The sequence below is a fragment of the Streptomyces yamdrokensis genome (genome assembly GCF_053890455.1).
This window is the reverse complement of record NZ_CM132679.1, coordinates 5,236,712-5,347,658: the sequence shown is the minus strand read 5'-3', so window position 1 is coordinate 5,347,658 and position 110,947 is coordinate 5,236,712. Positions and strand designations below refer to the sequence as shown.

The window sequence follows — 110,947 nt, the reverse complement described above, 5'->3', positions numbered from 1 at the left end:
ACCGATGGAAGCGATCGAGCCGCTGACGGCGGCCAGGGTCTGGGACATTCCGGTTCTTCCTTTTCTTCACGGGCCGGTGGGGGTGGGCCACCGGACGAATGAGGGTGGTGCGGGACGCTCAGTGCTGCTCGGCGAGCGCGCCCTGGATGTAGGTACAGGTCAGCAGGACGAAGACGTACGCCTGCAGGGCCTGGATGAACAGCTCGAAGCCGGTCATCACCAGGACCATCACGAAGGAGACGCTGGCGTAGGCGATCCCGATGCCGTTCAGCAGGTACCAGCTGGCGATGGTGAACAGCACCAGCAGGATGTGGCCCGCGAACATGTTCGCGAAGAGTCGCACGGCGTGGGTGAAGGGCCGCACGAGCAGGTTCGAGAAGGCCTCGATCAGCATGACGACCGGCAGCGCGGCACCGAGCGACTTGTCGTAGCCGGTGAAGTTCTTCAGGGCGCCGACGAAACCGTGCCGCTTGAAGGTCAGCGAGACCCACACGGCGTAGACGATCAGCGCCAGCGCCAGCGGGTACGCGATGATCGACGTCACCGGGAACTGGGCGAGCGGAACGATCGACCAGAGGTTCATCATCCAGACGAAGAAGAACAGTGAGACGACGAGCGGTACGTACTTCTCGCCCTCGCGCTTGCCCAGCGTCTCGTAGACGACGTTGCGGCGGACGAAGTCGTAGCCGGCCTCGCCGACCATCTGGAGCTTGCCGGGAACGACCTTGGGCCTGCGGAAAGCAGCCCAGAAGAAGCCGACGATGATGATCGAGCCGACCAGCGCCAGCAGCATGGGCTTGTTGAAGTACAGGTTGCTGTCGCCGTCGCCCCACATGGGCTCGTACAGGAACGAGTGCAGCCCGGGAGACGGGAAGCCACAGCCGTCGAAGATGTGGCAGTCGGTCTCGAAGGCGAGCACCTGTGTCGGGTCAGCACTCACCGCGGGCTCCTTCAGCGTGGCGCATTGATTCGGCAACCTCGTGGTGTCGGCGCGGCACGGAGCCGCGGATCGGCACGGGACTGGTGTTACGGATGTGAGGGCGGCTGTGGGGCATCTCGCCTCGCGATGTGTCAGGCGTCAGCATGGATGCCCGCGCCCGCGATGCCGCAGTTGGCACCGGACCATAGCAGGGTCTGTCATGCGCCCTTATCCCGGCCCTACGTCTCACGGCCGGCGCCCCGAAGCTTCCTTCACCTCGGCCGTGTTGCCGGCCGCCGCCGGTTCGGGGTCCACGTAATAGGTCTTGGCCTTCATGGTGGCGCGCGCCTGCGCCGCGACCCAGGTGAGGGTGGAGACGAGCAGGGAGAGCGCGAAGGCCTGGGGGTGGAAGAGCGTCGTGTCCTTGAAGAGCGCGATGAAGACGAAGATCAGCAGGATCTGCGTCAGGTACATCATCATGCCCATGGCCTGGAACAGGTGCGGGATCGACCTGGCGATCCACTGGAGGACGTACAGCCCCGTCCCCATGAGCAGGATCACGAGCGCCGCTCCGATGACCGCTCCGATCGCTCCCTGGCCGCCTTCGACGGCAGCACCGACCGCGACCGCGACGGCACCGACGGCGGCGGTGGGTACGGCAGCCTGAATCAGGATCCGGACGTCGTTGGACGGCATGGCGGAACTCCGCTTTGAGCAGGGGGCAAGGGATGTCGTCAGGGACGAGCGTAGTCCCGCGGACGGAGTGCGATTTCCCTCCGTCGGCGAACCGTCGTACTGCGGTTCTCCGGCTCTCCCCGGCGAGACTCGTGAACGGTATCACAAACTATTTGATGCAGTCTTTACCTAATGGCCGTACGAGAGGTCACACGTGCGGGTGAGCCTGCGCTCCTGGAGGTGCGAGGGGTCGTCTTGCCTGATATTGGGGGGCTTCATCCCCCCAAGAGTCCCCCATCACCGCCCCACGACTTGGCAATGCTCTAGTCGGATTCTTACCTTGACCGTGATGTGTGCCATGCCGCCTCAGCGGGAACGCGCGGCCTCCCCCCGGTCGCCCGGGTGCGCGTGGTGGCCCAGGGCGGTCGCGCCGTTGCCCCCCAGGACACCGGCGGTCACCGGGGCACGGTGGTCGGCTGCGGCGGCCTGGTCGTCCTCGTCCGGCTCCGTGCCCGCCGGGGCGCCCGGGGCCCTCTCCCCCGCCCCCTGCGGGGCGGGCGCGGCCGCCCGGGACCGGCGACGGCGGTAGCGCGGCGGGACGACGTGCTGGGCCCACATGGGCGCGCGCGGGGTGAACCGGGGCAGCAGGAGCAGCAGCAGACCGAGGGCGCTCAGGATGACCACGCTGAGCACGATCCACATGGATGCCGAGTTGACCGAGTAGGCGAGCGCGCCGAAGGCGATCAGCGCCGACCAGAAGTACATGATCAGCACCGCCCTGCTGTGCGAGTGGCCGATCTCCAGCAGGCGGTGGTGCAGGTGGCCCCGGTCCGCCGCGAACGGGGACTGGCCGCGCCAGGTGCGGCGCACGATGGCCAGGATCAGGTCGGCGGCCGGCACCGCGATGATCGTCAGCGGCAGCAGCAGCGGGATGTAGACCGGCACCGTCTGGTGCACGGCCTCCTTCTCCCCTCCCGCGTACAGGTTCAGGGCGTCGGGGTCGACCTGGCCTGTGATGGAGATCGCACCGGCGGCGAGGACCAGACCGATCAGCATGGAGCCGGAGTCGCCCATGAAGATCCGCGCGGGATGCATGTTGTGCGGCAGGAAGCCCAGGCACATGCCCATCAGGATCGCCGCGAACAGCGTCGCCGGGGCGGCCGCCTCGATGCCGTACGAGTACCAGATGCGGTACGCGTACAGGAAGAACGCCGCCCCCGCGATGCACACCATGCCGGCCGCGAGGCCGTCCAGGCCGTCGACGAAGTTGACCGCGTTGATGGTGATGACGACCAGGGCGACGGTGAGCAGGGTGCCCTGCCACTGGGTGAGCGCGACCGAGCCGACACCGGGGATGGGCAGCCACAGGATCGTCAGACCCTGCATGACCATCACGCCGGCGGCGATCATCTGCCCGCCCAGCTTGATCAGGGCGTCGATCTCGAACTTGTCGTCCAGCACACCGATCAGCCAGATCAGCGCCGCTCCGGAGAGCAGTGCCCGTGGTTCGTTGGACTCCTCGAAGAGCTGGCTGAGGTTGGTGAGATGGTCGGCGACCAGCAGGCCCGCGCACAGTCCGAAGAACATGGCGATCCCGCCGAGCCGGGGGGTGGGCTCCCGGTGCACGTCGCGTGCCCGGATCTCCGGCATCGCTCCCGCCACGATCGCGAACTTCCGTACCGGCCCTGTCAGCAGATACGTCACCGCGGCCGTGATGCAGAGCGTCAGCAGGTATTCACGCACGGGCTTCCCCACAGGTCTCGCTGGCCATCACAGCCTCACACCCTAGCGAGGCACGCATACGGGTGAGGACTTCCGGGTAGCGACGATGGTTGCACGTCTGTCCGTGCACAGCGGTGCGCACGGCCCCGCACCCGGGTTCGCCGCACCCGTATCGGCGCCTGTACGGGTGCGCGTGCCCGGCCCGGTGACACATCTCAGCCGGGATGTGGCGGAAAGGCGGCGGTCAGTTCGTGTACGTCCGCGCGGGCCCGCGCCGGCTCGGTGCCACCGCGCAGGACGCTCGCCAGCAGCCCTGCGATCAGCGCCATCTCCCGCTCCCCCATGCCCTGCGTGGTCACCGCCGCGGTGCCCAGGCGCAGCCCGCGGACGTCGGCGTGCGGCAGGGCACAGCAGTCCAGGACGATTCCGGCCGCCGCGAGCCGGCCGCGGGCCCCGCGCCCGTCGACGCCGAGCGGGGCCGGGTCGGCGGTGATCAGGTGGGTGTCCGTGCCGCCGGTGGTGACGATCAGCCCCTCGTCGGCCAGACCCCGGGCGAGGGCCCGCGCGTTGGCGACGACCCGGTGGGTGTACGCGGCGAAGGCCGGGGTCGCCGCCTCCCCGAAGGCGACCGCCTTGGCGGCGACGGTGTGCATCTGGGCCCCGCCCTGGGTGAAGGGGAAGACCGCGCGGTCGACCCGTTCGGCCAGCTCCGCGCCGCAGAGGATCATGCCGCCGCGCGGCCCGCGCAGCACCTTGTGCGTGGTCGCGCAGACGATGTCCGCGTACGGGACCGGACTGGGCGCCGCTCCCCCGGCGACGAGCCCGATGGGGTGCGCGGCGTCGGCGATCAGGTAGGCGCCCACCTCGTCGGCGACCTCGCGGAAGAAGGCGTGGTCGACGTGGCGGGGGTAGGCGATGGAGCCGCAGACGATCGCCTTGGGCCGATGGGTGCGGGCCAGGGTGCGGACCTGGGCGTGGTCGATCAGGCCGGTCTCGGCGTCCACGCCGTAGCCGACGAAGTCGAACCAGCGGCCGGAGAAGTTCGCGGGCGAGCCGTGGGTGAGGTGGCCGCCGTGGGCCAGGCCGAGGGCGAGGACGGTGTCCCCGGGGCGCAGCAGGGCGGCGTAGGCGGCCAGCACGGCCGACGATCCGGAGTGGGCCTGGACGTTGGCGTGGTCGGCGCCGAAGAGTGCCTTGGCCCGCTCGACGGCGAGGCGTTCGGCGACGTCGGCGATCTCGCAGCCGCCGTGGTGGCGGGCGCCCGGGTATCCCTCGGCGTACTTGTTGGCGAGCGGTGAGCCGAGGGCGGCCAGCACGGCGGGCGAGGCGAAGTTCTCGGCGGCGATCAGCTGGAGGGTGGTCGCCTGCCGCTCGCGCTCGGCGTACAGGATCCCCGCGACTTCGGGGTCCTGCCGGCGCAGCACCCCGAACCCGCCCCCGAGGGCGTGGGTGACCGTCATGGTGCGCTCCCGGACGTCGAAACTGACGTACGACCAATGTAGGCCCGCCACCCCCGCCCCGCTCGGCTGCCGTGCCCCCGGGAACCCCCGGGCACGCCACCGGGGGACAGCGTCCTCGCTCCCCCGCTCACGACCCGCTCACGCCCGGGACGCCGGGGGCGCGCCCCCGGCGGCTCGTACGGGGCACGTCGGCGGCCGGAGCAGACGCCCGGACGGCCCGCGCCGGCGGTCGGACGGGCCCGGGCGGAGCGGTCAGGCCCGGGTCGGGACGCCGGTGAGGGCGGTGACGACCGGGTCCAGGGCCTGGTGTATCTCGTCGCCGATGGAGCGGAAGAACGGCAGGGGCCCGCCGTAGGGGTCGTAGACCTCGTCAGCCTCGGCGGTCGGGGCCAGCAGCCACCCGCGCAGCGCGGCGGCGGCGCGGACCAGGGCGCGGGCGCGCATGACCAGGCCCTCGTCCAGTGGGGGCAGGGTCGCCGGGTCGATCGCGTTCACCAGGCGGGTGAACTCCTTCAGCGTGAAGGTGCGCAGGCCCGCCGAGTGGCCCATGGAGATGACCTGGGCGCGGTGGTCGCGGGTGGCGGTCAGCACCAGGTCGGCGCGGATCACGTGGTCGTCCAGCAGTTCACGGCCGGTGAAGCCGGAGGCGTCCGCGCCGAAGTCGGCCAGCACGGTCTCCGCGTGGGACTCCATCGGCGCGCCCTCGTGACCCCAGGTGCCCGCGCTCTCCACGATCAGCCCGCCGCCCAGGATGCCCAGCCGCTGGCTCACGAAATGCCGGGTCAGCCGCTCGGTGATGGGCGAGCGGCAGACGTTTCCGGTGCTGACGTGGAGGATGCGGAAGGTGTCGCGCGGAAACCCGAAGGTGGTCGTCTCCTCCGCGCTGCGTTCCCGGTTGCCTATGCCACGCCCCGACTCGGGGGCCGTCAATTCGCCACCTCGAGGTCGGGTACCACTTTGCGCAGCTCCTCCGGCGAGATGGCGCCTTCGCGCAGCAGCACGGGCACGGGGCGCGTGACGTCGACGATCGACGAGGGGACGATGCCCGGGGTGGGCCCGCCGTCGAGGTAGACGGAGACGGAGTCGCCGAGCATCTCCTGGGCCGCGTCGCAGTTCTCCGGCGCGGGGTGCCCCGTCAGGTTGGCCGAGGAGACGGCCATCGGGCCGACCTCGGTGAGCAGCTCGATGGCGACCGGGTGCAGCGGCATGCGGACGGCGACCGTGCCGCGGGTGTCACCGAGGTCCCACTGGAGGGACGGCTGGTGCCGGGCGACCAGGGTCAGCGCGCCCGGCCAGAACGCGTCGACCAGTTCCCAGGCCAGCTCGGAGAAGTCCGTGACCAGGCCGTGCAGGGTGTTCGGGGAGCCGATGAGGACGGGCGTGGGCATGTTGCGGCCGCGCCCCTTGGCCTCCAGGAGGTCGGCGACGGCCTCGCCGGTGAACGCGTCGGCGCCGATGCCGTAGACGGTGTCCGTCGGCAGCACCACGAGCTCGCCACGACGGACTGCGGACGCGGCTTCACGCAGACCGGTCGCGCGGTCGGTCGCGTCGTTGGTGTCGTATCGCCGAGCCATCTGGCGGGCCTCCTCGTGCACATGCGGCTGGGGGTGGTCGAAGTCTGGCGGACGGTCACGGCAGCGCCTTGCGGGCGGTGGCGAACCGGGGCCGGTTGTTCAGGTCGGGGTGGTCGGCGGCGTCGGTCCAGCCGCGGTCCTCGGCGAAGATCCACGGGACCTGGCCGCCCTGGGTGTCGGCGTGCTCGACGACGACCACTCCGCCGGGGCGCAGCAGGCGGTACGCGGTACGTTCCAGACCGCGGATGAGGTCGAGGCCGTCCTCGCCGGAGAACAACGCCAGACCGGGGTCGTGGTCACGCGCCTCGGGGGCGACGTACTCCCATTCGGTGAGCGGGATGTACGGCGGGTTGGAGACCACGAGGTCGACCTGGCCGTCGAGGTCCGGGAAGGCCGTCAGGGCGTTTCCCTGGCGCAGCTCGACGCGCGAGCCCTCCATGTTCTTGCGGGTCCACACGAGGGCGTCCTCGGACAGCTCCACGGCGTACACGCGGGAGCGCGGCACCTCCTGGGCGAGGGCGAGCGCGATGGCGCCCGAGCCGGTGCACAGGTCGACGATGCACGGCTCGACGACGTCCATGGCCCGTACCGCGTCTATGGCCCAGCCGACGACCGACTCGGTCTCCGGGCGCGGCACGAACACCCCGGGCCCCACCTGGAGTTCGAGGTAGCGGAAGTAGGCGTGCCCGGTGATGTGCTGGAGCGGTTCGCGCGCCTCGCGGCGGGCGACGACCTCCCAGTAGCGGGCGTCGAAGTCGGCGTCCTTGACGGTGTGCAGTGCGCCGCGTTTGACGCCGTGCACGAACGCGGCGAGCTCCTCCGCGTCGGTGCGCGGCGAGGGCACGCCTGCGTCGGCGAGCCGCTGGGTCGCCTGGGCCACCTCCGCGAGCAGCACGCTGCGGGGGCTTGGGGGTCGCCCCCCACTATGTTGCTGCACGCTCATCCTCCGGAAGTTCTTGTTACGGCCGGTGCGGCGGCCCGGTGCCGGGCCCGGTACTCAGGCCCGGTGGGCCGGCCTCATGCCGCGGCGAGCTTGGCGGCCGAGTCGGCGTCGACACAGGCCTGGATCATCGCGTCCAGATCGCCGTCCAGGACCTGGTCCAGGTTGTACGCCTTGAACCCGACGCGGTGGTCCGAGATGCGGTTCTCCGGGTAGTTGTAGGTGCGGATCTTCTCGGAGCGGTCGACGGTGCGGACCTGGCTGCGCCGGGCGTCCGCGGCCTCCTTCTCCGCCTCCTCCTGCGCCGCCGCGAGCAGCCTGGAGCGCAGGATACGCATCGCCTGCTCCTTGTTCTGCAGCTGGCTCTTCTCGTTCTGGCAGGAGGCGACGACTCCGGTCGGCAGGTGCGTGATGCGCACGGCGGAGTCGGTGGTGTTGACGGACTGCCCGCCGGGTCCCGAGGAGCGGTAGACGTCGATCCGCAGGTCGTTCGGGTTGATCTCGACGTCGACCTCCTCCGCCTCGGGTGTCACCAGGACGCCCGCCGCGGAGGTGTGGATACGGCCCTGCGACTCGGTGGCCGGCACCCGCTGCACGCGGTGCACACCGCCCTCGTACTTCAGCCGGGCCCACACGCCCCGGCCGGGCTCGGATGCCCCGCCTCCCCCGCGGGCCTTCACGGCGACCTGGACGTCCTTGTAACCGCCCAGCTCGGACTCGGTGGCGTCGATGATCTCGGTCTTCCAGCCCACGCGCTCCGCGTACCGCAGGTACATGCGCAGCAGGTCACCGGCGAACAGGGCGGACTCGTCGCCGCCCGCGCCCGCCTTGACCTCGAGGATGACGTCCTTGTCGTCGCTGGGGTCGCGCGGGACCAGCAGCAGGCGGAGCTTCTCGGTGAGCTCCTCGCGCTGCTTCTCCAGGTCCTTCAGCTCGGCGGCGAAGTCCGGGTCGTCCGCGGCCAGTTCACGCGCGGTCCCGATGTCGTCACCCGTCTGCTTCCAGGTGCGGTACGTGGTGACGATCGGGGTGAGTTCGGCGTAGCGCTTGTTCAGCGTGCGCGCGTTGGCCTGGTCGGCGTGGACCGACGGGTCGGCGAGCTTCGTCTCCAGGTGGGCGTGCTCGGCGACGAGTTCCTCGACGGCCTCGAACATCTTGGGCTCCTGCTGGTACGTGGGTGAAGGGGCGGACCAAAAACGCCGGTCCCGGCCTGCCCCGGGCGGGGGCGCGGCCGTGGACCGGCGAAATGGGGCTCGCTACTTCTTGGAGCCGGCGGCCTTGCCGAAGCGGGCCTCGAAGCGGGCCACACGGCCACCGGTGTCGAGGATCTTCTGCTTACCCGTGTAGAACGGGTGGCATTCGGAGCAGACCTCGGCCCGGACGGTGCCGGACTCGATGGTGCTGCGGGTGGTGAACGACGCGCCGCAGGTGCAGCTGACCTGCGTCTCGACGTACGCGGGGTGGATGTCGCGCTTCAAGGTGACTCCTAGGTTCGGGAGGGCGCCGGGTCGCAGCCGCGGGATGCGGGAGCGTGAACCGGAGCCGACGTACCAGTCTGCCAGGACTGGCGCCATCCCCCAAAACCGGGGGCCGCCGCCATTTGTTCCCGGGGCGGTGGCGCCGGCTCCGGGGGTCCTTCGACGGTCACGGTCCTCACGGGGCGCCCACGACGTCCTCGGCCTCACCGGTGGCCGTGTCGTCCGTGGCCGCCCGCGGGACCGGCTCGTCGTTCCTCAGGGCGTCCCAGACCAGCCGTGCCTTCGCCGGCTCGGGCACGAGGCGGTCGGGGTCGGCGGGGTCGTACCGCACCGGCATGGTCACCATGCGCAGGCCGGCGGGGTCGATGTCGCGCAGGCCGCCGGCGAAGGACATCAGGGAGTTCACCGAGCCCAGGCCGGAGTCGGTGGTGAGGGCCCTGGTGGCGGTGTCGGCGAGGTCGTGGAGCTTCCCGGGGTCGGTGAGGAGGCCGACGTCGTTCACCTGCTGGACCAGGGCCCTGACGAAGGCCTGCTGGAGCTGGATGCGGCCGAGGTCGGAGCCGTCGCCCACGCCGTGCCGGGTGCGGACCAGGCCGAGGGCCTGCGCGCCGTCGAGCCGGTGGGTGCCGGCGGCGAGACGCAGGTGGCTGTCGGGGTCGTCGATGTCCTCGGTGGTGGTGATCTCGACCCCGCCCAGCTCGTCGACGAGCTCCCGGAAGCCGCCGAAGTCCACCTCCAGGTAGTGGTCCATGCGCAGACCGGTCATCGACTCGACGGTCTTGACGGCGCAGGCGGCCCCGCCCGTGGCGTACGCGGAGTTGAACATCACTCCGTCCGCGGCGGGGTGCCTGTCGCCCTCGGCGCCGGTGCACCCGGGGCGGTCGACGAGGGTGTCCCGCGGGACGGACACCGCGGAGGCCTCGTCCCGTCCCTCGTGGACGTGCACGATCATCGCGGTGTCGGAGCGGGCCGTGCCGTTGTCGGTGCCGCCGCCGAGTTTCCCGTTGCCGCCGGAGCGGGTGTCGGAGCCGAGGACGAGGATGTTCTCGGAGCCGTCGTCGGCCTTCTCGGGCCGGTCCGCGCCGAGCATCCGGTCGATGTCGACGCTCCTGAGGTTGCCGTCGAGCGTGACGTACACGTATCCGAGGCCGGCGCCGCCGAGGGCGACGACGACGGCCGCGGTCCACGCCACGGCCCTCGTGCCCCGCCGCCACCCGCGGCCCCGGTCCCCGGGCCGGGGGCCGTCGGTCCGGTGCGTGCTCTCGGCAGACATAGGCAGCTCCCGTCCGCCCGGGTACCCCCTGCGGCCATACCGGAACCGGCCCCAAAACCACGTCCGCGGACGCGTCCGCAACCACGAGGGCCGCGCCCCGGATGTCCGGGAAGCGGCCCTTGTGGTGGGACGGGCGGGGCGAACGGCGAACGTCAGTCGCCGTTGCCGGGCGCCGGCGTCGTCTTCTGGATCTGCAGCAGGAACTCGCCGTTCGACTTCGTCTGCTTCATCTTGTCGAGAAGCAGCTCGATCGCCTGCTGCGAGTCGAGCGCGTGCAGCACCCGGCGGAGCTTCCAGGTGACGGCCAGCTCGTCGCTGCCGAGCAGGATCTCCTCCTTGCGGGTGCCGGACGCGTCGACGTCCACCGCGGGGAAGATGCGCTTGTCGGCGAGCTTCCGGTCGAGCTTGAGCTCCATGTTGCCGGTGCCCTTGAACTCCTCGAAGATCACCTCGTCCATGCGGGACCCGGTGTCCACCAGGGCGGTGGCGAGGATGGTCAGCGAGCCGCCGTCCTCGATGTTGCGGGCCGCACCGAAGAAGCGCTTCGGCGGGTACAGCGCCGTCGAGTCGACACCACCGGACAGGATGCGGCCGGAGGCCGGGGCGGCGAGGTTGTACGCACGGCCCAGACGTGTGATCGAGTCGAGCAGCACGACGACGTCGTGACCCAGCTCCACCAGACGCTTGGCGCGCTCGATGGCGAGCTCGGCGACCGTGGTGTGGTCCTCGGCCGGGCGGTCGAAGGTCGAGGAGATGACCTCGCCCTTCACCGACCGCTGCATGTCGGTGACCTCTTCCGGACGCTCGTCGACGAGGACGACCATCAGGTGGCACTCGGGGTTGTTGTGCGTGATCGCGTTGGCGACCGCCTGCATGATCATGGTCTTGCCGGTCTTCGGCGGGGCCACGATCAGGCCGCGCTGGCCCTTGCCGATCGGCGACACGAGGTCGATGATCCGCGTGGTGAGGACGCCGGGGTCGGTCTCCAGGCGGAGGCGGTCCTGCGGGTAGAGCGGGGTGAGCTTGTTGAACTCCGGTCGGCCGCGGCCGTGTTCGGGCGCCATGCCGTTGACGGAGTCGAGGCGGACCAGCGCGTTGAACTTCTCGCGCCGCTCGCCCTCCTTCGGCTGGCGCACCGCGCCGGTGAGGTGGTCGCCCTTGCGCAGGCCGTTCTTGCGGACCTGGGCGAGGGAGACGTACACGTCGTTCGGGCCGGGCAGGTAGCCGGAGGTCCGGATGAACGCGTAGTTGTCGAGGATGTCGAGGATGCCCGCGACCGGGATCAGGACGTCGTCCTCGGTGAGCTGCGGCTCGGAGGTCATCTCGTCGCGGCCACGGCGGCCACGGCGGTCGCGGTAGCGGCCGCGACGGCCGCGACGGCCGCCTCCGTCGTCGTCGTAACCGTCGTCCTGACGGCCGCCGCCCTGCTGCTGGTTCTGCTGACGGCCCTGGCCGCCCTGGTTCTGCTGCTGGTCGTCGCCCTTGCCCCGGCGGTCACCGCGGTCGCCGCGCTCAGCACGGTCGCCACGGTCAGCACGGTCGCCGCGCTCAGCACGGTCGCCACGGTCGCCGCGCTCAGCACGGTCACCGCGGTCACGGCCGCGTTCGCGGCGGTCACGGCGGCGGCCGTCACCGCCGTCGCCGTCGGACTTGGCATCGCCCTGCGACGGGGACTGCTGCGACTGCGCCTGGCCCTCGGCCTTCGCGTCGCTCTTCGCCTCGGCGGGAGCCTGCTCGGCCGCGGCGACCGGAGCGCCCGCGTCCGCGGTGGCTCGACGGCGACGCGTGACGGGGGCCTGCTCGGCCGGAGCCTGCTCGGCCGCGGCGGAGGCCTTCGGGGAGGGCTGGCCGGGAATGTCGATCTGCTGCTGGGCGGTGGCCTGTTCGGCGGGGGCCTCGGCAGCGGACTTCTTCTGGGCGGTGTCGCCCGTACGGGTCCTGGAGGTGGCGCGGCGCTTGGGCTTGGTCTCCGCCGCCTCGGCCGGAGCCTCGCTCTTCGGCGCGGCGGAACCGCCCGACGCCTGCGCTTCCTTGATGACCTCGATCAGCTGGCTCTTGCGCATACGCGCGGTGCCCCTGATGCCGAGGCCGGATGCGACCTGCTGAAGCTCGGCCAGCACCATGCCTTCGAGGCCGGTACCCCGGCGCCGCCGGGAGCCGGCACCGCTGGCAGGCGCGGAGGCGTCCGTGGCGGGCGCGGCAGCGGTCTCCTCGACACGTGCGCCCATCAGATCGGTGGTGTCGCTCACGAAGGGTCCTTCCCTGGAGCGGACGTCGGCCTGTCTGGCTCGGCGACCGGTTGTGCTGTCCGGCTTCGGTCCTTGCTGTGCGAACCGTGCCGGGGCGGTGGTCCGCCTGGACGGCGGAAGAGATATCTGGTGATGGCGCTTCCCGAGCCGTGGCATCCAGTGTCACGTGGCGTGGTCGCACCGATTCCGGAGCTCCCCCAGAGGGGGTACCCCCACCGGTGGGCCGTTCGGTGTCCGCGTACGACGTACTGCCCGCGTACGAAGCAGAGAACACAGTTGGGCTTGGGGGGCTCCCGGAAGAGTGTCTGTCCCGAGCGGGGACACGAGGCACCTCGCCATGGTGGAGTGCGGGTGCAGACTTGAGGTTAACACTACCGGATCCAACAAACATTCCCCCTCTCCTTGTCCGGCAACCGTGTGTCAGGTGGCGAGCGGAAGCACGCTCGCTCCCTGCGGATCGAGGCTGAGCCGGTTGGCGGCCCAGTCGTTGCCGGCCAGTGCTTCGACCTTTCCGGCGGTTTCCGCGTCGGCCAGCGCCATGACGGTGGGGCCCGCGCCGGAGATCACCGCGGGGACGCCGTCCGCGCGCAGCCGCTCGACCAGCGCCGCGCTCTCGGGCATGGCGGGAGCGCGGTAATCCTGGTGCAGACGGTCCTCGGTGGCGGGCAGCAGCAGTTCGGGACGCCTGGTCAGAGCCTCGACGAGCAGGGCGGCACGGCCCGCGTTGGCGGCGGCGTCGACATGCGGCACGGTGCGCGGCAGCAGGCCGCGCGCGGTCTCGGTGAGGACGGGTTTGCCGGGTACGAACACCACCGGCACGACGGACTCGGCGGGCTCCATCCTGATCGCGCGGGCCGCGCCGCTCTCCATCCAGGAAAGGGTGAAGCCGCCCAGCAGGCAGGCCGCGACGTTGTCGGGGTGCCCCTCGATCTCGGTGGCGAGTTCGAGCAGCGCGGTGTCGTCGAGCCTGGCCTCGGCGCCTATGGTCACGGCGCGGGCTGCGACGATCCCGGCGCAGATGGCGGCGGAGGAGGAGCCGAGGCCCCGGCCGTGCGGAATGCGGTTGGCGCAGACGATCTCCAGGCCGCGCGGCTGTCCGCCGAGCAGGTCGAAGGCGGTGCGCAGGGAGCGTACGAGCAGGTGGCTCTCGTCGCGGGGAAGGGTTTCACCGCCCTCACCGGCGATGTCGATGTGCAGCCCGGCGTCGGCCACCCGGACGACCACGTCGTCGTAGAGGCCCAGCGCGAGGCCGAGGGCGTCGAAGCCCGGACCGAGATTGGCGCTGGTGGCGGGGACGCGCACCCGGACGGCGGCGGCGCGGAACGCGGGACCGGCCATCGCTCGATGACTCTCCTTGAGCTGGTGACGGTGACAGTCGAAGACTGCCGGCCTGTCGAACTGTCGAATGACATTCGATGACGTACAAAACCCCTGGGACCGCCGCCGACCAGGGTGGCCGGCCGCTTCCCGAACCCCTCCGGACTCCTCCGGGCCGTGGTCCGGACCACGGAGACGACGCGGGACCGCGGCATATGCGGCGGGTGGGTTGAGTACAGCCTATCGAAGGAAGGTTCTGTGTCGACACAGGGCGCATGGGAGGCGCACGATGCGTGTCGTAAGCCCTCTGTGCCCCCCTTATGGGGAACTTCCCCGGACAAGCGCCTTCTTACGCCCGTCCTGCCCGCGCATGCTGCCACCGCCGGGCACGGAACGTCCGGGGCGGGTGGCCAAAAGGCCCGGGGCGCGACACCCCGGGCCTTCCGGTCGCGGCGGTCAGGCCAGTCCGAGCCGCTCGGCGGCCGTCGCGGCGTCGACCGGGACGGTGACCGGCTGCGGTGCCCCGGCGACGGCCCAGTCCGGGTCCTTCAGGCCGTTGCCCGTGACGGTGCACACGATGCGCTGGCCCGGGTCGACCTTGCCCTGCTCGGCGGCCTTCAGCAGACCGGCGACCGACGCGGCGGACGCGGGCTCGACGAAGACGCCCTCCTGCGCGGCCAACAGCCGGTAGGCGCGCAGGATCTCACGGTCCGTCACCTCGTCGATGAGGCCTCCGGACTCGTCCCGCGCGGCCAGCGCGTACTGCCACGAGGCGGGGTTGCCGATCCGGATGGCGGTGGCGATCGTCGCCGGGTCCTTGACGACCTCGCCGCGCACGATCGGGGCGCTGCCGGAGGCCTGGAATCCCCACATCCGGGGCCTACGGGCGGAGACGCCGTCGTCGGCGTACTCGCGGTAGCCCTTCCAGTAGGCGGTGATGTTGCCCGCGTTGCCCACCGGCAGGACGTGGATGTCGGGGGCGTCGCCCAGCATGTCCACGATCTCGAAGGCAGCCGTCTTCTGGCCCTCGATACGCACCGGGTTGACCGAATTGACCAACGCCACCGGGTAGTTGTCGCTGAGCGCGCGGGCGAGGGTGAGGCAGTCGTCGAAGTTTCCGTCGACCTGGAGGATCTTCGCGCCGTGCACCAGGGCCTGGCCCATCTTGCCGAGCGCGATCTTGCCCTGGGGCACGAGCACGGCGGAGACCATCCGGGCACGCACCGCGTAGGCGGCGGCGGAGGCGGACGTGTTGCCGGTGGAGGCGCAGATGACGGCCTGCGCGCCCTCCTCCTTGGCCTTGGAGATGGCCATGGTCATGCCCCGGTCCTTGAAGGACCCGGTCGGGTTCGCGCCCTCGACCTTGAGGTGGACCTCGCAGCCCGTGCGCTCGGAGAGCACCTGGGCGGGCACGAGCGGCGTGCCGCCCTCACGGAGCGTCACGACCGGCGTGGTGTCGGCGACCGGCAGCCGGTCCCGGTACTCCTCGATGATTCCGCGCCACTGGTGGGTCATTGCTGCTTACTCTCCTTCAACCCGCATGATGCTGGCGACACCACGCACGGTGTCGAGCTTGCGCAATACGTCGACGGTGCCGCCGAGGGCCGCGTCGGACGCACGGTGGGTGACGACGACGAGGGAGGCCTCCCCGTCCTTGCCCTGCTGGCGAACCGTGTCGATCGAGACACCGTGCTCGGCGAACACGGTCGCGACCTGGGCGAGCACACCCGGTTTGTCGGCCACGTCGAGGCTGATGTGGTAACGCGTGACGACCTCGCCCATCGGGGAGACGGGCAGCGCCGCGTAGGCGGACTCGCCCGGTCCGGTGGTCCCGCCGAGCCGGTTGCGGCAGACGGCGACGAGGTCGCCGAGGACGGCGGAGGCGGTGGGCGCCCCGCCGGCGCCGGGCCCGTAGAACATCAGCTGCCCGGAGGCGTCCGACTCCACGAACACGGCGTTGTACGCGCCGCGCACGGAGGCCAGGGGGTGGGTGAGCGGGATCATCGCCGGATGCACCCGCGCGGTGACGGATCCACCGTCCGCGGCCCGCTCGCAGATGGCCAGCAGCTTGATGGTGCAGCCCATCTCCCGCGCCGAGACGAAGTCGGCGGCGGTGACCTCGGTCATCCCCTCACGGTGCACGTCGTCGAGGCGCACGCGCGTGTGGAAGGCGATCCCGGCGAGGATGGCGGCCTTGGCGGCGGCGTCGAAGCCCTCGACGTCGGCGGTCGGGTCGGCCTCGGCGTACCCGAGCGCGGTGGCCTCGTCGAGCGCCTCCTGGTAGCCGGCGCCGGTGGTGTCCATGGCGTCGAGGATGAAGTTCGTCGTCCCGTTGACGATGCCGAGCACCCGGTTGACCTTGTCGCCGGCGAGCGACTCGCGCAGCGGCCGGATCAGCGGAATGGCGCCGGCGACGGCGGCCTCGTAGTAGAGGTCCTTGCCGTGCTCCTCGGCGACGGCGTGCAGGGCGGCACCGTCCTGGGCGAGCAGCGCCTTGTTCGCGGAGACGACGGACGCGCCGTGCTCGAACGCGGCGGTGATCAGCGTCCGCGCCGGCTCGATCCCGCCGATGACCTCGACGACGACGTCGAGATCGCCCCGTTTGACCAGGGCGGTGGCGTCGGTGGTGACGAGCTCCGGGGCGATGCCCTCGCGCACCTTGTCCGGGCGCCGCACGGCGACCCCGGCGAGCTCCACCGGGGCTCCGATGCGGGCGGCGAGGTCGGCGGCCTGCGTCGTCATGATGCGCGCCACCTCTGAGCCGACCACTCCACAGCCCAGCAGCGCCACCTTCAGCGGACGCGTACGCATCATCCGACCTCGTTTCCTGATTACCGTCTAGGTTGCACCAGTCTCACTCACCGGACGGAGGATTCTTCCCTTTGTCCGGATCGTGAGACATCAATTCCATCGGGAAGCAGGAAGAACCGAAGATCTTCCGCCGCTCCTTCTCTGCTTCCTTCTCCGTCTCCGGCGTTTCCCCTCACCCGACGTCGAGGCGGAGGAGGTCGTCCTCGGTCTCGCGCCGGACGATCGCCCGCGCCTCACCGTTCGCGACGGCGACGACGGGCGGGCGGAGCACGTGGTTGTAGTTGCTCGCCATCGACCGGCAGTACGCCCCGGTGGCCGGTACGGCGATCAGGTCGCCCGGCGCCAGGTCCCCCGGCAGGAAGGCGTCGCGCACCACGATGTCACCGCTCTCGCAGTGCTTGCCGACGACCCGGCAGAGCATCGGCTCGGCGTCGGAGGTGCGGGAGACGAGGGCGACGCTGTACTCGGCGTCGTACAGCGCGGTGCGGATGTTGTCCGACATCCCGCCGTCGACGGAGACGTACGTGCGCAGCCCGTCGAGCGGCTTGATGGTGCCGACCTCGTACACGGTGAAGGCCGTCGGCCCGACGATGGCCCGCCCGGGTTCGACGGAGATGCGGGGGGTGGCGAGACCGGCGGACTCGCACTCGCGGGTGACGATCTCGGTCAGCGCCTTGGCGATCTCGTGCGGCTCACGGGGGTCGTCGTCGCTGGTGTAGGCGATGCCGAGGCCGCCGCCGAGGTCGATCTCGGGCAGCTCGACCCCGTGCTCGTCCCTGATCTCCTTGAGCAGCCCGACGACCCGGTGGGCCGCGACCTCGAACCCGGACATGTCGAAGATCTGCGACCCGATGTGCGAGTGGATCCCGATGACCTCGAGACCGTCCAGCTGGAGCGCCCGCCGCACGGCCTCGGCGGCCTGCCCGCCGGCCAGCGGGATCCCGAACTTCTGGTCCTCGTGCGCGGTGGCGATGAACTCGTGCGTGTGCGCCTCGACGCCGACGGTGATACGGATCTGCACCCGCTGCCGCCTGCCGCGCGACTGCGCGATGTGCGCGACCCGGACGATCTCCTGGAAGGAGTCGAGCACGATCCGCCCGACCCCGGCCTCGACGGCCCGGGTGATCTCGGCCACGGACTTGTTGTTGCCGTGGAAGGCGATCCGGTCGGCGGGCATGCCGGCGGACAGGGCGGCGGCCAGCTCCCCGCCGGAGCAGACGTCGAGGTTCAGCCCTTCCTCGTGGAGCCACCGCACGACGGCCCGGGAGAGGAACGCCTTGCCCGCGTAGAACACGTCGGCGTCGTCCCCGAAGGCGGTGCGCCAGGCCTGCGCGCGGGCCCGGAAGTCGGCCTCGTCGAGGATGTAGGCGGGGGTGCCGAACTCCTCGGCGAGCCGTGTGACGGGGACCCCGCCGACGGTGAGCGCACCGTCGGCGTCACGGCTGACGGTCTGCGCCCACACCTTGGGGTCCAGGGCGTTGAGGTCGGCGGGCGGTGCGGAGTAGTGCCCCTCGGGCAGGACGTCGGCGTGACGGGGCCCGGCGGGGTGTGCGGAACGGCTCATTCTTCGCGTGCTCTCTCAGAGATGGTCGGGGGCGTCGATGCCGAGCAGGGACAGGCCGTCGGCGAGCACCGTCCCGGCGGCTTCGGCGAGCGCGAGCCGGGCGCGGTGGACGGCCGAGGGTTTCTCCGCGCCGAGCGGCAGCACGGCGGGGAGCAGGGGCTGCGTCGCATCGGCGACGGTGACGAGATGCCGGGCGAGCCGGTCGGGAGCGCGGTGCCGTGCGGCGGCCGCGAGGACGCGGGGGTGGTCGGCGAGGGCGGTGAGCAGCGGCCGGGTTCCGTTCACGCCGACGGGGCCGGGGGCGGGGCGAAAACCCAGGTCGGCGGCGTTGCGCACGAGGGCACGGGTGCGGGCGTGGGCGTACCGCACCCGGAAGAGGGGGTTGCTCTCCCTCTGCTCCAGGTGCTCGCCACCGATCCGCGGCCGGTCGTGCGCCGCGGGACGCAGCAACGCCCACCGCGCGGCATCCCGGCCCAGTGGCAGCGGATCGGCGGGGGCGGGAAGGGGGCGGACGTGGATCGGAGGGCAGCCGTCCCGGGCACCGTCGCTCTGCTCGTACCCGATGCCGCCGTCCACGCCGAGCACGGCGCCCCACTCGGGGGCGGGCGGGACGTCGAAGCCGACCCGTACGGGATACCCCTGGGCCCGCAGGATCCGGGCCAGCGCGTCGAGGTGCACGAAGGCACGCACGTCGGCCGCGCCACGCAGCAGCACAGGCTCCCGGCTCCTCTCGGGGAGATGCCCGTAAGGGGTGTCATCCGCGCCGAGGATCTCCGCCACGAGGGCGACGGACGCGTCGGCCCCCCGCAGGCTGATGTTGAGGAACCCGGGTCCGGTGATGACGACATCGCCGATGCCCTCGGCGCGAAGGAGACGGTCCCGAAGAACCCCGGCGACGTGCTGCGGCGTCCGGCCGGCCGGCCGGGCCAGCTGAAGGGCGACGTTGGTGGCGTACTCCCCGCACCCCCCGGGTCCCGGCGGCGCGACGACGACCCGCTCGGGCACGGCCACGCCCAGCTCCCCGTCGTCGACAGCACGACGCACCGCGCGCAGCACGGTGCGGGAGAGCTCGACGGGGGTCACGGGACAAGGGTAGGGGAGGAGGGGGGTGGAGAGGCGAGCCGACTCGGCCGGGGTCCCGCGATGTGGACGCCCGCACGGACGAACCGGGCGGCGCGACTACCCGGGAGCGTGCCCGGTGGCCCGCTCGGCACCCCCGAGGCCACCGCCGTTGCCCGTCCCGCCACCGCTCCCCCTGGCCCCCCGCCTCCGCCGCTCGACCAACCGCCAGGCCACCCGCACGAGTTCAGCGGGCTCGAAGGGCTTGGCGAGGAAGACGTCGACGCCGACATCAAGCCCGCTCTCGACCTCGTACTGGGTACAGGCACTGATGATGGCGAGCGGGAGGTCCCGGGTCCGGGGGTCGGAACGCAGCCGGGCCGCGGTCCTCAGCCCGTCGAGGCGCGGCATGACGACATCGAGGGTGACCAGGTCGGGCCGCACCTGATGAACGACTTCCAGACACTCGGCACCATCGGCCGCGGTCACGACCTCGAAGCCCTCAAGCTCGAGATTGACCCTGATCAACTGCCGGATGACCTTGTTGTCGTCCACAACAAGCACCCGGCGCGACGCCCCTGGCACAACTCGAGAGTAGGTCGGGACCGGCCACCGCGTCCGCGCTTTCCCCACTTCCACCCCCAGGGGTGGCCCCTCGAACGCACAGGGTGACCTCGCCCCTCCCCCGCGCCGCGGAAAACGGGTTCATGACCACCCCGCCGGAACTGGTACTGTTCTACCCGTCGAAGCGATCACCGCGACCGACACGCCCCCGTAGCTCAGGGGATAGAGCAACGGCCTCCGGAGCCGTGTGCGCAGGTTCGAATCCTGCCGGGGGCACCTTGCATGAGGTGCCCAAAGACCCCGCCATCAGCGCTTTCGCTGAGGACGGGGTCTTCGCGTATGTGCAGCCGTATGCCGCTCTGAGCGGGCGCATGTCGGGGTCTGTGGACGAGGCGTGGACGGGATCTTGAAGTGTTGTCCCAGGTGAGCCCCTGAAAACGACGAGGCCCCTGGACGGATGCCAGGGGCCTCGGACGCGGTCAGGATGTGTCAGTCGTACTCGCGGAGCAGATCCTCGATGCGCCGGTTGGCGACGTCCTGCCGCCCATCGAGGCACTTCGCGTAGCGGGTGAGCAGGACCTCAACGCTGTTGCCGGCCCGCTCGGCCACCTCGGTCGGGTCGACGCCCGCGTTGAGCCACGTCGACAGCGCCGAGTGCCGAAGGTCGTACGGCCGACTCGCGAGCGGCGAGGCCGCGACGGCCGGCGGAAGCGCGAGGAGCCGGGCCTCCTGCCACACGCGGTAGTAGGTCGAGGACGGGACGACCGCGCCCTTCTCGCTGAAGAACAGCCGCCCGTCGTCCACCGTGCCGAACGTGGCCAGGTGCTCGCGGAGCACGGCAACGAGATGCGGCGGGATGGGCACACGCCTGACGTCCTCGGTCGGTCGGTTCTTCAGCCCGCGGTCGTCATGGGTCTCCCCCGAATCGGTCCACTGCTTACCGACGGAGGGACGGGTCCGGTGGAGCAGTGCTGAGCCCCAGCCGTGTTCGGGGAGATTCAGATCAGTCTCGACGAGGCCGACCGCTTCCGCTGGCCGGAGCCCACCGAAGTACATAGCGGCGAACAGACCCACGAGTCGACGGCCACGAGCACGCCGGTACCCGCCGACGTAGGAGACGGCCGCCAAGAGGTTCCGAGCCTGCTCCGGATTAACAACCACCCGCGGATCAACCTGGTTGGACACCTTCGGTTTCTGCCAGCGAACGGCCGTGATCGGGTTCTCCCGCAGCTCCCCCAGGTCGACTGCGTAGTTCGCAGCATTGACGAGGGTCCGGCGCTTACGCCGCACGGTTTCCGCTGCTGCGGCTGTTCCGTCGAGCTTGAGTTTCAGAGAGTCGAGCACTGCGCGAGCCGTGGCAGGCTCGGAGAGATCAGCGAGCGGCCGAGACGCCTTGGACACCCAATGAAGAACGTTCCGCACGTCGTCCGGAACCTCGCGGTCGTTCGGCGCCGGCAGTACGAAAGCCCAATTGCGGAGTGTTTTGCGGATCGTCTCGTCAGACGGCCGGCCGGGACGCTCACCGAGAAGCTGCATGGTCACGCTGGTAAGCGATTCGTTAACGCCGTCGCGCGTGTTGGGGGCAGCATGCGGCCACTTCATGGCGAGGTATCGCAGTGCGAAGGCGTACCAAGACACGGCCGACTTCGTCTCTTCCATCGATGCCGGAAGACCGGTCCCCATGTCGAATTCCTCGCCATCACGCATCGCACGCATGAGCTTGGTGCGGTAGTGGTCGGCGAGGGCCTTGGTTCGGAAAGACTCGGAGAAGACGTTGCTGGCCACTGACCAGCGCACTCCGTAGGACGGCGTCTTTGTGTCCCGCTTACGGACGCTCCAGACCTTTACGTCGAGAGATTTCACGCGGCGGTCTCCAGCTGCCGCAGCCAGGTCCGGAAGTCGCTCCGCCACACTCGCAACTCTCCATTGGGGAGCTTGAACGCAGCTGGCCCCTGCCCGAGCTCACGCCATCGGTAGAACGTCCGCCGGGAGACTCCCCCAAGCTCATCAAGGATCTGCGGGACGGTCATCAGCTCGTCTTTCACGTCAGACTCCTTCCAGGGCTGCGAGTTCTTCGCGGGCGGTTTGGCGGTTGAGTTGGAGATCGCGGGCGATGGTGGCGGCGAGGGCGGACTCGCCGGGGGTGTGGCCGTGTCCGGCGTACTGCCAATCGGTCAGGACAAGGACGGTCTCCGGCTCGCGGTCGTCCAGGCGGAAGGCGGCGGCATCCTGCGCGGCGCGGTAGTCGGCGCGGGTCTGGCGGAGGGCGCCGAGGGTGGTGGAGTAGCGGCGGGACTTGGAGGAGAAGTGGCCGCGGAAGCCGAGCATGTGCGCCCACGCCCACAGCCGCCGGTCGGGATAGAGCGGGTCGAGGTCGCGGCATGCGGTGATCAGGCGGCGGGTGTGATCGGGGACGCCGTGGCGGTCGAGTTCGGCGAGTTCCCCGATGCGGCGGTCCAGGGTGCCGGTGTTCTCGGCCGCCTTGGTGGCGTACTTGGCGACGTAGGAGGCGACCGCCTGTTCGGTGATGTCCGAGCCGTCCCCGAACGCCTTCACCGGGCGCACGTCAAGCTGGGCGCCCCACCGGAAGGTCCGGGCGGGTTGGTCGGCGACCGCGGGGACGGAGACCGAGGTGTAGGAGTGCGCGGCGGCGACGCGGATCGCGTCGGCGAGAAGGTCGACCGTCGCCCAGGACGGCGGAGCGGTGTCCGGGCCGTCGGGTCCGTCGAGGCGGATCACGGCATGAAAGTGCAGGGCACCGCGTTTCTGGAACTCGGCGACCTTGCCGAAGGAGAGCCGGGCGCACTCTTTGAGCTCGCGTTGGGTGAGGCCGGCGCGGGCGGCGATCTCGCGGCGGAGCCGGTTGGTGAAGCGCTGCCAGAGCTGCCCGGCGTGGTTGTTGAAGAGGACGGCGCCCGCGTAGTCGTACGTCGCCGGGTCGAGGGCGGTGCCCAGTTCGGGTGCGTCCGGGGCGTGGCGGGCGCCGCAGCGGCAGGCGCCGCGGTCGGGCCGGTTGTGGACCGGGCCGAACGAGGGCGCGGTGAGGGTGGCGAACACGCGCGGGCGGTTGCGGACGGTGGCGGGGATGCCGTGGCGGGCGTCCCCGGCCAGGCCCGCGCGGATCAGGTGATAGGTGTCGCCCGCATAGGTCCAGGCGCAGGCGGGGCAGCGGGAGGCGCGGCGGTTGCCGCAGGCGACGCGGAGCCGTCCGCCGGGCTCGTGTTCGGTGGTGTAGTGGTGCAGGGTCTGGCCGGTGGTCTTGTCCTTGGTCAGGGTCCAGCCGGTCAGGTGGATGGGGTCGGCGCAGCCGCCGGTACGTCGGATCTGGTCTTGCCAGCGGTCAAAGCCGGGGGACCCGGCCACCCGCAGCAGATCGCCGAGGGTGACCGGGTCCAGGCCCGCCGCGGTGGCGGTGTCGGTCACGCGAACACCTCCTGCCGGGCGGTCAGGAAGGCGGTGCCGATCCACTGGGTGTAGGCGGGCGGGATCGCCTCGGTCAGTTCCTCGCGGACGTCGGTCCAGGTGATGTCCATGGCGGTCTGCATCTCGGGGACGGTGGCCTTGCCGCCGCCGTTGCCGTAGGCGGCGACGTAGGGGCCGGTGCGGTGGACGCCGTGGCGGTGGCCGCGCACGTAGCCCCGGTGCCGGGGGTGAGACGGCCGGGGGGTGGCCCAGCGGCCGAGTTCGAAGTTGCGGTGCCGCAGCACGCCGAGTCCGAACATCTCCCCGCACAGGGACAGGTCCTTGCGGATCTGTGCGCGGCCGTTGGGCTGCTCGATCACGTACGGCAGGCCCGAGGCGTTGAGGAGGTCGCGGGTGGCGGCGACGTGGTCGGTGTGGGTGCCGCCCCAGCTCTGAGAGGCGTTGGTGCCCACGGTCAGGGCGCAGCCGGCCTGGCAGGGCGGGGAGGCGTGCACGAGGGTGTACCGGTCGATGGCGCCCGAGTGGATCAGGTGGGTGAGGTAGGTAAGGGCGTCGCCCCGGTGGTAGGCGAAGGGGTAGCGGGGGCGGTCGGCGATGTCGCAGCCGTCGACCGCGAATCCGGCCCGGTGGTAGCCCATGGCGGCCCCGCCGGCGCAGGAGAACAGGTCGAGTATGCGCGGGAGCACCATGGCGATCACCTCCCGGCCCGGACGAGGGCGGCGGGGTGAGTGGTGCCGGTGCCCCAGCAGGTCGGGCAGGCGGTGCGGAGGGTGGTGCGGGTGCCGTCGGTGTGGCGGGTGCCGGTGGTGATGGCGACGATGGGGAAGCCGTCGCAGTCGCGGCAGACGCGTGTGGTCCGGGTGCGCTGGGGCATCATGGGGGTTCCCTTTCGGGTCCGTTGGATCTGGATGGGTGGGCCCCCGGAGCGGCGGAGACTTGGCGGTTGAGGCCGCTCCGGGGGTTGGTCAGTTGTGGACGTTGCGCCTGCCGTGGCCCTTGGCCGCGTACATTGCTGCGTCGGCCGCGGACAGCGCGTCGGTGAGGGCCGGGACGGGCAGGTCGGTGCGGTGGCAGAGGCCGACCGAGGCGGAGACCGGCAGCAGGTGTCCGTCGTGGGCGACGGGCCGACACAGGGCGGTGTGCAGCGCGCTCGCCCCCAATGTGTGGGCGGGGTCGGTGACGATGACCGCGAACTCGTCCCCGCCGAGGCGGGCGGCGACGCCGTGACGGCCGCTCCAGTCCCGCAGTCGGCGGGCGGTCGCGGTGAGGACGGCGTCCCCGGCACCATGGCCGTGCGTGTCGTTGATGCTCTTGAAGTCGTCCAGGTCGATCAGGACGACCAGCGCGGCCGGGTGCCGGGTGAGCAGGTGCTCGGCGCGGGTGGTCCAGCCGGCGCGGGTGTGCAGGCCGGTCAGCGGGTCGCGGCGGGCGGTGGCCAGTCGGCGGACCAGGAGGCCGCCGTGGACGGCCCAGCCGAGCGCCGGTAAGGCGGCGGCGATCAGGGTTTCCACGGCTCACCGTCCCTTGTGCAGGTCGTTGACGAGCAGCCGCAGGACGACGGCGACCACGGCGACGGAGACGCCGGTGACGGCGACCGCGAGGAGCATGGAGACCAGGACCGCGCCGATGACCAGGACCACGGCGGTGCCGCCGCCGACCAGGGCGAGCGCGGTACCGGGCGTGAGCTGAACCGTCGGGCGGAACGGCACCGGGGCGATCGGGGCCGGCGGCGGGACCGAGGTGCCGGGGGTGATGGTGGTCGGCTGGACGACGACCGCGGGCGGGGTGAGGCGGCCGGTGGGCTGGGGCATGGTCGGGGGCTTGGGCCGGAACATCAGCGGATCTCCTTTCGGCGGTTACTTGACGGCGGTGTCGATGACCGGGGCGAGCAGGCTGTCGGCGAGGAGGTAGCCGCCGAGGAGGAGCACGGCGATCAGCCACCAGGGCGGGTGGACGAGCTTGACGCCGAGGACTCCGACGCAGAGCAGGGCGAACCAGAGCGGGACATCCATGGGTGGCCTCCTAGCGGACCTTGCAGCGGTGGGTGCGGGCGGCGAGCTGGGCGGCGGACTGGCTGGAGTAGTCGGCGGACCAGCCGCAGCCGTCGTTGGCGCAGACGGCGGCGTGCTTGGTCTGGCCGTGGCGGTCGCGGTGGGTGCCGATCTGCACCGGGCCGATCCGCATCACGGAGTGGAAGAAGTCACGGGCGGGCATGTCAGTCGGTCTCCTCTCGGGTCGTGTTCGGGTCGGGGAAGGAGGCGCGGATCCCGGCGGCGGTGGCCGGGTCGGGGGTGCGGCGGGCGGCCTCCTCGGCGAGCAGGTGGGCGAGGAAGGGCCGGTCGGCGGCGGTCATCTCGCGGGCGGCGTCAAGGTGGTCAGCGGCGGTCAGGTCGGCCGGGTCACGGGTCATGAGTTGTCTGCCTTCCGGGTCAGGCGAGTTGGGCGGCGATGGCATCGGCCAGGTGCGGCGGGACACCGAGACGGGCGCGCAGGGTGTCGGTGTCGATCCGGGCTCCGGTCCGGGACTCGTGGTCGGCGGCGACCTTGCGGGCGTGGTCCACCAGCGCGGCCGGGACCGGAACCGCTGGCGGAGTGGGAGCCGGGTCGGCGGCCGGGAGGGCCGGGGCGTCATCGGCGGCAACCACCGGCACCGGGGTGAGGTCCGGGTCGGCGACGGCGGGCGGCTCCGGTTCCACCTCGGGCACGGGGTCCGGGTCCGGTGTGGTGGGTGCCGGCGGAGCCGGGGAGGTATCCGTGGAGGAGTGGGCGAGGAGGGTGCCGCCCATGAAGGCCAGGGCGGGCCAGGCGGCGACCAGGATGCGCAGCCAGGCCGGGACCTCGGTCAGGTCGAGGAGTCCGGCGGTGGCCACGTTCGCGCCGAGCGAGGCGACCAGGGCGATGAGGAACCAGCACCAGGCCAGCCGGGACGGCCCATCGGTACGCAGCCGACGCCAGGCGGCGACCAGCAGCAGATCCACGCTGACCGGGTAGGCCCAGGCTTTCCAGCCGTCCTGTCCCGCGGCGGCGGCCAGGTCGTGCAGGTGGGCGAAGGACAGGGCACCGGCGATGACGGCCTGGACCAAGACGGCGTCCACGCGCAGGGCGGAGCGGGGCATGAGGCGTGTCCTTCCTGACTCAGTCGGCGGCGTGGCCGGTGCCCCAACAGGTGAGGCACAGCGCGGTCTGGTGGTTGTCGGTGGCGCGGCCCTTGCGAGCGCCGACGCGGACGGTTTCGGCGATCTCGCCCTTGCCGTCGCAGTCGGGGCACTTCGCGGGCTTCGGCTTCGGTGTGGTCGTGCGGTGGGTGGTGGGCTTCTTCGCGGCGGGCATGAGGAACCTCCCGAGCAGGGGTCAGGCGGCGGCCGGGGCCGACTCGACGGCCGGGGCCGGAACCGGGGCGAGGGTGCCGAGGGCAGGCCGGAACGGCGCGAGGGCGGGCAGGTCCGGGGTCAGGTCGGCATGCCGGTTGCAGGTGTTCACGGCCTGGCGCAGCGAGGTGTGCGGGGCACGGATCCGGGCCCAACCGCCGGACAAGTCACCGGTGACGGCGACGCCGGGGGTGTCGGTGGGGATCTGGATCGCGGCCAGCACGGCATCCGGGGCGATGTCGCCGAAGGCCATGTTCGCGCTGCTCTCGTCGTTGACGCGGTGGGCGGTGCGGCCGGTGAGCTGGGCGCGGAGCATGGTGATGCCCCTGCCGAGTTCGGAGCCGAAGCGCTGCCCGCAGATCTCCAGGTAGATGCCGGCGGCACGGCCGAGTTGGGCGAGCCGGGCCAGGGCGGTGATGATGCGGTCCCGCCGTTTTTCCTCCTCCTTGCTGGCGTACAGGGCGAGTTCGGCGACCTCGTCGACCAGGACCACCACCGGCACCGGCCGCAGGTCCTCGGGCAGGTCCCAGATGTCGGCGGCGATCTCGGCATCCGGCACGTCCGCGGTGATCCGCTGCTCGGCCCGGATGAGCCGGTAGACGTCCTGCATGTGGGAGACCAGCGCGTCGAGGAGTTCGGCGGCGGTGTCGGGGTTGTCGGCGAGCGCGGAGAAGCGGCGGGCCAGCGGGAACAGTTCCACGCCTTGCTTGCAGTCGATGCCGACCAGGGCGACGTGTTGCGGGGCGAGCGCGGCGACCAGGTTGCGCTGGTAGACGGACTTGCCGGACTCCGTGGCGCCCAGGGTGAGCGCATGCGGCACCGTGCGGTAGTCGCGGTAGTGCACGGCCCCGTCCTCGCGCAGGGCGACCGGGACCCGCATCGGCCGGGTGTCGACCAGGGCCGGCATCTGCACCCGCTTGAGCACGTCGTAGCCGGTCATCCGCACCTCGACCACACCCGAGCGCAGCTCACGGGAGGTGACCCCGTACAGGGCGAAGGAGTGGCGCAGCCGGTCACACGATGCAGCGACGTCGAAGGCGTCCTGACCGGGCCGGAGCTTGAGCCGCAGCACCAGGCCGGTCCGGGTCACCCGAAGACGCAGGATGCGCGGGGCCCGAGGACCGGGGATCGGCCGGTTGGTCACCCGCGCCACGGTCAGGCGCCAGCGCGGGGCCGGGACGGTCAGGCCGCAGGCGTCCATGACCGAGCCGTAGCGGACCAGGACCCGCAGAACCGCGAGGGTGACCCCGAAGGTCAGCCAGTACCAGGCGGGGCGCCGCCACCGCAGGAGACCCGCAGCGGCAACGACCGGCACCAGGGCGACTAACAGCCACGTCATGGCTCAGGCCGCCTTCGGCTGCGAGGCACCGGCGGTGAGCGAGGTGACCGCGACCGCGCGGAAGGCGATCCCGTGCCGCTTCTGGCCGTTGAACTCGTTCTCCCACGGCGAGGCGACCAGGCCGGTCAGGACCACCGGAGTGCCCATGGCCAGGTCCTCGGAGACGCCGGGCTGCGGAACGGTGAGCTTGAGGATCTCCACCTCGTCGGGCGTGGAGAACATGACCTCCACGACCATCAGCGTGATGCCGTCCTTGTCGAGGGCGATCTCACCGGTGCGGCGGTCCTTCACCTTGGGCTGCGGGGCCTTGGCGACCATCACGGTCGCGTTGGCGGTGTCCACGGGAATCTGACGCATCGTCTTGTCTCCTGTAGCAGTGAGGCGTTGACCGACATCCCGTCGGTGAGATCAGGAGACCGTGAGAGGGGGTGGACGCATCACCGTCCGTATGGACGTTTGGGGACGTCTGAGCTACCGTCAAAACGTCCCCATCGGTCCCAGTGAAGGGCACGCCATGGCGAACGAGCGTCTGCGCGCGGCGATTTCAGCGAAGGGCGAGACGATCCAGTCTGTTGCCGAGCACGTCGGAGTGGATCCCAAGAGCGTCGAGCGGTGGATCACCACCAGCCGCACTCCTCACCGCGGGCACCGCTGGAAGGCAGCGAGCTTCCTCGGAGTCGATGAGGTCTATCTCTGGCCCACGGTGGAGAAGCAGGCGGAGAAGGCCAGCACATCCGAGCTGATCACGTACTACCCGCACCGTGGCGCAGTGCCCGCACCACTGTGGTCATCGCTCATCGAGAAGGCGACGGATCAGCTCGACATCCTCGTCTACGCAGGCCTCTTCCTCTTCGACGGCCATCCCGATCTGCCGGAGCTGTTGGCCGAGAAGGCGAAGGCCGGCGCCCAGGTCCGCATCCTGCTCGGAGACCCCGACTCCGCAGCGGTCCGCCAGCGAGGCGAAGAGGAGGGCATCGGCGACGACCTGGCCGCACGTGCCCGGATCACCCGTCGCTACCTCGAGCCCGCCATGTCGACGCCCGGGGTGGAAGTCCGGTTGCACGAAACGATTCTTTACAACTCGATCTACCGTTTCGACGAGGACGTTCTCGTGAACCCTCACGTCCTCGGAGCCCCCGCCGGGCAGAACCCGGTGATGCACTTCCGGTACCTCCCTGGAGCGCGGACCTTCCGGCACTACATGCGGAGCTTCGACTACGCGTGGGAGCGGGGCCGGGCGGCGTAGCAGGTCCGAGGCGTGCGACGCTGAACACATGGCCCGTGTTGACTACTTCAACGATCCGAACGCTCCGAAGGCGAACAGCCTCGTCCCCTCCGTGACCGCCGTGGCGCGCAACGAGGCGGGAGACGTCCTGCTGATCCACAAGACCGACAACGACCTCTGGGCCCTGCCCGGCGGCGGCATCGACCTGGGCGAGTCAGCCCCGGACGCGGCGGTACGCGAGACGAAGGAAGAGACCGGCTTCGACGTGGAGGTGACCGGCCTCGTCGGCATCTACACCAACCCTGGGCACGTCATGGCGTACGACGACGGCGAGGTCCGCCAGCAGTTCTCCATCTGCTTCCACGCCCGCATCACCGGCGGCCGGCTGCGGACGAGCAGCGAGAGCAAGGAAGTCGCCTTCGTCGCCCCGGGCAAGCTGGACGAGCTGAACATCCACCCGTCGATGCGCATGCGGATCGAACACGGCCTGGCTGACAGGGCAGAGCCCTACATCGGCTGACGCGCCATGCGGTCGAGGGTCCGCTCGACAGCGCCCTGAAGGTACGGCCGTGCCTTGCTGATCGCGTTGTGCACCTCACTGCCCGGTTCGTAGCGGACGAGGATCTCGTCAATCCGGGTGTCAAAGTCGAAGGACTGTCCCGCGGGGCCGGTCGTCATGTCGGCCAGGATGAGGGCATCCAGGACCGGCGAATCCTCCCGCTCGTAGAGGGCCAGCTCTGCCGAGAGCCCGCGTTGTTCCGCCTCGTACACGGCTCCAGAGTGATGAGCGACCAGCCGCACCAGGCGCGCCGGCGCACCCAGCGATTCGAGGTACCGGGCGCCGTCGAGGGGATGGAAGCCGGTGTCCCGCAGCTCGGGTGCGTACCCGATGTCATGCAGCCACGCGGCAGCGACGAGGAGGTCCTGGTCAGCCTCGGACACAGCCGCGGAAGCTTCCCGCGCCCGAGCGGCCACGGCCTGAGTGTGCAGCCAGCGGTTCCCGAGCGGAGGAAGCAGGGACTCAGCGAGTTCGGCCGCTCCCTTGGACGTGTCCAGTGCAGAAGGCATGCATGGAACGGTAGCCGAGCAGAGCGGAGAGCCGACAGGCCACGATCGGGACCGATGCTGATCATCGGTGCGGTAAGACTTTCTCTACTTCATCAAGGCCCGCGCACGGCGCGGGCGCGCGCCGCCTTGTCGGCGGGGCCGCCGCTCTGTCTTCGCCAGCGGCGGCCCCGCCCGGCGGCGCGCTACGTGCAGCGGACAGAAGACAGGAAGGCACCCGCGGGTCAAGGACATGCCTCCGGCGGGGGCGCTCAGGCTCCGAGATGGCGGTGGCGCCGTTCGCGAGCGCCGGCCGAGTGTGGTGCAGGGGAAAGGCTCCCATCCCGCCTGCCATCGACCCAGGCAGAGCCGAGCAGACGCGGCCCAGGGCGTCAAGGTCGTTCGTACGGTGGCGCGCTCCACCTTGACGCCCTGAACCACGTCCGCTCCACGGTGTGTGGGTCGACGGCAGACGGGATGGGAGCGCGGGGTGCCTGTTACCTGTTAGGCGAGGTCGGCCGCCATGGCACCGCCGCCATAATCCAACACCGAGTACATCTCAAGGTCCTAGCAGATTGCGTCTAGAGCGCCTCTACTCGAAATGTTCAGACATGCTGGCGGTCGGCGATATCGATGCGCTATGAAGGGCTTTGGCTAACTCGTACCGTCTGTCGACCTGTTCGCAAGAGACTGCATACGCACATCCCCCGGAGCTCGCGAAAAGAGGATGTCGAAGTAGTCCTCCCATTGCTTCTTTGCCCGCCCGAGCAGTCCCGCCCAATCCATGGCGTCCATTTCGCGAGGCCGCATGTCATCGATCTTGGAGAGAACGTCCGTCGCCTTCTCGATCTTATCCGCGACCAGCAGTCCGGACACCGACCGAAAATCCGAATACCGCGCCAGCGTCGCATGTTGAAGCTTGTACACATAGCGTTCGTACCGGTTCAGGTGATCCCAATCCACCTTCAAGCCGGGGCGCATGAACTCGACGACTAGAAGCTGGTTTCCGGACGAAAGAACCAGGTCCATCCGGGCGTTCCAGTACTCCCCGTACGCTTCCTTTGCCACCTCATCCACGAGCGCTTTTACGCTCTTTTCTACCCTGAAAGTCTCCCATCGAGGTGAGACAAGCCAGGGATTCTCTGCAATATAGTCCCGCACCTCGTTTTCAAGCTCACGATTCTTAATTCTCTCTTCCAGCCCAGTAATCAGATTCAGCTGACTCTTGACGCGCTCGGCCGCATGAAGCGCGCTCATGACGCGCGATTCCGCCAGGATCTTCACCAGCACCTCGGCATCCATGGTGTCAGCCTCAGATAGATCATCAATGAGCCCTCGAAGCCGGCCACCCTCCCAAGCTGTAAGCATGGCTTCCGCGAGATCCGCAAATTGCTCATCATTCAGCGAAGAGATGCGGGCAATTGAGGTCAGCGCCTTCTCCACAATTTTCCGCTCAGGCTTTTCCAGCTTGCCAAGCCTTACGGAGAAGGGCGTCATTCGCTTACGCATCGCGTCAACCTTGGCCTTGGACCGTAGGCCCTGCCAGATACGCAGAAGCGACTTGACTCGGGCTTTCCCCCACTCCAACAGAGGCTGAGATGCCTCCATCTCCCAATTTACTCGCTGCCGTTCAGTGGAAATCAGGTCCCGCTTCTGCTCGTCGAGAAAGTCTGCTTCTACACGCCCGGAAAGATAACTCGTCCCCTGTTGACCACCGAAGCCACCGCTGAGATTGAAGAGGAACGGCCGCTGGGCGAGCTTGTGATGACTAAAGACGGAAATACCCGTCAGCTCTTCTTCGCCGATCGGTTCTTTATAAAAGACAAACTTCCAGCGAACCTTATGACCATCCGGAAGGGTCTCCAGGCCCCAGCCATCCTCAATAACCACTCCTTCCGGCAACTGGTCATCCGTGTAGTCGCTCGGAAACGAAAACTCTATCCTCTCGACATCCTCAGAGTCCGAGATAGGCTCGCCATTTACGTTGACGTGGAACTCGTCTGCGCGTTCCAGCAAGAGGAACCTGCGAGCCATACTAGTTCTGAATTGGGCGGCATTGGGCGTGACCTTCAACGACAGATCACTCAGAGTGATAGTGGTGCCGTGGTCGCCTTTTCGCCCGTCGGCTGGTTCCGAGTACTCCAGTACCTCGACCGCCAAAGGCTGGCTTTCGGCGTAGGAATCGGCATCCTCGATCAACTGCGTCGCGTCGAGACGGAAGACTGTTCGCTCGCCAGTTTCCTTGCTGACCGTTTCCACGGTCACGAATCTCGCAATTCCGAATCCCGCGAACTTTCCGATACCCTTCCGCCCCATCATCGGGCGACCCTCGGGCGTCCTGTCGTTACCTCGATCCTTTCGTCGATCGTATCCAACGTTCAGGTAGCGCCCCTGACACTGGGCGAGCGTCATTCCCTCGCCGGTGTCTGCAATTACGATCTCGGAGGCAGGTCCAATCTTCGCCGGCAGAGTGATATCGACGCTTCGAGAGTCTGCGTCCCATGAATTAGAAACCAGCTCCGCGATTGCCGCCACTGGCGACTGATACATGTCAATGCCGAGATGCTCGATAACTCGGCCTCGAAATCGAATCTCCAGCTGAGGCGCGACGGTGCTCATGGATTCCCCGTTCGTCATGGAACGTGCTGATTCAGATCGATCAAGCTATCGCGTGGGCGGTGGAGGGCACCACCGGTTCGGCCCAGTCCGCTGGGATGAGATCGAACGAGGGGCGCCGCGTTTGGCGACCATCGCAGCCTTTGTTCGCTTCCCATACTCGAAGGCGGCAGTGGGTTGGAGCACGAGCCCACCGGATTGGTTCGGGACGCAGTGACGAGGAGTGAGGGCCTACCGGTACGGCCTGCCGGGCGGTGACGCTGGGCTGTCCCTGGACCGTGCGAGGGGGCTCAGGGGTGACCGGTGGCGACCGACGATGACAGGTCGGCTACCAGGGTGACCCAGGAACGCGCAGGTCAGGAAGTCTCTCACCTACTGGTTCGCTCCGGAGGGTGCCGTGGCTGCGCTCTTGTCAGTGGTAGCCATTACCGTGTCGAAGATCGTCACATCGCTGCTGCCGAGGGGGACGCATGGGTGGTCAGTTGCGTGTTGGTCAGGTCTATCGGTACGCCACGGGGAAGGACCCGAAGCCAGCGGAGCTGGAGGGGTACCCCAACTTCCACCACGTCACCCACTCCCCCGATCTTCCACGGGCCTTGCTCGAGGCTGGCATCAACGGCATGGCGAAGGTGCGCACTCCGGGTGGGGAGAGGCGGCCGGTGATCCTAGTACGGTCGAGCCCTTGGAAGGCTGGTACCGAGCAGACGCCCTGGCACGACGTGTTCGACATGGACAACGGGCACGTTCGCTACTTCGGCGATCACAAGGCCAGCACCACGGTCGCCCCGGGGAAGACCATCGGGAACGCCGCTCTGCTGAATGCCTTCGCTGGGCACCAGGGGCACACGCCCGATGAGCGCGCCGGCGCCGTCCCCTTGTTGCTGTTCCGAGCGGTGTCGCGCAGCGGGAAGGTGAAGGGGCACGTCGAGTTCTGTGGGCTGGGCATCATCGAGCGGGCCGAGCGGCTGGTGCAGTGGGGCGGCAGTGACCACACCACGTTCACCAACTACGTGTACGACATCGCCCTGTTCGACCTCACCGACGAGGACGACAAGGTCTCTTGGGAGTGGATTCACTCACGCAGGAACAAGGACCTGAGCGACGCAGAGACGCTTGAACTGGCTCCGCGGGCGTGGCGGGAGTGGGTCAAGAACGGCAGTTCGGAGCTTCCGCGGCTCCGCCGGCGTGTTGCGCGGGCCAAGGTGACCAAGGTGCCCGAGCAGCGGCCGAAGGCGGGAACGGCCGAGTCCAAGGATCTGGAGCTGATCTACAAGTACTTTGACGGACGCAAGCACGACTTCGAGGCTGTTGCCTCCGCGGTCGCAGCGCGAGTTCTGCGGGGCGCAGGGAACAGCTACGTCGAAGGGTGGCTGACCCAGCGGTCCGGCGATGGAGGGGCTGACTTCGTAGGCAGGCTCGACATCGGCAGCGGACTGGCCGGCACGAGCCTCGTCGTCCTCGGACAGGCGAAGTGCGTCCGACTCGACCACGTCGTGTCCGCCGACCAGATCGCTCGTGTCGTGGCTCGTCTCCGCCGCGGCTGGATCGGTGTCTACGTCACGACCGGGGCCTACTCCGTGCCGGCGCAGACCGAGATGGTCGAGGACCAGTACCCGATCGTTCTGGTCAACGGACTGGACCTGACGCGGGAGCTCAGGGGAATGGCCAGGGACGATCACGGTGGAGACCTCGAAGCCTGCATCGAGCACATACTGCGGGTCCGCGAGACCGCGGTCACCAACCGTCGGCCGGAGGAGATCCTGCTGGAGTAGGTAGGCATCCCGGCGACGCACGGCCTATTCGTGGACGGGGCGGCCCCTTCGAGGTCCCCACAAGCCTCTGAACTGCTGTTATGTCGCGAGCTAACAGGGCCTCCGGAGCCGTGTGCGCAGGTTCGAATCCTGCCGGGGGCACCTTGCACGAGGTGCCCAAAGACCCCGCCATCAGCGCTTTCGCTGAGGACGGGGTCTTCGCGTATGTGCGGGCGGATGCCGCCGGAAGCAGCCGCTTGCCGAACCGGCGCCCCGGAGTTGCAGTGGCGCTCGACCGGGCCACTGAGGCTCCACCCATCTCAGCGACGCCGCCGCCCCAAGGTCGGCAGCCCGCCGGATACCGTCCTGATACGGACGCCCTTCCCCTTCGAAGCAGGCCTCTCCGGCAACGGCTCCGATCGCCAGGAAGCTGCGTCTTCCTCAGCCTTCGCATGCCGCTCGATGTCGGGTTGCTCCCTGAGAGCCACGCGGGCCTCTTCCGCATCGTCCAAGCCCGTGAGCTCACGTACAGCACCGCGGCATCGGGCCAATGGCTCCAGGACATACGTGACGTTCCGTGGTGGCGCGATGAACCTGGCTTTCGCCCCAGCCGCAGGATGCAGGGCCACCTGGGGCTCACCTTCGTCGTCCGTCCACAGCCACACACGTATGCGTGGCCGGCTCCCCTGCCCCCTGCGTTCACCACAACTGCATCCTGCCCGCGCCGGCCGAGGATGTGAGGGGGGCGCATCGCGTCCCCCTCTCCATGCCCGTTCTGCGCGTGGACCCAGGGAAATTGGCGATCCTTCGCGGAAGGCCCCTTCGAGGGTTCCGACACTCGATCGCCGGGGCGTCCGGGACATCGAAGTGGGCCGGCGAGCGCCGGGCCCGTTCACCGGCGACCGTGCGCTACCGAACGACAGGGAGGATAAAGAGTAGGATTGATGGCATGAGTGACCCTACCGGCAAGTACTCGATCACCATGCCGCGCGACATCGCCGAAGCCGCCAAGGCCCGCAGCGGCCCCTCCGGCCTGTCCGCCTACGTGGCCGCGGCCGTCGCCCGTCAGATCGAACGGGACAACCTCAACGAGATCATTCAGGTTGCCGAAGCCGAGCACGGGCCTGTCACGGACGAGGAGATCCAGTCGCTCCGCGACCAGCTCCACCAGGCACGCCGCGAGCAGACGCAGGGCGGAGCGAGCGCCGCGTGACCCGCTCTCCCGCCACCCCCGGCGGCACCCTGGTCCTTGACAGCGAAGGGCTGGCCAAGGCCGTCCTGCGAGACCGAACGGTGACCGGGTGGCTCGCCCTGGCCCGCACCGATGACCTGCGTGTGATCACTTCGGCAGCCACCCTCGTGGAAGTGGTCCATCCCCGGATCAACCGCCCGGCGCTGGAGTGGACCCTTTCCCGCCTCGTCGTCGAACCGGTCACCGAGTCGATCGCCCGGCACGCCGCCGCACTCCTCGCCGACGCCGGCCTGCACGGCCACAAGCACGCCATCGACGCCATGCTCGGCGCCACCGCCCTCACCGCGCCCGGCCCCGTCACGGTCCTCACCTCCGATCCTGAGGACGTCGCAGCGCTGTGCGGCGGGCGCATCACAGCGATCAAGGTCTGACTGCGTGCGTTGAGCACCCGGGTCTGGGCCGGGGCGCGTCCACGGCTGCCGACGTCTTCGAGAACCGGCCCGCCTCCGGAACCGAAGCGGACCTTCCCACCGGCGTCGCCCTCCCCCTGGCCCAGGAAAATGACGTGCTGCTCACAGAGATCCTCCGCGTGGGACGCCCGGCCGCGGCCCGGGTCGTCGAGCCGGACGAGGCAGGCTGCCTCCTCGGCCCCACCTGCTGCCCTTCCGCCCGGACCGGTGTGGGCTCGACCCGTGGTTCCTGGCCGGGTTCCTCGCAGCGGAGCAGAACGTCAACGCCGCAGCCACCGGCACATCCATCATCCGGGTGGGCTCTTCCAGATCGTCCCCTACCGCGACGCCGACCTCGCATGCCTCTGCCTCTACGGCTGCCACCTGCTCAACCGTCTGCCACGACGAGGAGAACTTCGGGCTTGTCTTCGACGAGGTCTTCGAGGACAAGATGGCCAAGCACATCGGCACCATCGCCGACATGGGACGGCAGTACTTCAGCCACGACGACAGCTTCAAGCAGTCGCTCGACCAGAGTGCGCGCCGGGCGGCTCGGCGGATGACCCGCTGGGAGGAGAACATCGACGACGAGGCGGCCTGACCCACACGCCCTGCCTCCAACCCTCCGGCGGCCGACTCCACCCCGTCAACCGTCCTGGCGGAAAGAGAGACCCGCGATCACGGACGTTCCGCGCGTGGGGCGGGGCCGGACGGTCCAGGCGGTGGCGAGGCTGTCGACGAGGATCAGACCCCGGCCGTTCTCGGAGTCCGTGTCCGGGTGGGCCAGTGCCGGCTTGCCCGTACCCGGGTCGGAGACGGCGAGCCAGTAGTGCCCGTCGGCGGGCCACAGGACAAGTTCGATGAGGTCGTCGTCCTCCCGGCAGGCGCCGTGGCGGATGGCGTTGGTGACCAGCTCGGAGGTCAACAGGCCGAGGTCGTCGCCGAGGTGGGGGCGAAGGACATACGGCAGCGATTCGGCGACTGCGTGCCGGGCCCGCCATACAGAGGTGGGGTGGGCGGGAAAGCGCCAGTGGACTGGTACGAGGGGGATCTCGGGCATGGCGAACTCCACTGCTGTGTGAGGGGTTTGAGGTCGCCGGTGGCCTACCGCCCCGGTCGCGGGCATACCCGTCCCAGGGCAGGCGGGCAGGCTCGCGCGGTGCGCTTCCGGTGTTGCGGTGTGTAACTTGCTCGATACTGACAGTAGAGCAAGTGGTGGTAAATTTTCCACGCACTCGAGGGAATTCACCACGGAGAGGTAGGGCGCCTCCGACTGCGACCGAGCGGCCCCCGCCGGATGGAAGGAACCCCATGCCCCCGAGAACGACCCCCACGGAACGGCAGAAGCGTCTGGGAAGCGAGCTGCGGCGTATCCGTACCGTGGCAGGCATGTCCGCAGAGTTCGCGGCGGGCCTACTGGGTGTGGACCGAGGCAAGATCTCCAACATCGAGTCAGGAGTCCGGGGTATCAGCGCCGAGCGCCTGCGCACACTGGCCTGCAACTGCGATGTGACCGACGAGGCGTACGTCGAGGCGCTCGTCGAGATGGCCCAGGTGAGTACAGGCTGGTGGGAACGCTACCGAGGCATCCTGCCCCAAGGCTTGCTGGACATCGCGGAAACAGAAAGCAACGCCGTGCGCATGCGCGGCGCCAACACCGTGCATGTACCCGGCATGCTCCAGACATCGGAACAGGCGATGGCCATCTTCCGGGCCGCAGTTCCTGCCCTGCCCGAGCACGAGGTTGCTCTGCGGCTCGCGCTGCGCGCGGAACGCCAGCAGGTGATCACCGGCGACAGGGCGGCCCCTTACGTCGCCGTCATCCATGAAGCCGCGCTCCGGATGCAGTTCGGCGGGACCGACGTGGCCCGCGCCCAGTTGGAGTACCTACTGGATGTCTCTGAGCGGGACAACGTCACCGTGCTCGTCCTCCCCTTCACTCACGGCGCCTTTCCTGGAGCGGGGCAGACCGTCGTCTACGTCGAAGGGCCCGCCCCGCAGCTCGATACAGTGCAGGTGGACAGCTCCCACGGACCCACCTTTCTCCACTCCGAGGGGCAGTTGGCGAAATACCGGGCACAACTCGATCTGTTGGAAGGTCTGGCTCTGCCGCCAGAGCGGTCCCGCGACTTCATTCGTGACATCGCACGCCAACTGTGAGGAGTAACCATGCCCGACATCACCTGGGAAAGCCCGTTCTGCGCCGAAGGAAGCTCCTGCTTCCGCCTCGGCACCGACGCCGACGGCAACGGCTACATAACCGTCGACGGCCAAGAGGACCACTACCTCACCGACTCCCTCGAAGCCTTGCGCACCCTCATCACCGACATCAAGGCCGGCAAGGCCGACCACCTGCTGTAGGACCCGCCACGCGTCCCGCCGCCAGTCGGTACCGTGTACAGCGGTCGGCTGACGCGGCATCAGGACGATGGGGGCGCAACGCGTTGCGCACGCAAGGAGAATCGGCGAGCAGGCCCGCTACGAGCTGATCGAGGAGATCGAGTCCGGTGGTATGGGCACGGTCTGGCGCGGCTACGACGTCGTCCTGGACCGGGAGATCGCGGTCAAGCTCATCCGGCCTGACGTCGTCGCGTCGCCCGCGCAGGCGAGGGAGTTCACCCGCCGCTTCGAACGCGAGGCGCGCGTCACCGCACGGATCGGGCATCACGGGGTGCCGCAGGTGTTCGACGCGGTGCTGGACGAGGCGCCGCACGACGGGCTGTACCTGGTGATGGAGTACGTGCGCGGGATCTCCCTGCGCAGAATGCTCACGGACACGGAACGGCGGTGGAGCTCCCGGTGAGCTGGGCCGCGTCGATCGCCGCGCAGATCTGCACGGTGCTGTCGTACGCCGACACCATCCCGGTCGTGCACCGCGGCCTGAAGCCGGACAACGTCCTGATCGCCGCGGACGGCACGGTCAGGGTGCTGGATTTCGGCATCGCGAAGCTGCTGCGCACGGACGTCACCCGGCTCACGGCCACCGGCACCGGATCGGCACCAGCCGCTACATGCCGCCCGAACAGATCGACGGCACGCAGATCACACCGCTCAGCGACTTCTACGCGCTCGGCTGCGTGCTGCACGAACTCTTGGCCGGGCAGCCCGTCTTCAGCGGCGACAACGAGTACCAGCTCCTGCACCAGCACATGGACGTGCCGCCGAAGCCGTTGCGGACAGCCAGTGTGTGACATCCCGCGAGTTCGCAGTGCCCTCGATTCCTCGGCATGAGGTCCGGCCAGGCACCTCGTTGCTCTCGGTCTGCCCCACGAGAGCGGCCGGGACGCGTCGCTCATGGATGTCAGCTATCCGGCGAGTCCCGATGACGCGATCGAAGCAGTCGGTCGGCTGTGGCGTGCCGATCTCAACCAGTACGAACCCCTTCTGCAGGCCGAGCCGTCCGAGCCCGCCTGGAACGAAGCGTCTCTCCGGTGGCTGGTGGCGCCCGAGCCGGCGATTCCAAGGCAGCGCCAGGCTGGTACGCGCGTCGGTCTCGGGGACGTGGCCGCCGTCAAGACCACCGCGGACATGTTCGCCGAGCTGGACGACCGTTTCGGCGGCGACCATGCGAGGCATGCGGCCATCCAGTACCTCAGCACCGAAGTGACGCCGCTCCTGCACGGGAAGTACACCGAGCAGGTCGGCCGTGCCCTGTTCTCCACCGTGGCGGAAGCGACGCTCCTCGCCGGTTGGATGTCGTACGACGCCTGCCGTCACGGCTTGGCGCAGCGGTACTTCCTCCAGGCTCTGCGGCTGGCCCAGGACGCCAACGACCGCCGGCTCGCAGGAAGCATCCTGTCGGCCATGAGCCACCAGGCGACGTTCCTCGGTCGCTACACGCAGGCCGCCACGCTCGCCCGCGCCGCACTCATGGGGATCTCTCCCGTGGCCACGCCGACGCTACGCGCCCAGTTCCACGCCATGGAAGCCCGCGCCCTTGCCCGGACCTGCGACGTCCGGGCCTGCGAGGCCGCCTTGACCGCGGCCACGAAAGCGTTGGAGAGCCGGAACACGGACGATGAGCCGGAGTGGATCAGCTACTTCGACGAAGCCGAGCTTGCCGCCGAGGCCGCCCACTGCTTCCGCGACGTCAACAGTGCCCGCCAGGCCGTCGCCCACGCCGAGAACGCCATGAGCGGCAGCCACGTGCGGAGCGACTTCTTCGCGACCATGCTCCTCGCCGACGCCCACCTACGAGCCGGAGACGTCGAAGAGGCGTGCCGCGTGGCCCTCGATGCGCTTGACCTGGGGGAACAGCTCAAGTCGGCCCGGTGCGTCAGCTATCTCGCCGAGTTCGGGCAGAACCTCTCCCGGGTGGGGAACACAGCCACCCAGGACTTCCGCGAGCGAGCGGCCCACGTCCGGCCGCGCTCCGCAGGAAGCCGCCGGAGCAGGAGGAGCGCTCCGGCCGCGTAGAGGACGAATACGGCGGCGAAGCGGATCTGGATCGCCGTGTGGTGCAGGCCGAGATAACGGGAAGCGCCGGTCCCGTCGAAGGAGCCGCCCGTGGTCCCGCCGGAGGGTTCGTACGCCCAGGGCAACAGCCAGCCCTGGAGGCGTGCGACGGTCTCGTAGCCGAGAACGTCGGCGGCGCCCTCCAGGCGCAACGCGTCGGCGCTCGCTCCCGCCCACCACAGGAGCAGCGTCACCATCAGCCCGCCCGCCACCGCCGGTATCACCGCGCGCCGGTATTCCATCTCCCGCCCCCGTGTTCGCTTGCTGTCACCACAAGTCACCGTGGCTCAAGGGACCTTACGTGGCCGCGGTCACATGCGGATCACAGCCTCGCTTCGTCCCGCCCGCGCTGCCGGGCCCCTTCGCCGTCCCTCCGGGGCCGGGGCGCATGCCGCCGTGAGCGTCGTATCGGGTCCAATGCCACAATGGCGTGCCATGTCTGCCACACCTGCCCTCAGGGACCAACGGCTTCGGCGCTGGGAGCAGCGCACCGGCGGCTGGCTCATCGGCCTCGCGCTGGTCTACCTCACGGCCTACGCGGTGCCGATCCTCGACCCGGAGCTGCCCCGCGCCTGGCGTGACGCCGCCGAAACCGTGACCCTCGCCATCTGGGCACTGCTGGCCGTCGAGTTCGTTCTGCGCTTCGCCGTGGCCGGCAGCCGGTGGCAGTTCCTCAAGGTGCGGCTGTTCGACCTGGCGACCCTGGTCCTGCCGCCGCTGCGCCCCCTGCGGCTGGTGACCCTCGTGTTCATGGTGGTGCGCCGCAACGCCTCCACCCTGGGCCGGGTCCGGCTGCGTCTGGGCACCTACGTGGCGGCCTGCACGGCTCTGCTGCTGTTCCTCTCCAGCCTGACGATCCTGGACGTCGAGCGGCGCAACCCGGACGCCTCGATCACGACGTTCGGCGACGCCCTGTGGTGGTCGCTGACCACGGTCACCACCGTCGGTTACGGCGACCTCTACCCCACGACGACCGAGGGACGCCTGGTCGCCATCGCCCTGATGGTCGGCGGCATCGCGCTCGCGGGTCTCGTCACCGCGACCCTCGCGTCCTGGTTCATGGACCGGTTCTCCGAACTCCGCGCCAACGAGGCCCAGACGACCAGCGAGATATCCGCCCTCACGGAAGAGGTCCGCCGCCTCCGCGACGAACTGCACGCCCAACGCCCCACCACCCCGCCCCCTTCCGCGGAAGGGCCGCACACCGCTGGGGACACCGGCCCCGAGAACACTCCCGGCCCCGGCAGCACCCCCGGCCCGGACACCGGCACCACGGACGGCACCCCCACCCCCGGCGCGTCCGAGGCCCGCGCCCCCTCCCGCCCCGCGTAACCCGGCCACCACGACCAGGCCGCCCGCCATCCGTGCGTCCGCGCATCAGAGCCCGGTCTCCGCGCCCACTCCCGGGGCTCCCAAGGTGATCTCGGCAACGCCGGCCCCGGGCACGGTCGTCTCGACTGGTTCCCCGGTCATTCTGCCGGTGCGCTCATGCCGACCTGCTCATGGGGGCAAGGGCGTTGAAGTCACAGACGGCCTTCGGAGGTGGGGAAGCCCCTGGTGGACGGGTGGGTGTCGAGTCCAAGCCGTCCTGCCAGGAGCTTCCGCGTGCTCGTCTGCGACACCGCCGAGAGCACCGACGAGCCCTGGAGTTCCCGCGTCCACGGCGGAGACGGTGCATCACATCCGCTTGCCTACACGTAGGGGTCGCGGATCGTGTGGCGGCGTCGGGCGGCGTCGAGGACGTCCTCGATCGTCCCCGGATGGGCCGACGTCGACGTGGACCCGCCCGCCGAGCTGGTCGACGCGGTGCGCGCGGCCCACGAGGCGGGTGCGCGGGTGGCCTCGCTGTGCACGGGTGCGTTCGTGCTGGCGGCCGCCGGCCTGCTGAACGGCCGGCGCGCGACCACGCACTGGGCGCACACCGGGGCGCTGGCCGCCCGTTGTCCCGGGGCGGAGGTCGATCCGGACGTGCTCTACGTGGACGACGGGAGCGTGCTCACCTCTGCGGGCAAGGCCGCCGCGATGGATCTGTGCCTGCATCTGGTCCGCCTCGACCACGGCTCGGCGGTCGCCAACACGGTCGCCCGCCGCCTGGTCGTGCCCCCGCACCGGGCGGGCGGCCAGGCCCAGTTCGTCACCGCGCCGGTGCCCGCCCGGGACGACCACGCGCTGGCCGGGCTGTTCCCCTGGGTGCTCGAGCGGCTCGACCGGTCGCTGACCGTGGAGGACCTGGCCCGCCGGGCGAACATGAGCTCGCGCCACCTGGGCCGTCACTTCAGGGCGGTGACCGGCACCACTCCGCTGCAGTGGCTGCTGACCCAGCGGATCCGGCGGGCCCAGGAGTTGCTGGAGACCACCGGCGACAGCGTGGACGCCATCGCGGCGGCCACCGGCATGGGCACCGCCGCGACGCTGCGCCGGCACTTCAACCGCACCGTCGGTGTGCCGCCCGACACCTACCGCCGTACTTTCCGCAGCTCACGGCCCGGCGGGGAGCGCTCTGACGGGAGTCCCTCCGGCGGAGAGCGCTGGGTGGGGAACATTCCGGCGCCGCGCCGCGCTGACCGTAATGTCCCGCCGGAGGTCCCGGACAGGACACCTGCCGGGCCCAGCGGACAGGACACCCGCCGGAGTTACCGGGCCGGCCGGCGCAAAGGAGTGTGAGACGGATGACGACGACGACAGGGCGCGACCTGGCCACCGCCACCGCGGCCGAGAACCCCTCGCTCGTGACGGCCTGCGGGCGCAGGATCGCGGTGCGGTGCCTGCGGCTCGCGCCCGCGGACCGGCCCATCAGCAGGGTCACCCTGGACGTGGGCCAGGACCAGGGGGGCGGACCGGGTACGTGGGCGGCGCTCACCGCCGACGAGGCGCGTGACCTGGCCCGTCTGCTCCTCCTGCACGCCGGGCTCGCCGAGCGGGGCAGCGGGCCCGTCGGGCCGCCGCAGCCGGGGGGTTCCTCCTCCTGACCTCATTCGGGCGTTGCCTTCGAGGCTCGCGCCACGGTGAGCACGGCTTTGCCGCGGGCGTGGCCCCGCGCCACGTGGCGCACCGACTCGGACGCCTCGGCCCTCTCGGCCCCCTCGGCCAGGGGTTGCGGCGGCTGCGTGATCGTGCACCGGTTCGCTACCGGCCACTCGGCGTACGCCGTCAGGTCTTGATCACTGCGGTGTGCCCGCCGCACAGCGCCGCGACGCCCTCGGGATCGGAGGTCCCGACGCCGGTGACGGCGGCGAGGCTGGTGGTTGTTCAGGTGCCGTGGGTATCACGTTGATGTGCGCTGCCGTGTGTCGCGGATTCCGGGTGGGAGTGGGGTGGATCGTGGTCGAGCCTGACAGGGGCTGGGTGACGTTGAAGGAGTGGGCCGCCCAGGTGGGTTACAGCCATGGCTACGTGGTGCACGTGATGCCGCGTCAGTACCCCGGCTTCCCGGCCCCGGAGCGTGCTCGCCGCGGGGTGAGCGCCAGGGGCGGGGGCGGGGGCAGTGCGTGGTACGACCCGGTCAAGTTGGAACCGTTTCGTCCGCGGCGAGCTGATCCGGTGGAGCTGAGGGAGGAGGATCTGGACCGTGAGGTGACGCTGGGGGGGTTCGCCAGGTTGATCGGAGTGGACGGCCGCAGCGTGACGCAGATCAAGGACGACCGTCCTGACACCCTTCCGAACACGGTGGACGGACGGCGGTGGTATCCGAGGGCGCGGTTCCACGCACGCGACCTGCTGCTGATGTGGAACAGCCGCCCGGGGCCGGGGTCGGGCTCGGACAAGAGGCGTCCGCCGCTTCCCTGGAGCGTGGACGGGTAGAGGGCCGGTACGCCGATGATGACGAGCGGCCGGGGCACGGTGGCCGGGCGGCCATCCCCGGCCACTCGGCGGACCAGCGGCCGCAGACGATCTGCGTCCTGGGGCGACGATTACTGCTGAGACCTCGCGGCTGGCAGCCCTGGACAAGAGGGAACGGCCGCCGCAATGAGCCCCCCTCCCCCCTGGGCGCGGTCCCTCATCGGGCGTGGAGGTCCTCGCGGCCGCGGGAAAGGCCGCCGGGCCGATCCGGACGGTGATGCCCGGGTGTGCGGTCAGGCCGGGGTACCGAGCTGGACGCCGATCGGCTCCCGCACTGGAAACGACGAGAACGTAACGGTCGTCATTCCGCACAGGGACCGGGGCTGTGTGGCACAGGTTCCCGGGCTTGCGGCCGCGGGTAGGTCCGGTCGATCACCGGGGTGGGGTTGCACGCCTCGATCGGGCATGGCCTCTCGTGCGGGCGAGGCCCGGAGCCGGGGCGCCCTTCCCGTCGTCACGAGGTGTGACGGCCCAGGAGGACGAGTTCCCGGTTGAGTTCGGTGAGGAACCGGGTCACCGTCATCAGTTCGTCCTGGGTGAAACGGACCCGGGCCGCCTCCGTGCCCCGGGCCAGGGGACGGAAGAACTCGCCCGCGACGGTCCTGGCCGCCTGCTCGTAGTGCAGGTGGACCACGCGGCGGTCCCCCAGCGCCCGTACGCGGCGGATGTGGCCCGCCTTCTCCAGACGGTCGACGCATGCCGTCACCGCGCCGGACGTGAGGTCGAGCTGGTCGCGCAGCCTGCCGGGTGTCATGGGTCCGTCGGCCGGGTCGGCGTCCAGGATGGCGACCAGCGCCTGCACGTCGGTGAGGTGCAGGCCCTGCGCCTGGGCGAACTCGTGGGCGATGCGGTTGAACTCGGCGTTCATCCGGCGCAGCAGGACCGCGAAGCTCTGCAGCCCCGTCGGGTCGTCCCCGGGAGGGGAGGGCGGGGGGCTCTCGGTGCCGGACATGCGTTCAGTATATATTTGTTCAACCATTGAGATACTTGATGGTTGACTTAAATCTGTTCGGTTCGCTTCCTTCCTTTCCGTTCCGATGCCACTTGGGGATTCAATGAGGACCACACCGATCTGGGGCCGGTGGCTGGTGCCGCTCGTTCTGCTGATCGTCTGGCTGGGTGTGGGCGGCACGCTCGGCCCCTACGCGGGCAAGCTGGGCGAGGTCGCCACCAACGACCAGGCCTCGTTCCTGCCGCGGAGCGCCGAGTCGACCAGGGTGCTCGAGGAGGGTGAGGCGTTCGAGCGGGCCGGGGCGGAGCGGACGGTGCCCGCGATCGTCGTGTGGACGGCCGACGGGGACGGGGGCGGGAACGACGGCCCGGTCACCGAGACACAGCGGGAAGAGGCCACCCGGGCCGTCGGCGGGCTCGCCGGGCAGCCGGGGATCGCCGGTGCTCCGTCGCCCGCCCTCGTCTCCGACGACCAGCAGGCCCTGCAGGCCGTCGTCCAGCTGAAGCCGGACCTCGACGAGGAGTTGCCCCTCGTCCTGGAGGAGATCCGGCAGGCCGCGGGGAGCGTGCCGGGGACCACGGCGCAGATCGCGGGACCGGCGGCGAGCCAGGCCGATCTGTCGGACGCGTTCGCGGGAATCGACGGACTGCTGCTGGGCGTGGCGCTCGCCGCCGTGCTGGTGATCCTGCTGCTCGTCTACCGGAGCGTCCTGCTGCCGTTCCTGATCATCCTCGGGTCCGTCTTCGCCCTCGGGCTCGCCTGCGCGGTCGTGTACGCGCTGGCCGACCGGGACGTCGTCCGGGTCGACGGCCAGGTGCAGGGCATCCTCTCCATCCTCGTCATCGGCGCCGCCACGGACTACGCGCTGCTGCTGACCGCCCGCTTCCGCGAGGAGATCACTCTGCGCGGGGACCGGGTCGAGGCCGCGGCCGCCGCGGTGCGCCGTTCGTTCGGGGCGATCACGGCCAGCGCCGCCACCGTGGCGCTCGGTCTGCTGGCGCTGCTCGCCAGTGACCTCACCAACAACCGCGCCCTCGGACCGGTCGGCGCCATCGGCATCGTGTGCGCGGTGCTCTCCACGCTCACCTTCCTGCCGGCCGTGCTGGCCCTGCTGGGGCGCAGCGCCTTCTGGCCCTCCCGCCCGAAGAAGGCCGGGAGCACGCCCTCCGCGGACGCCCCCGCGCAGGAGCACGGAGTGTGGCACCGGGTCGCCGCGACCGTGGACCGGCGGCCGCGTGCCACCTGGGTGGTGACCGCCCTGGTGCTCGCCGTCTTCGCGGCCTTCTCCCCCACCCTGTCGTCCAAGGGCGTGCCGTTCGAGGAGATCTTCGTGGGCGACGCCTCCTCGGTGACCGCTCAGGAGACGCTCGGTGAGCACTTCCCCGGCGGCTCCGGCAACCCCGCCGTCATCATCGCCGACGCAGGCAGCGCCACCGAGGTGACGGCCGCGGCCGAGGAGACCGAGGGCGTCGCCTCGGCGGCCCCGGTCTCCGCCTCGGGGCGGCCCGGCGGCGAACCGCTCGTCGCCGACGGCCGGGTCGAGATCGCCGCCACCCTCGAGGACGGCGCGGACAGCGACGCCGCCAAGGAGGCCGTCGAACGGCTCCGCGGCAACGTGCACGCGGTCCCCGGGGCCGACGCGCTGGTCGGCGGCTACACGGCGCAGCAGTACGACACCCAGGAGACCGCCGCCCGGGACCGTACGGTGATCGTGCCGATCGTGCTCGCCGTCATCCTGCTGATCCTCGTCCTGCTGCTGCGCTCGCTGCTCGTGCCGGTGCTGCTGGTGGCGACGGTCGGGCTCAACTTCCTGGCGACGCTCGGGGTGTCGGCGCTCGTCTTCGAGCATCTTCTCGGCTTCTCGGGCACGGACGCGTCGGTACCCCTGTACGGGTTCGTGTTCCTGGTGGCGCTGGGCGTCGACTACAACATCTTCCTGATGTCCCGGGTCCGGGAGGAGGCGCTCACGCACGGCAGCCGGCAGGGCGTACTGCGCGGGCTCACCACGACCGGCGGGGTCATCACCTCGGCGGGTGTCGTCCTCGCGGCGACGTTCGCGGCCCTGATGGTGATTCCCCTGGCCTTCCTGGTCCAGATCGCGTTCATCGTGGCCTTCGGCGTCCTGCTCGACACCCTCGTGGTCCGCTCGCTCCTGGTGCCCGCGCTCGTGATCGACATCGGCCCCCGGGCGTGGTGGCCGAGCGCCCTGGCCCGCGAGGGCGACGCGGATGCCGGCACCGGCACCGGCTCCGGTTCCCCTTCCGGCTCCGGTTCACGGTCCGGCTGAACAGGCACGTCCGCCGCGCTGCCGCCATGATCGGAGGAGAGGAGGCAACCTCGGAGCACGTGGGCACGTGGGCACGTGGGCGGACGAGCGCGGAGGAGACGGACGTGGGGACCGAGACGGACGCGGACGAGGGCTCGGAAGGACAGCGGGACGAGAGCGGCGCCGAGCGGCTGCACTGCCTGGTCACCGGCGCCTCCGGATACATCGGCGGGCGCCTCGTACCGGAGCTGCTGCGGGCCGGCCACCGGGTCCGGTGCCTCGCCCGCTCCCCCGGCAAGCTCCGCGACCATCCCTGGGCGGGTGACGTCGAGCCGGTCCGGGGCGACGTCACCGACCCCGGTTCGGTCGCCGCGGCCATGCGCGGGATCGACGTCGCCTACTACCTGGTGCACGCCCTCGGGGCCGGCTCCGGCTTCGAGGAGACCGACCGGCGGGCCGCCCGGATCTTCGCCGAGCAGGCCCGTGCCGCCGGCGTACGGCGCATCGTCTACCTGGGCGGGCTGACCCCGCGCGGTGTCCCGGAACAGTCCCTGTCACCGCACCTGCGCTCCCGCGCCGAGGTCGGACGGATCTTCCTCGACGGGCCGGTGCCCGCCACCGTGCTGCGGGCCGCGATGGTCATCGGTTCGGGGTCGGCGTCGTTCGAGATGCTGCGCTATCTGACCGAACGGCTGCCGGTCATGGTCACCCCCAGCTGGGTGCACACCCGGATCCAGCCGGTCGGGGTACGCGATGTGCTGCGGTACCTGGTGGGCTCGGCCGACATGCCCGCCGACGTCGACCGGACGTTCGACGTGGGCGGGCCCGACGTCCTCACCTACCGCGAGATGATGCGGCGGTACGCCGTCGTCGCCGGGCTGCGGCACCGGTTCGTCGTGCCGGTGCCGATCCTCACCCCGGGGCTGTCCAGCCACTGGGTCGGGCTCGTCACCCCCGTACCCGCCTCCCTGGCTCGGCCGTTGACGGAGTCGCTGCGCCACGAGGTCGTCTGCCACGAGCACGACATCGCCCGTCATGTGCCCGACACACCGGACAGTCCGCTGCCGTTCGACGAGGCGCTGACCCTCGCGTTGCAAAGGGTGCGGGAGGCGCAGGTCGCCACGCGCTGGTCGTCCGCGAGCCTGCCGGGGGCGCCCAGCGATCCGCTGCCCACCGACCCCGACTGGGCCGGCGGAAGTCTCTACCGCGAAGAGCGCGAGGTTCGCGTCGAGGCGTCCGTGGGGTCGTTGTGGAAGGTGATCGAGGGCATCGGCGGGGACAACGGCTGGTACTCCTTCCCGCTGGCCTGGGCGGTGCGGGGCTGGCTGGACCGGTTCGTCGGCGGGGTGGGCCTGCGGCGCGGGCGGCGTGACGCCGAGCGGCTGCGGGTCGGTGACTCGCTGGACTTCTGGCGGGTCGAGGAGATCGAGCCCGGCCGGCTGCTGCGGCTGCGGGCGGAGATGCGCCTGCCGGGTCTCGCATGGCTGGAGATGTACGCCGGCACGGACGACGAGGGCCGCACTCTCTACCGGCAACGCGCCCTGTTCCACCCGCGCGGGCTGCCGGGCCATGCCTACTGGTGGTCCGTCGCCCCGTTCCACTCCGTCGTCTTCGGAGGCATGGCCCGCAACATCACCCAGGCCGCCGAGAAGGGCATGAGCGCGCACGGGGCCGATGCGCGCAGGGGCCGCCGCAGAAGCCACGAGCCCGCACGGCGCCCGCGCCGCGGGTGAGATTCCGGCGGCAGCGTGCCCGGCTCCGCATCCGTGGGCCGGGAACAGCCCGAAGAGACGGCGGGAAAGCAAGCAAGGCCTCATGTACGACCGGGAGCAGCCCCATGACCGTCGCGGTCGTCCTGTTCACCTCCGATCTGCGTCTGCACGACCACCCGCCGCTGCGCGCCGCGCTCGCCGCGGCCGACGAGGTGGTACCGCTCTTCGTCCGCGATCCCGGCATCAGCGCGGCCGGCTTCGACGCGCCCAACCGCAACGCCTTCCTCACCGACTGTCTGCGGGATCTCGACGCCTCGCTGCGCCGGCGCGGCGGCCGGCTCGTCGTGCGTACGGGACCGGGCGTCCGGGAGGTGGGCGCGGCCGCCGCGGAGTGCGGGGCCACGGAGGTCCACATGGCGGCGGGTGTCAGCGGCTACGCCCAGCGGCGCGAGGAGCGGCTGCGGGAGGACCTCGGGCGGCGCGGGGTGGCGCTGCGGGTGCACGACGCCGTGATCACCGCCGTCGCCGCAGGGGCGGTGACGCCCGCCGGGTCCGACCACTACGCCGTGTTCACCCCCTACTTCCGCCGCTGGTCGCAGGAGCGGCTGCGGGAGACCTGCCCGGCGCCGCGCGTCGTGCGGGTCCCCGAGACGGTGCGCGGCGAGCCGCTGCCCTCCCGGGACGGCCTGTCCGGCCTCTCGCCCGGTCTCCCGGACGGAGGCGAGTCGGCGGGGCGCGAACGGTTCGCCCGGTGGGCCCGGTCCCGGATGTCCGGGTACGGGGAACGGCACGACGACCTGGCGGGCGACGCGACCTCCCGGCTCTCGCCCTACCTCCACTTCGGGGCCCTCTCGCCGGTGGAGCTCGTCCGCCGGGCCAGGGCCCGGGGCGGGGCCGGGGCGGAGGCGTTCGTGCGCCAGTTGTGCTGGCGCGACTTCCACCACCAGGTGCTGGCGGCCCGGCCCGCGGCGTCCGTACGCGACTACCGCCCCCGGGGCGACCGGTGGCGGACCGAGGACGGGGCGGCCGAGGACATCGCCGCGTGGCGGGAGGGCCGTACCGGCTATCCGGTCGTCGACGCGGCGATGCGCCAACTGATCCATGAGGGCTGGATGCACAACCGCGCACGGCTGCTGGCGGCGAGCTTCCTGACCAAGACGCTGTACGTGGACTGGCGGGTCGGCGCCCGGCACTTCCTGGACCTGCTCGTGGACGGCGACCTCGTCAACAACCAGCTCAACTGGCAGTGGGTCGCCGGGACCGGTAACGACACCCGTCCGAACCGCGTCCTCAACCCCGTGCGTCAGGGCAGGCGTTACGACCCGAGCGGCGCCTACGTACGGCGCTGGGTGCCCGAGTTGGCGGACGTGGAGGACCGGTACGTGCACGAGCCCTGGCGGCTGCCGGAGGACCGGCGCGCCCGCCTCGGCTATCCCGAACCGCTGATCGACCTCGCCGACGGCCAGGCCCGCTTCGCCCACGCCCGCGGCCTCGACGGTGCCTGAGCCCGAGGCAGCGGGCGCGGGGCCCCGGAGTCCGGATTCCGGAGTCCGGGGTGAGGACTCGGAAACGAGGCGTTCAGGGCGTCGGCCCCGGGACCCCGGAATTCACCCCGAGGTCCTCGGGGCCCTCGGGCCGTCGTGTCCTCGTGGGCACGTTCCTTGCCGCGCTGCCGTCGGTGCTCGCCTTCCTGGCCCTCCAGTGCTCGTCATCCGAGGGCTGACGTCAAGGCGGCCAAGGATGAAGGATGTGGGGGAAGGACTGCGGAGGATCGGGCGTGGTATCGGTGTTCTCCTGGGAGGAGTTGCCGAAGGACGCATCGCGTACTGCCGCGGCGCACCTCCGACCGGGGTGGGCCGCGGGCGGCGCCGTGGGCGGCCGGGATCGAAAGCGGGTGGACATGAGCGAGTGGCAGTGGCGGTTGAGCGGGCGGTTCTCCGGTTCGGCCGGGGAGGTGGCCTGGGGGACCCTGGGCGAACCCGGGCAGGATCCCGTGGTGTTGTTGCACGGGACGCCCTTCTCCTCGTTCGTCTGGCGGGCCGTGGCCCGGTCGCTGGCCCGTGATCACCAGGTGTTCGTGTGGGACATGCCGGGTTACGGGATGTCCGAGAAGGCCGAGGGGCAGGACGTGTCCCTCCACGCTCAGGGACGGGTCTTCGCCGAGCTGCTCGACCACTGGGGGCTGGACGAACCGGTGGTCGTCGCCCATGATTTCGGCGGGGCCGTGTCGTTGCGGGCGCATCTGCTGCACGGCGTGCCGTACCGGGCGCTCGCCCTGGTCGATCCCGTCGCGCTGGCTCCCTGGGGGTCGCCGTTCTTCCGGCTCGTCCGGGAGAACGCCCCCGTCTTCGAGCAGTTGCCCGGCGGGCTGCACGAGGCGCTGGTACGGGAGTACATCGGGTCCACCGGCGGCCCCGGACTGCATCCCGGGGTTCTGGAGCGGCTCGTACGGCCGTGGGCCGGCCACCCGGGGCAGGACGCCTTCTACCGCCAGATCGCCCAGGCCGACCAGCGCTGGACCGACGAGATCCAGGGGCGGTACGGCGAGATCGACGTCCCGGTGCTGATCTGCTGGGGCGAGGACGACGCCTGGATCCCGGTGGCCAAGGGGCGGGAGCTCGCCGCCCTGATCCCGCACGCCCGCTGGGAGCCGATCGCCGGTGCCGGGCATCTCGTCCAGGAGGACGCGCCCGCCGAACTCACCGCCGCCCTGGGCTCGTTCCTCCGGGACGTGATCCGCTGATCCGGGGACGTGGTCCCGGGCCGCGGGCGGGGTCAGGTCCGTGGGCGGGAGGTTCCGGTTCCGGGGTCGGTTCCGGGACCGGGGCCGGGGTCGGCCCCGGCGGTGGGGTTCGTGGTCGCCACCGGCGGGGCCGGGGTGGCCGCGGAGGTGATCTCGATGTGTTCGCCCCGCCGGGCGCGGGTGTAGAACCATCGCGCGTCGTCGACGCTCAGACCCAGCCAGCTCGTCCTGGCGCCGAGGGCGCCGAGGGATCTGGTGTCGAAGGCGAGGGCGCCCGTGTAGGCCGGGGCCCCGTCGCCGTTACGCAGCTCCACCACGTACGGGACCTTGGCCTCGTAGGCGTTGCCGGCCCGCGCGTCGCTCCGCAGCAGCATGACCTCGTGCTTGGCCCGCACGGTCAGCCGGTGGTCGTGCGGCGGCTCAGTGGCGACGAGGTGGGAGTTGACGCGCATGACGCGGCCGCCGACCGTGAGGGTGTGGCGGCTCAGGTCGAGGACGGCCTCTGCGGTGCCGGCCACGGCCTCGGGTGCCCGGGGGCTGGACGTCGGCGTGCCGATCGCCTGGGCGCCGGACGAGGCGGCAGGGGCCTCCCGCGAGTCGTGGCCGGGCTCCTCGGCGTGCACGGTGAGTCCGATCGTCGCCAGCATGCCGGCCACCGAGGTCGCCAGGCCCAGGCGGACGGTGGTCCGGCGACGGCGGGAGCGGCGTCGTGCCCGGGTGCGGACCTCGGCGGCCGGCGTGGGCGGCGGGGACTCATGGGCCTCCGCCAACTCGCGCAACGCAGTGGCGAGTTCATCCGACACGGCCGCCCTCCCTCCAGGCCGGCTCCTCGGCCTCGTCCACCGCCAGCTGTTTGGCCAGTGCCGCCCGCCCCCGGGACAGCCGGGCCTTGACCGTCCCCACGGGTGCGCCGGTCTCGGAGGCTACCTGTTCGACACTGAGGTCGCACAGATGGTGAAGAACGACTGCCATGCGCTGGGCCTCGGGAAGTTCGCGCAACGCGGCGACCAGCGCGGCTCGTTCGGGGCCGGGGCCGGGGGTCGTTTCCGGCAGCGCGGAATGGCGCACCAGCTCCAGCCAGCGGCGCGCGCGGCGCCAGCGGCTGACCGCGAGGCGCATGGCGACCGTGCGCACCCATGCCTCGGGCGCCCCGTCGGCCTGAAGTTTGCGGCGCCGGTCCCAGGCCCGTACGAACGCCTCCTGGACCACGTCCTGAGCCTCGCCCAGGTCCCCCGTGAAGGCGAAGAGCTGCCCGGTCAGACGGGGGAACGCGGCCGCGTAGAAAGCGTCGAACTCGTCCTCGGTCATGCCCTCCACCGGTGTCCGTGAATGTGCCGTGTGACCGGCTGCCCCCGTCATGCACACAGGTCCAACAGATCACGCACATGGAAGCACAGCCCTGGAGGAAGACGCGGAACACGGGTTCCGGGATCCATCAACCGCCATACGGGTGAAAGGATTTTCACCGGGCCGCAGCCGCCGGCGTCGCCTGCGGTGACGTGCCGTCACGTGCGGTCGTCTTCCGTCATGTGGAGTCGCCTGCGGCGGGTGGAGCCGTCTGCGGCCGGGAAGTCGGAGGGTCGGAACCGGGGCCCGCCACCGGCGCCCCCGGCTCCGGTCCTCCCACTCCGGCCGGCCTGGTGTCGGCGGTGGTGTCCCCCACGTGGTGTAGCCGATCAGGCAAGCGGAACGCCCAGGCCCCGGCGTCGACCGCCGTTGCCGACGACTGTGCTGGGGCCCATGGGTCCAAGGCGGGCACTCACCACCGGACGCCCCCTGGCCGGGACACGCCCGCGTGGCCCGAACCGGGGGCGGCAGGTCACGACCGGGCGCACCACGACAGGGGACGCGCGACCTGGTCGGTCCGGGCCGCCCGGCCGGCTGCTCCCGCCCCGCTCAGAGCCGGGCCCACGTGTTCCGGTCCCGCGCCATCGCGTGCAGGGCCTCCACGTCCGCCGGTTTCAGTACGCCCCCCAGGTCGCCCAGGCACTCCACCTCGCCGTCCGTCAGGACGCGCACCTCGCGCGGCGGGGGCCTCACCGTCACCTGCGACGCTCCGACCAGGACGAACACCGGGCGGACCTCGGCGGTCAGGGCGTACGAGACCCGGTCGGCGTCGGCGCGGACGCGGCGCAGCAGGGGGTGCGGCTCACCACGGCGGCCGACGGCGACCAGGGGGTCGGTGACCGTCACCCGCTGCCTGCGGGCGTACACGGCGTGTACGGCGTACAGCCCACCGGGGCCGATCGCCAGGTGGTGGACGCGGTCGCCGCCGGGGAGCGGGATCGAGTGCAGGGTGCGTACACCCAGACCGTCCATGCGGTCCAGCGCCTCGCCCACCGCCCGCTCCGCCTCGAGCGCCCGGTGGCGCGGGTCGGCGCGCAGGCGGCGGGCCGGGCCGGGGTCGCGGTCGAGCGCGACCAGGAGGGCCTCGCCAGGGCGGTTCGGGGCAAGGTCGTCGTCGGGATGGAGGGCGAGTCGTGCCAGCTCGGCGGGGGTGGGGACCGGAGGCGGGCCGACCGAGACCGGGCCGGTGAGGAAGGGGCCGAGCGCTTCGAGCACCTCCGCCTCACGGTCCTCGCCGAGCAGGTGGACCCTGGCCGCGTCACGGTCGTACCAGGCGATGTTCCCCCCGTCCGGGAGACAGACGTACAGCCGCTCCCGGCCGTGCCGCCAGGCCGGTACGACGCGCAGACCGCTCATGCACCATCACCCCGTCCTCCATGGGAACAGGCAGGGTGCTCCAGGGGCAAGAACCCGGCTACCTTTGGGAGCACGTGGACGGTGATGCCGGGGAGGCGCCGTTGCATACCCGCAGGAAGCAACCCGACGTACCGGCACCGGACACTCCGTGGGACGAGATCGCACCCGGTCTGTGGATGGGCGGACACCAGGTCAGGACCCGGACCGGGCAGCTGGAGCCCGTCTCGGTGCGCCAGGAGTTCGATCTCGTACAGACGCTGCTGCGGCTGCCGGGGCACGGGCCGGACCCCGGGGTCGAGCACCATGTGTGGCCGATCCCGGACGGGCCGCTCGACGGAACCCAGCTGCTGGGCGTCATCCGGCTCGCCGAGGCGGCGTGCGAGGCGCTGGACGACGGGCGCAAGGTCCTCGTCCGCTGTTATCACGGGTACAACCGCTCGGGACTGGTCGTCGCGCACGCGCTGATGCGCCGGGGCAGCTCCGCCGAGGAGGCGATCCGGCTGATCAGGGCCCGCCGCTCGGGCTGGGCCCTGCACAACGACCTGTTCGTCGACTACCTGCGGGCCGGGCTGACGACGGCCCGGCTGCTGGAGGAACTGGCCGAGTAGGCGGACGGCCGTCCCCGATGGCGCACCAAGGCGGGCGGGGGTGAAGGGCTGCTCCTAATGTGGCGATTGGTCACCTTCGACTCTTTCGCTCCCACATGGAGGTACTTCATGTCACGCCACGCTCAGCGCTCGTCGCGCTCCCCCCTCCTTCGCCGTCTGCCCATGACGCTGGCCGCCGGCACCCTGGCGCTCGCGGCCGCCGTCGCCCCCGCCGTCGCGAACGACACTCCCGACGGCGGCAACCAGTCGGACTGGAGCCAGCAGGGCGGCAACGGCGACGGCGGCGACTCCTCCCACCAGCAGGGCGGCAACGGCGGCTGGGACCAGCAGGCCGGCGGCAACGGAGACGGCGGCGACGGAAACGACCACGGCAACAACAGCGGCGGAGGCAACGCAGGCGGCGGCGACGGGGGCCACCAGGCCGGCGGCAACGGAAACGGCGGCAACGCAGGCGACCACGGCAACAACAGCGGCGGAGGCAACGCAGGCGGCGGCGACGGGGGCCACCAGGCCGGCGGCAACGGAAACGGCGGCAACGCAGGCGACCACGGCAACAACAGCGGCGGAGGCAACGCAGGCGGCGGCGACGGGGGCCACCAGGCCGGCGGCAACCACGGCAACCGGGGCGAGTACAAGGGTGTCGTCACGACCGATTCGCTCGCCCTGCGCACCTCGCCGGACCGCGGTTCGAAGGTCATCCGGTACGCCCGCAAGGGCGATGTCGTCTCGATCTACTGCAAGGTCGGCGGGGACGACGTGCAGGGCAACCCGCTCTGGTACCTGCTCACCGACGGCACCTGGGCCTGGGGCCCCGCCCGCCACATCGACAACATCGGGCCCGCGCCACGCTGGTGCTGACGGGCACAGCACTCAAAGGGGAACATGTAGGTAGGTTCCGGACATGAGCAAGGCCGGAATCTCCCTGGCGACGGCTGATCCGCCCACGCCCACCGCTCCCCTCCCCCGACGCCGTGGCGTCGAACTCGCCCTCATCGTCCTGGCCGTCCTGCTGTCGGTGTACGGCTACTGCGCCGTCGGCTACGCCAGGAACGGCTCCGTCCCGCCCGGCGCCGCCGGTTACGGCGCCGGGCTCGGCGTGCTCGCGCTGGTCGCGCATCTGGCGGTGCGCTTCCGGGCGTCCTGGGCCGATCCCCTCCTGCTCCCCATCGCCGTCCTGCTCAACGGGCTCGGCCTGGTGCTGATCTACCGGCTCGACCTGGAGACACCGGGCGACGAGGCCGCCCCGACCCAGCTGGTGTGGTCGACGCTGGGCGTGGCGCTGTTCATCACGGTCGTCCTGCTGCTGCGCGACCACCGGGTGCTCCGGCGCTTCACCCGCGTGTGCGCCGTCTCCGCTCTCGTCCTTCTCACGGTGCCGATCTTCTTCCCCGCGGTGAACGGGGCCCGGATCTGGATCCGCGTCGCCGGCTTCTCCATCCAGCCGGGCGAGTTCGCGAAGGTGCTGCTCGCGGTGTTCTTCGCCGCGTACCTGGCGGAGAACCGGAGCGCGCTCACCTATGCCGGCCGCCGGTTCTGGGGGGTGCAACTGCCCACAGGGCGGGTGCTCGGGCCGATCGTCGCCGTGTGGCTGGTGAGCGTGGGCGTGCTGGTCCTGGAACGGGATCTCGGCACGTCGCTGCTGTTCTTCGGCCTGTTCGTCGTCGTGTTGTACGTCGCCACCGGCCGCACCGGCTGGCTCGCCGTAGGGCTGCTGCTGGCCTCACTGGGCGCGGTGGCCGTCGGCCGGCTGGAACCCCATGTGCACAGCAGGATCGAGACCTGGCTGCGACCGTTCGCCTCGATCGAGGCGGGCGAGGGCCCGAACCAGCTGGCGCAGTCCCTGTTCGCCTTCGCGGAGGGCGGGCTGCTCGGCACCGGTCTGGGACTCGGGCACTCCGTCCTCATCGGCTTCGCGGTCAAGTCCGACTTCATCCTGGCCACGGCCGGTGAGGAACTGGGGCTGGCCGGGCTCTCCGCGATCTTCCTGCTGTACGGGCTGCTGGTGGAACGCGGCTACCGGGCGGGGCTCGCGCTGCGCGACCCGTTCGGCCGGCTGCTCGCCGTGGGGCTGGCCGCGATCGTGGCGCTCCAGGTGTTCGTGATCGCGGGCGGGGTGACCGGGCTGATCCCGCTGACCGGGATGGCGATGCCGTTCCTGGCACAGGGAGGTTCGTCGGTGGTCACCAACTGGGCGATCGTGGCGCTGCTGGTCCGGCTGAGCGATTCGGCACGCCGTCGGGGGGACGGGCGCTCCCGGTGCGGCGGCGCGAACGAAGGGACGGGTTCATGACGCGGTACATCCGGCGTGCCGCCGTCTTCTGCGCCCTGCTGCTGTTCGCCCTGCTGATGAACGCCACCCGCGTCCAAGTGCTGCATGCCGATGCCTACGACGACAACCCCGCCAACCGCCGTGACACCATCGCCCGCTACCACCAGCCGCGCGGCGACATCCTGGTCGGCGACCGCCCGGTCACCGGCTCGCGGGACACCGGCGAGCATCTGCGCTACGAACGGACCTACACCGACGGCCCGTTGTACGCGCCGGTGACCGGCTTCGCCTCACAGGAGTACGGGACGACCCTGCTGGAGCACACGGAGGACGCGCTGCTGGCGGGCACCGACCCGCTGCTCCAGCCGCTGCCGCTGTGGAACGACTTCACCCGTTCCCGCAACGCGGGCGGCGACGTCGTCACGACGATCCACCCGGCCGCCCAGCGGGCCGCGTACGAGGGACTGCGCTCGCGCAAGGGCGCGGTGGCGGCGGTGGAGCCGTCGACCGGGCGGATCCTGGCGCTGGTGTCCGTTCCGTCGTACGACCCGGAGCCGCTGGCCGGGAACGGGGCGGCGGCGCGGCGGGCCTGGGCCCGGCTGAACGCCGATCCGGACAAGCCGATGCTGAACCGGGCCGTGCGGCAGACGTACCCGCCGGGGTCGACGTTCAAGGTGGTCACCGCGGCGGCGGCGCTGGACGCGGGTGTGGTCACCGACCTCGACGAGCCGACGGACTCCCCCGACCCGTACACCCTGCCGGGGACGACGACACGGCTGACGAACGAGTCCCGCGGCTGCGCGGACGCCTCGGTGCGGGAGGCGTTCACCTGGTCCTGCAACACCGTGTTCGCCAAGCTGGGGGTGGCCACGGGCCTGGCGGACCTGTCGGCCACGGCGGAGGGCTTCGGCTTCAACGAGGAGGGACTGCGGGTGCCGTTCCCGGTGGCGCGCAGCACCTTCGACACCACGATGGACCGGGCGCAGGTCGCGCTGTCGTCGATCGGGCAGTACAACACGCGGGCCACTCCCCTGCAGATGGCGATGGTCGCGGCGGCCGTCGCCGACCACGGGAACGTGCGGGAGCCGTACCTGGTGGAGCGGACGACCCGGGCGGGCGGCAGCACGGTGGCGACGGCCGGCCCGGGGCAGTCCCGGCGGGCCATGTACCCGTCGACGGCACTGCGGATGCGAAAGCTGATGCGCGCGGTGGTGGAGGAGGGCACGGGCACGAACGCCGCGATCCCCGGTGCCGTGGTCGGCGGCAAGACCGGCACGGCCCAGCACGGGATCGGCAACTCCGGTACGCCGTACGCCTGGTTCGTGTCCTGGGCACAGGCCGACGGGGACGCGGCGGCGAAGGTCGCGGTGGCCGTCGTGGTGGAGGACGCGGCGGCCAGCCGCCGGGAGATCAGCGGCGGCGGCACGGCGGCACCGATCGCGCGGGCGGTGATGGAGGCGGTGCTGAGGCCGTAGGCATCGCTCGCCGACCACCTCGCGGACCGCCTGCTGAGACGGGGGCTGCCGATTCCCGCCCTCCGCGCCTACGGTTCGGCCCATGACGGAAGCCGCCCCCGCGTACGAACTCGCCCAGGTCAACATCGCCCGGCTCAAGGCCCCGTTGGATTCCCCGCAGTTGAAGGACTTCGTCGACAACCTCGACCCGGTGAACGCGGACGCCGAGGCCGCCGACGGCTTCGTCTGGCGGCTGCAGAGCGAGGAGGGGAACGCCACCGATGTGGCCGTCTTCGGCGATGCGTGGCTGATCCTGAACACGACGGTGTGGCGGGACGCCGACACCCTGACCGCGTACATGTACCAGGGGCGGCACCGGGAGATGCCGGCGCGGCGGCGGGAGTTCTTCGAGCGGGTGCGGGAGGCGATGACGGCCCTGTGGTGGGTCCCGCGGGGCCACCGCCCCACGGTCGCGGAGGCGGAGGCGCGGCTGCTGCACCTGCGCGCCCACGGCCCGACGCCCCACGCGTTCACGCTCCGGACGTCGTTCCCGCCCGGCGCGCCGACACCGGTGACCGGCGAGGTGCCGGACGGGCTGGGCTGCCCGGTCTAGCGACGACGGCCGACGGCGGTGAGGTCGATGTCGACGGGGAAGGGGACGGTGGGCTTGAGGCGGTTGTGGAAAATACCCATGGGCACGTACGACCTGGTCGCCGGGTCCAGCTCGTAGACGTAGACGACGGGGAGGCCGTCGTTCTCCTCGACACGCCAGAAGTGCGCGATGCCCGCGGCGGCGTATTTACGGGGCTTGGTCTCGCGATCGCGGTCCACCGAGTCCTCGGAGACCACCTCGACGGCCAGGACGACCTCCCCGGGCAGGAGCCGGGTCCGTTCGGGTCCGGTGTCGGCACCGGTACGGGCCACCAGCACATCGGGCTCCGGGCGGTCTCGTTTACCGAGCGTCACCGTGAATTCGCGGTAGACCTCGAACTCGTCCGGCGCCTGCTCGAAGAGCGAATTGTCCAGCAGGCGGATCGTGCGCATGTGGAAGGTGGTCTGCGGACTCGTCAGGACAAGGCTCCCGTCGATCAGCTCCGTGTGCGGAGGCAGGTTGGGAAGCCTGTCGAGGTCGTCCGCCGTCCAGCCGTCCTGCGGCGGACGCGGCCACTGGTAGTCGTCGTCCGACTCGGGCTCGCGTACGGCGCTCATGGTTGCTCCCATGCACTGGAGTCCGACCGGCACAGTCAGCCTACCCAGGGTGAACGCCGATTCGCCGCTCCACGAGGTGATCCGGGGCGTGCGCCGTTGACACCCGCGCCAGGTAGATCATCTGTCAACAAGGCCCGCACGAGGGATTGACGGGCTTGCTGACAAGCGGTCTCATAAGTCGGGTAACCGCCGGTAACCCCAAACGCCCGCGAGGTGGGACCACCATGACGACCCAGCCCCTGACGGATGCCGACGCGATCGACGGGCTGCGCGACGCGCTGGGCCTGCTCAAGGACCGGGAGCAGGTGGCGCGGCGGCTGCTCGACGCCTCCGCCAAGCACTCCTTCGACCCGGACGAGGAGCTGGACTGGGACGCGCCCTTCGAGGAGGGCCTGTGGTTCTGGCCGCCGGAGCTGGTCTCGCTGTACGGCACCCCGCTGTGGAAGCGGATGAGCGAGGAACAGCGCATCCGGCTGTCGCAGCACGAGGCGGCGGCGCTCGCCTCGCTCGGCATCTGGTTCGAGTTGATCCTGATGCAGCTGCTGGTGCGGCACGTCTACGACAAGGACGCCACCACCGCACATGTGCGGTACGCGCTCACCGAGATAGAGGACGAGTGCCGGCACTCGATGATGTTCGCGCGGCTGATCACCCGCGGCGGGACACCGTGGTACCCGGTGAGCCCGCTGCACCAGCACCTGGGACGGCTGTTCAAGACCGTCTCCACCACGCCCGGCTCCTTCACCGCGACGCTGCTCGGCGAGGAGGTCCTGGACTGGATGCAGCGGCTGACCTTCCCCGACGAGCGGGTCCAGCCGCTGACACGGGGTGTCACGCGCATCCACGTCGTCGAGGAGGCCCGGCACGTGCGCTACGCCCGTGAGGAGCTGCGGCGCCAGATGGTGACCGCGCCGAAGTGGTCGCAGGAGTTCACCCGGGTCACCTCCGGCGAGTTCGCCCGCGTCTTCTCGGTGGCGTTCGTCAACCCGGAGGTCTACACGAACGTCGGGCTGGACAAGCGGGAGGCCGTCGCCCAGGTCAGGGCGAGCGGGCACCGCCGGGAGATCATGCAGCAGGGCTCGAAGCGGCTCACCGACTTCCTGGACGACATCGGCGTGCTGCGCGGGGTCGGGCGGCGGCTGTGGAAGTCGTCCGGGCTGCTGGCCTGAGCACCGCCGCCCCGGCACCCACCGAGCAGCTCGCCGCCACACGACGAAACCGCACACCGGCACAGCCCCGACGGCAATCGGCACGCCGCACGGGACCGGACGGCGGCTGTGGAAGTCGTCCGGACCGCCGGCACAGGGCTCGGGCAGGGGAAGTCGGCACACACCCGGGCGGCCGCCGGGGGCGGGCGGTTACGCTGCGGAGCATGACTCCGCCGGCCCCCACCCCCGCCTACCGGCGCCTCGGCGTCGAGGAGCGGCGCCGTCAGCTGCTCGACGCCGCACTGTCCCTCTTCGCGCACCGCGCACCCGACGAGGTGTCGCTGGACGACGTGGCGGAGGCGGCCGGCGTGTCACGGCCCCTGGTGTACCGGTACTTCCCGGGCGGCAAGCAGCAGCTGTACGAGGCGGCGCTCCGGTCCGCCGCCGACGAGCTGCGGGACTGCTTCGACGAGCCCCGCGAGGGCCCGCTGCTGCCCCGGCTGTCCCGGGCGCTCGACCGGTACCTCGCCTTCGCCGACGGGCACGGCACCGGGTTCGGCGCGCTGCTGCAGGGCGGGAGCGTGGTGGAGACCTCCCGTACGACCGCCATCGTCGACGGGGTGCGCCGGGCCGCCGCCGAGCACATCCTCAGCCATCTCGGGGTCGCCGATCCGGGGCCGCGGCTGCGGATGACCATCCGGATGTGGATCACCGCCGTGGAGGCGGCCTCGCTGATCTGGCTCGACGAGGACAGACCGCTGCCCGTCGGTGAGCTGCGGGACTGGCTCGTGGAGCAGTTCCTGGCCGCCCTGGAGGTGACCGCGCGGCGTGACGCGGAGACCGGGGTCCTCGTCCGGACGCTGCTGGTGGACGGCTGACCGGTCGGACGGACGGCCGGTGGGCGCCCGGCGTGGGGGCATGGCCGACACTGGTGCCGTGAAGAGACAGGACACCCCCTTCGAGGGCGGGCCCATGGACGGGCGCGTCCTGCCCGTGCTGCTGGGCATCACCGGGCACCCGCCCAAGACGTACCGCATCCCCGTTCCTGCCCCGGACGGCGGCCCGCCCACGGTGCTGGTCTACCGGCGCGTGCCCCGGGGGCGGAGCAGCCGGCTCGGGCTGACGCAGGGGTGGAAGTACCTGTACGACCCGGACGGGGCGGCGACGCCCGACCGCCCGAGGTGGCCGTGGTCCGGGCGCACCCGCGGTCCGGCCGCCGATCCGGGTGCCACGCCGCGCGGCAAGCCGGACGACGCCGACGGGTGACGCCGTTGCGCCGAACCGCGCACACCCGGCGAGCGGGCACGGCCGGGCCGCCGGATGCTCACGGTGCGGAGCGGAGGAGCCGCCCGCGTCGGAGGTGATGGCGTGTCAGGAATGCTTCTGCGTCTGGTGTGCACGGCGGCGGTCGCGGCCGGGACCGTTCTCGTACCGGTGCCCGCGACGGCCGCTGCGGACCCGCCGGACAGTACCGCGGCACAGACCCCGGGGGCCGAGGTGTCCACCGGGGGGGCGCAGCCCGGCGACCGGTCCGTCGCGGAACTGCTGACGGACCTTCAGCGGCTGTACCGCGAGGCCGGGAAGGCCACCGAGGCCTACAACGCCACCGAGGAGCGGCTGGCGAAGCAGCGCGCCGAGACACGGCGCCTGGACCGCGCCCTCGCCGCCGCCCGGCTCTCCCTGCACGACAGCCGGGGCGCTGCCGGGCGGCTGGCCCGGCAGCAGTACCAGAGCAGCACCGGCGTCTCCCCGTACGTACGGCTGCTGCTGGCCCGCGATCCTCAGCACGCGCTCGACCAGGGGCACCTGATCGGGCGGCTGGCGCGCAACCGGGCGGACACGGTGGGCCGGCTGACCGGCAGCGAGCAGCGGGCCGACGCACTCGCCCGGCGGGCCCGCGAGGCGCTCGACGACCAGCTCGCCCTCACCGAGCGGCGCGGGAGGCAACGCGCCGCGGTGCGCGAGCGGCTCGGCGAGGTCGAGGAACTGCTCGCCTCGCTCACCCCCGGTCGGTTGGCCGCCCTCGCGGAGCTGGAGCGGACCGAAGCGGCCGAGAACCAGAAGGAGTTCATGGCGTCCGGCGCCCTCGGCACGCCAGGCGCTCCCGGCGCCCCGGGCGGCCCCGCTACCGGGCGCACGCCCTCCGCCGCGGGCGACCGGGCCCTGCGGTACGCGGTGGAGCAGATCGGGAAGCCGTACGAGTGGGGCGCCGAGGGCCCGGAGGCGTTCGACTGCTCGGGGCTGACCTCCGAGGCGTGGGGGGCGGCCGGCACGCGGGTGCCCCGGACCAGCCAGGAGCAGTGGGCGCGGCTGGACCGGGTCCCGCTGGACGAGCTGCGGCCTGGTGACCTCGTCGTGTACTTCCCCGACGCCACACACGTCGCCCTCTACCTCGGCGACGGCATGGTGGTGCAGGCGCCCCGGCCCGGCGCGCGGGTGAAGGTCTCCCCGATCGCGGCCAACCCGGTCCTGGGCGCCGTACGCCCCGACCCGGACGGGGAGCCCCTGCGGCACCATGTGCCGCCCGAGCTCCCCGAGGGGGCGACGGAGGGGCCCGACGAGGGATACGCGCCGGACCGGGACCGGGCCCGGGGCCAGGGCCTGCCCTACGCCTCCACGGCTCCCGAGACCTCCGCCAGGTAGGCGCCGGCCTTCTGGGAGTCGTAGAAGAAGTTCTCGAAGTCGGCCGGGTTGTCGAAGCCGTTGGCGAACCGGTCGGCGACGGGCTGGAGGCCGCCGGCGGCACCGAGGACGTCGAGGACGTGCTCGGGCGGCGGGGCCAGCATGGCGTTGGTCCACTTGGTGACGTGCTGTGCGGTGTCCCAGTAGCGGTCGAAGGCCCCTCGCATCCACGCCTCGTCGAACGGCGCCTCGCCGTGCTCGACGATGGAGGCGAGGTAGGAGGCAGCGCACTTGGACGCGGAATTGGAGCCCTGGCCGGTGATCGGGTCGTTGGCCACGACCACGTCGGCGACGCCGAGGACCTTGCCGCCGCCGGGCAGGGTGGCGACGGGGTTGCGGACGGTCGGGGCGTAACGGCCGGCGAGGGTGCCGCCGGCGTCGGTCAGTTCGACCTTGGTGGCCCGCGCGTACTCCCAGGGGAGGAACCTCTCCATGAGTTCCAGGGTCAGGGAGAGGTGCTCCGCCGGGTTCTTGACGTCCTTGAAGACGTCCAGCGGGCCGCCGGGTATGCCTTCCCAGAACAGGATGTCGGCGCGGCCCGAGGTGGTGAACGTCGGCATGATGAACATCTCGCCGACCCCGGGGACGAGGTTGCAGCGGACGGCCTCCGTGTCCGGGTGCTCCGGACGCGGGGCGAGCCCGTGGACGTAGGCCACGGCGAGGGCGCGCTGCGGCTGGGCGTACGGGGAGCGCGAGGCGTCCCGGCCGAACATCTGCACGAGCTCGCCCTTGCCCGCGGAGACGAGCACGAGGTCGTACGTACGGGAGAAGTAGTCCAGGTCGCCCACGGCCGCGCCGTGGATGACCAGCTGGCCGCCGCGCTGGGCGAACGTCTCCATCCAGCCCGCCATCTTCACCCGCTGGTCGACCGACTGCGCGAACCCGTCGAGCCTGCCCAGCCAGTCGATCGCGCGCCGCGTCGGACCCGGGTCGTGCGAGCCGGGGGCCGCGACCGAGACGCCGAGCCCCTGGATCCTCGGGGCCTGGGACTCCCAGAAGTTCAGCTGGAGATCGCGCTCGTGCTGCAGGGCCGTGTGGAACATGCACTGCGTCGACATCACCCGTCCGGTGCGGATCTCGTCCGCGGTCCGGTTGGACATCAGGGTGACCTCGTACCCGTGCGACTGGAGGCCGAGGGCGAGCTGGAGACCGGACTGGCCGGCTCCGACGACGAGTATCTTCCGCATACGGGTTCTCCTGGTTGGACGAGGGCTTCGGGCAGCCGAACAAGGGCTTTGGGACTACTCCGGGGTTTCCTCGAGCGCGTGACCCACCAGGGACAGGAGGGTCTCGATGACCGAGATCCGGCGCCGCGCGTCCATGATCATGACAGGTATGTGGGCGGGGATGGTGAGCGCCTCCCGCACGTCGTCCGGCTCGAACAGCTCGGTCTCGTCGAAGTGGTTGACCGCGACGACGTACGGCAGTCCGCAGCTCTCGAAGTAGTCGAGCGCCGGGAAGCAGTCCTTCAGCCGGCGGGTGTCGGCCATGACGACCGCGCCGATCGCGCCGCGCACCAGGTCGTCCCACATGAACCAGAACCGCTGCTGACCGGGGGTGCCGAAGACATAGAGCACCAGGTCGTCGTCGAGCGTGATCCGGCCGAAGTCCAGGGCCACGGTGGTGGTGAGCTTCTCCGGCGTGGCGCTGAGGTCGTCGGTCCCGGCGCTCGCCTCGGTCATCAGCGCCTCGGTCTCCAGAGGCCTGATCTCCGAGACGGTGGTGACCAGTGTGGTCTTGCCGACGCCGAAACCACCGGCCACCACTATCTTCGTGGCGACCGGGGCGCGGGTACGGTCCGTCTGCCAGGGCAGCAACGGCTCGTCGTCCTCGACGAGCGAGGTGACGCCTCGAGCGGCGTCAGAGACGGCGGAGTCCACTCAGCACCCTTTCCAGCAGCGCGCGGTCCGGGCGGCCCGTGCCGTGGCCGGTCCCCGTTCCGTAGACACGGATCTTTCCCTGGTCCGCGAGGTCGCTCAGAAGCACGCGGACCACACCGAGCGGCATCTTCAGCAGCGCGGAGATCTCGGCCACCGTTCGCATACGGCGGCACAGTTCGACGATGGCCCGCAGTTCCGGCATCACCGTCGACTTCAGCGAGCCCTTCGGCAGTTCCCTGCGCTCCTCGGCGGCATCCAGTTCGGCGGTGCTCGCCACGAACGTCTCGACGAGGAGCACATGTCCGAAGCGGGTACGGCCGCCGGTGAGCGAGTAGGGGCGGACCCTGGCGGGTTTGCGGTCACCGCCGCGGACCGGAAGGCTCTTCCTGGGCTTACCGCTCAACGGGGACTCCCGGGGGACTCGTTCTCCAGGGACCTGTTCTCCATGGACCGGTGCAGCTCGCTGCGGAGTTCGGGGGTCAGTACATGACCGGCCCGGCCCACGAACAGGGCCATGTGGTACGCCACCACGCTCATGTCGCAGTCCGCGGAGCCGTGCACACCGAGCAGCGAGCCGTCGCTGATCGACATGACGAACAGGCTGCCCTCGTCCATCGCCACCATGGTGTGCCGGACCGGGCCGTAGTCCATCAGCTTGGCGGCGCCGATGGTGAGGCTGCCGATGCCGGAGACGATGGTGGCCAGATCGGCGGCGGAGCCGCGCGGGCCGGCGCGCTTGCCGGCCCGCACCCTGGGTGCCCCGGCGGTGCGGGCGCCCTCGGGCGAGTCCGTCCGGGCCGTCACGGGACCGGGGTCCGAGGAGAGCAGCAGCAGGCCGTCGGAGGAGACCACGGCGACCGAAAGGATGCCGGGGACCTCCTCGACGAGATTGGTCAGCAGCCAGTGCAGGTTGCGGGCTTCACTGCTCGGTCCGAAGGTACTCGGCGCGGTCAACTCGTTGCCTCCTCGACAGTGCCCCCCGTGGCTTCTTCGGATGGGGCGGCGGCCGTGGTGGACGGCGGCCGGTGCGGTCCCGTCTCCTCCGCGATCTCCACCTCGACGTCCCGGCGTCCGGCTTCCGCCCCCCGGCGGAAACCTCCGAGGCGGCGGCGCAGGGCGTCGGCGTCCACCGAGCCGGTGCGCTGGCGGGGGGCCCCGACGGGTGCGGTGATCTTCGGTGTGCGCTTGGGCAGGCCCTTGTCGGTGACCGGTTCCGGCGCCTCCGGCCCCTGCTCCGGTTCCTGCTCCGGTTCCTGCTCCGGTTCCTGCTCCTGCCGCACCGCTCGCTCCGCCGCCGGGCCGTCGGTCGCACGCGTGTGCTCGGCGCCGGAGGCGGGGGCGGAGTCGCTCACGGGCGCCGACTCGGGCGCGGGCCTGGTCGGCAGCGCGGGCGTGGGGACGGCCGCGGCCTCCGGTTCGGCCGTGAGGTCGACGGCCGCAGGGGCGTCGTCGACCGGGTGACCGGGGTGGGCGGCCGGGGTGTCGGCGCCGGAAGTCCCGGCAGGTTTGGCGGTCTCGGCGGCCGGCCGTGCGGACCGGTCGTCGGCCGGCTGTGCGGGAGCCGGGATCAGCAGCTCCATGGTGGTCTCGACGGGCCGCTCGTGCGTCGCGTCCACGGGCTCACCGGTGCCGTGGACGACGTCGGTCGCCTCGGACGCGCCGGCCACCCGGGCCCCCGGCTCCGGGACACCGTCCCGCACGGACTCCTCGGCCCGTTCCCCCGCGGGCGCCTTCGCGGGCTCGCCGGCTCCGTCGACGGCGCCCCCCGCCTCGGACACGCCGGCCGCCCGGGTCCCCGGCTCCGGGACACCGTCCCGCGCGGACTCCGCAGGCCGCTCCCCTGTAGGCACGGCAGCGGACTCACCGACGCCGGTCGCCTCGGACACGCCCGCCGCACCGGCCATCCGCTCCGGGACACCGTCCCGCGCGGGCTTCCCGGCGGGCTCGTCAGCGGCGGATTCCTTCGTCACGGGCCCCTGCGGGGCGGGCTGCTCCCCCGCCTCGGGCTCCCCCGCCTCGGGCTCCCCCGCCTCGGGCTCCCCCGCCTCGGGCTCCCCCGCCTCGGGTTCCTGCCGCTGTACCGCCTGTTCCGCCAGGGCGACCAGCGGGTCGCCGCCCTCCGTACGGCCGTGCAGGACGTTGGAGTTGGCCTCCGCGTCGGCGCCGGGCAGGGCGACACGGGGTGAACCGTCGGTGACGGGACCGGAGGCCGGCACGGCGCCCGGGGTGGCGGCGGCCAGCAGGGCCGTGGGCAGGACCACGACCGCGGCGACGCCGCCCTGCTTCTGCTCCCGCAGCTGCACCCGTACCCCGTGCCGCCGGGCGAGCCGGGCGACGACGTACAGGCCGAGCCCGAGGCCGTCCTCGCCCTCGTGCTCGTAGGGCGCCCGAGGGTCGAAGTCGGACAGGCGGGCGTTGAGCCGCTCCAGCCGCTCCCCGGTCATGCCGATGCCCTCGTCCTGCACGGAGAGCATGACCTCGCCGCTCTCGAGGAGCCAGCCGGAGACCTCGACGGGCAGGTCGGGCGGGCAGAACGAGGTGGCGTTCTCCAGGAGTTCGGCGAGCAGATGACTGAGGTCGTCCGCGGCGAACCCGGCGATGTGCGCGTGCGGCGGCAGTGCGGCGATGCGCACCCGCTCGTAGCGCTCGATCTCGCTGACCGCGGCCCGTACGACGTCGACGAGCGGCACCGGCCCGGCCGAGTGCTGGACGTGTTCGGTGCCGGCGAGGACGAGGAGGTTCTCGCTGTGCCGGCGCATCACCGTGGCGAAGTGGTCGAGCTTGAACAGGGTGGCCAGGCGGTCCGGGTCGTCCTCGCGCTCCTCCAGGCCCTCGATGACACCGAGTTGCCGTTCGACCAGACCGAGGGTGCGCAGTGCCAGGCTGACGAAGGTGCCGCCGATGCTGCTGCGCAGCTGCTCCAGGTGGGTGGCGGACTCGGTGACCTGGGTGCGCAGCTCCTCGCGGGCGTCGGCCATCCGCTGCCGCTGCGCGACGAGGTGCTTGCGGTCGGCCTCCAGCGTGGTGATCCGCCCGGCGAGCTGCGCGGCGTGCGCGTGCAGGGCGTTGACGGAGCGGACGACCTGGGCGAACTCGTCGTTGCGCCCGGTGAACGCGACCGGTTCCTCGCTGCTGGGGTCCTCGGCGCCGGCGAGCCGGGCGGAACCGCGGCGCAGCACGGACAGCGGACGGGTGAGGGTGCGTGCCATGGCGGTGGCGACGCCGACCGTGAGCAGCATGAGGGCACCGAGGAGGGCGACGCGGATCTCCAGCGCGGTGACGTCGTCGTCGCGCAGCTGGGCGAGGTCCTTGGTGCGCTGGTCGAAGAGGGCGGACTCGACTCCGCGCATCGCCTCAACGCGGGCGGTGAGCGCGGCCGCCAGCTTCTTGGCGTCGGTGGAGAGTTCCTCGTCGGAGAGGGTCGGCTCGTCGGTGAGGTTCTCGAGGTACTTCTCGGCGGCGTCGACCTCGGGGCCGGTGACCGTGGAGTCGTACGAGGCGCGGGGGGCCTTGGGGGCCGTCTCGCGGAAGCCGGCGAGCGCGGCGTCGGAGCGCAGGCGGGCCTGGAGGGCGGCGGCGGTCAGCGCGTCGCGCCGTTCGGCGTCGGCGTCCGACGTGGAGGTGGACGTGGCGGGCAGACCGGTGACGGGGTCGATCGCCGTCTGGGTGGTGCTCGGCACGTTGAGCGCTGCGAGCAGCAGTCCTCGGGTGGCGGCGGCCTGCTGGACGGCGGTGTCCAGCTCGGCGAGCGCGTAGGAGCCGGAACCGGCCCGGGGCGGGGTCTCCTCCGCGAGCTGCTCGGCGAGCCGGTGCAGCTGGGTGATGGCGGTGGAGTACGCCCGGTGCGCCTCGAGCGGACTGCTCTTGCCGGTGAGCGCGGCCCTGCGCAGAGCCGCGATGGCGTCGAGGTCCTCGCGCAGCGCCTCGGGGGTACCGGTGCCGGCGCGCAGTTCCTCGACCTGCCGGTCGACGCGGGTGCTGTGCTGCTCGGTGGGCGCCTTGTCCTCGTCGCGGCCGGCCGCGACGTAGGACGTGACGTCGTCCCGCTCGTCGGCGAGCGAGTGCGCGAGGGCGAGGGCGTCCTGGGTCAGCTCGGCGTGGGTCACCAGGTTCTGTGAGTCGCTCAGCTGCCCGGAGGCGGTGAGCAGGGACGGTGTCCCGGCGGCGGCGATCGCCGCGGCCACGACCGCGACGGCCACGATGAGCCGGTTGCGCACGTGGGTGGGGCGGCCCCTGCCGACGGTGGGCTGCTGCTCAGCGTCCTCCGTGGGGGGCGTCTGCTTGCCTGTGCGACGAGGCCGCGTCTTCTGCACCGGTGCTCGCATTCCTGACTCGTGTACCCGTGGGTCGGGGTGACGTTCCGTCAACAGGCGTCTGCGCCCTGCCCGTGTCGAGCGCGTACGCCCTGGCGGACGGCCGGTCGCGCTCGGGCAGCGAGACGCCCCCGTCGCTCCCCGACCCTCCCAGTGCCCACGGGCACCGCACGCGCATCACCTGACCCGCCACTCGAAGGAGTGAACCCCGGAGTCGAGTTGAGGAGCAAGTCACACGACCTCCCGCAGCAGCCCTCCACGGCACGTCGGTTGGACGTCTGCGGCGGCCGGTGGCAGGATTCGCCGCCACGCGTTTGCACAGGGCTGCAATCCCACCCAAATGCGGCGCCTGACCTGCATGACTGTCGGCATCCGGTCAACGGTGACGGTCTCCTGGAACCCTTGTGGAGGCGTCGTGCAGACTGACCGGATGCGTACGGAACTTGTCTCGGAGCCCGGTGACGCGGGCCGCCCCAACGAGGACTTCGCGAGCGTCGGGCTTCCGGCCTCCGGGCAGGGCGGTTCACTGGTCGTACTGGACGGGGTCACGCCGCCGCGCGACGGCACGGGCTGCCGGCACGCGGTCCCCTGGTTCACCGCGCGGCTCGGCGGGGCGCTCGCCGAACTGACCGTTTCCCTCCCGGATGTCCCCCTGGCGGACCTGCTGTCCCGGGCCGTGTCCCGCACCGCCGGGGCGCACGCCGAGACCTGTGACCTTTCTCACCCGCGAACGCCGCAGGCGACGGTGGTGCTGGCGCGCTGGTCACCGGAGTCGGTCGACTACCTGGTCCTCTCCGACTCCGCCCTGCTGGTCGAGTCCCCCGACGGCACGGTCACCGCGCTGCTGGACGACCGGCTGGCCCGGCTGCCCCGCTCGGCGCTGGCCACGGACGCGCTGGTGGACTCCACCGTGCGGAACAGGGAGGGCGGCTTCTTCACCGCGGCGGCCGATCCGTCGGTCGCGGCGCGCGCGGTCACCGGCACGCTGCCGCGCGCCGGGGTGCGCTCCCTGGCCGCACTGACGGACGGGGCGACCCGCTGGGTCGAGAAATTCGGCGAGGGCGACTGGCCCGGCTGTCTCGCCCTCGTCCGCAAGGAGGGGGCGCGGGCGCTGGTGGACCGTGTCCGGGCTCTGGAGCGGGCGGACACGGAACGGGTGGTGCTCGGCCGGAGCAAGACGCACGACGACGCGACGGTCGTGTACGTGGAGTTGTGAACCCCGCGGGTTCCGGGTGCCGGCCGAAGCCCCCGCTACTTCTCCATCCCCCGGTTCAGCTGGTGCAGCAGCCGGGCGAGTTCCGTGACCTCGCCCGGGTCCCAGTCGGCGAGGCCGCGGGCGTAGCGCTCCCGACGGGCCTCGCGGACCCTGCTCATCCGGCTCCGGCCCTCCGGGGTGAGGGCGACCAGCCAGGCACGGCCGTCGGCGGGGTCCGGTTCGCGGGTGACGAGTCCGAGTTCCTCCAGGGCGTGCAGCTGGCGCGACATGGTCGCCTTGCCGACGCCGATGAAGGCGGCGAGTTCGGTGGCCCGCTGCTTGCCGCACTCGTCCAGCCGCACGAGCAGCCCGTACGCGGACGGCTCCAGGTCCGGGTGGACCGCTCGGGACATCTCACCCTGGCTGGCCCTGGCGCGGCGCAGCAGCACGGTCAACTCCCTTTCCAGGGCGAGGAATCCGGGCTGGCCGGCACCGCTGTCGGGCGCCTGGAGCGAGGTGTCCCCGCCATCGCCGTTTCCGCCTTCGTGCACGTCGGTCCCTGCCTCGGTCTTCCCTGTCGTCCCTGTTTTCGCCCCGTGGCGACGCCGCTGGGGCTCCGCAAGTATTTCGCAGACGTGGGACGCGGCCGCACACCGCGACCGGCCCGGCGGCCGGCGATCACGGCCTCGTCGTTCGCACTGCCGCGCGGCGGCGGCCCGGACCTCCCTCACGGGACCCGGGCCGCCGCCCCTGCGGTGACGCCGTCACACCGCCACCGGCACCTTTGGCGCCGCGCCGTTCGTCGCCGGCGAGAGCGCCAGTTCCAGGACCTGGCGGACGTCGGTCACGGCGTGGACGTCGAGCCCGTCCAGCACCTCGGCGGGGACGTCGTCCAGGTCGGGCTCGTTGCGCTTGGGGATGATCACGGTGGTGATCCCCGCCCGGCGCGCCGCGAGCAGCTTCTGCTTCACCCCGCCGATCGGCAGCACCCGCCCGGTCAGCGAGACCTCTCCGGTCATGGCCACGTCCGTACGGACCAGGCGCCCGGACAGCAGCGAGGCCAGGGCGGTGGTCATCGTGACACCGGCACTGGGGCCGTCCTTGGGCACCGCACCCGCCGGGAAGTGGATGTGCACGCCCCGATCCTTCAGGTCACCGACCAAAAGCTCCAGTTCGGCGCCGTGGGAGCGCAGGAAACTCAGCGCGATCTGCGCCGACTCCTTCATCACGTCGCCCAGCTGTCCGGTCAGGGTCAGTCCGGCGGCGCCCGTCTCCGGGTCGGCCAGGGACGCCTCCACGTAGAGGACGTCGCCGCCGGCGCCGGTCACCGCGAGTCCGGTGGCGACACCGGGGACGGCGGTGCGGCGCTCGGCCGGGTCCTGGGCGGACTCGGGCACGTGGTGCGGCCGGCCGAGCAGTCCGCGCAGGTCACCGTCCGTGACGGTGACCGGCAGCTCCCGCTCGCCCAGTTCGTGCTGGGCCGCGACCTTGCGCAGCAGCCGCGCGATGGACCGCTCCAGGGTGCGCACCCCCGCCTCGCGCGTGTACTCACCGGCCAGCTTGCGCAGCGCGCCGTCGTCGAGGGCGACCTCGTCGGTGGCGAGCCCGGCTCGCTCCAGCTGGCGCGGGAGCAGGTGGTCGCGTGCGATGACGACCTTCTCGTCCTCGGTGTAGCCGTCCAGGCGGACGATGTCCATCCGGTCCGCCAGCGCCTCCGGGACGGCCTCCAGGACGTTGGCGGTGGCGAGGAAGACGACGTCCGAGAGGTCCAGCTCGACCTCCAGGTAGTGGTCGCGGAAGGTGTGGTTCTGCGCCGGGTCCAGCACTTCGAGGAGGGCGGCGGCCGGGTCGCCCCGGAAGTCGGAGCCCACCTTGTCGATCTCGTCGAGCAGCACCACCGGGTTCATCGACCCGGCCTCCTTGATCGCCCGCACGATCCGGCCGGGCAGCGCGCCGACGTACGTACGCCGGTGGCCGCGGATCTCGGCCTCGTCGCGGACGCCGCCGAGGGCGACCCGGACGAACCTGCGGCCCATCGCGTGGGCGACGGACTCGCCGAGGCTCGTCTTGCCGACGCCGGGCGGGCCCACGAGGGCGAGTACGGCACCGCCGCGGCGGCCTCCGACGACGCCGAGCCCGCGCTCGGCACGCCGCTTGCGCACCGCCAGGTACTCGGTGATGCGCTCCTTCACGTCCGTCAGGCCGGCGTGCTCGGCGTCGAGCACGCCCCGGGCACCCTGGATGTCGTACGCGTCCTCGGTCCGCTCGCTCCACGGCATCTCCAGGACCGTGTCGAGCCAGGTGCGGATCCACGATCCCTCGGGCGACTGGTCGGAGGAGCGCTCCAGCTTGTCGACCTCCTTGAGCGCGGCCTCGCGCACCTTCTCCGGCAGGTCGGCGGCCTCCACGCGGCTGCGGTAGTCGTCGGACTCCTCACCGTCCTGTTCGCCGTTCAGCTCGCGCAGTTCCTTGCGCACGGCTTCCAGCTGGCGGCGCAGCAGGAACTCACGCTGCTGCTTGTCGACGCCGTCCTGGACGTCCTTGGCGATGGACTCGGCGACGTCCTGCTCGGCGAGGTGGTCGCGCAGCTGCTGGGTGGCGAGCTTCAGCCGGGCCACCGGATCGACGGCCTCCAGCAGGGCCACCTTCTGCTCGGTGGTCAGGAACGGCGAGTATCCGGAGTTGTCGGCGAGGGCGGAGACGTCGTCGATGGCCTGGACCCGGTCGACGACCTGCCAGGCGCCGCGCTTGCGCAGCCAGGCGGTGGCGAGCGCCTTGTACTCGGTGACCAGCTCGGCCACCTGGCCGGGATAGGGGTCTCCCCTGTTCGAACGGAGCTGAGAACTCGGGGAAGGCTCCGGTACGGTCTCGTCGATCCGGGTGCCCTCCACCCACAGCGCGGCGCCCGGCCCGGTCGTCCCGGCGCCGATCCGCACCCGGTCCCGGCCCCGGATCAGGGCGCCCGGATCGCCGTCGGCCAGCCTGCCGACCTGCTCGACCGTGCCCAGGACGCCGGTGGCGGCGTAGGTCCCGTCGATGCGTGGCACCAGCAGGACCCTGGGCTTTCCGGTCTCCGACGTGGCGGCGGCCTGGGCGGCCTCCACCGCGGCGCGCACCTCGGAATCGCTCAGGTCCAGCGGGACCACCATTCCGGGCAGCACGACCTCGTCGTCGAGCGGCAGCACAGGCAGGGCGAGCGGTGTGGACTCAGCAGCCATGATCTCCCCTTCGGCAGTCAAGTTGAGTTATGCCGACTCAATGCTTGTGAGCCCCCGATTGTTCCCGGACTGCGCTCCCTCACGTTCGCTCTCAGCGATCACCCACCGGCCCGGGGCGGGTCGGCCGGAGCCACTTGGTGCCGCCCGGGGCCGCTCGGGCGCGTCCGGGACCGCCCGGATCCGCCTCGGACGACGCGAAACGGCGGGAGGCGCTCCGCCGAACGGGGAGGACTGTCAGGATGAACGCATGTCCACCCCCTACGACATTCCCGAAGTCCCCGAAGTCCTGGACCGCCGCGAGGGTCCGTACGGGGAGGTGGTGCTCCGCCGGCACGGGAGCCTGCTGCAGATCATCGCGAACGGGTGCTTCCTGATGGACACCTCCGACGGCCGCTCGGAGCGCCGGCTGGTCGACGCGGCCCTGGCCGCGCTCGACGCCGCCGACACCCGCGCGGGGCACGGTCCGCGACAGGACCCGCACGTCCTCATCGGCGGACTCGGCGTCGGCTTCTCACTCGCGCACGCCGCCGCCGCGCCCCGCTGGGGCCGCATCACGGTGGTGGAGCGCGAACCCGCCGTCATCGACTGGCACCGCGCGGGCCCCCTGGCCGGGCTCTCCGCGAGCGCCCTCGCCGACCCGCGCACGGAGATCGTCGAGGCCGATCTGGTGGCGTACGTCCATGAGACGTCCGACACGTTCGACGCGCTGTGCCTCGACATCGACAACGGCCCCGACTGGACCGTCACCGAGGACAACGGGGGGCTCTACTCCCCCACCGGACTCACGCATTGCGCAAGAGTGCTGAGACCGGACGGAGTGCTCGCGGTGTGGTCCGCGCAGCCGTCGGCGAATTTCGAAGGAACCTTGCGGAATGCCGGGTTCAGGCAGGTGCGTACCGAAGAGATCCCCGTTGCCCGGGGCGTACCTGACGTCGTGCACCTCGGCGTCCGCCCTGGATAGCAAAGCCGCGGTGACTCCCCGTACGCTGCTGCACTGACGCCGATCATTCAAGCGTCAATCGCAGTCATGCGCAGAGACGGATTCACCCCACGGATTCCGGGAAGCACACTTCAGGGGCGGGCGATGGAGCAGACACACACCTCCCACAACGGCACGGCGGCGACCACCCCGGGTGCTCAGCGCCGGGTCCTGGTGGTCGAGGACGATGCGACGATCGTGGACGCCATCGCGACCCGCCTTCGCGCCGAGGGATTCCTGGTGCAGACGGCGGGTGACGGCCCGTCCGCCGTCGACACGGCGGAGGCCTGGCAGCCCGACCTGCTGATCCTCGACATCATGCTGCCCGGCTTCGACGGTCTGGAGGTCTGCCGGCGCGTGCAGGCCCAGCGGCCGGTGCCGGTGATGATGCTGACCGCGCGCGACGACGAGACCGACATGCTGGTCGGGCTGGGCGTCGGCGCCGACGACTACATGACCAAGCCGTTCTCCATGCGGGAACTGGCGGCACGCGTGCATGTGCTGCTGCGCCGCATGGAGCGGGCGGCCCTGGCGGCCACCACCCCGCGCAGCGGCATCCTGCGCCTGGGCGAACTGGAGATCGACCACGCGCAGCGCAGGGTGCGGGTGCGCAGCGAGGACGTCCATCTGACGCCCACCGAGTTCGACCTCCTGGTGTGCCTGGCGAACACGCCCCGCGCGGTGCTCTCCCGTGAGCAGCTGCTGGCCGAGGTCTGGGACTGGGCGGACGCCTCCGGCACCCGGACCGTCGACAGCCACATCAAGGCGCTGCGCCGGAAGATCGGCGCCGAGCGCATCCGTACCGTGCACGGCGTGGGCTACGCCCTGGAGACGCCGACGCCATGAGCGACGGGCCGGCCGCACGGAGAGGCTCCGGGGATCCCGGTCCCTGGGGCGGTGTCCGCCCGTTCTCCATCAAGACCAAGCTGGGTGCGCTGGTCGTCATCTCGGTGCTGATCACCACCGGGCTGTCGATGATCGCGGTGCACACCAAGACGGAGCTGCGCTTCATCACGGTCTTCTCGATGATCGCCACCCTGCTCATCACGCAGTTCGTGGCGCACTCCCTCACCGCGCCGCTGGACGACATGAACGCGGTGGCCCGGTCCATCTCGCACGGCGACTACACCCGCCGGGTGCGCGAGAACCGCTGGGACGAGCTGGGCGACCTGGCCCGGACCATCAACGTCATGGCCGACGAGCTGGAGGCCCAGGACCATCAGCGCAAGGAGCTGGTGGCCAACGTCTCGCACGAGCTGCGCACCCCCATCGCGGGTCTGCGCGCGGTGCTGGAGAACATCGTCGACGGCGTCACCGAGGCCGACCCCGAGACCATGCGCACGGCGCTGAAGCAGACCGAGCGGCTGGGACGTCTCGTGGAGACGCTCCTGGACCTGTCCCGTCTGGACAACGGGGTCGTCCCGCTGCGACGGCAGCGGTTCGAGGTGTGGCCGTATCTGTCCGGCGTGCTCAAGGAGGCCAACATGGTCGCCTCCGCTCGCGCGGGCATGACCACCGGATCCGGCGGCCACACGCGCAAGGACGTCCACCTGAGTCTCGACGTCTCGCCCCCGGAGCTCACCGCGCACCTCGACCCGGAGCGCATCCACCAGGTCGTCGCCAACCTCATCGACAACGCGGTCAAGCACAGCCCGCCGCACGGCCGGGTGACGGTCAAGGCGCGGCCCGGACCGCAGCCCGACTCGCTCCAGCTGGAGATCCTGGACGAGGGGCCCGGCATTCCGCGGACCGAGTGGCACCGTGTCTTCGAACGGTTCAACCGCGGCAGCGTCAATCTGCCGCACGGTCCGGGCAGCGACGGGGGCACCGGTCTCGGCCTGGCGATCGCCCGCTGGGCCGTCGATCTCCACGGCGGACGCATCGGGGTGGCCGAATCCGAGCGGGGCTGCCGCATTCTCATCACCCTTCCGGGAGCCTCTCCCTCGTCAGGTTGACGTAGGGTGCCGAGCGGAGCCACAAGATCCACGTACGTTCGCGCTGACGGACACGTGTGATCAGGCACAGGCCCGTGCGGCGAGCGCGCCGGGTCGCGGCCGACCCGTACCCGACGCGCCCCGACAGCGCGGAACCACGCTTGTTTCCCGCCATTTCCTGCACCGAAACACCCTCCGAGATGTGACTTGCGCGACGTTGAACGGCCCGGACTGACCTTCTCGGTCGGGGAGGCGTAGCCTTAATTTCCGCTGTCCATCATCTTGTGAAGCGGAAGAGGGCGGTTGACGCCGTGTCGCCACAGTCCCCCAGTAACTCGAGCATCTCGACCGACACCGACCAAGCGGGCAAGAACCCCGCCGCGGCCTTCGGTGCCAACGAGTGGCTCGTCGACGAGATCTACCAGCAGTACCTCCAGGACCCGAACTCGGTCGACCGGGCCTGGTGGGACTTCTTCGCCGACTACAAGCCGGGCGCCCCTCAGGGCCCGGCTCCGGTGAACAACGCGGCATCGGGGACCGCAGGCACGACGACGGCTGCGCCGGTCACTCCGGCCCAGCCCGCCGCCACGCCCGCACCGGCTGCCCCGCAGCCCGCCCCCGCGCCGCCGGCCGCCCAGCCGGCGGCGAAGGCCTCGGCGCCCGCTCCGGCGAAGGCCGCTCCGGCCCCCGCCAAGCCTGCCGCCGAGAAGCCTGCCGCCGAGAAGTCCCAGGCCCCCCAGGCGAAGCCCGCCGACGAGGCCAAGCAGGGCCCCGAGCAGCTGACGCTGCGCGGCCCGTCCGCGGCCGTCGCGAAGAACATGGACGCCTCCCTGGAGGTGCCCACGGCCACGTCCGTGCGCGCACTCCCGGTGAAGCTCCTGTTCGACAACCGCATCGTCATCAACAACCACCTCAAGCGTGCCCGCGGCGGGAAGATCTCCTTCACGCACCTCATCGGCTACGCGATGGTCCAGGCCATCAAGGCGATGCCGTCGATGAACTGGCACTACGCGAAGGTGGACGGCAAGCCCACCCTGGTGAAGCCGGAGCACGTCAAGTTCGGCCTCGCCATCGACCTGGTCAAGCCGAACGGCGACCGCCAGCTGGTCGTCGCGGGCATCAAGAAGGCCGAGACGCTGAACTTCTTCGAGTTCTGGCAGGCCTACGAGGACATCGTCCGTCGCGCCCGCGACAACAAGCTGACGATGGACGACTTCAGCGGAGTCACCGTCTCGCTGACCAACCCCGGCGGCCTCGGCACCGTCCACTCGGTGCCGCGCCTGATGCCGAACCAGTCGGTGATCCTGGGCGTCGGCTCCATGGACTACCCGGCGGAGTTCCAGGGCACCAGCCAGGACACCCTGAACAAGCTCGGCATCTCGAAGGTCATGACGCTCACGTCGACCTACGACCACCGGGTGATCCAGGGCGCCGCCTCCGGCGAGTTCCTGCGCGCCGTGGCGAACCTGCTGCTGGGCGAGAACGGCTTCTACGACGACATCTTCGAGGCGCTGCGCATCCCCTACGAGCCGGTCCGCTGGCTCAAGGACATCGACGCGTCCCACGACGACGACGTCACCAAGGCCGCCCGCGTCTTCGAACTGATCCACTCCTACCGGGTCCGCGGCCACGTCATGGCCGACACCGACCCGCTGGAGTACCGCCAGCGCAAGCACCCCGACCTGGACATCACCGAGCACGGGCTCACCCTGTGGGACCTGGAGCGCGAGTTCGCGGTCGGCGGTTTCTCGGGCAAGAGCCTGATGAAGCTGCGCGACATCCTCGGCGTGCTCCGCGACTCGTACTGCCGCACCACCGGCATCGAGTTCATGCACATCCAGGATCCGAAGCAGCGCAAGTGGATCCAGGACCGCGTGGAGCGCTCGCACTCCAACCTGGAGCGCGAGGAGCAGCTGCGCATCCTGCGCCGGCTGAACGCGGCGGAGGCCTTCGAGACCTTCCTGCAGACCAAGTACGTCGGTCAGAAGCGCTTCTCCCTGGAGGGCGGCGAGTCCGTCATCCCGCTGCTCGACGCCGTGCTGGACTCGGCCGCCGAGTCCCGTCTCGACGAGGTCGTCGTCGGCATGGCCCACCGCGGCCGGCTGAACGTGCTGGCCAACGTCGTGGGCAAGTCGTACGCGCAGATCTTCCGCGAGTTCGAGGGCAACCTCGACCCGAAGTCGATGCACGGCTCCGGCGACGTGAAGTACCACCTGGGCGCCGAGGGCACCTTCACCGGTCTCGACGGCGAGCAGATCAAGGTCTCCCTGGTCGCCAACCCCTCCCACCTGGAGGCGGTGGACCCGGTCCTGGAGGGCGTCGCGCGCGCCAAGCAGGACATCATCAACAAGGGCGGCACGGACTTCACCGTCCTGCCGGTGGCGATCCACGGCGACGCGGCCTTCGCGGGCCAGGGCGTGGTGGCCGAGACCCTGAACATGTCCCAGCTGCGCGGCTACCGCACCGGCGGCACGGTCCACGTCGTCATCAACAACCAGGTCGGCTTCACCGCCGCGCCCGAGTCCTCGCGCTCGTCGATGTACGCGACGGACGTGGCCCGCATGATCGAGGCCCCGATCTTCCACGTGAACGGCGACGACCCGGAGGCGTGCGTCCGCGTGGCGCGGCTGGCCTTCGAGTTCCGCCAGGCCTTCAACAAGGACGTGGTGATCGACCTCATCTGCTACCGCCGCCGCGGTCACAACGAGACCGACAACCCGGCCTTCACCCAGCCCTTGATGTACGACCTGATCGACAAGAAGCGCTCGGTGCGCAAGCTGTACACCGAGTCCCTCATCGGTCGCGGCGACATCACCCTGGAAGAGGCCGAGCAGGCGCTGCAGGACTACCAGGGCCAGCTGGAGAAGGTCTTCACCGAGGTCCGCGAGGCGGCGTCCCAGCCGACGGCCGTCGAGCCCTCGGAGCCGCAGGCCCAGTTCCCGGTGGCCGTGAACACGGCGGTCACCTCCGAGGTCGTCAAGCGGATCGCCGAGTCCCAGGTCAACATCCCCGACCACATCACCGTCCACCCGCGTCTGCTGCCGCAGCTGCAGCGCCGGGCATCGATGGTCGAGGACGGCACCATCGACTGGGGCATGGGCGAGACCCTCGCGGTCGGCTCGCTGCTCCTGGAGGGCGTCCCGGTCCGGCTGTCCGGCCAGGACTCGCAGCGCGGCACCTTCGGCCAGCGGCACGCGGTGATCATCAACCGGGAGACCGGCGAGGAGCACACGCCGCTGCTGTACCTGTCCGAGGAGCAGGCCCGGTACAACGTCTACAACTCCCTGTTGTCCGAGTACGCGGTGATGGGCTTCGAGTACGGCTACTCGCTGGCCCGGCCCGACGCGCTGGTGATGTGGGAGGCGCAGTTCGGCGACTTCGTCAACGGCGCGCAGACGGTCGTGGACGAGTTCATCTCGTCGGCCGAGCAGAAGTGGAGCCAGACCTCCGGTGTGACCCTGCTCCTGCCGCACGGCTACGAGGGCCAGGGGCCGGACCACTCCTCGGCCCGTCCGGAGCGGTTCCTGCAGCTCTGCGCGCAGAACAACATGACGGTCGCGATGCCGACCCTCCCGTCGAACTACTTCCACCTCCTGCGGTGGCAGGTGCACAACCCGCACCACAAGCCGCTGGTCGTCTTCACCCCGAAGTCGATGCTGCGTCTGAAGGCCGCGGCCTCGAAGGCGGAGGAGTTCACCACGGGCCAGTTCCGCCCGGTCATCGGCGACGACTCGGTCGACCCGGCCGCGGTCAAGAAGGTCGTCTTCTGCGCCGGCAAGGTCTACTACGACCTCGAGGCCGAGCGGAAGAAGCGCGGCGTGACGGACACGGCGATCCTGCGCATCGAGCGCCTGTACCCGCTGCCGGGTGCCGAGCTCCAGGCGGAGATCAAGAAGTACCCGAACGCCGAGAAGTACCTGTGGACCCAGGAGGAGCCGGCGAACCAGGGTGCCTGGCCGTTCATCGCGCTCAACCTGATCGACCACCTCGACCTGGCGGTCGGCGCCGACGTCCCGCACGGCGAGCGTCTGCGCCGCATCTCGCGCCCGCACGGCTCGTCCCCGGCGGTCGGTTCCGCGAAGCGGCACCAGGCCGAGCAGGAGCAGCTGGTGCGTGAGGTGTTCGACGCCTGACGGACCCCTGAGCGGCCCCGACATGGGTCGCAGGCCGTACGTGACCGGGCCGCACCCCCACTGTGGGGGTGCGGCCCGGCCCGTGTGGGCGCACATATTCTTGTCCTCATGTACTTCACGGACCGTGGCATCGAGGAACTGGAGAAGCGGCGCGGCGAGGAGGAGGTCACCTTCGAGTGGCTCGCCGAGCAGCTGCGGACGTTCGTCGACCTCAACCCCGACTTCGAGGTGCCGGTGGAGCGCCTGGCGACATGGCTGGCCCGGCTGGACGACGAGGACGAGGACGAGGAGTAGTAGGCCAGGCCCTGGTCGCGCGGGTTCAGTCGTGTGGGTGGGTGAGGGTATGGGCGGCCAGCGTGACGGCGCCGTGGGCGAGCAGGAGCGTCCCCGCTACGATCCAGCCGCCGCTGCGGTGCCGTAGGCCCCAGACGGCCAGCGGCAGGCCCGCGGCCATCTGGACGAGGGCCGGCACGGGCACGGCGGCGGGCACGACGGGCGCGGACGACGGGCCGCCCGTGCGGGAGGGCCGGGGTGCGGGGTGCCGGGCGCCTGTGGTGCCGTCCGGCCGGTCCGTCGCGCTCTCCTCGCCGCTCTCGTCCTTCTCACTGCTCTCATCCTTCTCACTGCTCTCGTCGGCTTCGATCCGGCGGGTGTCCGGCTGGAGCCGGGCCGCTTCGAGCAGTCCGTCGGCGTTCTCGCCGGGGACGAGTTCCGGGGGCAGGCACACGCCCGCGCGGGTGAGGAGGGCGAGGACGCCGCTCAGCCGCGCGGAGGCGTCGGCGGCGGGATCGGGCTTGGTCAGCTCGTCCAGGGCCTGCATGTCCAGGACCGGGTCGAGGCCGAGCCGGGCCGCGAAGGTCCGCATGGCCTCCTCCATGCCGGCCGGTGTGCCGTCGGCCAGCCACTCGTAGCCGACCGGACGGCGGAAGCCGGTGGCGAGGGTGAACCCGGCCCGCCCTCCGTCCCACCACAGGGCCAGCACCGGCCGGGAGACGCCGACGGTGAGCGCGATGGCCCAGCCGTTGACCACCCGGTCCACCGGGTCCGTGCCGGACCGCCAGGGCCCGCCCTCGGGGACGAGCACGCTCCATTCCTCGCCGGCTCGGGCGAGCAGCATGCGTTCGTTCAGCAGCCGGGCGGCGGGGACCACGGATCCGGCAGCCGCGCGGCACAGCAGCAGGGCTCCCGATACGGGACGGGCCCGGCCCGCGACCTGGGATTGTTCCGTCGACATGGTCACACCGTAGGGCAATTCACCCTTCTAGCGTGCCGACTGCTCACCGGAACGAGTGCCTTGACTTTCCCTGTCCACGATATATCGTGAATTACGTGAGACGCGATATGGCGCGTGGTGATGCGCGTGCGCCCATGCACCGCACTCCTCGTCGCGCTGTTTCGCCCTCCGGTATTCAGGCAGTCCGGCAGTCCGGCCCAGGAGGTTCCACCATGTCCGAAAGGTCCGTCCCGGGGCCCGAGAAGCTCACTTTCGACGACCCGGTGACCGAGCTCCACGTCCGCATCGTCAACGGAACGGTGAACGTGGTGGGCACGGACGAAGGTCCCGCCCGGCTGGAGGTCTCCGAGATCGAGGGACCGCCCCTGGTGGTGACCCAGCGGGGCGGCGTCCTGACGGTGGCCTACGAGGACCTTCCCTGGAAGGGCTTCCTCAAGTGGCTGGACCGCAGGGGCTGGCGCCGCAGCGCGGTGGTCTCCCTGGCCGTTCCGGCGCACACGCGGGTCGAGGTGGGGGTGGTCGGCGCCGCCGCCGTCGTCTCCGGGGTCAAGGGGCCGTCCGTGGTGAAGGGCGTCACGGGCGACGCGACCCTGGTCGCCCTCGCCGGCCCGGTCCGCGCGGACACGGTGTCCGGGAACGTCGAGGCCCAGTCCGTCACCGGTGACCTCCGGTTCAACTCCGTCTCCGGCGACCTCACCGTGGTCGACGGCTCCGGGCCCACCGTGCGGGCGGAGTCGGTCAGCGGCTCCATGATCGTGGACCTCGCTGCCGACGGTCCCACCGACATCCGGCTGACCAGCGTTTCCGGCGAGATCGCGATCCGGCTGCCCGATCCGGCGGATGCCGAGGTCGAGGCCAACACGGCGAGCGGCGCCGTCTCCAACGCCTTCGACGGCCTGCGGGTGCACGGCCAGTGGGGCGCCCACAAGATAACCGGCCGGCTGGGCGCGGGCACCGGCAAGCTGCGGGCCACCACCGTCTCCGGCTCCATCGCCCTGCTGCGCCGCCCGCACCACGAGGAGGAGAGCGAGCCGTGGGACGGCTCGGGGGACCGTTCCGGACCCGCTCCGGGCCCCGGCTCCTCCGACGCCGCATCCGGCAGCCCTGCCGATGGCCCGACCGACGGTCCGACCGACGGCCCGACCGACAAGAAGGTGCTCTGACATGTCCCCCGTCTTCGCCCACGGCCGTCTCCGCCTCTATCTGCTGAAGCTGCTGGACGAGGCCCCGCGCCACGGCTACGAGGTGATCCGTCTGCTCGAGGAGCGCTTCCAGGGGCTCTACGCGCCGTCGGCGGGCACGGTCTACCCGCGCCTGGCCAAACTGGAGGCCGAGGGCCTGGTCACCCACACCACCGAGGGTGGCCGCAAGGTGTACTCGATCACGGACGCCGGCCGTGCCGAACTGACCGGCCGCAGCGGCGAGCTGATCGACCTGGAGCTGGAGATCCGGGAGTCGGTCGCCGAGCTGGCCGCCGAGATCCGGGCCGACGTCCGCGGTGCGGCGGGCGACCTGCGCCGCGAGATGCGTGCCGCCGCCGGCCAGGCCCGCGAGGGCGGCCGTGACGCGGAGGCACCGGGCGGGGCCGGCTCCGCCCCCGGTGGCGACTTCACGGGCCTCGGCGACAACGAGGCCTGGCGCGCCGCGAAGGAGGAGATGCGCCGCGCCAAGCAGGAATGGAAGGAACAGGCCCGGCGCGCGAAGGACGAGAGCCGCCGCGCCCGCGACGAGGCGCAGCGTGCCCGCCGTCAGGCCAAGGAGGCCCAGGACCGGGCCGCCGCCCAGGCCCAGGAGGAGGTGCAGCGCATCGCCCGGCGGGTCCAGGAACAGGTGCAGGACCACTTCTCACGGGGCGACTGGCCGACGGGCCTGCGCGAGGGCCTGGGTGAGCTGGCCAAGGAGGTGGGCGAGTTCGGCAAGGACTTCGGCTTCGGCCGCACCGGCACGGAGAGCGGCGCCCCGGCGCCCGGACCGTCGTACTCCCGGACACCGGAGGACTTCCCCGCCGACTACACCCCGGCATGGGCGCACGAGGGCGACACGGACTCCGCCGGTGACCCCGCGCGCGACCTGGACCGCCTGCTGGACCGCTTCCGGGACGACATCCGCGACGCGACCCGCGACCACGGCATCACCCCGGACCAGCTCCGCGAAGCCCGCCACCACCTGTCCACGGCCGCAGCCCGGATCGGGGCCCTCCTGCACACCCCGAAGCCCTGAGCCCCCGGCAGGCCCGGTCCCACCCGGCCCGCGACCGCACGCGGCCCGCATCACGCGGTCCTCGGCCCCGGCGTCCCCCGGCCGGCTTTGCGACGCCCGCCCGCCCGCCACCCGTCCTCGGCAGAGCCCGTGCAGGCACCCGGACGGCCGTCCGGCTCCCACGGTCACTCAGCCCGCCCTGGCCTCCCCGTCGCCGTACAGGACCCTCACCAGGGACTGGTACGTGACGCCGTGATCCGCGAGGACCTCTGCCGGGACGCCGGGGCGGACGGTCAGGGCCAGCAGGAGGTGTTCGTCGCCGATGTGGCGGTGGCGGCGGTCGGTGGCGACACGCAGGGCGCCCACCAGGGTGTCCTTGGCCTCCCGGGTGAAGGGCCGGCGCCCCGAGCGCCACCCGCCGGTGCTCCTCCCGTCACGGGACATGGCTCCCGGGCCGTGCACGTTCTCCACCCTGGCGACGATCTCCGTGACGTCGATGCCGAGCCCGGCCAGCGCGTCGGTCTCGGCCTGGGTCAGCCCGGCCCTCCGGCGCGCCTCCCCCACCGCGGCCCGCACCGAGTCCCGTCGCCCGGCGAGCCCGAGAGCGGCCAGCGCGAACGAACCCCGGCTGCCCTCCCGGTCGATCAGGGCCAGCAGCAGGTGGTCGGCGCCGACATACCGCGCTCCCGCCCTCTCGGCCTGCTCGGCCGCCCCCTTCACCACGGCGCGGGCGTCCTTCGTGAACCGCTCGAACATCAATGCCTCCCGTACTTCTTGTGCACGGCCTGCCTGCTCACTGCGAGCTCGTTGGCGATCTCCTGCCACGACCAGCCGCGATCGCGCGCGTTGCGCACCTGCACGGCCTCCAACTGCTCCAGCAGCCTGCGCAGCGCGGCGACGGCCCGCAGGCCGACCCGTGGATCGCGGTCACCCGCCCGCTCGGCAAGATCGGTTGCCTCGGTCATGGCGTCAACGTACATTGACAAGCTCGCGCACGTCAACCCCAGTTGACACGCCGACGGCCGGCCCGGAGACCGGACCGGCCGTGAACACCCACCGCGAGAGGCGGCAGGCCTGGTCGGCGTACCGCCGCGCGGCTACGGAGCAGTGAGCACGATCTTTCCGAACTGCCCGCCCGTCTCCATGCGCTCGAACCCCTCCCGGGCCCGGTCCATGGGCAGCACCTCGTCGATGACGGGACGCACACCGGCGGCGGCGCAGAAGGCGAGCAGGTCCTCCAGTTCGTCCTTGCCGCCCATCGTCGACCCGACGACCTTGAGCTCCAGGAAGAAGATCCGGGTCAGCTCGGCGTGCGAGGGCCGGTCGCCGCTGGTGGCGCCGGAGATCACCAGCGTGCCGCCGGGCCGCAGCGACTTCACCGAGTGGGACCAGGTGGCGGCCCCCACCGTCTCGACGACCGCGTCGACCCGCTGCGGCAGCCGCGCCCCGGGCTCCAGCGCCTCCACGGCGCCCAGCTCCAGGGCCCGCTTCCGCTTCGCCTCGTCGCGGCTGGTGGCGAACACCCGCAGTCCCGCGGCCCTGCCGAGCACGATCGCGGCGGTGGCGACGCCTCCGCCGGCGCCCTGCACCAGTACGGAGTCGCCGGGCCGCACCCCGGCGTTGGTGAACAGCATCCGGTACGCGGTCAGCCAGGCCGTGGGCAGGCAGGCCGCCTCCTCGAAGGACAGTTCCTTCGGCTTGGGCAGGACGTTCCAGGTGGGCACGGCGACCTGCTCGGCGAACGTGCCGGGGTAACGCTCCGTCAGGATCGACCGGGGCTCTTTGGGGCCCACCCCGTGGCCGGTCTGTCCGATCACGGAGTGCAGGACGACCTCGTTGCCGTCCTCGTCGACCCCGGCGGCGTCGCAGCCGAGGATCATCGGCAGCCGGTCCTCCGAAAGGCCGACGCCTCGCAGGGACCACAGGTCATGGTGATTGAGGGAGGCGGCCTTCACGGTCACGGTGCTCCAGCCGGGGCGGGTCTCGGGGGCCGGGCGCTCCCCCAGCTCCAGACCGGAAAGCGGCTGGTCACGGTCGATTCGGGCGGCGTAGACAGCGAACATGACCTTGACGATAGGTCGCCCGTCCCCCTGACGGAACAAGGCGTCGCTGTGAGACACGCCTTCTTGCCACCGCGCTTCGGACCGCACAAGCGAGCCGGCCCCGCCCATCTGTGGGCGGGGCCGGCACACCTTCGCGCGCCTCAGCGGCGGGCGACGCCCTCCGCACGGGCCGCCGCGGCGACCGCCGCGGTCACCGCCGGCGCGACCCGCTCGTCGAACGGGGACGGGATGACGTAGTCGGCGGCGAGATCGTCTCCGACCACGGCCGCCAGCGCCTCGGCCGCCGCCAGCTTCATCCCCTCGGTGATCCGCGAGGCCCGCACCTGCAGTGCCCCGGCGAAGATCCCCGGGAACGCCAGCACGTTGTTGATCTGGTTCGGGAAGTCCGACCGCCCGGTGGCCACGACGGCCGCGTACTTGTGGGCGATCTCCGGATGCACCTCGGGATCGGGGTTGGCCATGGCGAAGACGAAGGCGCCCTCGGCCATCGACGCCACCGCCTGCTCCGCCACCGTACCGCCGGAGACGCCGATGAAGACGTCGGCCCCGGCGAGCGCGTCCTCCAGCGATCCGGAGAGGCCGGCCTTGTTGGTGAACTGCGCCACCTCCCGCTTGACCGGCGTGAGGTCCTCGCGGTCCCGTGCGACGACACCCTTGCGGTCGGCCACCGCGACATCGCCGATGCCGGCCTCGACGAGCATCTTCGCGATGGCGACACCGGCCGCGCCCGCGCCCGAGATCACGGCCCGCAGCTCGCCCAGGGACCGCCCGCTCAGCCGCGCCGCGTTCCGCAGCGCCGCCAGCGACACGACCGCGGTGCCGTGCTGGTCGTCGTGGAAGACCGGGATGTCCAGCAGTTCCTGGAGGCGCCGCTCGATCTCGAAGCACCGGGGCGCCGAGATGTCCTCCAGGTTCACGCCGCCGAAGGACGGGGCGAGCCGGACCACGGTCTCGACGATCTCGTCCACGTCGGTGCAGTCCAGGGCGAGCGGAACCGCGTCCACGCCGCCGAACTGCTTGAAGAGGATCGCCTTGCCCTCCATCACGGGGAGGGAGGCCCCGGGGCCGATGTCACCGAGCCCCAGCACGGCCGTGCCGTCCGTGACGACGGCGACGACCGAGGACTTCCAGGTGTAGTCGTGGACGAGGTCCGGCTGTTCGGCGATCGCGCTGCACACCTTCGCGACGCCGGGTGTGTACGCCAGGGACAGGTCGTCCTTGTCGCGGAGCGGCACGGTGGCCTGCACAGCCATCTTGCCGCCGCGGTGCAGCGCGAATGCCGGGTCGAAGGACTCGAGGGGCTCCGCCCCGCCGCCCTGCTCCTCATGACCGGTCCGGCTTTCGCTGTCGCTGCGAGGATTGACAATCTCCGCTGCCACTTGGTTTTACCCCTTAATCGTTCATGGTTTGAGGGTTGCCGCTCCGGGTGAGGAGCGGGCGGGACCGTGCCGGGCCCGGTGGGTTGATGCGTCGGGCTCGGACACGACGGGCGCGCCGCACACGCGCCCTTGATCCCCGGATGAGGGGTGTAAAGCACCTTCTTACCGGACCGACGCCTCCGGCGACGAGTCCATAACGCAAAGGTCACATGCGGGCGCCAGGACCCATCGACCAATTTCAGGACAAGGCCTGGACAAAGACTCGGCAAGCGCTCGAGCCGCGACAAACCCGACGGCCGAACGCCCTTTACCTCATCGAAGACCGAAGATCTTCCGGCCGCGATGGCGTAAACCAGCAGACTGTCCGGCCATGGTGGAGCGGAGCAGTGCGGTTCGAGCGTCACCTGTTATCCGATTTTGACATGGCGAGCCCACTGAACGGCGCAGTCCGAATGGCAAGATGCGGTAATCACACAGAGTCGCGACACTCGAAGACGTGTGCTTCCGTCGACTCGCGGCACTGCCGATTCCCATCGGCCGTGGCCGACCCCATCGGCACCCCACCCTTCCGCCGGAGGAACACCATGACCGCACGTATCACCCGTCGTACCCCCGCCGCCAAGTCCCGACTGGCAGCGGTTGGCGCGATCGCGGTCGCAGGCACCCTGCTCGTCACCGGCTGCGGTGACCAGACCAAGGACAACGGCAACGACTCGGGCAGCAAAGACACCGCGGCCGGCAGCGCCGCCCCGCTGGCCGACGAGCTGCCGCAGGCGATCCGCGACAAGGGCGTCATCAAGGTCGGTTCGGACATCGCGTACGCACCGGTCGAGTTCAAGGACGACTCCGGCGAAACGGTCGGCATCGACCCCGACCTCGCCGACGCCATGGGCAAGCAGCTCGGCGTGACGTTCGAGTTCGAGAACGGCACCTTCGACACCCTGATCACGGGTCTGCGCTCCAAGCGGTACGACATCGCCATGTCCGCGATGACCGACACCAAGGACCGCCAGGAAGGCATCGACTCCGAGACCGGCAAGAAGGTCGGCGAGGGCGTCGACTTCGTCGACTACTTCACGGCCGGTGTGTCGATCTACACCAAGAAGGGTGACGACCAGGGCATCAAGACCTGGTCCGACCTGTGCGGCAAGAAGATCGTGCTGCAGCGCGGCACCGTCTCCGAGGACCTCGCCAAGGCCGAGGCCGAGAAGTGCCCGGCGGGCCAGAAGATCAGCATCGAGTCCTTCGACAACGACCAGCAGGCCCAGACCCGTCTGCGTGCCGGCGGTGCCGACGCCGGCTCGTCCGACTTCCCGGTCGCCGCGTACGCGGTGAAGACCTCCGGCGGCGGCAAGGACTTCGAGCTGGTCGGCGAGCAGGTCGAGGCCGCCCCGTACGGCATCGCGGTCGCCAAGACCAACACCGAACTGCGGGACGCCCTCAAGGCCGCGCTGGAGGCCGTGATCGAGAACGGCGAGTACCAGAAGATCATGGACAAGTGGGGCGTCGCGGAAGGCGCCGTCGACGAAGCCGTCATCAACGGCGGCAAGTGACCGCGGGGCTCGCGGCACTGAAAGGCAACACCCGTGACTGTTGACATCGACAAGACGACGGGGCCGGCCGGCACCCCGCCGGCCGGCCCGGAGGCCATCAAGGCCATCCCGGTCCGCCACTACGGCCGGTACGTCACCGGCGTGATCACTCTCGCCCTGCTGGGCACGGTCGTCTACGCCTTCTCCCAGGGCAGGATCAACTGGAACGCGATCCCGGACTACTTCTTCGACGACCGCGTCCTCAGCGGTGTGGGCAAGACGCTCCTGATGACCGTCCTGGCCATGACCATGGGCATCGTCGGCGGCATCGTACTGGCCGTCATGCGGTTGTCGAAGAACCCGGTGACCTCGGCGATCGCGTGGTTCTACATCTGGTTCTTCCGCGGCACCCCGGTCCTGGTGCAGCTGGTGGTCTGGTTCAACCTGGGCCTGGTCTTCGAGTACATCAGCCTCGGGCCGGTCTACCGGGACGAGTGGTCCGACTTCATGACCCCGTTCCTGACCGCGCTGCTCGGCCTCGGCCTCAACGAGGCCGCGTACATGGCGGAGATCTGCCGGGCAGGCCTGCTCTCGGTCGACGAGGGCCAGACGGAGGCGTCGCACGCGCTGGGCATGAGCCACACCAAGACGCTGCGCCGCATCGTCGTCCCGCAGGCGATGCGCGTCATCGTGCCGCCCACGGGCAACGAGGTCATCAACATGCTGAAGACGACCTCGCTGGTGTCCATCGTCCAGTACTCCGAGTTGTTCAGGGTGGCCCAGGACATCGGGCAGACCTCCGGTGCCCCCGCGGAGATGCTGTTCCTGGCGGCGGCCTGGTACCTGCTGCTGACCTCGGTCTTCAGCGTCGGCCAGTACTACCTGGAGCGTTACTACGCCCGCGGTTCCACCCGGCAGCTGCCGGCGACACCGTGGCAGAAGGTGAGGGCGAACATGCTGTCCCTCGGCCGCCCGAAGGGAGGCGCGGCATGACCGACCAGGTGAAGGCGAGCACGACGGGCACACCGGTGAAGAACTCCTCCGTCCCCATGGTCAAGGCGGAGGGCGTCCACAAGTCCTTCGGTCTCGTGGAGGTCCTCAAGGGCATCGACCTCGAGGTCAGGACGGGTGAGGTGTTCTGCCTCATCGGCCCCTCCGGCTCCGGCAAGTCCACCTTCCTGAGGTGTATCAACCACCTCGAGAAGATCAACGCCGGGCGTCTGTACGTCGACGGCGAGCTGGTCGGCTACCGCCAGAAGGGCGACAAGCTGTACGAGCTCAAGGACAGCGAGGTCGCGCTGAAGCGCCGGGACATCGGCATGGTCTTCCAGCGCTTCAACCTGTTCCCTCACATGACGGCGCTGGAGAACGTCATGGAGGCGCCGGTGCAGGTCAAGGGCGTGAGCAAGGCGGAGGCCAGGGAGCGGGCGGGGCAGCTGCTGGAGCGCGTGGGCCTGGCCGACAAGGCCGAGGGCTACCCCTCGCAGCTCTCCGGCGGCCAGCAGCAGCGGGTGGCGATCGCGCGGGCGCTCGCCATGGACCCGAAGCTGATGCTGTTCGACGAGCCGACCTCGGCCCTCGACCCGGAGCTGGTCGGTGACGTCCTCGACGTCATGCGCGATCTGGCCGAGTCGGGCATGACGATGGTCGTCGTCACCCACGAGATGGGCTTCGCCCGCGAGGTGGGCGACAGCCTGGTCTTCATGGACGGCGGTGTGGTGGTCGAGTCCGGCCGCCCGCGGGACGTGCTGACCGACCCGCAGCACGAGCGGACGAAGTCGTTCCTGTCCAAGGTGCTCTGACGGCCCACGGGAACACGCGAGGACAAAGGGGCGGTACGGATGGTCTCCGTACCGCCCCTCCGCCGTGCGCCTCGTACGGCCGGCTCACTTCACCGCGAGCAGCAGGGTGTCCGAGGGCGAGCACCACACCGGACGTGCCTCGGCGAACCCCTTTTCGCGCAGCACGCGCGCGTGCCACGCGGCGGACGGCATGTCGCCGTCGGCGTGCTCGCCGTAGATCTCGAAGCGGCGGGCGGTGGGCTCGGCCAGGAGGGGGTCCTCGGCCGCGGCCTTCCACCATTCGGCCCAGTCGAGGGCACCGCTGCGCTTGGCCTGATCCATGCGCGCGTGGCGCTGGGCGCGCTCGGCCGCGTTGATCCGGGGGGTCGTCTCGTCGATCATGTGGTCCGCGTTCATGAAGAGACCGCCGTCGCGGACCAGCTCCGCGACCTGTCCGTAGAGGTCCGCGAGGGGGCCGCCGTGCAGCCAGTGGAGGGCGGTCGCGGTCAGTACGGCGTCGTAGGAGTCATGGGGAAGCCGGGCGGACCAGCCGGGGTCCTTGAGGTCGGCCGTGACGAAGGCGACCCGCTCGTCGTCCGCGAAGGTGCCCTCGGCGATGGTGAGCAGCGCCGGGTCCAGGTCGACGCCGGTACTGGTGGCGTCCGGGAACCGGGCGAGCAGCCGGGCGGTGACGGTCCCCGTGCCGCAGGCGAGGTCCAGGACGCGCGGGGAGGTACCGACGACGGCCTCCACCATGTCGAGCATGATCCGGAACCGCTCCTCGCGGTCGGGCATGTACCACTCCTGCTGACGGTCCCAGCTCTTCTGCCAGGCCTGCCAGTCCGCTGTCGCCGCGACTCCGGCCTTCGTCGCACTGGCGTTCGTGTCCGTCATGCAGCCCTCCCGCATCTGCGAAACGTAATACCCTTTAAGTGCAATCACCTGTTACTTGACCGCAGGCACGACCATAGACCTCCCGCGTAAGGACTACAAGTGGAACTGGCCTATTACTCGGACTACGCCCTGCGTCTCGTCAACACCGAGGAGCCGGCCCGGGGCACGGACACCCTGACCTCGGTGGACGCCGTCCGTGACCTGTTCGGTGCCAACCAGTCCGCGGCGCGGCGCGCGACCGAGGCGGACGTGACCCGCTTCCGTTCCGTCCGGGCCCGGCTGCGCGCGGTCTTCGAGGCGGCGGACGCGGGCGACGAGACCCTGGGCGTCGACCTGCTGAACTCACTGCTGCTGGAGTTCCCGGTGAGCCCGCAGATCTCCGGGCACGACCACCGTGACGACGACGGCCGCCCGCTGTGGCACATGCACCTGGCGGACCATCCGTCCAACCCGACCGCCGGATACGCCGCCATCGCCGCGATGGGTCTGGCCTTCCACCTCACCGAGTACGGCGTGGACCGCCTCGGCCTGTGCGAGGCACCACCCTGCCGCAACGCCTACCTCGACACCTCGACCAACCGCTCCCGGCGCTACTGCTCGGACCGCTGCGCCACCCGCGCCAACGTGGCCGCCTACCGCGCCCGCAAGCGCCTGGAGGCCGAGCGGACGCAGAACACCGGCCGAGCCGCCGACAGCGCCCAGCCCAGCACGGCCAGCGGCGAGCGCTGAGCCGGTTTGCGCGGCCGGTAGCGCAGGCGGACCCGGCCGAGCAGCAGTTCGTCGGGCACCACCCCGTAGTCGGTGCTGTCACCGCCGGCGTACCGGTTGTCCCCCAGCACCCACCAGCCGCCCTCGCGCCGCTCGGCGGCCCGCTTGACCACGAGCAGATCCTGCTGGAACGGGTGTCGCAGCACGACTACGCACCCCGGCCTGACCGGGGCTCCGTAATGCACCAGGAGCCGGTCCCCGTGGTGCAGCGTGGGCACCATGGACGGCCCCGTCACCTCGGCCACCCCGAAGGGCAGCGGCGCTCCCGCCCGCCCGGCGTCCTGCGACAGCTCCGGCATCACCCGGCACCTCCCCGGTTCTTCCTCCGCCAGTCCCAGTCTGACCCCGGACTTTTGTCCTAAGCCCCCGGGGGCACTCGAGAAAACCACTCCTCCACGGAGTAATGTCCCCTGTGAGAAGACGATCACGAGGAAGGATTGCTCCATGCTTTCCCGCCTGTTTGCCCCCAAGGTCAAGGTCAGCGCCCACTGCGACCTGCCCTGCGGCGTGTACGACCCGGCCCAGGCCCGCATCGAGGCGGAGTCGGTGAAGGCCGTCCAGGAGAAGATGGCCGGCAACGACGACGCCCACTTCCAGGCCCGCGCCACGGTCATCAAGGAGCAGCGCGCCGAACTGGCGAAGCACCACGTCTCCGTCCTGTGGAGCGACTACTTCAAGCCCCCGCACTTCGAGAAGTACCCGGAGCTGCACCAGCTGGTCAACGACACCCTGAAGGCCCTGTCGGCCGCCAAGGGTTCGACCGACCCGGCCACCGGCCAGAAGGCACTGGACTACATCGCCCAGATCGACAAGATCTTCTGGGAGACCAAGAAGGCCTGATCTTCGGTCATGCTGCTCGACCTGCGATTTCCTTGGTCGCCTGGTCCTCCTGCCCGCACCCGGCCGTCAGACCGCCGCCCGGCGTCCTGACGGCCGGGTGCGGGCGTCTTCGGCGACGGCGGGCGGGGGCGAAGCCGCCCGCGCGGCGGCCACGCGTCAACAGCCCGCGTCGTCATGACGCGCGTACGAACCCTGCCGGCGTTCCCGGTGCTCAACGGCTCGGCCGTGGCGGCTTCGCTCCCGTCCGGGAAAGCCCCGGCACCGGCCCGGCGCCGGTTCAGCGCTCCCTGCCGTACGTGCGCACCAGCACCCCGTTCTTGAACGTACGCACCGACTCGAGGGCGAACTCCGTCACCGAGAAGCCCGCGCCGAACATCGGCATGCCGGCGCCCTGCACGATCGGGTACGTCTTGATGACCAGTTCATCGATCTCGTCGAGCAGTTCACCGGCGAGCACGGAGCCCCCGCACAGGTAGATGCCGAGCTCGCCGTCCTCGGCCTTCAGCTCCCGGACCCGGCCCACCAGACCGTCGGCGATGATCTCGACGTTCGGGTCCGGCGAGTCCTTCAGCGTGCGCGAGGCGACGTACTCGCGCAGGTGTGCGTACGGGCTGGTGATGCCCTCCTTCAGGGCGATGTCATAGCTTGCGCGGCCCTGGACGATCGTGTCGAACCGCCGGTTCGGCAGGTCGTCGATGCCGAGCGGGCGACGGCCGTGGGTGGGGAGGGTCTCCGGGTACTCCGCCTTGAGGAACGCGAAGAACTCCTCGTCGACGAAGCGCGTCATCGCCGACCCGTCGCCCTCCGGATCCCCGATGAAGCCGTCGATGGAGCAGGCGATGAAATAGGTGAGCTTTCGCAACGCGGTCTCTTTCCGTGGGCTGCCTCGTCCGTGAACCACTTCAGTTGTAGTACTTCATTTACAGTGGTTGCAAGGGATTTACGGACACGGACCGGAGACCGAGACAAGTGAGGAAGGGGATTGCGCATGGTCGCCAACCCTGAACGCCGCACGGCCCTGGTCGACGCCGGGGTCGAGGTGCTCGCCCGCGAAGGGGCCCGAGGGCTGACGTTCCGCGCGGTGGACGCGCGGGCGGGGGTGCCGGTGGGCACCGCCTCCAACTACTTCGGCGGACGGGACGACCTGTTGCGCCAGATCGACTCCCGGCTGCACATACGGCTCGCACCCGACCCGGCGGTCGTCGCCGAGCTGCTGACCCGGCCGCGGGACCGCTCGCTCGTCACCGCGTTCATGCACGATCTGATGGCTCGTGCGACCGGTGACCGCACGGGCTGGCTGGCCCTGCTGGAGATGCGGCTGGAGGCCACCCGGCGTCCCGGGCTGCTCGCCTCCTACACCGCCTCGGTCCGTGGCGGCCTCGTGGAGGGCATGGAGTTCCAGCGGGCCGCCGGGCTTCCGGGCGGCGACGAGACCGTGGCGGTGCTGTACCTGGCCATGCTCGGGCTGATTCTGGAGCACCTGACGCTGCCCGGCGTCCTGGACGGCGTACTGCCCGGGGTGGACGTGCCGGACGGGCTCGTGGACCGGATCGTGGCGACGATCGTGCCGGAGGAGGCGGAGGAGCGGGCTCGGGAATAGCGGGCGTCGGCCGTCGTCATCGCGGGGTCCCGCACCGGAGCGCGGGCGGCTCGGCGGGCTCCCTGACGAGCGGCCCGGCTGCTACGGCGGGCGGGGCCGCTCCGGTCCCGCGTTCGGCGCCCGTGGGCCACACGACCTGCACGGGGATGCCCCGGGCGCGGGCGTACGTCACCAAGTGGGCGGTGGCGTCCCTGCCGTTGGACGGGGTTCCGTCCCAGGCCGCCAGGAGCAGGCCGCCGGCTGCGATCATCCGCTCGTCCGCGCCGACGCAGGAGTCCCGGTGGTTCGGGTCGTACGGCAGGAGCCGCGCCTGCTCGGCGAGGTTCAGCAGTTCACCGGCGGCCGTCCTGTCACGCCGGGGCGGCATGACGGGGACGCCGTCGTACGTGGGGATGACCACGACCAGTCGGCGGCCCGACGCACTCGCCGCCCGGCCGAAAGCCAGCGGCGCTCCCGCACCGCAGCGCACCACGGCCGACCGCTCCCGCTCGGCGGGCCCCTCCAGCCGGTCCAGTTGCTCCAGCCGCTCCCGGGACGCGGCCTCCACCAGCGCGAGCGTGTCCGGGGTCAGATCGGCATGCCCGACCGCCGTGATCCCTCTGCCCCCGCCCCGCCGTCCGCCCCGGGCCGCCTGCCGTCCCGTTGTCGCGCGCCGCTGTGCTCATGTCACCCCTGTCAGTCCTCGCCGACCGGTCCCTGCGAGGCCAGTGAAGCGGGGAGGCACGCCGGCGGCCAGGGCCGAACGTCCCTGCCGGGACGGGGAACCGGCCCGATCGGGTTCGGTCGGGCCCGCCGGACGCAGGGCCGGCCGGACGCAGGCCCGGCCGGACTCAGGCGGGGCGCCGCCCGGTCACGGGGTGCGGGGCTCGCGCCACATCGGCCACATGCGGGGGCCGTCCGGGAGCGGCAGGGGTTCGCCGACCGGGGCGAAGCCGAGACGTTCGTACAGCAGGCGGCTGCGGACGCTGCTCGCCTCCAGATAGGCCGGCCGCCCCTCGCGGTCGCAGCGGTCGAGGACCGAACCGATGAGCGCGGTGCCGAGTCCCTCGCCCTGCCGGCCGGGCGCCACGCCGATCATCCACAGGTATTCGTGGGCCCGCCCGGTGGGATGGACGCCCGCCGTCAGCCGGCCGATCATCTCCACCCGCTCGTTCTCCGGGTCGACGGCCTGGCGCACCTGCGCAGGCCCCTCGTCGTCCGCCGGGTCCCCGTCGCCGTGGTCGTCGGCCGGAACCGACATCCACAGCGCGCACGCCGAGCCGTCCTCCGTGACATCGATGCGTCCCGCCGCAAGCACGATGTCGGTGAAGGCTCCCATCAGCCTGTGGTGCGTCGTACGGCGGTACTCCGCACCGGGGAAGACCCAGCCGCTCACCGGGTCGTCCTGGAACGCCTCGTCCAGGAGCCGGACCAGCAGCTCCCGGTCCCCGTCCCCAGCTGTCCGGATCGCCACACCCATGCCCGCCCCCTCGCCTCGACCATCGCCTCTCGTGCGGGGGTTGACCCTATCGGGACGGCGATGCCCGACGGGAGGGAAAGGACAGGATCGCGGCGGCGACGGCGGGCCCCGCACACCGTGGGGAGTGCGGGGCCCGCCGAGCCGGAACCACGGTCGCCGTACGGATGGGTCCCGCACGGCGACCGGTGGCCCGGTGGCCCGAGCCGCTCTTGGGCCGCCCTGCCTACGTGGTGCGCCGTGTCACGAACTCGGCGAGGGCCAGCAGTCCGCCCGCCGCCTCCGGGTCCGGCACCGCGCGGGCCAGTTCCTCCATCACCCGGGCCATGCGGTCGGCAGCCTGGGCCTGCGCCCAGTCGCGGCCGCCCGCCCGTTCCACGGCCAGGGCGATGTGCTCCAGGTCCTCCTCGGCGTGCGGGGCCGCGTACAGCGCGGCGAGTTCGGAGGCCGCCGGGGTGCCGGAGGTGAGCGCGGCGACCACTGGCAGGGACTTCTTGCGAGCGGCCAGATCCGCACCGGCCGGCTTGCCGGTACGCCGCGGGTCTCCCCATATGCCGATCACGTCGTCGATCAGCTGGAAGGCCAGCCCCGCCTCCCGGCCGAACGCGTCCAGTGCCGCCACGTCCGCCGTCCCGGCATCCGTGTACAGCGCGCCGAGCGCACAGGCGCAGCCGAGCAGCGCACCCGTTTTCGCCTCGGCCATGGACAGCGTCTCGTCGAGAGTGACCTCGTCGGGAGCGCGTCCTTCCATGGCCGTGTCCACCTGTTGCCCCGCGCACAGTTCCACGACGCAGTCCGCGAGCCGGGCCACCGCGGCCGGAGCCGACGGGTGCGGATCCTCCGCGAGCAGTCGCAGGGCGAGGGCATGGAGGGCGTCCCCGGTGAGGATCGCGTCGGCGTCGCCGAACACGGTCCATACGGTGGGCCGGTGGCGCCGGGTGGTGTCCCGGTCCATCACGTCGTCGTGCAGCAACGTGAAGTTGTGGACCAGTTCCACCGCGGCGGCCGCCCGGACGGCCGCCGCCCGTGCAGTGGGGCCGCCGAGGGCCGTGGCCGTGGCGAGCACCAGTGCGGGGCGGATCGCCTTGCCGGAGCCGCCGGCGGCCGGGGTGCCGTCCGCGTGCTCCCATCCGAAGTGGTAGCGCGCGATCCGGCGCAGCGGGCCGGGCAGCGAGCCGATGGCGGCCCGTAGCACCGGGTCGACCTCGGCCCGCGCCCGCTCGAGCAGAATCGTCGCCTCGTGGCCCTCGACGGGAGGCTCGACGGGAGGGTGCACGTCCTCCCTCCCCGTCCTGAGTTCGGTCATGGACTCACCTCTGGACCCGTCTCGGAGGATGGGCGGAGGTGGCGCTTCCGCCGGTGTCGCACGTGTGCCCCCAGGGTGTACCCGTCCGGGTGGGCGAGGGCACGGCGGGCGGGCCGAGAGATCCCGGAAGGTCACCGCCAGCGGCCGATCTCGACGTTCTCCAGGACGCCGAGCGCGTCCGGCACCAGGACCGCGGCCGAGTAGTAGGCCGTCACGAGGTACTTGATGATGGCCTGTTCGTTGACACCCATGAACCGCACCGACAGGCTCGGCTCGATCTCGTCGGGGATGCCGGAGGCCCGCAGGCCGATGACGCCCTGGTCCTCCTCACCGGTACGCAGGGCGATGATGGAGGTCGTGCGTTCCTCGGTCACCGGGATCTTGTTGCACGGGAAGATGGGGACACCCCGCCAGGTGGGGATGCGGTTGCCGGCCATGTCGATGGTCTCCGGCACCAGCCCGCGCCTGTTGAGCTCGCGGCCGATGGCCGAGATCGCGCGCGGATGGGCGAGGAGCAGTTTGGTGCCGCGCCGCCTGCTCAGTAGTTCGTCCAGGTCGTCGGGGGCGGGCACGCCGTCGTGCGGCTGGATCCGCTGGTCGTACTCGCAGTTGTGCAGCAGGCCGAAGCCGCGGTTGTTGACGAGTTCGTGCTCCTGACGCTCCTTCAACGCCTCCACGGTCAGCCGGATCTGCTGCTCCGTCTGGTTCATGGGCTGGTTGTAGAGGTCGGCCACGCGGGAGTGGACGCGCAGCACGGTCTGGGCGACGCTCAGTTCGTACTCGCGGGGCCTGGCCTCGTAGTCGACGAAGGTGTGCGGGATGTCGGGTTCGCCGCTGTGGTCGGCCGCGAGGTCGATCTCCTGCTCGCCGTACTTGTTGGTGCGCCTGCTGGGGGCCGAGCGCTGCTGCCGGAGGTGTTCGCTCAGCGTCTCGGCCCGCTCGGCGACCTGCTGGACGGCGTCACGCGGCAGCACGAGCACGGTGCAGGCGGTCAGGGTGCGGGTGGTGTACTCCCAGATGGCGCCGTCGTCCAGCAGCGCCTGGTCGCCGAAGTAGGCGCCGTCGGCGAGGACTCCGAGGGACTCGTCGTCGCCGTAGGGGCCGGTGCCGACCTTCTCGACCCTGCCGTGCGCCAGCAGGAACACCTCGTCGGCCGGACTGCCGAACGAGGCGATCACCTGGCCCGCCTCGATCTCCCGCTGCCGGCAGCGGGAGGCCAGCTCCGAGAGCACCTCCTCGTCCTCGTACGACCGCAGGGCCGGAAGCTCGCCCAGCTCGGCCGGGACGACCTCGACGCGGTCGCCGGTCTTCACGAACGTCACGCGTCCGTCGCCGACGGCGTACGTCAGCCGCCGGTTCACCCGGTATGTACCGCCCTGCACCTCCACCCAGGGCAGCATGCGCAGCAGCCAGCGCGAGCTGATCTCCTGCATCTGCGGTACGGACTTGGTGGTGGTGGCCAGGTTCCGCGCCGCGGCCGTTCCGAGACTCTGCTGCTGCCGGGTCTGCTCGGTGCGGACCTCTTCGCCTACCGACATAAGGAATTGCCCTCCCAGTTGTGACCGGCGCCCATCCGTGCCGGGCGCCGGTCTCCGTGGCAAAGCCTTCCTTACGGAACGTGTCCGCGGTATTACCCGAATGAGCGGGAATGGATCTTCAACTGTGTGGGCATTCATGGGGGTTCCGTTCAGCGGCGGCCCCGTGGCCGGACATTGTCCGGATCGGCTCGTACAGGGTCCGAGCGGTTGGTTGCGCTCGCTCCGTTCAGGTACAAGCACCGGTACGAGGCGGCCGCGACCGGCAGCCGTCGCGCCGCGAGAAGGAGGCGGCCATGGCCCCACCCATGTCCGCGAGCGCGTTCCTGAGCGCTCTGAAGGCGGAGGGTCTCACGGTCGTCGAGGTCGGCGACTGGCGCGGCCACAACCGCAACCACAAGGGCCCGTGGGGGCCGATGCACGGCGTGATGATCCATCACACGGTCACCCGGGGCAGCGCCCGGACCGTGGAGCTGTGCCGCAAGGGCTACTCGGGGCTGCCGGGACCGCTGTGCCACGGCGTCATCACCAAGGACGGCAAGGTCCACCTCGTCGGCTACGGTCGCGCCAACCACGCCGGCCTGGGCGACGACGACGTCCTGCGCGCGGTGATCGCGGAGAAGAGGCTGCCCGCGGACAACGAGCAGAACACCGACGGCAACCGGTACTTCTACGGCTTCGAGTGCGAGAACCTCGGCGACGGGAAGGATCCCTGGCCCGCGGCGCAACTGGAGGCCGTCGAGAGGTCCGCGGCCGCGGTCTGCCGCCGTCACGGCTGGAACGAGCGGTCGGTGATCGGGCATCTGGAGTGGCAGCCCGGAAAGGTGGACCCGCGCGGGTTCACGATGGCGTCGATGCGGGAGCGGATCCGCGACCGGCTCAAGTGACGCGCGCGGTCACACGCGGCGTGAGGGAGAGGGCCGGGACCGGGCCGGCGGCAATCCGTCGGAATCCGTCGCCCGGTCCCCTGTGAGTGCCGCGCACCCGCCCCCAGCACGGTGAGCCACCCCACGGCGTCCCGGGCGAAGGTCCCGCCATGCAGTACGTCGCCCCCGTACGTAGCCGTCGGTGTTCTCCACGCCCTGTCGATGTCCCTCGTCCGCGAGCCGCACCGGCGGCGTCCGAACGCCGTCACGCTCGCCGGCGCGGGCGCCGCCCACCCCAGCGGGGCGGCCTTGGCTGCTGGGAGTTCGTCTTCACCGCGCCGACGGCCTACGTCGCGTTCCGCGGCCTGGATTCGTGGACGTTCATCGGCATCGACCGGCTGCCGCACACCGCGTGGGACATCGTCCACCACCTCAAGGGCGACCCGATCATCCTCCTCGCCCACACCTCGTCGCCGGGCTGCGCGATCTGCGACCCGGTGATCGCCCTGTGCTGTCTTCGGGGCGACCCGTCCCTGACCGCCCTTGTCCGCCGCCGGCGGCGCGGGCCACCCCCCGGCACCGGGAAACCCGGGCCCGCCGGACGCTCCGGCGACGGGGCGCCGGCCCCGAGCAACAGTTCGGGCCGACCGCGCGCATCGACCACGCGTTCGCCCGGAGCCCGGTCGGAAACGGCGAAATCCAGCCATGCTCACTTCACCCGTCCGGTGCCAGACCCGTCCGGTGCCAGGCGTTCCCAGCCGGGCGACAATGGCCCGGTGACCAGCACGGAAACCTCCGCCCCTCCTTCCGGCCCGAGGCCAGGCGCCCGTTCCGGCCCCGAGCCCGCCTCCTCCGCCGCCGCGGCCCGCACCGCCCCGGCCTCCGTAACCTTCGTCACCCCCGCCGGTTCCGGAGGTGCCGCGGGTCTGCGCCCCCGGCTGCCCTCGCCGGCGCAGGACCTCGTGGACGAGCGGTTCGAGCGGCGCGGCGTCCGGCTGGTGCTGAAGCGGGACGATCTGATCCACCCGGAGCTGATCGGAAACAAATGGCGCAAACTCGCGCCGAATCTGCCGGCGGCGACCGGACGGACGGTGCTCACCTTCGGCGGTGCCTACTCCAACCACCTGCGGGCCACCGCCGCCGCCGGACGGCTGCTCGGGCTCCCCACGGTCGGTGTGGTGCGCGGCCAGGAACTCGCCGGCCGGCCCCTCAACGCCTCGCTGGCCCGGTGCGCGGCCGACGGCATGCGGCTGCACTTCGTCGACCGGACGACCTACCGCCGCAAGACCACGCCGGAGACACTCGCCGCCGTACTGCGCGACGCGGGCGCCCGGGACGCTTACGTCGTCCCCGAGGGCGGCAGCAACGCCGCCGCCGTGCGCGGCTGCCGTGCGCTCGGGGAGGAGCTGGCGGGGCGGGCGGACGTGGTCGCGGTGGCGTGCGGCACCGGCGGGACGCTCGCCGGACTGGCCGCCGGACTCGGCTCCGGCCAGCGCGCGTTGGGCGTTCCGGTGCTCAAGGGCGGCTTCCTGACCGCCGGGATACAGGAACTGCAGGCCGCGGCGTTCGGTGGCCCGCGCGGTGACTGGAGCCTGGACGACCGCTTCCACTTCGGCGGCTACGCCCGCACGCCCCCGGAACTCGACGCGTTCGCCGCGGACTTCGAGCACCGCCACGGCGTACCCATCGAACGCGTCTATGTCGCCAAGTTGCTTTACGCCCTTGTCGCCCTGGTGGAGGAGAACGCGTTCCCGCGCGGGAGCACGGTCGCGGCCGTGGTCACCGGGCGTCCCTTCCCGTGAGCGGGGGCGCGCGGGCAAGGGCGTCCCGGTGTCTTCCGACGCGACCCGGGAGGACTCCGGTACCGGACGGTTCGACCGTCTGACGTCTGGGTACGTCAATGCGGCGCGCGCTCTTCCCGTTCGGGCCCGCAGACCCCTAGCCACGGAGTGTATTCATGGCTTTACTATGAGTAACGGCACGAGGTCGGGGTCCCGGGGACAGGACTGTCCGGGGCGCGGTAGCGTCACCGCTGAACCACATATCGCGTTGTCCGGGGGCGACCCCGATCCTGAACGCTTGTACCACCTTGGAGGTGAGGGTGTCCCAGATCGCAGGCGAGCCCGCGACCCAGGACTTCGTGGAAGTCCGGCTGCCGGCCGCGGGTGCCTACCTGTCGGTGCTGCGTACGGCCACGGCCGGCCTCGCGGCCCGTTTGGACTTCACCCTCGACGAGATCGAGGACCTGCGCATCGCCGTCGACGAGGCCTGCGCGATCCTGCTTCAGCAGGCCGTGCCGGGTTCGGTGCTCAGTTGCGTCTTCCGCCTCGTCGACGACTCGCTCGAGGTCACCGTCTCGGCGCCCACCACGGACGGTCACGCGCCTTCGCGCGACACCTTCGCGTGGACCGTGCTGTCCGCTCTCGCGGGCAAGGTCTCCTCCGCCGTGGACGAGGACAAAACCGTTTCGATCAGCCTCTACAAACAGCGCGGCGCGGGACCCGGGCCGGCGTGAGGAACGAGGACGGGCCGGTGCGGGACGAAGAACGCGGCACACGCGAACTGCCGGCCGAGCGGACGCCGGGCGGCCTCGACGGCATCGACGCCATCCCGGAACAGGCCCGGCCGCATCCGGAGGACGACTCCGCAGTGGCCGGCGCTCCGGGCTCCGGGCAGCACGACGCCGCCGCCCGGAGCATGCCCGAGGCCGGCCGGCCCGCCGTCCCCCCCGGCCACGGGGGAGACCGTGTGCATGCGAAGCCGACGGCGGGGGACGAGGCGAGCGCTCGGGGAAGGGCGACGGGCGGGACGATGAACGAGCACGAGCGACACGCCGAGAGCGAGGTGCCGCGGACGCCGGACGCAGAGGGCGCCCGGCGGACCCCGGACACCCCCGGGACGCACGGCGCCGGCGCACAGCGTGACCCGCAGGACCGCAGCGGAGCGCGTGCCTTGTTCCTCGAGCTGCGCACGCTGCAGAACGGCAGTCCGGAGTACGCGGAACTGCGCAACCGGCTGGTCCGCATGCACCTGCCGCTCGTCGAGCATCTCGCGCGCCGCTTCCGCAACCGCGGGGAGCCGCTGGACGACCTGACGCAGGTCGCCACCATCGGCCTGATCAAGTCGGTCGACCGCTTCGACCCGGACCGGGGCGTCGAGTTCTCGACGTACGCGACCCCGACGGTCGTCGGCGAGATCAAGCGGCACTTCCGGGACAAGGGCTGGGCGGTACGCGTGCCGCGCAGGCTGCAGGAGCTGCGGCTGGCGCTGACGACGGCCACGGCCGAGCTCTCGCAGCAGCACGGCCGCTCCCCCACCGTCCACGAGCTCGCCGAGAAGCTGGCCATCTCGGAGGAGGAGGTCCTGGAGGGCCTGGAGTCCGCGAACGCGTACTCCACGCTGTCCCTGGACGTTCCCGACACCGACGACGAGTCCCCGGCGGTCGCGGACACCCTGGGCGCGGAGGACGAGGCGCTGGAGGGCGTGGAGTACCGCGAGTCGCTGAAGCCGCTGCTCGAGGACCTGCCTCCGCGCGAGAAACGGATTCTGCTGCTGCGCTTCTTCGGCAACATGACCCAGTCGCAGATCGCCCAGGAGGTCGGGATCTCGCAGATGCACGTCTCCCGGCTGCTGGCCCGCACGCTGGCCCAGCTGCGGGAGAAGCTGCTCGTGGAGGAATGAGCCCCCAGAGGCGGACCGGACCGTGAATATGTGCCCCGGACCGTGGAACGCCCGATGTTACTTCTCGGCGTTCCCGGGCCCCCGGATACCGAGGGCCCGGGTCGTCTCGGGGTTCAGCAGCAGCACCAGGGCCGTGACGGCGACCACCGCGAGCGCGATTCCCGCCGGGATGGCCGCGCTGTCGGACTGCAGCAGGTTGTAGGCCACCGGCAGGGCCAGGAGTTGGGTGATGACGGCCGGGCCGCGGCTCCAGCCGCGGCGGCCGAGCAGCCCGCGCGCGGCGAGCAGCGGCAGCAGGGCGAGGACCGCGAGCGTCACTCCGCCGGTGACGGCCTGCTGCCGGTCGTCCGGCTCGCCCGTGAGCCCGAGGACCAGCATCCAGACCCCTCCGGCCAGCAGGGCCAGCCCCTCCAGGGCGGCGAGCCCCGCGGCGTACGTCAGGCGGCGCGGGCGGGGTCCGGCGGCGTCCGGGGCGGTGGTGGGGGGCTGCTCGCTGCTCACCCCTGAAGGGTAGCCCTCGCCCCGCGCGCCCCCGTGCGGAGGTTCACGCCCCCTTCCGCGCCCGCGTCGCCCCCGACTCCGTCCCGGTTCGTCCCGGCCCCGTCCCTGATCACGTCCCTGGTCCCGCCCTTGATCCCGCTCACCGCCCCGCCTCGGCCTGGGCCCCGGTACCACCCAGTAGGTACCCTGCATCGCATGCGTGCACTTCTCGTGGTCAACCCGGCGGCAACCACCACGAGTGCGCGCACGCGCGATGTGCTGATCCACGCCCTCGCCAGCGAGATGAAGCTGGAGGCGGTCACCACCGAGTACCGCGGCCACGCGCGCGACCTGGGCCGGCAGGCGGCGGAGAGCGACGACATCGGCCTGGTGGTGGCCCTCGGCGGCGACGGCACGGTCAACGAGGTCGTCAACGGCCTGCTGCACGCCGGCCCCGACCCTGAGCACCTGCCCGGCTTCGCCGTGGTCCCCGGCGGCTCCACCAATGTCTTCGCCCGCGCCCTGGATCTGCCCAACCACCCCGTGGAGGCCACCGGCGTCCTCCTGGACGCACTGCGCGAGGGCCGCGAACGCACCGTCGGCCTGGGCCTGACGTCAGGCACACCGGGAACGGACGACGAGGGCGTGCCGGCCCGCTGGTTCACCTTCAACGCGGGGCTGGGCTTCGACGCCGGTGTGGTCGGCCGGGTGGAGCAGCACCGGGAGCGCGGCAGGAAGTCCACTCACGCGCTGTACATGCGTCAGGTCGTGCGTCAGCTGATCGGCGAGCCCCATCGCCGCAGCGGTGTGATAACGCTCGAACAGCCGGGCGAGGACCCGGTCACCGATCTGGTGCTCTCCATAGTCTCGAACGCTTCCCCGTGGACGTTTCTCGGCAATCGCCCGATCTACGCGTCACCTAAGGCCTCGTTCGATACCGGCCTCGACATCTTCGGTCTGAAGCGGCTTTCCACCCTCGCCGTTGCCCGGTATGGCACCCAGTTGCTCACTTCGTCCCCCGAGCGTGGACCCCTGGGCCGGCATGTGGTCGCGGGGCACGATCTGACCCAGTTCACCTTGCATTCGAAGGTGCCACTGCCCCTCCAGATGGACGGCGACCACCTCGGACTGCGAACCAGCGTGACGTTCACAGGCGTTCGCCGTGCACTGCGTGTGATTGTGTGAGCGGAAAACGCTAAAGTCCTTTCACTCGAACGTTTAGGCCAGGATCCACCCCATGGAAGTACGGCTGTGACCTAGTCGACACCGATGAATCAAAAAAAACTTTCCGGAAGGGGTTGTATCCGCCGCCGAGGTTTGCGAGTCTCTACATGGCGATCGGGACGGCCCGCAACATCGGCCTCCACAGATCATCGGAACCCCTCTTCAAACCCAAGGACCACGCCGGGCAATCTGGCGGTCGGCCCTTCCCTTGTTGAGGGATTCGTGAAAGCGTTCACATTCACAAGCACATGTAGTTCATACCAAGGAGAGGTAGCAGCCATGGACTGGCGTCACAACGCCGTTTGCCGCGAGGAAGACCCCGAGCTCTTCTTCCCCATCGGCAACACCGGTCCTGCGCTGCTGCAGATCGAGGAAGCCAAGGCCGTCTGCCGTCGCTGCCCGGTGATCGAGAGCTGCCTTCAGTGGGCACTCGAGTCCGGTCAGGACTCCGGCGTCTGGGGTGGTCTCAGCGAGGACGAGCGCCGCGCAATGAAGCGCCGCGCCGCCCGCAACCGGGCCCGTCAGGCCTCCGCCTGACAACCCACCCCTGCTGACAGCCTGAGCTTGGCGGCGCGTACGGCGCGTACGCATCTCCCGCCCCCGAGCCGCAGCACGCAGTTCCCCGGTGCTCCCCCGAGTTCTCGGCTCACTTCGAGCCGGAGGGGAACCCATCAGTCAAGCAAGAGCCCCGGACGGCCGGCCGTCCGGGGCTTTTCGCTGCCCACCGCCATCGCGTACGTCGCTCGCCGGCACTCACCGTCACTTGTCCACGGCCACCGGCACGTCCAGGATCACCCGCGTCCCCCCGTCCGGGGCCGGGACCATGTCGAAGGTGCCGCCCAACTCACCCTCGACCAGGGTCCGTACGATGTGCAGCCCCAGGTTGCCGCCGGTGTGCGGGTCGAAGTCCTCGGGCAGGCCGACGCCGTCGTCCTGGACGGTGACCAGCAGGCGGGCCTCCTTGGTGGTGCCGCCCCGGACCGCCGCCACCTCGACCGTGCCCGTGTCGCCCTCGCGGAAGCCGTGCTCCAGGGCGTTCTGCAGAACCTCCGTCAGCACCATGGACAGCGGGGTGGCGACCTCCGCGTCGAGTATGCCGAAGCGGCCGGTGCGACGGCCGGTGACCTTGCCCGGCGAGATCTCGGCGACCATCGCCAGGACGCGGTCGGCGATCTCGTCGAACTCCACCCGCTCGTCCAGGTTCTGGGAGAGCGTCTCGTGCACGATCGCGATGGAACCGACCCGGCGCACCGCCTCCTCCAGCGCCGCACGACCGCGCTCGGAGCCGATTCGCCGGGCCTGGAGGCGCAGCAGTGCCGCCACCGTCTGGAGGTTGTTCTTCACCCGGTGGTGGATCTCCCGGATGGTCGCGTCCTTGGTGATCAACTCCCGTTCACGGCGGCGAAGTTCGGTGACGTCCCGGAGCAGGACCAGCGAGCCGATGCGGGTGCCCTTCGGCTTGAGCGGGATCGCCCGGAACTGGATCACCCCGCCGGGCGCCTCGATCTCGAACTCGCGCGGCGCCCAGCCGCTGGCGACCTTGGCCAGCGCCTCGTCCACCGGCCCGCGGGAAGGCGCCAGTTCGGCGGTGGTGCGGCCGAGGTGGTGGCCGACCAGGTCGGACGCCAGGCCCATCCGGTGGTAGGCGGACAGGGCGTTCGGGGAGGCGTACTGGACGAGCCCCTCGGCGTCGAGCCGGATCAGTCCGTCGCCCACCCGGGGCAGCGCGTCCATGTCGAGCTGCTGGTTCGCGAACGGGAAGGAACCGGCCGCGATCATCTGCGCGAGGTCGGAGGCGCTCTGGAGGTAGGTGAGCTCCAGCCGGCTGGGGGTACGCACCGTGAGCAGGTTGGTGTTGCGCGCGATGACCCCGAGGACGCGGCCCTCCCGCCGTACGGGAATGGACTCGACGCGGACCGGGACCTCCTCGCGCCACTCCGGGTCGCCCTCGCGCACGATCCGCCCCTCGTCCAGGGCCGCGTCCAGCATGGGACGCCGGCCGCGCGGGACGAGGTGACCGACCATGTCGTCCTGGTACGAGGTCGGGCCGGTGTTGGGCCGCATCTGGGCGACGGAGACATAGCGGGTGCCGTCGCGGGTGGGGACCCACAGGACCAGGTCGGCGAAGGAGAGGTCGGAGAGCAGCTGCCACTCCGAGACCAGCAGATGGAGCCACTCGAGATCAAAGTCGCCGAGAGCGGTGTGCTGGTGTACGAGTTCGTTCATGGAGGGCACGTCAGCGAGCGTACCCGGGACGTCGCACCTCCCCCGGAAACACCCGCGGGCCGCGGCGCCTGAGAGGGACCCTCAGCCCTCCCGGCACCGCAGCCCGGAGCGACATCGGCCGTGGGGTGTGCGGTCCCGTTCGGCCGAGGGACGAGGATCCGGGGCAGTCAGGGCAGAGAGCTCCGGGTCCTCGATCCGCCTTCCTGTGCGGGGAAGGCAGGCTTGCGTGCGCTGCACTGTTACGCATTGTGGACTAGACCACTACCCGTGTCCATGTGTCGGAGGCTGTTCGTTGTTGTCTTTTTCAGTGATCACGCGATCACGTGCTCACGTGAGCATCGGGACAACGGTCTATCGGGGCGACGGCCAAGCGGACATCGGGCATCCATCAGGCACCCTATCCCGCGAGGGTGTGCCTCGGGAACGGAATTCCATGCTCATTTCGGTCGGCGGGCCGCGACCGTTCCGCCCTGGGACGCTGAGGAGGGGCCGGGCGGCGGATGTCCGCCGGACGTGCCGCCGCCCTTCGCTCCCGCACCCCGGCCGCCCGAGAGCGGGGTCCCCGCTCTGTTAGATTGAGATTGGTCTAAACCACATGGCCGTCCCGCGCCCCTCGGGGACCGGTCCCAGTCGAGTCCCCTCTCAGATCGGCAGGCTCAGCGTGGAAGTTGTCATCGTTCCGGACGCCAAGGCCGGCGGCGCACTCATCGCCGGGGCCATGGCGGATCTCCTGCGGCGCACCCCCGACGCCCTGCTCGGCGTGGCCACCGGCTCGACGCCCCTGCCCGTCTACGAGGCGCTGGCGGCCCAGGCGCGCTCCGGCGCCGTGGACACCTCCCGGGCGAGGATCGCCCAGCTCGACGAGTACGTGGGACTGCCCGCCGATCACCCCGAGTCCTACCGGTCGGTGCTCCGTCGCGAGGTCCTGGAGCCGCTCGGCATCGGCATGGACGCCTTCATGGGCCCCGACGGCACGGCCGAGGACGTACAGGCCGCGTGCGAGGCGTACGACAGGGCGCTGGCCGCGGCCGGCGGCGTCGACCTGCAGCTGCTCGGCATCGGAACGGACGGACACATCGGGTTCAACGAGCCGTGCTCCTCGCTCGCCTCGCGCACCCGGATCAAGACGCTGACCGAGCAGACCCGGGTGGACAACGCGCGCTTCTTCGGCGACGACATCGACCAGGTCCCGCACCACGTCATCACTCAGGGTATCGGCACCATCCTGGAGGCCCGCCATCTGGTCCTGCTCGCCACCGGCGAGGGCAAGGCGGACGCGGTCGCCGCGACCGTCGAGGGCCCGGTGGCCGCGGTGTGCCCGGCGTCCGCGCTGCAGCTGCACCCGCACGTCACGGTCGTCGTCGACGAGGCCGCCGCGACCGAACTCAGGCTCGCGGACTACTTCCGGCACACCTACGCCGGCAAACCGGACTGGCAGGGGATCTGACCGAAGCCCCCTGGACACCCCTCGCCGCAGCTCCGGGACCGCCGCGATCCCGGGCGGCCGCGGTGGACTAGACCAACCCCGGGCCCGGCGGTATACAGGGGGGATCACGGAGCGTACGGGAAACCTTCCCGGCCGCGGCCGTGCCACGATGTGAGCCGGGGCCGATGGCGTGTCGGTCGTTCGGCACTCGGAGCCGGGAAGGCAGAGCATGAGCACCGACGTCAGCAGTACGGAGAACGAGGGCGGGACTACGGTCCGTACGGCGCGCGTGCCCAAGTACTACCGGTTGAAGAAGCATCTGCTCGACATGACGGAAACGGCCCCTCCCGGTACACCGGTCCCGCCCGAGCGCACCCTGGCGGCGGAGTTCGACACCTCGCGCACCACCGTGCGCCAGGCACTCCAGGAGCTGGTGGTCGAGGGGCGTCTGGAGCGCATCCAGGGCAAGGGCACCTTCGTCGCCAAGCCCAAGGTCTCGCAGGCGCTGCAACTCACCTCGTACACCGAGGACATGCGCGCGCAGGGTCTGGAGCCCACCTCGCAGCTGCTGGACGTCGGCTACATCACCGCCGACGACGGGCTCGCCTCGCTGCTCGACATCTCCCCCGGCGGGCGGGTGCTGCGCATCGAGCGGCTGCGCATGGCGAACGGCGAGCCGATGGCCATCGAGACCACCCACCTCAGCGCCAAGCGCTTCCCCGCCCTGCGCCGCAGCCTGGTCAAGTACACGT

The 110,947-nt window shown here is 71.1% G+C and carries 107 protein-coding genes, 2 tRNA genes and 5 pseudogenes (2 of these 114 cut by a window edge); 52 read left to right on the top strand and 62 right to left on the bottom strand.

Features of this window, described 5'->3' with window-relative positions; translation table 11 throughout:
* From atpE to ACWZEH_RS23925, 18 genes are all read right to left on the bottom strand, one after another.
* Positions 1-48: the start of an ATP synthase F0 subunit C gene (gene atpE, locus ACWZEH_RS24010; protein WP_254378125.1), read on the bottom strand. The gene continues 183 nt to the left of window position 1, outside the view; only the first 48 of its 231 coding nucleotides appear in the window; it begins with the start codon at positions 46-48; its stop codon lies off the left edge, out of view.
* Between the two features lie 70 nt (positions 49-118).
* Positions 119-955, bottom strand: a complete 837-nt coding sequence (gene atpB, locus ACWZEH_RS24005; protein ID WP_456199798.1) for a F0F1 ATP synthase subunit A — start codon at positions 953-955, stop codon at positions 119-121.
* 210 nt (positions 956-1,165) lie between these two features.
* On the bottom strand, positions 1,166-1,615 hold the full coding sequence (locus ACWZEH_RS24000) for a Cg1360 family ATP-synthase-associated protein (RefSeq protein ID WP_456193171.1): 450 nt from the start codon (positions 1,613-1,615) through the stop codon (positions 1,166-1,168).
* 345 nt (positions 1,616-1,960) lie between these two features.
* On the bottom strand, positions 1,961-3,337 hold the full coding sequence (locus ACWZEH_RS23995; RefSeq protein WP_456193170.1) for an MraY family glycosyltransferase: 1,377 nt from the start codon (positions 3,335-3,337) through the stop codon (positions 1,961-1,963).
* 194 nt (positions 3,338-3,531) lie between these two features.
* Positions 3,532-4,776, bottom strand: a complete 1,245-nt coding sequence (locus tag ACWZEH_RS23990; protein WP_456193169.1) for a serine hydroxymethyltransferase — start codon at positions 4,774-4,776, stop codon at positions 3,532-3,534.
* A 252-nt stretch (positions 4,777-5,028) separates the two neighbouring features.
* Positions 5,029-5,706, bottom strand: a complete 678-nt coding sequence (locus ACWZEH_RS23985; RefSeq protein WP_456193168.1) for an arsenate reductase/protein-tyrosine-phosphatase family protein — start codon at positions 5,704-5,706, stop codon at positions 5,029-5,031.
* Entirely contained in the window at positions 5,703-6,350 is a 648-nt protein-coding gene (locus ACWZEH_RS23980; protein WP_456193167.1) for an L-threonylcarbamoyladenylate synthase, read from the bottom strand. Before ACWZEH_RS23980 ends, ACWZEH_RS23985 begins: the two co-directional genes overlap by 4 nt.
* Positions 6,351-6,405: 55 nt before the next feature.
* Positions 6,406-7,293 (bottom strand): peptide chain release factor N(5)-glutamine methyltransferase, encoded by an 888-nt coding sequence (gene prmC, locus ACWZEH_RS23975; protein WP_456193166.1) that lies wholly within the window; start codon positions 7,291-7,293, stop codon positions 6,406-6,408.
* Between the two features lie 74 nt (positions 7,294-7,367).
* Positions 7,368-8,444 (bottom strand): peptide chain release factor 1, encoded by a 1,077-nt coding sequence (prfA, locus tag ACWZEH_RS23970; RefSeq protein ID WP_456193165.1) that lies wholly within the window; start codon positions 8,442-8,444, stop codon positions 7,368-7,370.
* Positions 8,445-8,546: 102 nt separating this feature from the next.
* A complete protein-coding gene (gene rpmE / locus ACWZEH_RS23965; protein WP_007499053.1) occupies positions 8,547-8,768 on the bottom strand; it encodes a 50S ribosomal protein L31 in 222 nt (73 codons plus the stop codon).
* 175 nt (positions 8,769-8,943) lie between these two features.
* Entirely contained in the window at positions 8,944-10,041 is a 1,098-nt protein-coding gene (locus tag ACWZEH_RS23960; protein WP_456193164.1) for an LCP family protein, read from the bottom strand.
* Between the two features lie 152 nt (positions 10,042-10,193).
* Positions 10,194-12,290, bottom strand: coding sequence for a transcription termination factor Rho (rho, locus tag ACWZEH_RS23955; protein ID WP_456193163.1), 2,097 nt, complete (start codon positions 12,288-12,290; stop codon positions 10,194-10,196).
* 420 nt (positions 12,291-12,710) lie between these two features.
* A complete protein-coding gene (thrB, locus tag ACWZEH_RS23950) occupies positions 12,711-13,628 on the bottom strand; it encodes a homoserine kinase (RefSeq protein ID WP_456193162.1) in 918 nt (305 codons plus the stop codon).
* Between the two features lie 435 nt (positions 13,629-14,063).
* Positions 14,064-15,122: a threonine synthase gene (thrC, locus tag ACWZEH_RS23945; RefSeq protein ID WP_456193161.1), complete on the bottom strand. Its 1,059-nt coding sequence runs from the start codon at positions 15,120-15,122 to the stop codon at positions 14,064-14,066.
* A gap of 6 nt (positions 15,123-15,128) precedes the next feature.
* Complete coding sequence (locus tag ACWZEH_RS23940) at positions 15,129-16,421, bottom strand: homoserine dehydrogenase (RefSeq protein WP_456193160.1); 1,293 nt, start codon at positions 16,419-16,421, stop codon at positions 15,129-15,131.
* 169 nt (positions 16,422-16,590) lie between these two features.
* On the bottom strand, positions 16,591-17,982 hold the full coding sequence (lysA, locus tag ACWZEH_RS23935) for a diaminopimelate decarboxylase (RefSeq protein WP_456193159.1): 1,392 nt from the start codon (positions 17,980-17,982) through the stop codon (positions 16,591-16,593).
* A gap of 15 nt (positions 17,983-17,997) precedes the next feature.
* Complete coding sequence (gene nrtL / locus ACWZEH_RS23930; RefSeq protein ID WP_456193158.1) at positions 17,998-19,065, bottom strand: ArgS-related anticodon-binding protein NrtL; 1,068 nt, start codon at positions 19,063-19,065, stop codon at positions 17,998-18,000.
* Between the two features lie 96 nt (positions 19,066-19,161).
* Positions 19,162-19,674, bottom strand: coding sequence for a response regulator (locus tag ACWZEH_RS23925; RefSeq protein WP_456199796.1), 513 nt, complete (start codon positions 19,672-19,674; stop codon positions 19,162-19,164).
* A gap of 135 nt (positions 19,675-19,809) precedes the next feature.
* Between ACWZEH_RS23925 and ACWZEH_RS23920 the strand changes: the two genes are divergently transcribed.
* Positions 19,810-19,881 (top strand) — tRNA-Arg (locus ACWZEH_RS23920).
* A 213-nt stretch (positions 19,882-20,094) separates the two neighbouring features.
* Here the strand turns inward: ACWZEH_RS23920 and ACWZEH_RS23915 are convergent.
* The 14 genes from ACWZEH_RS23915 to ACWZEH_RS23850 form a co-directional block, all read right to left on the bottom strand.
* Positions 20,095-21,468 carry a tyrosine-type recombinase/integrase gene (locus ACWZEH_RS23915; protein ID WP_456193157.1) on the bottom strand — a complete coding sequence of 458 codons (1,374 nt, stop codon included), beginning with the start codon at positions 21,466-21,468 and terminating at the stop codon, positions 20,095-20,097.
* On the bottom strand, positions 21,465-21,635 hold the full coding sequence (locus ACWZEH_RS23910) for a helix-turn-helix transcriptional regulator (protein ID WP_175438207.1): 171 nt from the start codon (positions 21,633-21,635) through the stop codon (positions 21,465-21,467). The genes ACWZEH_RS23915 and ACWZEH_RS23910 overlap by 4 nt, the downstream gene beginning before the upstream one ends.
* Before the next feature lie 16 nt (positions 21,636-21,651).
* Positions 21,652-23,028, bottom strand: coding sequence for a replication initiator protein RepSA (gene repSA, locus ACWZEH_RS23905; RefSeq protein ID WP_456193156.1), 1,377 nt, complete (start codon positions 23,026-23,028; stop codon positions 21,652-21,654).
* Positions 23,025-23,717: a DNA cytosine methyltransferase gene (locus tag ACWZEH_RS23900; RefSeq protein ID WP_456193155.1), complete on the bottom strand. Its 693-nt coding sequence runs from the start codon at positions 23,715-23,717 to the stop codon at positions 23,025-23,027. The genes repSA and ACWZEH_RS23900 overlap by 4 nt, the downstream gene beginning before the upstream one ends.
* Positions 23,718-23,722: 5 nt before the next feature.
* On the bottom strand, positions 23,723-23,902 hold the full coding sequence (locus ACWZEH_RS23895; protein WP_456199794.1) for a hypothetical protein: 180 nt from the start codon (positions 23,900-23,902) through the stop codon (positions 23,723-23,725).
* A 91-nt stretch (positions 23,903-23,993) separates the two neighbouring features.
* Positions 23,994-24,539 carry a GGDEF domain-containing protein gene (locus ACWZEH_RS23890; protein WP_456193154.1) on the bottom strand — a complete coding sequence of 182 codons (546 nt, stop codon included), beginning with the start codon at positions 24,537-24,539 and terminating at the stop codon, positions 23,994-23,996.
* Positions 24,540-24,542: 3 nt separating this feature from the next.
* Positions 24,543-24,863: a SpdD-like protein gene (locus ACWZEH_RS23885; RefSeq protein WP_456193153.1), complete on the bottom strand. Its 321-nt coding sequence runs from the start codon at positions 24,861-24,863 to the stop codon at positions 24,543-24,545.
* A 21-nt stretch (positions 24,864-24,884) separates the two neighbouring features.
* Positions 24,885-25,040: a hypothetical protein gene (locus tag ACWZEH_RS23880; protein ID WP_456193152.1), complete on the bottom strand. Its 156-nt coding sequence runs from the start codon at positions 25,038-25,040 to the stop codon at positions 24,885-24,887.
* Positions 25,041-25,050: 10 nt separating this feature from the next.
* Positions 25,051-25,242 carry a mobile element transfer protein gene (locus ACWZEH_RS23875; RefSeq protein WP_055573522.1) on the bottom strand — a complete coding sequence of 64 codons (192 nt, stop codon included), beginning with the start codon at positions 25,240-25,242 and terminating at the stop codon, positions 25,051-25,053.
* 1 nt (position 25,243) lies between these two features.
* The gene (locus ACWZEH_RS23870; RefSeq protein WP_456193151.1) at positions 25,244-25,438 is read right to left on the bottom strand and encodes a hypothetical protein; all 195 of its coding nucleotides are present in this window, start codon (positions 25,436-25,438) and stop codon (positions 25,244-25,246) included.
* Positions 25,439-25,457: 19 nt separating this feature from the next.
* Complete coding sequence (locus ACWZEH_RS23865) at positions 25,458-26,144, bottom strand: DUF2637 domain-containing protein (RefSeq protein WP_456193150.1); 687 nt, start codon at positions 26,142-26,144, stop codon at positions 25,458-25,460.
* Between the two features lie 19 nt (positions 26,145-26,163).
* On the bottom strand, positions 26,164-26,358 hold the full coding sequence (locus tag ACWZEH_RS23860) for a hypothetical protein (RefSeq protein ID WP_456193149.1): 195 nt from the start codon (positions 26,356-26,358) through the stop codon (positions 26,164-26,166).
* Positions 26,359-26,379: 21 nt separating this feature from the next.
* A complete protein-coding gene (locus ACWZEH_RS23855) occupies positions 26,380-27,735 on the bottom strand; it encodes an FtsK/SpoIIIE domain-containing protein (RefSeq protein WP_456193148.1) in 1,356 nt (451 codons plus the stop codon).
* A gap of 3 nt (positions 27,736-27,738) precedes the next feature.
* Positions 27,739-28,092, bottom strand: coding sequence for an SCO3933 family regulatory protein (locus ACWZEH_RS23850; RefSeq protein ID WP_450519247.1), 354 nt, complete (start codon positions 28,090-28,092; stop codon positions 27,739-27,741).
* A gap of 157 nt (positions 28,093-28,249) precedes the next feature.
* Here ACWZEH_RS23850 and ACWZEH_RS23845 point away from each other — a divergent pair, with 157 nt between their 5' ends.
* Both ACWZEH_RS23845 and ACWZEH_RS23840 read left to right on the top strand, forming a co-directional pair.
* Positions 28,250-28,981: an XRE family transcriptional regulator gene (locus ACWZEH_RS23845; protein ID WP_456193147.1), complete on the top strand. Its 732-nt coding sequence runs from the start codon at positions 28,250-28,252 to the stop codon at positions 28,979-28,981.
* Positions 28,982-29,009: 28 nt separating this feature from the next.
* Positions 29,010-29,480, top strand: a complete 471-nt coding sequence (locus ACWZEH_RS23840) for an NUDIX hydrolase (protein ID WP_456193146.1) — start codon at positions 29,010-29,012, stop codon at positions 29,478-29,480.
* Here the strand turns inward: ACWZEH_RS23840 and ACWZEH_RS23835 are convergent.
* Positions 29,468-30,028, bottom strand: coding sequence for an HD domain-containing protein (locus ACWZEH_RS23835; protein ID WP_456193145.1), 561 nt, complete (start codon positions 30,026-30,028; stop codon positions 29,468-29,470). The genes ACWZEH_RS23840 and ACWZEH_RS23835 overlap by 13 nt on opposite strands.
* A gap of 630 nt (positions 30,029-30,658) precedes the next feature.
* Positions 30,659-32,623, bottom strand: coding sequence for an ATP-binding protein (locus ACWZEH_RS23830; RefSeq protein WP_456193144.1), 1,965 nt, complete (start codon positions 32,621-32,623; stop codon positions 30,659-30,661).
* A gap of 467 nt (positions 32,624-33,090) precedes the next feature.
* Here ACWZEH_RS23830 and ACWZEH_RS23825 point away from each other — a divergent pair, with 467 nt between their 5' ends.
* The 5 genes from ACWZEH_RS23825 to ACWZEH_RS23805 all read left to right on the top strand — a co-directional run bounded on the left by ACWZEH_RS23825 (position 33,091) and on the right by ACWZEH_RS23805 (position 36,613).
* Positions 33,091-34,392, top strand: a complete 1,302-nt coding sequence (locus tag ACWZEH_RS23825; protein ID WP_456193143.1) for a restriction endonuclease — start codon at positions 33,091-33,093, stop codon at positions 34,390-34,392.
* Positions 34,393-34,455: 63 nt separating this feature from the next.
* Positions 34,456-34,533 (top strand) — tRNA-Arg (locus ACWZEH_RS23820).
* 787 nt (positions 34,534-35,320) lie between these two features.
* Positions 35,321-35,584: a CopG family transcriptional regulator gene (locus ACWZEH_RS23815; protein WP_384008751.1), complete on the top strand. Its 264-nt coding sequence runs from the start codon at positions 35,321-35,323 to the stop codon at positions 35,582-35,584.
* Complete coding sequence (locus ACWZEH_RS23810; RefSeq protein WP_456193142.1) at positions 35,581-35,994, top strand: DNA-binding protein; 414 nt, start codon at positions 35,581-35,583, stop codon at positions 35,992-35,994. The genes ACWZEH_RS23815 and ACWZEH_RS23810 overlap by 4 nt, the downstream gene beginning before the upstream one ends.
* 334 nt (positions 35,995-36,328) lie before the next feature.
* Positions 36,329-36,613 (top strand): hypothetical protein, encoded by a 285-nt coding sequence (locus ACWZEH_RS23805; RefSeq protein WP_456193141.1) that lies wholly within the window; start codon positions 36,329-36,331, stop codon positions 36,611-36,613.
* Between the two features lie 45 nt (positions 36,614-36,658).
* On the opposite strand, the gene ACWZEH_RS23800 is transcribed toward ACWZEH_RS23805, so the two are convergent.
* On the bottom strand, positions 36,659-37,072 hold the full coding sequence (locus ACWZEH_RS23800) for an ATP-binding protein (RefSeq protein WP_456193140.1): 414 nt from the start codon (positions 37,070-37,072) through the stop codon (positions 36,659-36,661).
* Positions 37,073-37,323: 251 nt separating this feature from the next.
* Here ACWZEH_RS23800 and ACWZEH_RS23795 point away from each other — a divergent pair, with 251 nt between their 5' ends.
* The 8 genes and pseudogenes from ACWZEH_RS23795 (at position 37,324) to ACWZEH_RS23760 (ending at position 44,268) form a co-directional block, all read left to right on the top strand.
* Entirely contained in the window at positions 37,324-38,172 is an 849-nt protein-coding gene (locus ACWZEH_RS23795) for a helix-turn-helix domain-containing protein (RefSeq protein WP_456193139.1), read from the top strand.
* Positions 38,173-38,181: 9 nt separating this feature from the next.
* The gene (locus ACWZEH_RS23790; protein WP_456193138.1) at positions 38,182-38,373 is read left to right on the top strand and encodes a hypothetical protein; all 192 of its coding nucleotides are present in this window, start codon (positions 38,182-38,184) and stop codon (positions 38,371-38,373) included.
* A 67-nt stretch (positions 38,374-38,440) separates the two neighbouring features.
* Positions 38,441-39,188: pseudogene (locus ACWZEH_RS23785) on the top strand (serine/threonine-protein kinase); the annotation flags it as partial.
* A 79-nt stretch (positions 39,189-39,267) separates the two neighbouring features.
* Positions 39,268-40,428, top strand: a pseudogene (locus ACWZEH_RS23780) (hypothetical protein); the annotation flags it as partial.
* A 474-nt stretch (positions 40,429-40,902) separates the two neighbouring features.
* Entirely contained in the window at positions 40,903-41,799 is an 897-nt protein-coding gene (locus ACWZEH_RS23775) for a potassium channel family protein (protein ID WP_456193137.1), read from the top strand.
* Positions 41,800-42,216: 417 nt separating this feature from the next.
* A pseudogene (locus ACWZEH_RS23770) lies at positions 42,217-42,957 on the top strand (helix-turn-helix domain-containing protein); the annotation flags it as partial.
* Between the two features lie 179 nt (positions 42,958-43,136).
* Complete coding sequence (locus ACWZEH_RS23765) at positions 43,137-43,436, top strand: hypothetical protein (protein WP_456193136.1); 300 nt, start codon at positions 43,137-43,139, stop codon at positions 43,434-43,436.
* 352 nt (positions 43,437-43,788) lie between these two features.
* Positions 43,789-44,268 (top strand): hypothetical protein, encoded by a 480-nt coding sequence (locus ACWZEH_RS23760; protein WP_456193135.1) that lies wholly within the window; start codon positions 43,789-43,791, stop codon positions 44,266-44,268.
* A 207-nt stretch (positions 44,269-44,475) separates the two neighbouring features.
* On the opposite strand, the pseudogene ACWZEH_RS23755 reads toward ACWZEH_RS23760, so the two are convergent.
* A pseudogene (locus ACWZEH_RS23755) lies at positions 44,476-44,655 on the bottom strand (nitroreductase/quinone reductase family protein); the annotation flags it as partial.
* 106 nt (positions 44,656-44,761) lie between these two features.
* On the bottom strand, positions 44,762-45,259 hold the full coding sequence (locus ACWZEH_RS23750) for a MarR family winged helix-turn-helix transcriptional regulator (RefSeq protein WP_456193134.1): 498 nt from the start codon (positions 45,257-45,259) through the stop codon (positions 44,762-44,764).
* 103 nt (positions 45,260-45,362) lie between these two features.
* On the opposite strand from ACWZEH_RS23750, the gene ACWZEH_RS23745 reads away from it, so the two are divergent.
* The 4 genes from ACWZEH_RS23745 (at position 45,363) to ACWZEH_RS23730 (ending at position 51,980) form a co-directional block, all read left to right on the top strand.
* Positions 45,363-47,546, top strand: a complete 2,184-nt coding sequence (locus ACWZEH_RS23745) for an MMPL family transporter (RefSeq protein WP_456193133.1) — start codon at positions 45,363-45,365, stop codon at positions 47,544-47,546.
* A gap of 104 nt (positions 47,547-47,650) precedes the next feature.
* Entirely contained in the window at positions 47,651-49,258 is a 1,608-nt protein-coding gene (locus ACWZEH_RS23740; protein ID WP_456193132.1) for an SDR family oxidoreductase, read from the top strand.
* A gap of 104 nt (positions 49,259-49,362) precedes the next feature.
* Positions 49,363-50,742: a cryptochrome/photolyase family protein gene (locus ACWZEH_RS23735; RefSeq protein ID WP_456193131.1), complete on the top strand. Its 1,380-nt coding sequence runs from the start codon at positions 49,363-49,365 to the stop codon at positions 50,740-50,742.
* Positions 50,743-51,137: 395 nt separating this feature from the next.
* Entirely contained in the window at positions 51,138-51,980 is an 843-nt protein-coding gene (locus tag ACWZEH_RS23730) for an alpha/beta fold hydrolase (RefSeq protein ID WP_456193130.1), read from the top strand.
* 32 nt (positions 51,981-52,012) lie between these two features.
* Here the strand turns inward: ACWZEH_RS23730 and ACWZEH_RS23725 are convergent, their stop codons facing one another.
* The 3 genes from ACWZEH_RS23725 to ACWZEH_RS23715 form a co-directional block, all read right to left on the bottom strand.
* Complete coding sequence (locus ACWZEH_RS23725; protein WP_456193129.1) at positions 52,013-52,783, bottom strand: hypothetical protein; 771 nt, start codon at positions 52,781-52,783, stop codon at positions 52,013-52,015.
* Positions 52,773-53,288 carry a SigE family RNA polymerase sigma factor gene (locus ACWZEH_RS23720; RefSeq protein ID WP_384008720.1) on the bottom strand — a complete coding sequence of 172 codons (516 nt, stop codon included), beginning with the start codon at positions 53,286-53,288 and terminating at the stop codon, positions 52,773-52,775. The genes ACWZEH_RS23725 and ACWZEH_RS23720 overlap by 11 nt, the downstream gene beginning before the upstream one ends.
* A 588-nt stretch (positions 53,289-53,876) precedes the next feature.
* The gene (locus tag ACWZEH_RS23715; protein WP_456193128.1) at positions 53,877-54,683 is read right to left on the bottom strand and encodes an NERD domain-containing protein; all 807 of its coding nucleotides are present in this window, start codon (positions 54,681-54,683) and stop codon (positions 53,877-53,879) included.
* Between the two features lie 101 nt (positions 54,684-54,784).
* Here ACWZEH_RS23715 and ACWZEH_RS23710 point away from each other — a divergent pair, with 101 nt between their 5' ends.
* The 5 genes from ACWZEH_RS23710 (at position 54,785) to ACWZEH_RS23690 (ending at position 59,627) form a co-directional block, all read left to right on the top strand.
* A complete protein-coding gene (locus tag ACWZEH_RS23710; protein ID WP_456199792.1) occupies positions 54,785-55,291 on the top strand; it encodes a protein-tyrosine phosphatase family protein in 507 nt (168 codons plus the stop codon).
* Between the two features lie 108 nt (positions 55,292-55,399).
* Complete coding sequence (locus tag ACWZEH_RS23705; RefSeq protein ID WP_456193127.1) at positions 55,400-56,149, top strand: SH3 domain-containing protein; 750 nt, start codon at positions 55,400-55,402, stop codon at positions 56,147-56,149.
* A 43-nt stretch (positions 56,150-56,192) separates the two neighbouring features.
* Positions 56,193-57,581, top strand: a complete 1,389-nt coding sequence (locus tag ACWZEH_RS23700) for an FtsW/RodA/SpoVE family cell cycle protein (protein WP_456193126.1) — start codon at positions 56,193-56,195, stop codon at positions 57,579-57,581.
* Complete coding sequence (locus ACWZEH_RS23695; RefSeq protein WP_456193125.1) at positions 57,578-59,035, top strand: penicillin-binding transpeptidase domain-containing protein; 1,458 nt, start codon at positions 57,578-57,580, stop codon at positions 59,033-59,035. Before ACWZEH_RS23700 ends, ACWZEH_RS23695 begins: the two co-directional genes overlap by 4 nt.
* Before the next feature lie 82 nt (positions 59,036-59,117).
* Positions 59,118-59,627 carry a DUF3291 domain-containing protein gene (locus tag ACWZEH_RS23690; RefSeq protein ID WP_456193124.1) on the top strand — a complete coding sequence of 170 codons (510 nt, stop codon included), beginning with the start codon at positions 59,118-59,120 and terminating at the stop codon, positions 59,625-59,627.
* On the opposite strand, the gene ACWZEH_RS23685 is transcribed toward ACWZEH_RS23690, so the two are convergent.
* A complete protein-coding gene (locus ACWZEH_RS23685) occupies positions 59,624-60,223 on the bottom strand; it encodes a Uma2 family endonuclease (RefSeq protein ID WP_456193123.1) in 600 nt (199 codons plus the stop codon). The two genes, ACWZEH_RS23690 and ACWZEH_RS23685, sit on opposite strands and share 4 nt — an antisense overlap.
* A gap of 224 nt (positions 60,224-60,447) precedes the next feature.
* Here ACWZEH_RS23685 and ACWZEH_RS23680 point away from each other — a divergent pair, with 224 nt between their 5' ends.
* The 4 genes from ACWZEH_RS23680 to ACWZEH_RS23665 all read left to right on the top strand — a co-directional run bounded on the left by ACWZEH_RS23680 (position 60,448) and on the right by ACWZEH_RS23665 (position 64,014).
* A complete protein-coding gene (locus ACWZEH_RS23680; protein WP_456193122.1) occupies positions 60,448-61,392 on the top strand; it encodes an AurF N-oxygenase family protein in 945 nt (314 codons plus the stop codon).
* A gap of 203 nt (positions 61,393-61,595) precedes the next feature.
* Entirely contained in the window at positions 61,596-62,249 is a 654-nt protein-coding gene (locus ACWZEH_RS23675) for a TetR/AcrR family transcriptional regulator (RefSeq protein ID WP_456193121.1), read from the top strand.
* Between the two features lie 58 nt (positions 62,250-62,307).
* Positions 62,308-62,637, top strand: coding sequence for a hypothetical protein (locus ACWZEH_RS23670; RefSeq protein ID WP_456193120.1), 330 nt, complete (start codon positions 62,308-62,310; stop codon positions 62,635-62,637).
* Between the two features lie 102 nt (positions 62,638-62,739).
* Positions 62,740-64,014 carry a C40 family peptidase gene (locus ACWZEH_RS23665; RefSeq protein ID WP_456193119.1) on the top strand — a complete coding sequence of 425 codons (1,275 nt, stop codon included), beginning with the start codon at positions 62,740-62,742 and terminating at the stop codon, positions 64,012-64,014.
* Here the strand turns inward: ACWZEH_RS23665 and ACWZEH_RS23660 are convergent.
* The 5 genes from ACWZEH_RS23660 to ACWZEH_RS23640 are packed head-to-tail and all read right to left on the bottom strand — an operon-like array spanning position 63,978 to position 70,258.
* Positions 63,978-65,240 (bottom strand): styrene monooxygenase/indole monooxygenase family protein, encoded by a 1,263-nt coding sequence (locus tag ACWZEH_RS23660; protein ID WP_456193118.1) that lies wholly within the window; start codon positions 65,238-65,240, stop codon positions 63,978-63,980. The genes ACWZEH_RS23665 and ACWZEH_RS23660 overlap by 37 nt on opposite strands.
* Before the next feature lie 54 nt (positions 65,241-65,294).
* Positions 65,295-65,933: a GTP-binding protein gene (locus ACWZEH_RS23655; protein WP_456193117.1), complete on the bottom strand. Its 639-nt coding sequence runs from the start codon at positions 65,931-65,933 to the stop codon at positions 65,295-65,297.
* A complete protein-coding gene (locus ACWZEH_RS23650; protein ID WP_456193116.1) occupies positions 65,914-66,336 on the bottom strand; it encodes a DUF742 domain-containing protein in 423 nt (140 codons plus the stop codon). The genes ACWZEH_RS23655 and ACWZEH_RS23650 overlap by 20 nt, the downstream gene beginning before the upstream one ends.
* On the bottom strand, positions 66,333-66,887 hold the full coding sequence (locus ACWZEH_RS23645; RefSeq protein WP_456193115.1) for a roadblock/LC7 domain-containing protein: 555 nt from the start codon (positions 66,885-66,887) through the stop codon (positions 66,333-66,335). The genes ACWZEH_RS23650 and ACWZEH_RS23645 overlap by 4 nt, the downstream gene beginning before the upstream one ends.
* On the bottom strand, positions 66,884-70,258 hold the full coding sequence (locus tag ACWZEH_RS23640; protein WP_456193114.1) for a sensor histidine kinase: 3,375 nt from the start codon (positions 70,256-70,258) through the stop codon (positions 66,884-66,886). The genes ACWZEH_RS23645 and ACWZEH_RS23640 overlap by 4 nt, the downstream gene beginning before the upstream one ends.
* 418 nt (positions 70,259-70,676) lie before the next feature.
* Here ACWZEH_RS23640 and ACWZEH_RS23635 point away from each other — a divergent pair, with 418 nt between their 5' ends.
* On the top strand, positions 70,677-71,462 hold the full coding sequence (locus ACWZEH_RS23635; protein ID WP_456193113.1) for a protein phosphatase 2C domain-containing protein: 786 nt from the start codon (positions 70,677-70,679) through the stop codon (positions 71,460-71,462).
* 35 nt (positions 71,463-71,497) lie between these two features.
* Here ACWZEH_RS23635 and ACWZEH_RS23630 read toward each other — a convergent pair whose 3' ends face one another.
* Both ACWZEH_RS23630 and lon read right to left on the bottom strand, forming a co-directional pair.
* Positions 71,498-71,992 carry a MarR family winged helix-turn-helix transcriptional regulator gene (locus ACWZEH_RS23630; protein ID WP_456193112.1) on the bottom strand — a complete coding sequence of 165 codons (495 nt, stop codon included), beginning with the start codon at positions 71,990-71,992 and terminating at the stop codon, positions 71,498-71,500.
* 213 nt (positions 71,993-72,205) lie between these two features.
* Positions 72,206-74,659 carry an endopeptidase La gene (lon, locus tag ACWZEH_RS23625; protein WP_456193111.1) on the bottom strand — a complete coding sequence of 818 codons (2,454 nt, stop codon included), beginning with the start codon at positions 74,657-74,659 and terminating at the stop codon, positions 72,206-72,208.
* 247 nt (positions 74,660-74,906) lie between these two features.
* On the opposite strand from lon, the gene ACWZEH_RS23620 reads away from it, so the two are divergent.
* The 5 genes from ACWZEH_RS23620 (at position 74,907) to ACWZEH_RS23600 (ending at position 81,999) form a co-directional block, all read left to right on the top strand.
* Positions 74,907-75,620: a spermine/spermidine synthase domain-containing protein gene (locus ACWZEH_RS23620; RefSeq protein WP_456193110.1), complete on the top strand. Its 714-nt coding sequence runs from the start codon at positions 74,907-74,909 to the stop codon at positions 75,618-75,620.
* A 123-nt stretch (positions 75,621-75,743) separates the two neighbouring features.
* A complete protein-coding gene (locus ACWZEH_RS23615) occupies positions 75,744-76,484 on the top strand; it encodes a response regulator transcription factor (RefSeq protein WP_109378072.1) in 741 nt (246 codons plus the stop codon).
* On the top strand, positions 76,481-77,593 hold the full coding sequence (locus tag ACWZEH_RS23610) for a HAMP domain-containing sensor histidine kinase (protein ID WP_456193109.1): 1,113 nt from the start codon (positions 76,481-76,483) through the stop codon (positions 77,591-77,593). Before ACWZEH_RS23615 ends, ACWZEH_RS23610 begins: the two co-directional genes overlap by 4 nt.
* Positions 77,594-77,883: 290 nt before the next feature.
* Complete coding sequence (locus ACWZEH_RS23605; protein ID WP_456193108.1) at positions 77,884-81,705, top strand: multifunctional oxoglutarate decarboxylase/oxoglutarate dehydrogenase thiamine pyrophosphate-binding subunit/dihydrolipoyllysine-residue succinyltransferase subunit; 3,822 nt, start codon at positions 77,884-77,886, stop codon at positions 81,703-81,705.
* A gap of 108 nt (positions 81,706-81,813) precedes the next feature.
* Complete coding sequence (locus ACWZEH_RS23600; protein WP_030190019.1) at positions 81,814-81,999, top strand: DUF6104 family protein; 186 nt, start codon at positions 81,814-81,816, stop codon at positions 81,997-81,999.
* 25 nt (positions 82,000-82,024) lie between these two features.
* Here the strand turns inward: ACWZEH_RS23600 and ACWZEH_RS23595 are convergent, their stop codons facing one another.
* A complete protein-coding gene (locus tag ACWZEH_RS23595; protein ID WP_456193107.1) occupies positions 82,025-82,939 on the bottom strand; it encodes a hypothetical protein in 915 nt (304 codons plus the stop codon).
* Positions 82,940-83,151: 212 nt separating this feature from the next.
* Between ACWZEH_RS23595 and ACWZEH_RS23590 the strand changes: the two genes are divergently transcribed.
* Both ACWZEH_RS23590 and ACWZEH_RS23585 read left to right on the top strand, forming a co-directional pair.
* Positions 83,152-84,102, top strand: coding sequence for a DUF4097 family beta strand repeat-containing protein (locus tag ACWZEH_RS23590; protein ID WP_456193106.1), 951 nt, complete (start codon positions 83,152-83,154; stop codon positions 84,100-84,102).
* A gap of 1 nt (position 84,103) precedes the next feature.
* Positions 84,104-85,159, top strand: a complete 1,056-nt coding sequence (locus ACWZEH_RS23585; RefSeq protein ID WP_456193105.1) for a PadR family transcriptional regulator — start codon at positions 84,104-84,106, stop codon at positions 85,157-85,159.
* Positions 85,160-85,327: 168 nt separating this feature from the next.
* Here the strand turns inward: ACWZEH_RS23585 and ACWZEH_RS23580 are convergent, their stop codons facing one another.
* The 4 genes from ACWZEH_RS23580 to ACWZEH_RS23565 form a co-directional block, all read right to left on the bottom strand.
* Positions 85,328-85,894 carry a Clp protease N-terminal domain-containing protein gene (locus ACWZEH_RS23580; RefSeq protein WP_456193104.1) on the bottom strand — a complete coding sequence of 189 codons (567 nt, stop codon included), beginning with the start codon at positions 85,892-85,894 and terminating at the stop codon, positions 85,328-85,330.
* Positions 85,894-86,103, bottom strand: a complete 210-nt coding sequence (locus ACWZEH_RS23575) for a helix-turn-helix domain-containing protein (protein WP_456193103.1) — start codon at positions 86,101-86,103, stop codon at positions 85,894-85,896. The genes ACWZEH_RS23580 and ACWZEH_RS23575 overlap by 1 nt, the downstream gene beginning before the upstream one ends.
* 132 nt (positions 86,104-86,235) lie before the next feature.
* Positions 86,236-87,201, bottom strand: coding sequence for a zinc-binding dehydrogenase (locus tag ACWZEH_RS23570; protein WP_456193102.1), 966 nt, complete (start codon positions 87,199-87,201; stop codon positions 86,236-86,238).
* Between the two features lie 140 nt (positions 87,202-87,341).
* Complete coding sequence (locus ACWZEH_RS23565; protein ID WP_456193101.1) at positions 87,342-88,580, bottom strand: NAD(P)-dependent malic enzyme; 1,239 nt, start codon at positions 88,578-88,580, stop codon at positions 87,342-87,344.
* A 584-nt stretch (positions 88,581-89,164) separates the two neighbouring features.
* Between ACWZEH_RS23565 and ACWZEH_RS23560 the strand changes: the two genes are divergently transcribed.
* The 3 genes from ACWZEH_RS23560 to ACWZEH_RS23550 are packed head-to-tail and all read left to right on the top strand — an operon-like array spanning position 89,165 to position 91,914.
* Positions 89,165-90,133, top strand: a complete 969-nt coding sequence (locus ACWZEH_RS23560; protein ID WP_456193100.1) for an ABC transporter substrate-binding protein — start codon at positions 89,165-89,167, stop codon at positions 90,131-90,133.
* A 33-nt stretch (positions 90,134-90,166) separates the two neighbouring features.
* The gene (locus tag ACWZEH_RS23555; protein WP_456193099.1) at positions 90,167-91,105 is read left to right on the top strand and encodes an amino acid ABC transporter permease; all 939 of its coding nucleotides are present in this window, start codon (positions 90,167-90,169) and stop codon (positions 91,103-91,105) included.
* Between the two features lie 56 nt (positions 91,106-91,161).
* Positions 91,162-91,914 (top strand): amino acid ABC transporter ATP-binding protein, encoded by a 753-nt coding sequence (locus ACWZEH_RS23550; protein WP_456199791.1) that lies wholly within the window; start codon positions 91,162-91,164, stop codon positions 91,912-91,914.
* 84 nt (positions 91,915-91,998) lie between these two features.
* Here the strand turns inward: ACWZEH_RS23550 and ACWZEH_RS23545 are convergent, their stop codons facing one another.
* On the bottom strand, positions 91,999-92,787 hold the full coding sequence (locus tag ACWZEH_RS23545; RefSeq protein ID WP_456193097.1) for a class I SAM-dependent methyltransferase: 789 nt from the start codon (positions 92,785-92,787) through the stop codon (positions 91,999-92,001).
* Positions 92,788-92,886: 99 nt separating this feature from the next.
* Between ACWZEH_RS23545 and ACWZEH_RS23540 the strand changes: the two genes are divergently transcribed.
* Positions 92,887-93,516, top strand: coding sequence for a CGNR zinc finger domain-containing protein (locus tag ACWZEH_RS23540; protein WP_456193096.1), 630 nt, complete (start codon positions 92,887-92,889; stop codon positions 93,514-93,516).
* Here the strand turns inward: ACWZEH_RS23540 and sodX are convergent.
* Positions 93,420-93,854 (bottom strand): nickel-type superoxide dismutase maturation protease, encoded by a 435-nt coding sequence (gene sodX / locus ACWZEH_RS23535; protein WP_456193095.1) that lies wholly within the window; start codon positions 93,852-93,854, stop codon positions 93,420-93,422. The genes ACWZEH_RS23540 and sodX overlap by 97 nt on opposite strands.
* A 145-nt stretch (positions 93,855-93,999) precedes the next feature.
* Between sodX and sodN the strand changes: the two genes are divergently transcribed.
* On the top strand, positions 94,000-94,395 hold the full coding sequence (gene sodN / locus ACWZEH_RS23530) for a superoxide dismutase, Ni (RefSeq protein WP_164560667.1): 396 nt from the start codon (positions 94,000-94,002) through the stop codon (positions 94,393-94,395).
* 277 nt (positions 94,396-94,672) lie between these two features.
* Here the strand turns inward: sodN and ACWZEH_RS23525 are convergent, their stop codons facing one another.
* Positions 94,673-95,257 carry a dihydrofolate reductase family protein gene (locus ACWZEH_RS23525; RefSeq protein WP_456193094.1) on the bottom strand — a complete coding sequence of 195 codons (585 nt, stop codon included), beginning with the start codon at positions 95,255-95,257 and terminating at the stop codon, positions 94,673-94,675.
* Between the two features lie 126 nt (positions 95,258-95,383).
* On the opposite strand from ACWZEH_RS23525, the gene ACWZEH_RS23520 reads away from it, so the two are divergent.
* Positions 95,384-95,995, top strand: a complete 612-nt coding sequence (locus ACWZEH_RS23520) for a TetR/AcrR family transcriptional regulator (protein ID WP_456193093.1) — start codon at positions 95,384-95,386, stop codon at positions 95,993-95,995.
* A 16-nt stretch (positions 95,996-96,011) separates the two neighbouring features.
* On the opposite strand, the gene ACWZEH_RS23515 is transcribed toward ACWZEH_RS23520, so the two are convergent.
* The 4 genes from ACWZEH_RS23515 to ACWZEH_RS23500 all read right to left on the bottom strand — a co-directional run bounded on the left by ACWZEH_RS23515 (position 96,012) and on the right by ACWZEH_RS23500 (position 100,295).
* Positions 96,012-96,542, bottom strand: a complete 531-nt coding sequence (locus ACWZEH_RS23515) for a hypothetical protein (RefSeq protein WP_456193092.1) — start codon at positions 96,540-96,542, stop codon at positions 96,012-96,014.
* Between the two features lie 303 nt (positions 96,543-96,845).
* The gene (locus ACWZEH_RS23510) at positions 96,846-97,454 is read right to left on the bottom strand and encodes a GNAT family N-acetyltransferase (RefSeq protein WP_456193091.1); all 609 of its coding nucleotides are present in this window, start codon (positions 97,452-97,454) and stop codon (positions 96,846-96,848) included.
* Between the two features lie 223 nt (positions 97,455-97,677).
* Entirely contained in the window at positions 97,678-98,757 is a 1,080-nt protein-coding gene (locus ACWZEH_RS23505) for a family 2 encapsulin nanocompartment cargo protein polyprenyl transferase (protein ID WP_456193090.1), read from the bottom strand.
* Positions 98,758-98,888: 131 nt separating this feature from the next.
* The gene (locus ACWZEH_RS23500) at positions 98,889-100,295 is read right to left on the bottom strand and encodes a family 2B encapsulin nanocompartment shell protein (RefSeq protein WP_456193089.1); all 1,407 of its coding nucleotides are present in this window, start codon (positions 100,293-100,295) and stop codon (positions 98,889-98,891) included.
* Positions 100,296-100,600: 305 nt separating this feature from the next.
* Here ACWZEH_RS23500 and ACWZEH_RS23495 point away from each other — a divergent pair, with 305 nt between their 5' ends.
* The 5 genes and pseudogenes from ACWZEH_RS23495 to ACWZEH_RS23475 all read left to right on the top strand — a co-directional run bounded on the left by ACWZEH_RS23495 (position 100,601) and on the right by ACWZEH_RS23475 (position 104,839).
* Positions 100,601-101,179 carry an N-acetylmuramoyl-L-alanine amidase gene (locus ACWZEH_RS23495; RefSeq protein WP_456199789.1) on the top strand — a complete coding sequence of 193 codons (579 nt, stop codon included), beginning with the start codon at positions 100,601-100,603 and terminating at the stop codon, positions 101,177-101,179.
* 201 nt (positions 101,180-101,380) lie between these two features.
* Positions 101,381-101,628: pseudogene (locus ACWZEH_RS23490) on the top strand (DUF6010 family protein); the annotation flags it as partial.
* Between the two features lie 456 nt (positions 101,629-102,084).
* On the top strand, positions 102,085-102,960 hold the full coding sequence (locus ACWZEH_RS23485) for a 1-aminocyclopropane-1-carboxylate deaminase/D-cysteine desulfhydrase (protein ID WP_456199788.1): 876 nt from the start codon (positions 102,085-102,087) through the stop codon (positions 102,958-102,960).
* A 299-nt stretch (positions 102,961-103,259) separates the two neighbouring features.
* Positions 103,260-103,673, top strand: a complete 414-nt coding sequence (locus ACWZEH_RS23480) for an ATP-binding protein (protein ID WP_004925829.1) — start codon at positions 103,260-103,262, stop codon at positions 103,671-103,673.
* A gap of 17 nt (positions 103,674-103,690) precedes the next feature.
* Entirely contained in the window at positions 103,691-104,839 is a 1,149-nt protein-coding gene (locus ACWZEH_RS23475) for an RNA polymerase sigma factor SigF (RefSeq protein WP_456199787.1), read from the top strand.
* A 57-nt stretch (positions 104,840-104,896) separates the two neighbouring features.
* On the opposite strand, the gene ACWZEH_RS23470 is transcribed toward ACWZEH_RS23475, so the two are convergent.
* Positions 104,897-105,340 carry a hypothetical protein gene (locus tag ACWZEH_RS23470; protein ID WP_456193088.1) on the bottom strand — a complete coding sequence of 148 codons (444 nt, stop codon included), beginning with the start codon at positions 105,338-105,340 and terminating at the stop codon, positions 104,897-104,899.
* Positions 105,341-105,535: 195 nt separating this feature from the next.
* Here ACWZEH_RS23470 and ACWZEH_RS23465 point away from each other — a divergent pair, with 195 nt between their 5' ends.
* A complete protein-coding gene (locus ACWZEH_RS23465; RefSeq protein WP_456193087.1) occupies positions 105,536-106,504 on the top strand; it encodes a diacylglycerol/lipid kinase family protein in 969 nt (322 codons plus the stop codon).
* A gap of 318 nt (positions 106,505-106,822) precedes the next feature.
* The gene (locus ACWZEH_RS23460; RefSeq protein WP_030219886.1) at positions 106,823-107,080 is read left to right on the top strand and encodes a WhiB family transcriptional regulator; all 258 of its coding nucleotides are present in this window, start codon (positions 106,823-106,825) and stop codon (positions 107,078-107,080) included.
* 222 nt (positions 107,081-107,302) lie between these two features.
* Here ACWZEH_RS23460 and ACWZEH_RS23455 read toward each other — a convergent pair whose 3' ends face one another.
* Positions 107,303-108,778: a sensor histidine kinase gene (locus ACWZEH_RS23455; RefSeq protein ID WP_456193086.1), complete on the bottom strand. Its 1,476-nt coding sequence runs from the start codon at positions 108,776-108,778 to the stop codon at positions 107,303-107,305.
* A gap of 652 nt (positions 108,779-109,430) precedes the next feature.
* Here ACWZEH_RS23455 and nagB point away from each other — a divergent pair.
* Both nagB and ACWZEH_RS23445 read left to right on the top strand, forming a co-directional pair.
* Complete coding sequence (nagB, locus tag ACWZEH_RS23450) at positions 109,431-110,216, top strand: glucosamine-6-phosphate deaminase (RefSeq protein ID WP_456193085.1); 786 nt, start codon at positions 109,431-109,433, stop codon at positions 110,214-110,216.
* Between the two features lie 208 nt (positions 110,217-110,424).
* Positions 110,425-110,947, top strand: the 5' portion of a protein-coding gene (locus tag ACWZEH_RS23445; RefSeq protein WP_456193084.1) for a GntR family transcriptional regulator. The gene runs 242 nt beyond the window's last position; only the first 523 of its 765 coding nucleotides appear in the window; its start codon is at positions 110,425-110,427; its stop codon lies beyond the right edge, outside the window.

Excerpts from the sequence above, each read along its gene's own strand:
- ACWZEH_RS24000 (WP_456193171.1), bottom strand. The coding sequence starts at position 1,615 with ATGCCGTCCAACGACGTCCGGATCCTGATTCAGGCTGCCGTACCCACC.
- ACWZEH_RS23990 (WP_456193169.1), bottom strand. The coding sequence starts at position 4,776 with ATGACGGTCACCCACGCCCTCGGGGGCGGGTTCGGGGTGCTGCGCCGG.
- ACWZEH_RS23980 (WP_456193167.1), bottom strand. The coding sequence starts at position 6,350 with ATGGCTCGGCGATACGACACCAACGACGCGACCGACCGCGCGACCGGT.
- prmC (WP_456193166.1), bottom strand. The coding sequence starts at position 7,293 with ATGAGCGTGCAGCAACATAGTGGGGGGCGACCCCCAAGCCCCCGCAGC.
- prfA (WP_456193165.1), bottom strand. The coding sequence starts at position 8,444 with ATGTTCGAGGCCGTCGAGGAACTCGTCGCCGAGCACGCCCACCTGGAG.
- ACWZEH_RS23960 (WP_456193164.1), bottom strand. The coding sequence starts at position 10,041 with ATGTCTGCCGAGAGCACGCACCGGACCGACGGCCCCCGGCCCGGGGAC.
- thrB (WP_456193162.1), bottom strand. The coding sequence starts at position 13,628 with ATGGCCGGTCCCGCGTTCCGCGCCGCCGCCGTCCGGGTGCGCGTCCCC.
- thrC (WP_456193161.1), bottom strand. The coding sequence starts at position 15,122 with ATGACCCACCAGTGGCGCGGAATCATCGAGGAGTACCGGGACCGGCTG.
- ACWZEH_RS23940 (WP_456193160.1), bottom strand. The coding sequence starts at position 16,421 with ATGATGCGTACGCGTCCGCTGAAGGTGGCGCTGCTGGGCTGTGGAGTG.
- lysA (WP_456193159.1), bottom strand. The coding sequence starts at position 17,982 with ATGAGCCGTTCCGCACACCCCGCCGGGCCCCGTCACGCCGACGTCCTG.
- ACWZEH_RS23910 (WP_175438207.1), bottom strand. The coding sequence starts at position 21,635 with ATGACCGTCCCGCAGATCCTTGATGAGCTTGGGGGAGTCTCCCGGCGG.
- ACWZEH_RS23900 (WP_456193155.1), bottom strand. The coding sequence starts at position 23,717 with ATGGTGCTCCCGCGCATACTCGACCTGTTCTCCTGCGCCGGCGGGGCC.
- ACWZEH_RS23895 (WP_456199794.1), bottom strand. The coding sequence starts at position 23,902 with ATGCCCCAGCGCACCCGGACCACACGCGTCTGCCGCGACTGCGACGGC.
- ACWZEH_RS23885 (WP_456193153.1), bottom strand. The coding sequence starts at position 24,863 with ATGTTCCGGCCCAAGCCCCCGACCATGCCCCAGCCCACCGGCCGCCTC.
- ACWZEH_RS23880 (WP_456193152.1), bottom strand. The coding sequence starts at position 25,040 with ATGGATGTCCCGCTCTGGTTCGCCCTGCTCTGCGTCGGAGTCCTCGGC.
- ACWZEH_RS23875 (WP_055573522.1), bottom strand. The coding sequence starts at position 25,242 with ATGCCCGCCCGTGACTTCTTCCACTCCGTGATGCGGATCGGCCCGGTG.
- ACWZEH_RS23870 (WP_456193151.1), bottom strand. The coding sequence starts at position 25,438 with ATGACCCGTGACCCGGCCGACCTGACCGCCGCTGACCACCTTGACGCC.
- ACWZEH_RS23865 (WP_456193150.1), bottom strand. The coding sequence starts at position 26,144 with ATGCCCCGCTCCGCCCTGCGCGTGGACGCCGTCTTGGTCCAGGCCGTC.
- ACWZEH_RS23860 (WP_456193149.1), bottom strand. The coding sequence starts at position 26,358 with ATGCCCGCCGCGAAGAAGCCCACCACCCACCGCACGACCACACCGAAG.
- ACWZEH_RS23855 (WP_456193148.1), bottom strand. The coding sequence starts at position 27,735 with ATGACGTGGCTGTTAGTCGCCCTGGTGCCGGTCGTTGCCGCTGCGGGT.
- ACWZEH_RS23850 (WP_450519247.1), bottom strand. The coding sequence starts at position 28,092 with ATGCGTCAGATTCCCGTGGACACCGCCAACGCGACCGTGATGGTCGCC.
- ACWZEH_RS23845 (WP_456193147.1), top strand. The coding sequence starts at position 28,250 with ATGGCGAACGAGCGTCTGCGCGCGGCGATTTCAGCGAAGGGCGAGACG.
- ACWZEH_RS23840 (WP_456193146.1), top strand. The coding sequence starts at position 29,010 with ATGGCCCGTGTTGACTACTTCAACGATCCGAACGCTCCGAAGGCGAAC.
- ACWZEH_RS23835 (WP_456193145.1), bottom strand. The coding sequence starts at position 30,028 with ATGCCTTCTGCACTGGACACGTCCAAGGGAGCGGCCGAACTCGCTGAG.
- ACWZEH_RS23830 (WP_456193144.1), bottom strand. The coding sequence starts at position 32,623 with ATGAGCACCGTCGCGCCTCAGCTGGAGATTCGATTTCGAGGCCGAGTT.
- ACWZEH_RS23825 (WP_456193143.1), top strand. The coding sequence starts at position 33,091 with ATGGGTGGTCAGTTGCGTGTTGGTCAGGTCTATCGGTACGCCACGGGG.
- ACWZEH_RS23815 (WP_384008751.1), top strand. The coding sequence starts at position 35,321 with ATGAGTGACCCTACCGGCAAGTACTCGATCACCATGCCGCGCGACATC.
- ACWZEH_RS23800 (WP_456193140.1), bottom strand. The coding sequence starts at position 37,072 with ATGCCCGAGATCCCCCTCGTACCAGTCCACTGGCGCTTTCCCGCCCAC.
- ACWZEH_RS23795 (WP_456193139.1), top strand. The coding sequence starts at position 37,324 with ATGCCCCCGAGAACGACCCCCACGGAACGGCAGAAGCGTCTGGGAAGC.
- ACWZEH_RS23790 (WP_456193138.1), top strand. The coding sequence starts at position 38,182 with ATGCCCGACATCACCTGGGAAAGCCCGTTCTGCGCCGAAGGAAGCTCC.
- ACWZEH_RS23775 (WP_456193137.1), top strand. The coding sequence starts at position 40,903 with ATGTCTGCCACACCTGCCCTCAGGGACCAACGGCTTCGGCGCTGGGAG.
- ACWZEH_RS23765 (WP_456193136.1), top strand. The coding sequence starts at position 43,137 with ATGACGACGACGACAGGGCGCGACCTGGCCACCGCCACCGCGGCCGAG.
- ACWZEH_RS23750 (WP_456193134.1), bottom strand. The coding sequence starts at position 45,259 with ATGTCCGGCACCGAGAGCCCCCCGCCCTCCCCTCCCGGGGACGACCCG.
- ACWZEH_RS23745 (WP_456193133.1), top strand. The coding sequence starts at position 45,363 with ATGAGGACCACACCGATCTGGGGCCGGTGGCTGGTGCCGCTCGTTCTG.
- ACWZEH_RS23735 (WP_456193131.1), top strand. The coding sequence starts at position 49,363 with ATGACCGTCGCGGTCGTCCTGTTCACCTCCGATCTGCGTCTGCACGAC.
- ACWZEH_RS23730 (WP_456193130.1), top strand. The coding sequence starts at position 51,138 with ATGAGCGAGTGGCAGTGGCGGTTGAGCGGGCGGTTCTCCGGTTCGGCC.
- ACWZEH_RS23720 (WP_384008720.1), bottom strand. The coding sequence starts at position 53,288 with ATGACCGAGGACGAGTTCGACGCTTTCTACGCGGCCGCGTTCCCCCGT.
- ACWZEH_RS23715 (WP_456193128.1), bottom strand. The coding sequence starts at position 54,683 with ATGAGCGGTCTGCGCGTCGTACCGGCCTGGCGGCACGGCCGGGAGCGG.
- ACWZEH_RS23705 (WP_456193127.1), top strand. The coding sequence starts at position 55,400 with ATGTCACGCCACGCTCAGCGCTCGTCGCGCTCCCCCCTCCTTCGCCGT.
- ACWZEH_RS23700 (WP_456193126.1), top strand. The coding sequence starts at position 56,193 with ATGAGCAAGGCCGGAATCTCCCTGGCGACGGCTGATCCGCCCACGCCC.
- ACWZEH_RS23695 (WP_456193125.1), top strand. The coding sequence starts at position 57,578 with ATGACGCGGTACATCCGGCGTGCCGCCGTCTTCTGCGCCCTGCTGCTG.
- ACWZEH_RS23690 (WP_456193124.1), top strand. The coding sequence starts at position 59,118 with ATGACGGAAGCCGCCCCCGCGTACGAACTCGCCCAGGTCAACATCGCC.
- ACWZEH_RS23685 (WP_456193123.1), bottom strand. The coding sequence starts at position 60,223 with ATGAGCGCCGTACGCGAGCCCGAGTCGGACGACGACTACCAGTGGCCG.
- ACWZEH_RS23680 (WP_456193122.1), top strand. The coding sequence starts at position 60,448 with ATGACGACCCAGCCCCTGACGGATGCCGACGCGATCGACGGGCTGCGC.
- ACWZEH_RS23675 (WP_456193121.1), top strand. The coding sequence starts at position 61,596 with ATGACTCCGCCGGCCCCCACCCCCGCCTACCGGCGCCTCGGCGTCGAG.
- ACWZEH_RS23660 (WP_456193118.1), bottom strand. The coding sequence starts at position 65,240 with ATGCGGAAGATACTCGTCGTCGGAGCCGGCCAGTCCGGTCTCCAGCTC.
- ACWZEH_RS23640 (WP_456193114.1), bottom strand. The coding sequence starts at position 70,258 with ATGCGAGCACCGGTGCAGAAGACGCGGCCTCGTCGCACAGGCAAGCAG.
- ACWZEH_RS23635 (WP_456193113.1), top strand. The coding sequence starts at position 70,677 with ATGCGTACGGAACTTGTCTCGGAGCCCGGTGACGCGGGCCGCCCCAAC.
- lon (WP_456193111.1), bottom strand. The coding sequence starts at position 74,659 with ATGGCTGCTGAGTCCACACCGCTCGCCCTGCCTGTGCTGCCGCTCGAC.
- ACWZEH_RS23620 (WP_456193110.1), top strand. The coding sequence starts at position 74,907 with ATGTCCACCCCCTACGACATTCCCGAAGTCCCCGAAGTCCTGGACCGC.
- ACWZEH_RS23615 (WP_109378072.1), top strand. The coding sequence starts at position 75,744 with ATGGAGCAGACACACACCTCCCACAACGGCACGGCGGCGACCACCCCG.
- ACWZEH_RS23610 (WP_456193109.1), top strand. The coding sequence starts at position 76,481 with ATGAGCGACGGGCCGGCCGCACGGAGAGGCTCCGGGGATCCCGGTCCC.
- ACWZEH_RS23600 (WP_030190019.1), top strand. The coding sequence starts at position 81,814 with ATGTACTTCACGGACCGTGGCATCGAGGAACTGGAGAAGCGGCGCGGC.
- ACWZEH_RS23595 (WP_456193107.1), bottom strand. The coding sequence starts at position 82,939 with ATGTCGACGGAACAATCCCAGGTCGCGGGCCGGGCCCGTCCCGTATCG.
- ACWZEH_RS23590 (WP_456193106.1), top strand. The coding sequence starts at position 83,152 with ATGTCCGAAAGGTCCGTCCCGGGGCCCGAGAAGCTCACTTTCGACGAC.
- ACWZEH_RS23585 (WP_456193105.1), top strand. The coding sequence starts at position 84,104 with ATGTCCCCCGTCTTCGCCCACGGCCGTCTCCGCCTCTATCTGCTGAAG.
- ACWZEH_RS23580 (WP_456193104.1), bottom strand. The coding sequence starts at position 85,894 with ATGTTCGAGCGGTTCACGAAGGACGCCCGCGCCGTGGTGAAGGGGGCG.
- ACWZEH_RS23575 (WP_456193103.1), bottom strand. The coding sequence starts at position 86,103 with ATGACCGAGGCAACCGATCTTGCCGAGCGGGCGGGTGACCGCGATCCA.
- ACWZEH_RS23570 (WP_456193102.1), bottom strand. The coding sequence starts at position 87,201 with ATGTTCGCTGTCTACGCCGCCCGAATCGACCGTGACCAGCCGCTTTCC.
- ACWZEH_RS23560 (WP_456193100.1), top strand. The coding sequence starts at position 89,165 with ATGACCGCACGTATCACCCGTCGTACCCCCGCCGCCAAGTCCCGACTG.
- ACWZEH_RS23550 (WP_456199791.1), top strand. The coding sequence starts at position 91,162 with ATGGTCAAGGCGGAGGGCGTCCACAAGTCCTTCGGTCTCGTGGAGGTC.
- ACWZEH_RS23545 (WP_456193097.1), bottom strand. The coding sequence starts at position 92,787 with ATGACGGACACGAACGCCAGTGCGACGAAGGCCGGAGTCGCGGCGACA.
- sodX (WP_456193095.1), bottom strand. The coding sequence starts at position 93,854 with ATGCCGGAGCTGTCGCAGGACGCCGGGCGGGCGGGAGCGCCGCTGCCC.
- sodN (WP_164560667.1), top strand. The coding sequence starts at position 94,000 with ATGCTTTCCCGCCTGTTTGCCCCCAAGGTCAAGGTCAGCGCCCACTGC.
- ACWZEH_RS23520 (WP_456193093.1), top strand. The coding sequence starts at position 95,384 with ATGGTCGCCAACCCTGAACGCCGCACGGCCCTGGTCGACGCCGGGGTC.
- ACWZEH_RS23510 (WP_456193091.1), bottom strand. The coding sequence starts at position 97,454 with ATGGGTGTGGCGATCCGGACAGCTGGGGACGGGGACCGGGAGCTGCTG.
- ACWZEH_RS23505 (WP_456193090.1), bottom strand. The coding sequence starts at position 98,757 with ATGACCGAACTCAGGACGGGGAGGGAGGACGTGCACCCTCCCGTCGAG.
- ACWZEH_RS23500 (WP_456193089.1), bottom strand. The coding sequence starts at position 100,295 with ATGTCGGTAGGCGAAGAGGTCCGCACCGAGCAGACCCGGCAGCAGCAG.
- ACWZEH_RS23495 (WP_456199789.1), top strand. The coding sequence starts at position 100,601 with ATGTCCGCGAGCGCGTTCCTGAGCGCTCTGAAGGCGGAGGGTCTCACG.
- ACWZEH_RS23465 (WP_456193087.1), top strand. The coding sequence starts at position 105,536 with ATGCGTGCACTTCTCGTGGTCAACCCGGCGGCAACCACCACGAGTGCG.
- ACWZEH_RS23460 (WP_030219886.1), top strand. The coding sequence starts at position 106,823 with ATGGACTGGCGTCACAACGCCGTTTGCCGCGAGGAAGACCCCGAGCTC.